We start from the raw sequence: 96,931 nt of genomic DNA on the forward strand, positions 1-96,931 counted from the left end.
TGTGTTGACCGTCGCCGGCGGCAAGCGCGAACACAATGAGGGCATCACTTACCTGCACCAGGGTATTGCCCAGCGGGCATTCCGTTTGTCGTTCCGCCTGGTCGACCACATCGAAGTGCAGGGCGCGCAGCTCGCCAATGGCCTGCTGAGCATCGACCTGCTCAGGGTGGTGCCGGAGGAGGCCAAGCCGAAACGCATCGCGATTGGCGGTGCTGCCAAGGCCGATGTGAAATCCATCGGCGAGCAGTAAGGTGAAATGAATAAAGGCGCTCCTTGGAGCGCCTTTATTCTGCCTGGCGATTGACCGGCCTTAGCGGCGAATCGGCCGACCTCAACGCATGCCGAATTTTTCCAGCGTCGGCGCCAGCCCCAGCAGATCCACGGTGCTTTTGCCGGCTTCCAGCCCCGCACGAATGCCCTCTTCCTTGTCCTCGCGATTGCGGCTCAGGCGAATCACTTCCTCGACCCGAGACTGCTCCACCACCACCAGGCCGTCGCGGTCGCCGACAATAATGTCGCCTGGGTTGATGTGCACGCCGCCGATCACGATAGGTACGTTGACCTTGCCCGGTTGGGACTTGTTGGTGCCCTTGATGCTCAGGCCGCGCGAGAAGGTCGGGAAGCCCATCTCGATGATGGCGTTGGCGTCACGCACGGCGCCGTTCATCACCAGGCCGACGATCCCGAGTTTCTGCGAGGCCAGGGTCAACAGATCGCCCCAGGGGCCGGCTTCCATGAAGCCCTTCGCGTCCACCACCAGCACGTCGCCGGGCTTGGCCTTGGTCAGGGCGTAGTGGATGGCCAGGTTGTCGTCGGGGCGGCAATCCACCGTCAGGGCCGGGCCGGCCAGGCGCAGTCTCGGGTCGACCGGGCGCAGTCCGCTGTCCAGCGCGCCTGTCTGGCCCTGGGCTTCGTGGATGGTGGCGGTGCCCAATTGCTTGAGGGTGTCGAGTTGGTCTTGGGTGATAGGCATGATGCTTTCCGTTTTTATTGAAGGTCGGTTTTTCAGGCGGCAGGGGTGTGGCGGCCCAGCCAGGCGAGTGCCTGGTCGAGGCTGGGCTTTTCGTCGCTGATCGGCTCAACCGCCAGGCCCTGGCTGCTGTGGCTGAAGCGCTGGCGCACGCCACCGAGCACGCTGCTGGCGATGCCCAGCGAGGCGAGTTGGCGCTCGGCGTCTTCGACTTCGTGCAGGCGCCGCGTGGCATGCACCACATGGGTCGACACGAGCATTTCGAGGAAGGCGGGCAGGGGCGCCTGGTCTATATCAGCCAGCACTTCGTACAGCGCCCCCCGCAATTGCTGGCGCTCGGCGGCCAGCAGCACTTCCACGGCCAGCGCCTCCATGCCTTTGGTGAACACGCTGCGCAGGATCTTCAGGGTGATCGCATCCCCCGGCTGGCTGGCCGGCAGGGCGCGTGCGCGGGCACCGGCCGCGTTCAACAATTCGACCAGCGCATCGGCCTTGGCGCCGGCACACAGCAGCGGGGTCTGTTCGCGCAGGTAGGCAATGGCGCCCATGATCGCCACGTCGACGTAATCGATCTGTTGCTGTGCGGCTTGCTCTGCAGCGATCCGTTTGCGTTCGGGCGCGGCGGTGGTGAGGTCGGCGAACAGGGCGCCGGGCTTGAGGTGCGCCAGGCATTCGCGGGTGACCTCCAGCGACTGGGTGCCCACCACGCAGGACAGGACGCAGTCCGAGTCAGCCAGCCACGCGCCGATGGATGAGTGGATCGGCACGCCGATGTTATCCGCCAGTGTCTGCGCTGCCGGGGCAATGCGTTGCTCACACAGCAGCAATTGCGCCGTGGTGGTATTGGCCAGGGCCTGGGCATAGCAACGGCCCACTTCGCCGAGCCCTACGATTGTTATTTTCATGTCGCCTCCGGATTCAGGTGGCAATACAATTAAAATACAATTTGGCCGATTGCAAACGATTTTTGTACAAAGTGCCGGAAGGGTGCCCAGGCGCAGGTGACGAAATCGACTGCTTGCATGGCAGGGGCGTCCACGGTAGAACCGCTGAAATTCAAATGATCAGAAGGGAAAAATGGCCAACGATCTCATCTACGAGACCTTGCGCAACCGCATCATTGCCGGCCAGTACGAGCCCGGCACGCAGCTCAAGGAAGAACCGCTGGGCAAGGAGTTCGGCCTCAGCCGCACGCCGGTGCGCGCGTCGCTGAAGAAGCTGGTGGACGACGGGCTGGCCGTGATCGAGGCCAATCGTGGTGTGTTCGTGGCCGGCTGGACCCAATGGGATCTGGAAGAGATGTTCAGCTTTCGCGAGCTGCTCGAGCCCCATGCGGCAATGCTCGCGGCCCAGCGTGCGACGCCACAGGACGTGGCCGAGTTGCAGCGTATCAACGAGCAGATGGCAGCTGCCATCGCCGGCAAAGGTGCGGATGTGACCCTGCGTGTGCAGGAAGCCAATCGGGCGTTTCATGGCCAGGTGCTGGAGATCGCGCGCTCGCAACGGCTCAAGTCGATGCTCGCCACCCTGATCGACATGCCGGTGATCACTCGCTCGTTTTTCCTCTACCGTCCGGCGGACCTGGAGCGCAGCCTGCAGCAGCACCTGGACATCACCTACGCCATCGAGCAGAACGACGGCGAGCTGGCCCGGCACGCCATGCAGACCCATATTCGCATGGCCTACCTGCGCTTTATGGCACGCCGCAGCGAGTCGCCCGTTCGTCGATAAAAAAATACAAAAATAAAACAATATGCGTTAGAGTCGGCGCCACGAGACCGGGCAATGACTCCTGCCTGAGATTCACAAGGACCCGAAGAAACACCTGACGTGAGGCTTTCAACACGCCTCAGCGGGAGCCTGCACCCCGGATTCGGCACACACGGCACATTCCAATAATAAAATCAGGTATTCCGTATGAGTATTCAGGACTCCACCACTGAAAAACCGTCGCGTTTTCGCTGGATCGTCGCTGGGCTGTTTTTCCTCGTGTACACCGTGGCGTCGGCCGACCGTGCCAACCTCGGCGTGGCCTTGCCGTTTATCCGCGAGGAATACCCCATGACCAACGCCGAGGCCGGGGCGCTGCTGAGTGTGTTTCTGCTGGCCTACGCCCTGGCGCAGATTCCCTCGGGCTTTGCCTCCAGCCGCTTCGGGGTGCGCAGGATTTTCTCGTTTTCGATGATTGCCACGTCGGTGTTCACTGCGCTGATGGGCACGGTCAATTCGGCGCTGGCGCTGAAGATCTATCGCTTTGCCCTCGGCGTTGCCGAAGGCCCGCTGCCGATTGGCATCGCCTCGACGATCAACCAGTGGTTCCCGGCGAAAGAGAAGGGCACGGCCACCGGTATCTTCCTTGCGGCGGTCAAGTTCGGCCCGGTGATCGTACCGCCGTTGTGCGTGGCGATCGTGGCGATGTGGGGCTGGCGCGAAATTTTCTACATCTTCGCCGTACCGGGGATTTTGCTGTCCATCGCCTGGTATTTCCTGGTGGCCAACCAGCCCGCGCAAAGCCGTTTCGTGAACGCCGGCGAGCTGGCGTATATCACCGATGAAAGCAACAACGTCATCACCCAGAAAACCGCAGGCGCCCAGCGCCACTTCAAGCGCCTGGATACGTTTATCCGGGTCCGGCCGGTGGCGCCGATCGCCACCAGTCGTGGCCTGTTTCGCTCCTGGAACGTGGTCGGTTGCGCGCTGAGCTACAGCTTCCAGGTGGGCATCACCATGGTGCTGTTGTCGTGGATTCCCACCTACCTGATGACGGTCAAGCAGTTCTCGATCATGCACATGGGCTTCGTTTCGGCCGCGCCGTGGGTGGGCGCCATTTGCGGCAACCTGCTCGGCGGGATCCTGTCCGACCGCGTGCTGGGCAAGCGGCGCAAGCCGGGGATGATGCTCTCGGCGCTGGCCACGGTCGGCACCATGTACGCCCTGATCAATTCACCGAATGACCCCACGCTGTATGCCGCGCTGTTGTTCCTCACCGGCACGCTGATCAGCATCGGCTACTCCTCCTACATGGTTTACCCGATGGGCCTGGCGACCAAGAAGACTTTCCCGATTGCCAGTTCCATCGTCAACATGGGCGGGCAGTTGGGCGGCGCGGCAGCACCGTTCCTGGTGGGTTTGCTGCTCGACAGTTATGGCTGGTCCCAGGTGTTCCTGTTCATGGCCATCGGCTCGTTCGCCAGCTTCCTGGTGCTGCTGACCATCGCCGAGCCGGTGCCGGTGAGCGAGTGACTGTCATATTTTTAAAGTATCCAAACCCCGTTATTTAGATATTTTTCATAGGTGGACGGCACTGATAGGCTCGTAAAAAAACAAGAGAAGTGCCCGGTCATGTTCATACGCCTGTCCACCTCCATGAAACCCTTCACCACCCTGCTGGGCACCCTGGCCCTGATGGGCACGCTGACCAGCTGCGCCAAGGTCGATGTGCACACCGAAAGCGTCGACAAGCCTGAGGCCGATGCGCGCCAGATGCTGCGCCTGGGCCATGACGGCAACGCCTACCCGTTCCTGGTCTACGCCAACGCCGACCTGTACAACCCGCCCAGTTCCATCGAACGCGCCGTGGTGATCCTGCATGGCGTGCAGCGTGACGGCGACGAGTACTTCAAGACCGGCCGCAAACTGCTCGGCAATGCGCACCTGCAGAACACCAGCACGCTGCTGCTGGCGCCGAATTTCCTCACACCGACCGACTCGGGCATCAGCGATGACATGCCGCTGTGGCCACGCGACAAGTGGATGCACGGCATCGAATCGCAGTACGGCCACAAGGGCATCCCGGCGTTCCAGGTGCTGGACGATCTGGTCGCCTATTTGTCCGACCGCCAGCGTTATCCTGCGCTCAAGGAAATCGTGATGGTCAGCCACTCGGCGGGCGCGCAGTTGATGCAGCGCTACGCGGTGATGAATGACCTCGACGGCGGCCTCAAGGCCCATGGCCTGAGCATTCGCTACGTGGTCGCCAGCCCGTCGAGCTACGTGTATTTCGAAGACAGCCGCCTGCAGGACGGCGCGTTCAAGCCGGTCGTGACCATCATGTGCCCCAGCTACAGCCGCTACCGCTATGGCCTCGACGGCGCGCCGGCGTACCTGCTCAAGCAGCACCTGACCAGCCGCCAGGTGTTTGCCCGCTATGCCGCGCGCGACATCACCTATCTGGTCGGCGCCCAGGACAACAACCCCACCAGCCGTGTGCTGGACAGCTCCTGCGGGGCCAGCTACCAGGGCGCGACACGGCTGGATCGCCAGTTGAACTACGTGAGCTACGAGCAGTTCCTGGCCAGCCAATGGCAGATTCCCCTGCGCCATCCCCAGCACACGATCCCGGGGATCGGCCACAACGCGGCACGCCTGCTGGGTGACAAAGCCGTCGCGCGGATGCTGTTTCCCTGAGTTCAACGCTGCTGCCTGACGCCGCGTCTCGATAAAAACAATAAGAGCATTGTATGAGCCAACCTCTCCCGTATACCCGGGCGCCGCGCGCCTGGGGGCCTGGCGCGTTGTCGCTGCTGGCCGCTGCCCTGATCGCCGCCCATGCCCAGGCCGATACCCTGCCATCGTCCGGCACCCTGTTCGATAACAGCCGCTCGGTGCTGCGTCCCACGGACAACGCGCAGCCGGCAGCGCCCGGCAGTGTGCACATCGAAAGCCAGCGTAATGAGCCGGCGCCCACAGCCAGCGCCTCGACCTTGCAGCTGCAGGTCAAGCGCTTCGTGGTGAACGGCAATCGCGAACTCAGCGATGCCCAGTTGCAGGCCGTGCTGCAACCCTATGTGGGCAAGACCCTCGGCCTCGACGGCCTGCGCGAAGCCGCGGCGCAAGTCACCGCGCTGTACCGGGCGCGGGGTTACCTGGTGGCGCGGGCGTATCTGCCGGCCCAGGACATCCAGGATGGCCAGGTCATCGTGGGCGTTTCCGAAGGAGTGATCGGCCAGGTCAGCGCCTTGCCGGACGCGAATGTGCGCCTGCGCCCCGGTGTGCAGCAGCAGTTCGTCAACGCATTGCCGACCGGCACGATCATCCGCGAGCAGGACCTGGAGCGCGTGCTGTTGCGCCTGTCCGACATCACCGGGGTGTCGGTGCACGCCATCCTGCGCCCCTCGCAACAGCCGGGCGCGGCCGACATCGTGCTCAAGCTCAGCGAAATGACCGCCTGGACCGCCCGCGCCGCCATCGACAACTACGGCAACTACTACACCGGCACCAACCGCCTCACGTCGAGCGTCAGCCTCAACGATGCACTGGGGATTGGCGACAGTTTTACCGTCACCTCGCAGAACTCCTTCGAAGGCCTGGATATCAAGGGCGTCGGCTACCAGCAGCCGCTCGGTGCCACTGGGATTTCGGTGGGCGCCAACTACGCCGAGCTGGAATACAGCATCGGCAAGAACCTCAAGGGCCTGGATGCGGACGGCACCGCCGAGGTGTCCTCGGTGTTTATCAACAGCGCGCTGCTGCGCTCGCGCGACAGCAACATCAGCTTCAACCTGGCCGAGGATCACCGGCGTTTCGAAGACTCGGCCGGCGGTTTTACCGTGAACAAATCCGCGGTGTTTCGCAGCGCCACGCTGTACGGCAACTGGCGCGATGACTGGCAGGGCAACAATGCCTGGAGCCTGGCGTATGGCATTGGCGACCTGGATAAAAACACCCCTGCCGACGCCGCGCTGGATGCGCTCACCGCCAATGCCGCCGGGCGCTACAAGAAGGCCAATGCGAATTTCAGCCGCCTGCAGTACCTGGGTAACGGCTACTCGCTGTTCGGTTCGTTGACCGGCCAGTGGGCCGACAAGAACCTCGATTCTTCGGAAAAACTCAGCCTCGGTGGCCCCAACGGCGTGCGCGCGTATCCGGTCGGAGAAGTGGCGGGCGACGAAGGGCTGCTGGGCCGCCTGGAGCTGCGCAAGTACTTGGGGCGTGTGTCCGGGGCGATTGCCGAGGGCACGCTGTTTGCCGATGCGGGCAAGGTCACGGTCAACAAGAACCCGTGGGACAACAGCGAAAATACCCTCACGCGCTACGGCTATGGCGTGGGCCTGAACCTCTATCACCGCGACCTGGTGATGAACGCCAGCCTGGCGTTTTCGCCGGGTGAAGACCCCACCAGCGACGACCGCGCGGCCAAGCGCCTGTGGTTCTCGATCTCCGGTTCGCCGCAGGCGTTTGCCGGCTTGGCCAGCGACATCGGCTCCAAGGGCGAAGACTTCGAGGTGGCCGAGACCGACACGGTGTTCTACGGCAGCATCGGCATCGTCCCCGAATACGTCGACCGGCGTGGCGCGACTTCGGCCGGGCCGAACGACCAAAGCCGCCTGGCCACGCCCAACGGGCGCAACATGGCCAGCTTCTGGCGCGCCCGCGACAACGTGTCGGCCATCGGTGTGCACGGCGGCTACGGCCTGAGCGAAGACTGGAAGCTGCTGTGGCAACTCGAATACGGCATCTCGATGAACTACACCGAGAGCAACGATGATTCGGTGGTGAAATCCGCGTCGCCCAGCACCAAGTTGCGCAACACCGGCGCGGCCTTCAACAACGGCGACTACGGCACCTTGCTCTACGGCGTGTGGGACATGCCGATGAAAGAAGCCACCACCAGCCTCGACCCGTTCAATGGCAAGACCAGCGCCGCGTACTTCAACATCATTGGCTCGCCGGGCTTCAGCGCCGGCTTGTCCACCAACGTCAACGGCCCGCAAAGCTACAACGACACCTCGGTGAATGGCGACGCTGCGTTCAACCGGCGCCAGGCCGGCGTGGTGCAGTACTGGACACCGGAGTGGAACGGCCTGCAGCTCAAGCTGGCCTACTCGAACAACGGCATGAGCGCCGCCAGCGACGTCGACAAGGGCTACATCTATGGCAGCAGCCTGGTCTGGAACTACCGAGGCTTCACCGCCGTGGTGGCGGCCGAACGGCACATCAACTACTTCGGCATCACCAACCTGAGCCGCAACGCGCGGGGCGTGGGCAGCAGCACGCATGTCACCGACGGTACCTCCTCGGATGACTTCAGCTTCCGCTACGGCCTGGCCTATACCTTCGGCAACACCACGGTGTCGGCGATTGCCGATGACCTGTCGTACTCCGAAGACGGCGTGATCAATAACAGCACCACCTCCAGCGACCTCTCCGAGTACCGGCGCCGTGCCTACCTGCTCGGCGTGTCGCACAAGATCGGCGCCTGGCGCCTGAAGGCCAGCTACGGCAAGGCGCTGGCCGGCAAGTGCGAAATGATCCGCGCCACCGCCGTCGACTGCGACACCCATGGCATGGGCGCCACCCAGTACGCCATCGGCGCCAACTACAAGCTGACCAAGAACATCGATGTGTTCAGCCAGTACGTGCTGCTCAAAAACAACTCCCTGGCCAACTACAACTTCGCCTTGACCGGGGTCTACGCGGCCAGCGGTTACTCGCCGGGCGCGGGCACCACCATCAGCGCCATCGGCACTGGCATCAACTATTCGTTCTGAGGAGCAGGCCATGAGCAAACAACACCGTCACACCGCACTGCCTGTACTCAAGCCCCTGAGTTTTGCCGTGCTCTGCGCCTTGTACGGCCTGGTGCCGATGCCTGCGCTGGCCCTGGACAACAATGCCTTGCCCACCAACGGCCAGGTGGTCGCAGGCAGCGGCACCATCACCAGCAACGGCAATGTCCTCACGGTGAACCAGGGCAGCGACCGCCTGATCGCCACGTGGGACACGTTCAATATCGGCAAGAACGCCCAGGTCAATTTCCTCCAGCCTGGCGCGTCGTCAGTGGCGCTCAACCGGGTGACCGGCAGCGACGGCTCGCAGATCCTCGGCCACCTGAATGCCAACGGCCAGGTGTTCTTGATCAACCCCCAGGGCGTGCTGTTTGGTGCCGGCTCCATGGTGGATGTCGGTGGGCTGGTCGCCAGTTCGCTGAATATTTCCAACAGCGATTTCATGGCCGGCAAGCACGTGTTTGCCGGCCAGGGCGGCGGCGCAGTGGTCAACCAGGGCACTATCCGCGCGCGGGACGGCGGCAGTGTGGCGCTGCTCGGCAGCCAGGTGCGCAACGAAGGCACGGTGGTTGCGCGGCTGGGCTCGGTGGTACTCGGTGGCGGTGAAAAAATCACCCTGGATTTCACCGGCGACGGCTTGATCAATGTCGAGGTCAACGACCCGGCAATCGGCGCCAGCGTGATCAATCGCGGGCTGCTCAGCGCCAACGGCGGTGCGGTGACCATGACCGCCCGCGACTCCCAGGCCATGCTCAGCAATGTGGTGAACAACCAGGGCGTGATCGAGGCGCGCAGCCTGCAACAGCGCAACGGCAGGATCATCCTCGATGGCGGCGACAGCGGCGTGGTGGTCAACGGCGGCGTGCTCGATGTCTCGGGCAAGCAGGTGGGTGAGCGCGGCGGCAGCGTGACCATGACCGGGCAGTATGTCGGCCTGTTCGACAGCGGCCGCATCGATGCCGACGGCGACCTCGGCGGCGGCACGGTGTTGATGGGCGGCGATTACCAGGGCAGCGGCAACCTGCACCAGGCCGACAGCACCTTCATGGGCAGTGACGCGCGCATCAGTGCGAATGCCTTGAGCAGCGGCGACGGTGGCAAAGTCATCTTGTGGTCCAAGGACAACACTCAATTTTACGGCGACATCAGCGTGCGCGGCGCCGGCCGCCAGGGCCGTGGCGGGCTGGTGGAAACTTCCGGGCACGCGCTGGACATCGCCGGCATCGTCGACCTGAGTGCGGTGTCGGGGCAGGGCGGTACGTGGCTGATCGACCCGTTCAACATCAACATCACCAGCGGCGCCAGCAGCGGCACGTCGACCAGCTCTCCGTTCACGCCGAATGCCGGCGCCAGTTCCAACCTGAGTTCGGCGACGCTCAATGCGTCGTTGTCCGAGGGCGCGAATATCCTGGTGACCACCTCATCGGGCGCCGGCACCTCGGGGGACATCAACGTGCTGTCCAACGTCAAAGGCGTGGGCAACGCGACGCTGACCCTGCAGGCCCACCGCAATATCGTGATGACCAACACCAGCATCAGCAATGGCACCGGCAAGACCCTGAATGTGTCGCTGGTGTCCAACTTCAACAACAGCGGCAACGGCTCGGTGGCCCTGAGCAACGCGAGCATCAGCACCAACGGCGGCAACCTCACCATCAGTGGGGCGGTCGACCCGGCGACGTCCTGGGCCAGCACCAACGTCAGCAATGGCGTGGGTATTTCCTTGACCAACGGTACGCGCATCAGCACCAGCGGCGGCGACATCACCTTGCGCGGCGCCACCTCGTCGAGCCTGGCCGCAGGCTCCACGGCGACCGCGATCAATATCAGCCGCAGCACCCTGGATGCCGGTGGCGGCAATATCAGCATCACCGCCGTCCAGGCCAGCACCACCGGCACCGGCGATGCCTTCGTGCTCACCGGCGGCAGCACACTCCAGACCTCGGGTGTCGGCAACATCAACATCGACAGCAGCAACCTCGGCAGCGGCAATGGCACGCGCATCTTCAGCACCAGCAACACCATCGCCACCACCGGCAGCGGCAACCTCACCCTGCGCGGCAGCGCCGTATCGGGTAGTGGCGTGCTGGTGTGCTCGACGGCGACAACGTCGACGCAAACCCTCAGCGTCGGCAGCGGCACCCTGACGGTGCAGGGCGCGGCGGGTTCGGGCCGAGGTGTGTTCCTCGCGGCTTCGACCACCGGCGTAGTGACGCTGAACGCGGGCGCGGGCGGCGATATCTTCATTGAGGGCCGCAGTGCCGGTGACTCCGGCACGGTGGTCAACTCCACCGGCACCGGCTCGGTGATCAACCTGACCACCCAGGACGGCGACCTGACCTTGAGCGGCACCTCGGGACCGGCCTCCAGCGCACCGGGCCTGAGCATTCGCAGCGGCGCCTCGGGTGCGGGCAATGGGGTCAATGTGCTTTCCAGCAGCGGCGATATTCGCCTGCAAGGCACCGCACAAGGGGCGGGGCCGGGGCTATCGTTCAACGCCACCAACGCGCGCGGCTTCAACAACGTGATGACCGGCGGCAGCGGCAACCTTACCGTCACCGCGCGCAGTGCCAGTGGCGCCGCCTTGAGCTTCGACAACGGCACCAACACCCTGCAAGTGGTGGACGGCACCCTGCGCCTGGACCTCGATACGCCGTCAGGCAACTACCTCAACCAAGGCAACGGCACCGCGTCGATCACCGCCACCGGCAACGGCGCGGTGCTGATCAGTCGCGGCGGCTTGATCCACAACAACCTGCTGGAGACCCGTACCGAACCGACGCGCCAATACCATCAGAGCCAGATGGTCGGCGGCGCCTGGAGCCAGCCGCTCACCGCTCGCAGCCGGGACGCCGATGAGGTGCAGATCGACGTGGAGCGACCGCTATGACCGAGCCGCTGTTCTCCCTGGAGGGCTTCGAATACCTGTGCTACACCCGCGACCATGAAGGCGGCGCGCGTGAACTGGTGCGTTTGCTGCAACTGATCGACCGCAACTACGGCAAATTGTCCGAGCAGTTTTCCCTCAGCGTGTCGCCGGCAATCAGTCCAGGCGAGCTGGAAAGTCACGTGCTGACGCGCATTACCTGTGCGATCACCGCACTGTTTTCCGACCCCGGATTCAGCCTCAGCCCGGGGGGCTTTGGCCAGTTGATCAACCTGCAGCGCTGGCTGTCCTCGCTGTTTGCCGCGAGTGCCTTTGTCAACGCGGATCACATCCTGCGCGCGCTGAACCTGCTGGGGCCCGAGGGTGGTGACTACCGCCTGGCCGAGCCGGATCTGGTGAAGTTCTGCCTGTTGTATTCGCCGGAATCCCAGTTGCCGCTGGACGTGGACCTGCTGTGGGCGCAGAACCCGACGCTGGCGGCGGCGCTGTGCATGGCACTGCTGTCGCCGCGCTTTCTCGGCACCCCGGCCGCGCACTCCAAGCGCGAGGCCTTGCTGGCCTGGCTGCCGGGGCGCCTGGAGCAACTGGACAGCCTGGACACGCTGCCGCTCAACGTACTGCACGACGTGTACATGCACTGCAGCTACGCCGACTTGCCCGAGCGCCATCGCATCAAGGCCTCGATCAATACGCTGATCGAACGCAAGCTCGCCAGCGTGGGCATCACCAGCGTGCCGCCGGCTGCCGCGCCGGTGCGTGACAAACCGCTGATGCTGGTGCTGCTCGAATGGTTCTCCGGCGGGCATTCGATCTACCGCACGCACTCGCTGACGTTGCAGGCGGCGCGGCGGGATTTCCACGTGGTGGCGCTGGGGTATGCGGCGAACGTGGATAAGCTCGGACGGGCAGTGTTCGATGAGTTTATCGAGCTGTCGGAGCCGGATGACCTGTTTGCCTGCCTGCGGCAGATTTCGGCCATCGCCCGTGCACGCCGGCCCGAGGTGTTCTACATGCCCAGTGTCGGCATGTTCCAGATCACCCTGTTCGCCAGCAACCTGCGCTTCGCGCCGCTGCAGGTGGCCGCCCTCGGGCACCCGGCGACCACGGCGTCGCGGCATATCGACCTGATCAGCGTCGAAGCGGATTTTGTCGGCGACCCCGCGTGCTTTACCGAACGCCTGCTGCAACTGCCGGCGAACGGGCAGCCGTATCGGCCCTCGGCAATTCCGGTGCAGTTGCCACGGCTGGCGCGCGAGGATGCGCCGTGGGTCAACGTCGCCATCGCCGCCACCACCATGAAACTCAACCCGACCTTCCTGCGCGCGTGCGAGGCGATTGCCGTGCGCACGTTGCACACCTGCGGCAAGCGCGTGCGTTTTCACTTCCTGGTGGGGCAGGCGCAAGGGCTGCTGTTCCCGCAACTGGTGCGGCTGATCGAGCGATATGTCGGCGATGCCACGGTGTACCCGCATCAGCCCTATGCCGATTACATGGCCACGTTGAACCGCTGCGACCTGTTCCTCAGCCCGTTTCCGTTCGGCAACACCAACGGCATCATCGACGCGCTGACCGTCGGCCTGCCGGGCGTCTGCAAGACCGGCCCGCAAGTGTTCGAGCATATCGACGAGGGGTTGTTTCGCCGAGTCGGCCTTGCGCCGTGGTGCATTGCACAGACCCATGAAGAGTACATAGCGGCCGCCGTGCGCCTGGCAGGCGACTTTGCCGAGCGCAGCGCGCTGTATCGGCACCTGGACACCAGCGCGCCGCTGGAGATTCTGTTCAAGGGCGAGCCTCATGCGTTGAGTGAGGCGTTGTTGGCAGAACTGGGCCGAATCGCGGGATGAGGCCGAGCCTATTGTGGCAAGCGGGCTTTTTTGTGGTGAGCGGGCTTGCCCCGCGTTGGGGGGCGAAGCCCCCCTAAAACCTGAGTACCGGATCTACCTGAAAGACCGCAGCGGTCTTATTGGGGCTGCTGCGCAGCCCAACGCGGGGCAAGCCCGCTCACCACAAAAAACAGGCCTGCTCACTCGAGAGTCTGCTCACCACAAAAATTGCTGCTGCCATAAACAAGCACACAGGCCGTGGGAAATTTTGTTTGAGGGCGAGCCTCATGGGTTGAGTGAGGCGTGGTTGGCAGAACTGGGCTGAAACGCGGGATGAGGCCGAGCTTATTGTGGCAAGCGGGCTTTTTTGTGGTGAGCGGGCTTGCCCCGCGTTGGGGGGCGAAGCCCCCCTAAAGCCTGAGTACCGGATTTACCTGAACAACCGCAGCGGTCTTATTGGGGCTGCTGCGCAGCCCAACGCGGGGCAAGCCCGCTCGCCACAAAAAAACAGGCCTGCTCACTACAAAAAAAGGCCTGCTCACTCGTGGGTCTGCTCACCACAACAATTGCTGCTGCCATAAACAAGCACACAGGCCGTGGGAGATTTTGTTCGAGGGCTAGCCTTATGCGTTGAGTGAGGGTTTGTTGGCAGAGTAGTTTGAATCGCAGAGGGAAGGGTGAGCCTATTGTGATGAGCACACTTCCTTTGTGGTGAGCGGGCTTGCCCCGCGTTGGGGGGCGAAGCCCCCCTAAAACCTGAGAACCGGATTTACCTGAAAGACCGCAGCGGTCTTATTGGGGCCGCTGCGCAGCCCAACGCGGGGCAAGCCCGCTCGCCACAAAAAACAGGCCTGCTCACCAAAAAAAAGCAAACCTGCTCACCACAAAAAACGGGCCTGTCCATCACAAAACAGGCCTGTTCACCACTGACACAGATCTGTCCACCACAGAAAACAGGCCTGTCCTCCACGAAATAGGCCCGCTCACCACAAAAACGGGCCTGTCCACCACAAAGCAGGCCTGCTCATCACAACCAGTCCGCTTCCCCATTTTGCTCGGCGGCGCGCCGTTACCAGCGATACGTCAGCGAGCTGACCAGCTGGCGCTCGTCGCCGTACCGGCAAATTGCGAACTCGCAGTAGGTGTAGCGTTTGTTGGTGACGTTGTTGGCGTTGAGCGCGACTTCCCAGTGCGGGTCGATTTCGTAGCTGGCGCGGGCGTCGTACAGGGTGTAGGCGGGCATGGAGGAAGGCACGCCGGAGGCCTGGGTGGTGCCTTTGTAGCGGGCGCCGCCGCCGATGCGCAGTTGCGGGATTCCCAGCGCCGCCAGGCGATAGTCGGCCCACAGGGCGGCCTGGTGGTAGGGCGTGTCTTCGCTGCGTTGGCCGATTTCGCGGGCGATATCGCTTTTGGTAATGCGCGCGTCGATGTAGGCGTAGGAGGCAATCAGGCTGAGGTCGGTGGTGATTTCGGTCTTGGCTTCCAGTTCGAAACCACGCGAGCGCACTTCGCCGACCTGTACCGAAAAGTTGATATCGGTGCGGTCCTGGCTCAGGACGTTTTTCTGCTCCAGCTGGTACACCGCCGCACTCAGCAGGGTCGCGCTGCCTTCGGGTTGGTAGCGGATACCGATTTCATACTGCTTGCCTTCGGTGGGCACAAAGCTTTCGCCGGCCTTGTTGGTGCCGGCCACCGGGAAGAAGGATTCGCTGTAGCTGATGTAGGGTGCCAGGCCATTGTCGGCCTTGTACACCAGCCCCGCGCGCCAGGTGGTGGCTTCATCGCTCTGGCTGCTCTTGGCCGAATTGCGGAACAGTTCGGTGTCCTGGTCCGCCCAGTCATGACGGCCGCCGAGCAGCAGGATCCAGCGCTCATCGAACTTGATCTGGTCCTGGAAGTAGATGCCCTTTTGCAACGTGTCGATCTGCGAACCACGGTCGGTGGCCGGGTTGCGATTCACCACCACCTGCTGCCCATACTGGTAGGTGGCCAGGTTCAACGGCTGGGCGGCGCCGCGGAAATTGTGCGAGTCGTAGCTGGTGTCGTAGCCATCAAAGCCCAGCAGGAAGGTGTGCTGCCAGTCTCCGAACTGCCACTTGCTCTCGATATTGGTGTCGCTGGCCAGGCCCCGCGAGCGTTCACGGCGGTCGCTGTATTGGCGCTGCAGGATGCCGGTGTTTTGCGCGTTGGTGATGTTCTGGCCGCCGATGTTGACCTGCAGGTAGCGCCACGTCACATCCGACTGGTAGTAGCGCAGCTTGTTGCTGATGCGTGTGTGCTCATCGAAGCGGTGTTCGAACTCATAGCCCAGCGCCGACATCTCGCCGTTCATTTCGTCGTAGTCGGGCTCGCCGATAAAGTCGTGGCGTTCGATCTGCAGCCACAACGGGCTGAACGCGCGGATGCGCACCGGCAGGCCATCGGCAATCAATTGCAGCGCACGGCGCGGGTTATCCAGCGGCAATACGGCAGACACGCGCAGGTCGGCCAACTGCTGGCGATCAAACTGCACATGGCCGCCGTATTGGCGCGCCAGTTCGTCGAGCACCTCCGGCAGGGGCCGGTCCTGCACCACCAATTGATGGTGTTTCCAGGCATCGTCGGTGGCGCGCGGGTCGATTTTGCCCAGCACCTTCACGGCATCCGGGGTAATGCGCGCCTGTTGGCCGGCGCTGACGTGCACAGCCTTGTGCTGGGCGGCGTCGGTGGCCGCGACGGTCGATTCAAGCATGCTCAGCAAGGTGCCCGGCGCCTCGCGCTTGACCGTAAAACGTGTGCCGAGGGCGCGCATCTGGCCGTCGTCGGTCACCACCGTAAAGGGGCGCGTCGCATCGTGGGCGACTTGCACCAGGATTTCGCCGCGCAGCAAACGCACCTGGCGCTGCTGGCCGTTGAAGGTCAGGTCCACGGCGCTGTTGCCGCTCAAGGTCAGTTGCGAGCCATCTTCCAGGGCGACCTGCTGCCATTGCGCCGGCGCCGTGCGCTGGTCGGCCAGCCAGTAGCTCGGCGGGTACGCGCGCAACGCCAGGGCCACCGGCAATGCCACCAGCAACCCCAGCAGCACGCGCCCGGCCGGGTTGCGCCGGCGCACGCGGGCGGCTTCCAGCGCGGCTTGCACCGGGGCCTGTTGCGGGCGCAACGCCTGCACGCGCCCGACAAACCCTTGCAGGCGCTCGAAAGCCGCCGCGTGGCGTGGATCGGCCGCTTGCCAGCGCTCGAACTGCTGCTGCTCGCGCTCGCTGAGATTGCCCTCATTGAGGCGGATCACCCAGTTCGCGGCCTGCTGGTCGAGGTCGGTGCTCATATGTCCAGCGCGTGGTTGCAGTGCATCAGCGCATTCATCAGGTGCTTGCGCACCATGCGCTCGGAAATCCCCAGGCGGCTGGCGATCTCGCTTTGGCGCAGGCCTTCGAGGAAGTACAGCAGGAACGCCTGCCGCGCATTCAGCGCCAGGCCGTCGAGCACAAAGGCGATCTGTTCCAGCGCTTCCAGGGTGACGAGGATCTCTTCCGGCGACTGCTGGCACTGCTCCATCATCTCGATGGTCAGGGCCAGCTCGCGCAGGTAGGCGTCTTCCAGCTGGCGCCGGCGCGCGCGGTCAATGATCAGGTGGCGCGCGGTGGTGGTCAGAAACGCGCGCGGTTCGCGCATTGCGCCGAGGGCATCGCGGGACGCGAGGATGCGCAGAAACGTATCGTGGGAAAGATCCGCAGCGTTTTGCGGGCAACCGAGCTTTTTGCGCAGCCAGCCGAACAGCCAACCATGGTGCTCGGCGTAGAGCGCATGGACCGCCTGATTCAAGGGAAGGTTGCTGGCCGACATGGAAGATACGTCTGCGGATAAGAATTATTCGCAAGATTAGCGGTGTGCCATCAGCGAAAGCAAGCGTGGCCGGTGCCGAACGCTGTATTTATCTTGGCACTGCTGATAAACAGGGCGTGTCATCCATCAAACCGCTACTCGCTGCCGTTGAGTCAGAAGCCTCCCTCATGAAGCGTCATTTCGAAGATTTGCAGCTGGGCAGTATCGAGCTGTTTTGCCTGGCAGCCGAAGCCAGCAGTTTCACCGCCGCCGCGCAGGTCGCCGGCGTCACCCCGGCCGCCGTGAGCCGCAGCGTCTCGCGCCTGGAAGAACGCCTGGGCTCGCGGCTGTTTGTGCGCACCACCCGCAGCATTCGCCTGACGGACAGCGGCCGGACGTTTTTCGAGCAATGCCGCCAAGCCCTGACCCAACTGGTGGAAGCCCAACAGGAAGTGATGGGCGCGCAGTCCGTGCCCTCCGGCCTGCTGCGCATCAGCATTCCGACCACCTACGGCCATCATCGCCTGCTGCCGCTGCTGCCGAAGTTTCGCGCGCTGTACCCGCAGGTCACGGTGGATATCCACATCAGCAACCGCAATATCGACTTCGTCGCCGAGGGCTATGACCTGGCCGTGCGCGTACGCGCGCAACCCGACTCATCGTTGATCGCACGCCTGCTGGAAGATGCCGAACTGGTGGTGGTCGCCGCGCCGTCCTACCTGCAACGCGCCGGTACCCCACAAACGCTGGAGGATTTGCCTACCCACGAATGCATCCAGTACGAACTGCCGAGCAATGGGCGCCGCATCCCGTGGTTGTTCCAGGTGGACGGCAAGGCGCACGAGTTCGCGGGGGAGGCGGGGTACAGCTGTTCCGACGATGTCCTCGGCGGCGTGACCCTGGCCAAGCATGGTGCGGGGTTGTTCCAGACCTACAAGTTCATCGTCGAGCAGGAATTGGCGGACGGCAGCCTGGTGCAAGTGCTGCAGGCGTATGGCGGCCGTTCGCGGCCGTTTACCCTGCTGTATCCCCATGGGCGCTATGTGCCGCACCGGGTGCGCGCGTTTGTGGATTTTCTGATGCAGCACCGGGATGCAAAGGCGGAGCGATAGAGGCGGCGACATCCCAGCCCAGCATGAGCTGGCTGATCGCCGCATCGAGGGTCGCATGAGGCACGTTGTCCCGCGCCAAGATCGACACCCCCTGCAGAAAACTGTCAAACACGCTCGCCATCACCGCCGGCTGAGTGTGCTGCGGCAACTGGCCGAGCCGCATCGCCCGCTCCACACACGCGACGATCCCCGCCCGCGTGCGCAGCCGTGACTGGGTCAACGCATCGGCCACGCGTGCATTCTCCGGGCTCGGCGCGCTCATCACGCCCAACGCGACCATGCAGCCCTTGGGGTGCCCGTCTTCACACTGCATGCGCACCGACTGGCGCAGCGCAGTCTCCACCGCCTTGCGCGGCAACAGGGTTTCGTCCCACAGGCATTCGGTGACCTGGGCGTAGGTCGCCAGGTAGCGCTGCACGCACTCATCGAACAGTGCTTCCTTGGAGCCAAACGCCGCATAGAAACTTGGCGCGGAGATACCGCCACCCAAGCCCGCCTTGAGCTGGGCCAAAGACGTGGCGTCGTAGCCGTGCTGCCAGAACAGGTGCAAGGCCTGTTCCACAGCCTGTTCACGGTCGAAAGTGCGGGGGCGGCCCATTTGTGCCATGTCGGGTCTCCGGTGGGGGAATGAGATAAATACTAGTCGATACATAAGTCGTTGACAACGCGTCGCGACTGCCCGCAACATTTATATCGATCAGTATCTAAGTCTTGCCCCAGGAGTATCCCGTGACGCCCTCACTGACCCTATCGGCCTCGTCCGAACGTTTGCCCATCGGCGCCTTGCTCGCGCTGGCCATGACCGGCTTCATCTGCATCGTCACCGAAACCCTGCCTGCCGGCCTGTTGCCGCTGATCAGCGACGGCCTGGCGATTTCGCCGTCGATGGCCGGGCAAATGGTCACCGCCTACGCGCTGGGCTCGGTGCTGGCGGTGATCCCCATGACCATCGCCACCCTTGGCTGGCGCCGGCGCAATGTGTTGCTGCTGACCATCGTCGGCTTCCTGCTGTTCAACTCCATCACCGCGTGGTCGTCGCACTATGGCGTGACGCTGGTGGCGCGCTTCTTCGCCGGTGTCGCGGCGGGGCTGGCCTGGAGCCTGCTGGCCGGTTACGCCCGGCGCATGGTCGCGCCGCACCAACAGGGCAAGGCACTCGCACTGGCGATGGTCGGCACGCCGATTGCGCTGTCGCTGGGTGTGCCGCTCGGCACTTGGCTCGGCGGCCTGGTGGGCTGGCGCACCACGTTCGGCCTGATGTCCGGCGTGAGCCTGGTGCTGATTGCCTGGGTGCTGGTGAAAGTCCCGGACTTCGCGCCCCAGCCCGCGCATCAACGCGTGTCGCTGGGCAAAGTGCTGACCACGCCGGGCGTGCGGCCGGTGCTGGCGGTGGTGATCAGTTGGATGCTCGCCCACAACATCCTCTACACCTACATCGCCCCGTTCGTGGCGCCGGCCGGCCTGGCCGAGCGCGTGGACCTGGTGTTGCTGGTGTTCGGCATCGCTGCGTTGGCCGGCATCTGGATCACCGCCCGGCTGGTCGAGCCGCTGCTGCGCAACACGGTGCTGGCGAGCCTGCTGCTGTTTGCCGGCGTGAGTGTGGTGTTCGGCCTGCTGGGCAATCTGCCGTCAGTGATCTACCTCGCCGTGGCAGTCTGGGGCCTGAGCTTCGGCGGCGCCGCGACCTTGCTGCAGACCGCCCTGGCCGATGCGGCGGGAGATGGCGCGGACGTGGCGCTATCACTCAACGTGGTGGCCTGGAACAGCGCGATTGCCGGCAGCGGCGTGGTCGGGGGGGTGTTGCTGGAGAGCTGGGGCGTGGCGGCGTTTCCGTGGGCGATGCTGGGGTTGATCGGGGTGGCGCTGGTGCTGACTTGGGCGGCCCGTGCCCATGCCTTCAAACCGGGTGCGCGGGGAGCGGGTAAACCTGCGGCTGTCGGGCACTAATCTGATTTTAGTTAGTCCATAATCCTCGAAATATCATCCACTTGGCTCCGCGCGCCGGAGCCTGCCGCTTCATTCCCTTTCGAAGATTTACCCATGCACCTACGCAATATTGCAGTCGGGCTGTCTGCCCTGTTTTTGTTCTCCAGCACCGTTGATGCCCGCCCCCCCGCAAACCCCTACACGCCTTCGGAACAACGCGCCTCGTTTGATGGTTGCGCAGAACTTTTCCCGGCGAAAAATCCGATCAACACGGCGACTGTCCCGGCGGCGATGAAACCGCTGGCGCTGTGTTCGGACACCTTTGCGGTGCTGTACTCGCAAACCAGCAAGACCCCTCTGGTGGTGGTCGAGCGCCTCAACGCCGCGCAATTGCAGGAGGCCAAGGGCGAGGAACGCACCAACCAGTTCTACCCCGATCCGCGAATTCCCAAGGGGGGCCGTGCGGAGTTGAGCGACTACCGCAGCCAGCACCCGGCCGTTGACCGTGGCCATCAGGCGCCAGCCGCCGACGCGCCGAACGCGCACGCCATGGCGCAATCCTTCGCGCTGTCGAACATGGTCCCGCAGGACCCGACCAACAACCGCAAGATCTGGAGCAAGGTCGAAGCCGACGTGCGCAAATTCGCCAAGCGCGCGGGCGGCGATGTGTATGTGTTCACCGGGCCGCTGTTCGATCCAGGCTACGGCACCATCGGCGACAACCGGGTGTGGGTGCCGACGCGCCTGTTCAAGCTGGTGTATGACGCTTCCAGCCAGCGTGCCTGGGCCTACGTGTTGCCCAACGCCGAAACCCGCATCCAGAAGCCGATGGACTACGACACGTTCGTGAAGAGCACCGGGCTCAAGTTGTTGGGGAATCTCCCGGTGTCGGGCTCGGTGGGGCGGACGTAATCGAGGCGGGCCGATCCAGCTGGCGCTTGATCGTGTAGACCGCCACCCCCACCGCCAGGATGCCTGACACCGCGCCGACCACCAGCGCCCAGCGCGGCCCCAGGTGGTCGGCGACCCAGCCGACGATGGGCGCGCCGATGGGCGTGCCGCCCAGGGCCACGCCGACGCGCAGGGCGATCACGCGGCCGCGCATCGCCGGTTCGGTGGTGAGTTGCATCAGGCTGTTGGTGGTGTTGCTGAAGGTCATCGCCCCCACGCCGATGATCACCAGCGCGACCGCGAACAACCAGTAGTTCGGCGCCAGGGCCGCCAGGGTGCAGCCCACGCCGAAGATCGCGGCGCCATTGAGCAGGGACTTGAACTGCGGCCTTTCGCGACCGGCGGCCAGCAGTGCGCCGGCGATGGTGCCGATGGCCAGGGTCGAGGTCAGCAGGCCGTAGCCGCGTGCATCGGTATGAAACGCGGTCACGGCCATGGTCGAGATGAAAATCGGGAAATTCATGCCGAAGGTGCCGATCAGAAACAGCATCAGCAGGATCGCCTTCAAGTCCGGCCGCGCCCACACATAGCGCAGGCCTTCGGTGAGGCTGCCTTTGGTGCGCAAGGCTCGCACCTTGGCGTGCTGCCCCGACACCCGCAGGAAGAACAGCGAGGCCAGCACCGCAAAAAAACTGCTGCCATTGAGCAGGAACGCCCAGCCGGTGCCCACCGACGCGATGGTCAGGCCGGCCACCGCCGGACCGATCATGCGTGCCATATTGAACGAGGTGGAATTAAGCGCGATGGCGTTGGACAAATCCTTCTCGCCCACCAGCTCCGCGACGAAAATCTGCCGCACGGGCGCATCGAACGCCGAGGCGCAGCCGGACAGGAACGCAAACACGTACACGTGCCACAGCTCGACAAACCCGGTGATGGTGAACACCCCCAGCGTCAGCGCCAGCAGGCCCATCACCGCCTGGGTGACGATCAGCAGCTTGCGCTGGTCGTAGTGGTCGGCGGCAAACCCGGTCCATGGCAGCAACAACAACTGCGGGCCGAACTGCAGCGACATGACGATACCGACAGCGGCGGCGTTGTGCGGGGTGAGCTGGGTGAGCACCAGCCAGTCCTGGGCGGTGCGCTGCATCCAGGTGCCGATGTTGGAGACCAGCGCACCGGCGGCCCAGATGCGGTAGTTGGGGCTGCGCAGGGAGCGGAAGGTGCCGAGGAAACTCATGGCGTTATTCGTTCCCCCGGGTGTCGAGCAGATCAATGATGGCCTGCGTGGTGCCCGACTCGCCCAGGCGCGGGAACACGTGCTGGAAGCTGTAGGCGTGGGCCTCGGGGTTGGCATCGGTCATCGCATCGATGGCGAGCGTCACGTTGAAACCCAACTCATAGGCCTGGCGCGCGGTGGCTTCGACCCCGGTGCCGGTGGCCACGCCGGTGACCACCACCTGCGTAGCGCCGAGGGCCTTGAGCCGGGCCTCGAGGTCGGTGTTGGCGAACGCGCCCCAGCTGCGTTTGGTCACTCGCAGGTCAGTGGGTTGTGGGTTGAGTTCGGGGATCAGCTCGGCCCAGTCGGGCGGCAAGGCATCGCTGCGCCGTGGTCGCTCGGTGCGTCCCGGCGCAATGCCTGTGACGTTGACCAGCACCACCGGCAAATCGCGCGCGCGGAAGGCATCGAGCAGTGCGCGCGAGCGCTGCACCACCTCGCCGATCGGGTGCATGAAGGGATAGCCGATGATGCCGTGTTGCAGGTCCACGATGATCAGTGCGGTTGTTGCATCCAGCGAGGTGACAGCCATGCTATTTCCTCAAGCGGGTAGGGGAGAGTCAAAAGTCGGCGAGGCGCTCCAGCAGTTTCACCGCGGCGGCGAGTTCGTCTTGTTCCTGGGGCGACAGTTGTTCCTGCAGCGCGCGCAGTAGCCAATCGTCTTTGGCCGCGCGGTTTTCGCTCAGGTGTTTGCGAAAGCTCGGCGTGAGGCTGATCAGCGTCTGCCGGCCGTCACTTGGGTCCGGCTTGCCGCTCACGGCCTGCATCACTTCCAGCCCGGCCACGGTGATGCGCATCGACTGCGGCTTGACGCTTTCGGCGCGGGCGAGGGCAGAAACAGTGCTCGGTCCATCGCGATCCAGGCGCAGCAGTACGGACTTTTGCGCGGTGGTGAAGTCATCCGGATGGGTTTGCTCGCGCAGGCGGCGGATCAGCTTGCCCAGGGAAATACGCAGCTCGGCGGCCAGGGGGGCGGCGGAATGCGATGAGGGGGTGGAGGGTGGTTTAGTCATGCTGAAACCGTAGCATGGGTACAGGAAAACTGTACAGTTTAGCTGTATTAAATTTTTTTCATGTGGGCGGGGAGGGCGAGCAGTTTCTCTGTGGGGAATGGATTTGTGGTGGCGAGCAAGCTTCCTGTGGTGAGCGGGCTTGCCCCGCGTTGGGCTGCGTAGCGGCCCCAAAGCCATCCACTGAGTAGTTCCTGACACACCGCATTCTGCTGGATTGGGGCTGCTGCGCAGCCCAACGCGGGGCAAGCCCGCTCACCACGAAGGATGACCGCTTGCCACAGGGGGTCGGCTGGGGACTCTTGGTTCCAGGGCATGATCAGTTACCTCCTGATCATGCGTATTAGCCTGTAAACCATGTCCCCGGTTAGAAATGTAAACGATGTCCCCGGTTTGTACCGGGGCAAGCCCGCTCGCCACAAAGGATGATCACTCACCACAAGGAATGACCACTCACCACAAAAGATGAGCACTCATCACAACAAGCCTGCTCACCACAGAAGATGATCACTCCCCACAACAAGCCCGCTCACCACAGAAGACGATCGCTCCTCACAAAAAAGTCTGTCAGGCACAACGCGCCCCCCGCGTGCCCTGGGTTTATACTCGTCCCCCTCGCATTCAACCCCTTCACACCGAGATACCCCATGAGCAGTTCTCTCCCTCTCGCCCCCGCGCGCACGCCTGTTGCGCCGTTGGTGGCTTTTATCATCCTGGTGCTTGGCGCCCTGTTCCTGCAAAACAGCGTGGGCTCGCGCCAGGTGCTGTTGCTGGTGGTCGGCGCGGCGCTGGGCCTGACCCTCTACCACGCCGCCTTTGGTTTCACCTCGGCCTGGCGGGTGTTCATCAATGATCGGCGCGGCGCCGGCCTGCGTGCGCAAATGGTGATGCTTGCGGTGGCGGTGCTGCTGTTCTTCCCGGCGCTGGGGGCGGGCACGTTGTTCGGGCAACCGGTGGTCGGGCTGGTAGCGCCGGCGGGCGTTTCCGTGGTGTTTGGTGCGTTTATTTTCGGCATCGGCATGCAGTTGGGCGGCGGGTGTGCGTCCGGCACGCTGTTCACCGTGGGCGGCGGGAATGCGCGCATGCTGGTGACGCTGTTCTTCTTCATTTGTGGCTCGTTGATCGCCACGCACCATGTCGACTGGTGGTTTGCACTGCCGGCGTTCCCGGCCGTGTCCATCGTCAAGAGCTTCGGCGTGGTGCCGGCCTTGATCCTCAGCCTGGCCGTGTTCGGCCTGATTGCAGCTGTCACCGTGCGCTTGGAAAAACGCCGTCATGGCCAACTCGAAGCCGGCGCAACCAGCGAGCACCAGGGCCTGCGCCGTTTCCTGCGCGGGCCGTGGCCATTGGTGTGGGGCGCGATTGGCCTGGCGCTGCTCAACTACGCGACCCTGGCACTGGCCGGGCGGCCGTGGGGGATTACCTCGGCGTTCGCATTGTGGGGCGCCAAGGTGGCAAGCGGATTGGGCGTGGATGTGGCCAGCTGGGCGTTCTGGCAGATGCCGGGCAACGCCAAGGCGCTGGCCGCGCCGGTGTGGGAAGACATCACCAGCGTCATGGACATCGGCATCGTCCTCGGTGCGCTGCTGGCTGCCGGCCTGGCCGGGCGTTTTGCCCCCAGCCTGAAAATCCCGGCGCGCTCGCTGGTCGCGGCAGTGATCGGCGGCCTGCTGCTCGGCTACGGCTCGCGCCTGGCCTACGGCTGCAACATCGGCGCGTACTTCAGCGGCATCGCCTCAGGCAGCCTGCATGGCTGGGTGTGGCTGGTGGCGGCGTTTATCGGCAATAGCGTGGGCGTGCGCCTGCGGCCGTTTTTCTTTGCCGGCGAGCGGCCGCAGGTGGCGTTGAGCGGTTGCTGAGTCACGCCTCGGGGGAAAGGCTGGGCTCCTGGGCCGCTTCGGCCGCCAGCTTTTCCCGATCCGCCTTGCTGATATAGCGGTCCTTGCTTTTCGGCGCCAATTTGGCGCTGGCCTTCTTGGCCTTGGCCTTGAACAGCTGCTGGAGTTTTTTCTGGCGATTCATCGGTTTTTACCTGGTGGATACAGGCCGCGATGATACCAGTTTAAAAATCGCCAGCCGCTGCCTGGGTCGCTTTTTAGCGCCGATCCGTGCATTGAATCACCGTGTCTTTCGCCAATAATCGGGCCATGAAACCCCGACTATTGAACGCCGCAGGGAAGACACGATGAGCCTTGACACCCCGCACCAAACGCTTGGCCTGCGTCATCGCCGACCGCCATTTGGCAGCTATCAGCAAATGCTCGGATCAAACATGCAGCGCATTTGATGCAATTATTTCTTCAGAGGCTTTTTTGCGGCGCTGTACGTCCCAAAAACTCACTGATCAACGCCACCACCTGCTGCTGAATCTGCGCCCGAGGCCGTGCGCCCTCGCCGTCGCGGCAGATCATGCCATCCCCCGGGGAATCCTCTTCAATCAACGCCATGCCGCCCGGCTTGCAGATCGTCATGAAGCTGAAGTGCGTGGCGTCGCCGATTTCCACGTACTGCGTCGATGCCTTTGGCAGGCGCTTGACCATGGCGGCGGACTCCAGGTTGGGGTCCATATCCTCTGACGGCACGCCCCCCGCGATCACCAGCGCCGGCACCGGCAGCGCGGCCAGGCTGGCGTCGGTCAGGCCGCGTGACAGGCCCAGGTCCAAGGACACAATGGCGCTGACGCGTGTGTCGCTCAAGTCCGCCGCCAGTTGGGCTTTGCCGGCAGGCGTACCGGCGGGGTTCATCTGCTGGTAGCCAATGCAACCGCCGAGCTTGGGGTGTGCGCTGCAGTCGCGGCTGAACAGGTCGGGGTCGAAGCGTGCGCCGGCGATTTCCAGCACGGTCCAGCCGCCGAGGGAATGGCCCACAGCGGCAATCCGCGTCTTTGCCACCGCGCCAAACTGCGTCGGTTGAGCCAGCACCGCGTCGATAGCGCGGCTCAGGTCGGCTGGGCGTTGCCACAACTGCGCGGCGGCCTGCGGGCTGCGGTCCTTGCTGGTGGTGCCAGGGTGGTTGACCGCCGCCACGATGAAGCCCCGATGCGCCAACGCACTCGCCAGCCATACCTGATTGAGCCAGTTGCCACCGTACCCGTGGGACAGCACCACCAGCGGATGCTCACCGGCAGCGGGCGGCGCGTCGGGGACGGCGAGCGCGCCGACGAACACCGCGTTGTCGGCGATCAGCTCAGGTGTGGCCGAGGTGCTGGTGGGGTACCAGACGACCAGCTCGAGTGGGCGAGTGTTTTTCGCATCCGCCAGGGTGGCAGTCCGCAAGCCCACAGGGCTTTCGGCGGCCACGGCGGGAGTGGCCAGGCACAGCAGGAACAGGGCGCGCAGGGCAGTTTTCATTGTTGTTATCGTCCTTGATTCGGGTGACGCATCATTACCTGAAACCTGCCGCAATGCATCCCCGGCTGGCCACAAAAAAGCGGCCAACACCGCCGAAGTTGACCATTGACGATGCCGTGCGGCAGCATGCGCCGACTCGTTGCACCTTGCCTGGAACCCTATGCCTAGCCCTGTGGACCTTCATGAGTTGTTGGCGCACGTCAGCGATGAACCGTCGTTCATCCGCTTTATCGAGGCGCTCGGTACCGATTTCGCCCACGAGCGCGAGATCGAAAAGGCCTCGCCTTCATCGCCCTATGGGCCCGGCGCACTAGGTTGGGAAAACCGCTCTGTCGATGCGTTTTTCGAGGCGGCAACCGCGTGGGCAGAGGCCAGCGCCGGGCTTGCCCAAACGCAAGCAACGGTACCCAATGTGTGGCAACGCTGCGCGGCGATATTATTCGCTGGCAAATTTTATGAGTGAGCCCCGCACACCCCCCGGCGCCGCGGTGAATCTGCTCACACGCGGTGTGTTACCGGAGACCGAACTCAACAGGCTCTTGGTACAAGCCGAAGCCAGCGGCTTGACGCTGGATGACCTGGCCGAGCCATGCGAAAAATTCGGCGTGACACCGCAAGCGCTGCTGAACACCCTGTCCATCAGCCTTGCCGAGCGCTATCTCCAGGGCACTTTGACCTATGCGTTCTGCGACGGCGTGCTCAACGGGCTCATCGACGCCATCGTTGACGTGGGCATGTCCCGTGACCTGCCGCAGCCTGCGTTTTCGCTGTATCAGGCGTTCGATCAGGGCGAGTGGCGGCGCAGCGACGACCCGCCCGAAACGGACCCCGGTGAGAAATATGTGAAACCGTTGGTCTTGCAGATAATGCGCAAGCTTCGGGATTAGTGGTTGTCTGTCAGTGCCAGGCGCGCGGGCTGATTCGGGCAATCCACCGTTCAACTTGCTATTGGCCAACCCAGCCCCATAACTATCCCTGTATCCATTGAGCGGAAGGACAGACCATGACCAACCCAACCGAAACCGCCATCCTTGCCGGCGGATGCTTCTGGGGCATGCAAGACCTGTTGCGACGCTACCCTGGCGTGCTGCAGACACGCGTCGGCTACACCGGCGGCGACGTGCCGAACGCCACCTACCGCAACCACGGCAACCATGCTGAAGCGATTGAAATCGTGTTTGACCCGGCGGTAATCAGTTACCGGCAGATCCTGGAATTCTTTTTCCAGATCCACGACCCGAGCACGCCTAACCGGCAGGGCAATGACCTCGGCCCGAGCTATCGGTCGGCGATTTATTACCTGAGCGAACAGCAGCGCGATATTGCGGAAGATACGGCGGCGGATGTAGACGCGTCGAAGCTATGGCCGGGAAGGGTGGTGACAGAGATCGAGCCAGCAGGCCCGTTTTGGGAGGCGGAGCCGGAGCATCAGGATTACCTGGAGCGGATTCCCAACGGCTACACCTGCCACTTCATTCGACCGAATTGGAAGCTGCCGAAGCGGGGCTGACAGGGCGTCGCGCCAGAGAAGCCCGAGCGGAGCCTGATTCAGGGGCCGCTAGGTGGCTTCTTTCTGGACCGCGAACACCCAGCGCCCCAGTGGCCGAAAATACACCCAATCAAAAACATCAAACAACACCCAACTGCGGGTCTTTACCGAAAAAGCCTGAACCTGAGGGCTCGGGGAAATACTGATGCCCTGACTGACAGAGAAAACGCCCTCAGGCACATCCCCACTGCGAGACGGTTTCCTGTCGTCAAGGAGACCGACTTGCAACGTGCCGACCACATCCGCCAGTGTCAGCGCTAAGACTTCACCGGTTGCAACACGGCCGACAACCGCGCCGTTAAAGAGCACCAGCAGTGGGACACGTCGCCCATGGGCGCTATCAAAAAAACCACGCTTGCGACAAATCGTAATGTCCATAGGCCGTTCTCGATTGAGTCATCACACCAAGCCTCTTCCGTTTTCACTGCCAACTATCCCGCTCACCGGGGAAGTGAATGTGGAAAAGCGTAGCGGAGAACGGGCCAGGCGCAGGTATGAAAAATCGGCGAAGGGATTCGGGGTCAAACCCTGAAGCCCAAAGCCCTTAGTTTATGGCCACTTAGGTGCAGCACTCGTGGGTGATGACTCTTCTGCGTGTACCGCGATCGTTTCAGCGGTGGAGGGCGTTTGCGCCCAACCCAGCACAAAGATGCCAACGGCAAACAGCAACGGGGCGCCATAGACTTTGTAGTACACCCAAACCTCAAACGGAGCGAAGAGTGCGAACAGGGCATTCAAGAGTGCCAGGGCAATCAGTAGCAATGACAACTGAAGCACATAGGTCCGCCAGTGAGCCTGTGTACGCTTCAACCGCGCACCGAACACGGCCTGCAGCACATTGACGCGACCTCCGAGTTCCAGGACGGCGATCAACAGCGCAAACAAACCAAGCGTGAACGGCGGCCCGAACCGCAGAAAATCCTTGCTGGCAAGCAATTCAGCACCGATCGTGAACCCCAGCGCCAGGCTGAATACTACCGAGTAGATGAAATACGCCAGGTAGGTGCGCCATAGGAGGCTGAGGGCTAGGGAGAAGCGTTGTTTTATCATTGCTGCCTACGTCCTTGTGGTTGGGGAGGGCGGCATTCTAATGTTTTGGGTGCTGATCTGGTGTGGTCGATTGGATTTAGGCTTAGATGAATCGTGCTTTAGGGGCTTTTTGGTAACGCGGCGGGTAGGGACGGTGTCGCTTGCTTGTGAATGGTTGCTTTCGGCCAGAAGCTGCCTTTCGTGACGACTAAAGATCGACCCATTCCGGCCTCTCGGTGCCGGCAAGTCGGTCAGACGGCCCACTGGACCACATCCTACGGTGTACTCGATGGACAATGCCTAACTACGCTGATAGCGTAACGCCACCCTACAAGCTATCAAGGAAGTTACATGTCTATAACTGATTTGAAAAGTACAGGTGTGGTGCCCACGGGGGAGTTGGATTTTTATTTGTGGCAGGTTGAAATCAATATTGGTTTGATATTAAAGATTGATATAAAAAAACCAGCAGCAATATAAGTAAATTTTGGCTGCTGAGCCTCGCATAGCGCGGATAGAGGATTCTCAATGGAGTGGAGTATGGATGCTACATTATTAGCGATTGAAAAATGGGACTGGATGTCGGTTTTATACGGTGTTATTGCCTCTGTTATTTTTACGGGTTTTTTGATGTGGGGTGGTGTATTAAATGCCCTTAATAGAAAGTTTAAGCTATATCGAGGCATAAAAAAATATAGAAAGAAGCTCCGGGATGAGTGTAGCTCTTTGATTGTAATCGGTAGAAGAAGTGGTTTCGCCATTGCAGATGTGTATGTCGATTTAGATATTTATAGATCTGATCTTAATCAGACAGATAGCAGCGCAAGGAGTAGGCCAAATAGATCATATGTTTTGGTAGGTGGGCCTGGAGCAGGAAAATCGACCACTGTAAAAAACATAGTGCTCCGCAAATTAAATGATAGTAGTGCTCTGCCATTTCTTGTAAGGCTTAGAGAGTACCATGGATATCAAAGCATTGAGGGGTGTTTAATTGAGAAGTTCAAGGATGCAGGTATACCGGATCCTGAGGTTTTTTTGAGATCAGAACTTCAAAAAGGTGTTACTTGCGTCCTGGATGGGCTGGACGAAGTTAGGCCGCACCTGCGAGATGAGATATGTGGTCATATAAATCAGTTTTACAATAAGTATTTCGTAAGTGAAAGCTCATTTTCTAACTTGATCGTTAGTTGTCGTAAAGAAGCGTACAGAAATATTCCTCTGGATCTGCCGGAAATATGGGAGGTGCGCCCTTTAACTGACGAGCAAATAAAACGCTTTGCTGAAAAGTGGCCCTTGGATTACCCAAAAGAAAAATCTAGAGATACTTTTTGGAGAGATCTAGGTGCAGCCAATAAAATCCTTGAATTGGCGAGATCTCCGCTGCTGCTAATTGGCGGGTTAATGCAGTACACAGAATCAAATCAAGGAATACCAGAAGAAAGATTTGAGTATTTAAGGCGAGTTGCGAATTGGCTTGTCGCAGATTGGGCGGCAGCGCAGGGACATCCTCCAGATCCCAACCGACCAGTGTATGATCGTATTCTTCCTAAGATTGCGTTTCATATGCAAAAAAATGAAATATCAGAATTTCGTATCTCTGATTGTGTAACATTACTTGAGAATTGGCTTCCAACCTTTGGGTACAGCGCAGATGACGGGTTGGCATTAATTGATAGCATTGCCACCAAGACTGGTATTCTTGTTCGTGAGGGCGGTAATAACGTTGTATTCGCTCAATTTAGCCTTCAGGAGTATTTTGCGTCATTAGATGTTATTAGTAGCGTCGGTGCGCTAGGTGTTTCAACGCTTAGTCCAGTATCTTGGTGGCGGGAAACAATACTATTGACAGTTGCTCAGCAAAGAGACCCAAATGAACTTCTTGAGGCCCTATTTTTAAGCTCACCATTGCTGGCTGTTTCGGCAGTTTCTGAATGCCCTACACCTTCTATCGCGATGCAGGATAGGGCAATTGAAGTTTGCTTATCCTCTATTGATGCAGTGGAAAAGGCCGCTGGAAGCGCTGCTGTAACACTTTTGCGCAAGGTTAAAGCGGGACAGGAAGAGTTATTACTTACGGAGCTCGAAAAGCGTTTAGGGTATAAATGCGTTAATGACGAAATCTTGTCCTTGGTAGGGTTGTCCCTAGCAACAGCCGGTACTCCGCAGGCGACAGCCGTACTGGCAAAGCATCCCGAGGCTTGGGACGCTTGTTTGAAAGAAGTGGGCTATCTCAGTACGAGCTTTGAAAATTTACTTGTGGAATGGATAGAGAGGGGGAATTTCGAACAAAGTACGAGGGCGATCGATATGATTGCCTCAAGGCTTTCAGTAGATCGAACAAATCAGCTGTTGAGGCTACTTCCTTCCTTACATAAAGATCAATCTGAACACTTAGCTTCCTCGATATTAAATAAGGTTCTTGAGGATGAAGGACTGTTGTTCGGTCGCGGAGGAGTTGGGGGAATTTACTCGATAATAAGTGGGTGTGTACCTTATATACGGGATGATACATTTCTAGATAAGGATGAGTCTGCCTCGGCTGAGCATATGCGCTTCTCCTATATATATGGATTTAGAGTTCTCGCCAAAAGAGTTTTGATGGTTTCAAAAAAAGAGGGAGGGAAAAATTCTTCGCAACTTATCGAGTTAATGTGTAATGCAGAGAAATGGTCTTCTCACTGGGCTCGAATTTTCGTTTTTGTAACAGCCTGTTTATCCGTTCTGCTATATTTCTCTCGAGATTTAGGTTTTCCATATGTAGACTTTCTTCAAGGGATGGTGATGTTTACCTTCCTCGTTGTGTTATCAGTTCCGGCTAACGCTCCGCCGTGGTTAAGTCAGCTTAACTTAAGGGCGGTCGCTACTCCATCGTTATTTTCTAATGTTTTTGTCTTTTTGTTAGGCGGGCTTTCTTTATATGCTATTGGATATCGGCAAGCTCAGGGTGAATTTCAAGTTTCTTCAGTTTTGTACTTTATTCCTGCGCTAATGATTATGTCGAGCTACATGATCAGTGATAGAAACCGCATGCGTATAGTTTGGCATGCTGAAAGCAGGAGAAATAAACTTCTATCCTGGTCTGGCTCTATATATGTACTATGTATTCTGCTTTTTACCATTGCGAATAATTTTCTCCCGGAAAATTATTTGTTGAAATTAATTTTGGTTTTAATTAGCGGGTGTTATTTGGTCTTTTTGATTCTCTCGTCTTTAAGGTTGTTTATTGATTGGCGCACTTTAAAAGCAGACTCTAATCAATAACATTTCAGATGAAAGCAAGGAGAGTTACCCTATTATTTCGGTTGGGGTTTCTCTCCGGTATCATATTTTGAAAGCTATGAGGTCATGCCATTAGGAATCAAGGAGTTAGGCTGGCGGCACTTTGTCATACGACATCAGTTTGCAATCCGTGAAGCACTCCAAACACTGGCTACGTACTGTTCGGTGTCCAACAAGAGCGCGCAATACCACAAGCACTGCACGCGGTAAGTGCAGTTGCCTCTGGGGTTTAGGACCATTTCGGGATGGGGTGAGAGTGCATGATAAAAATTGGGTACCTACGGTTTGAAACTGAAAGAAATCGAGACATAGTGAAATTTTAGGTTCTCAACTAAGCAAGTGTCGGTCGCTGTGTCAGAGGGGACAATCGGACTCTCGTGGTGGGCGACTGAAATTGCCCGGTTTCTGCTTATTGTGATAAGCCGCAATGGTCGATTGCTGCCGTTCGCGACCGACGGCTTTTGGCCGTTTTATGCCTGTCGTGACCGGCAAAATTGCCCCATAGCTGCCGGTCGGGCGCATTCGATTCTAGGCCGATAGCTACATCTAATTCTGAAGCGCTGTTTGTGACAGGATGTCGGATATTCATTAGCTCATAGCAGGCAACAAGTCGCCCGCATTTAGGTATGATTCGTGAAACCTTACCTTCTTGACGAGGAGTCAGGTGATGCAGCAGCTGCGTAAAGACAACCACTACGTCCCCAAGCTTTACCTGAAACAGTGGGCGTATGAAGGTCAAATTTCTACTTACCGATTATTGGTTCCTAGCGAAAACATTCCGCTTTGGAAGAAGCAATCCCTGAAAGGAATTGCTTATCATCAACATCTTTACACTTATCTGGTGGGTCAAGAAGAGACGGATGAGTTTGAGCGCTGGCTCGACAGTGAGTTTGAGAGCCCTGCAGAAGAATCAATACGTCGAGTTGTTCAAGAAGGTCGCATGTTTCCAGAACACTGGAGAAGGCTGGTGCGTTTCGCGGTTGCTCTAGATGTCCGCACTCCGGCCCGCCTTAGGGAGTTCTTGCGTCGGCAGAAAGCGACATTGCAGACATTGATGAATGAGACCATGCAGCGCTCCGTTCAAGAAATGGAAGAAGCCACTAGGCGAAATGAGCCACTACCATATTCTTCGGAGGAAAACGACGCTCTCTCTCTCTTTAAGATATCTGTTGAGGCTCTTCCGAGTGGCGGCGGCCGAGTCAAAGCGGAAACTATTGTTGGAAGGCGATTATGGATCTGGCAGATGAAGCACGTACTTACAAAAACGCTTGGCCGCTTACCTGCTCACAGGTGGACTATCCTGCATGCTCCCGCTGGCTTGTCTTGGCCGACATCTGATAATCCGCTGATACGTCTTAACTTTCAAGATGCAAAAAACTATGACTTTGGTGGCGGCTGGGGAATCAAGAACGGCGACATACTCCTACCTTTGAGCCCAAAACACCTGCTGTACACCTGCGTTGGTAACAAGGTCTGGCCGCGAGGTACCGTACTGGATGTTAAAACTGCCAGGCTGATACGAAAGATCATCATCGAGCATGCAGATCGCTACGTGTTCGCTCAAGAACCAAGTGATATACACTTAATCCGGCCAAGACTAGTTTGCCCAACGACCTTTAAAAATGATCTGTCCGCCTGGAATAACTGGCATGCTGAGCAGTGCCAAGCTGAAAGAGAACTTCAGAGCTGACCAGAATCGGGCTGTGTTCAAAAGATCTGTTCGCCCCCACATGAACTCGTGGCGGCGACCAAACCAAACATCATGATTATTTATGCCTTATATGGTGACCCCGCATGCTGGAATTTTCCCTAATTACCGAAAAATACCAGCCGTCCTACATTGAGCATCATTTTAGTTCTTTGGAAGGGCTGCATGCTTTTTCGACAACGTTTTTCAAAGATGTCGCAGAAATTTATGACGCGCTCACGAGGGTAACTAACATCCAGCGCAACCCAACAGGGTATTCGATCAACGATGCTCCTATCCTTGGGCTTTTGGTCCGAATATCCAAGTTATTCAAGGAATGTGTTAAGTACCACGAACAGGATAATGCCGAGATAATCGCAATTTTTGAGCGTCCCCTCATTGAAGCGACAACTCTCGCCAGCTATCTAATGCTGAATGGTGATGCAGTGATTGCTGACTACCGAAAATGCTCCTACAAAGATCGACTTAAACTTCTCAAAAACTTGGAGGAAGGCTCTCCGTTCTTCCACACAAAAGCCGGCAAGCGTTTGCTAGCCGCAATCGTAGAAAAAATGGATTTTGAAGGGTTAACACGAGATGATTTTGAGGAGCAGAAAAAAAATAGATGGCGTTTACAAGGTAAAAGCTTTCGCGACATTTTCGCTGATATCGAACACGATGATCTCTATCCCGCCACCTACGGCATGATGTCCGAATCGATACACGGCTCTTGGAATGAGTCTATGGATTGGGGCTTGGTGCGAAATGACGACGGCACGTTTTCGGCCTTCGCTGGTTACCACCCAGCTGATATAAGATTCGTTGCTCCGATCGTAAAATTCACCATTAAGCCTTTCAGGCTTTGGCTTCAACGGATCGATGCTTCAACTAGTGATCTTCAGGCCACGGTGGATTGGATTGAGCGGGTTAATAACCGTCTTTTTCTCACGTTTGATGGCCTCTATAACGGCGAATACGACGCGAAGACGAGCAAGCAAATTTAGTGAAATGGCCCCCTTCTCCAACTTCGTTTTAGGGGGGATGGAGCGTCCGTTTTTGGCCGATTGCTGCCTGTCGTGTACAGCAGCAATTGGCCGAGCCCCGACGTCAACACAGTTAAAATCGCTGACCCTTCCTTATCCTCCGGCCCGCAGCACTCAATGAGCAGACTCCCAACACTATTCACGCAAGCCCGATCAGCCCTTTCCATCCAACAGCAAATCCCACATGAAAAATGGGCAGCGATCGCGTCGCAATGCGGGCCGGCGGAAATTGCGGAGATCGAGAGGCGCATCGAATCCCTCAGGGCCGAGTTGGAAACGGTCGAGGCGTGGGATGGTGATACGAGGGACGACATCCACCTCGCGATCTACCAGTTTTCTCAGTTGCTGAGAATGGCGGGTGGTGTGCCCTGAGCATTCACGGGCGGGGGGAGGGATCGGAAGTCGTCGGGCATGACTGACTGCTCGGCCAATACATACCTTGTCTGTTCATGCCTTCCACAAAGCCGCTCAGTCGCACAATCGCCGATTCGTCATGTAGAAATCACGACGACTCGGCGATTTTTTTGGGTACTAAAACTGAACGCTTAACCGCCTGCTACAGCCGACTCCCGCTCCATCAGCCTGTCCATCAACAACACCCCCAACTCACTCAACTGGTGAATCGCCAGGACCACATCTCGCTGTTTACCGGTCAAGTCCTCTGACAGGTCGAGCAGCAACGCGGTTACTGAGGAGAAGGTTTCGTAGCTGTTGGTGATCAGGGTTTCGTTGCTGGCGTTGGCGGCGACGGTGAATAGGCTGAGGGGCGCCACAGGTGGGGCAGTTTTTGGATTGAGGTAGTGATCGATTGCACGATGCGCAGCCTGGTTAAATTTCAGGTCCGGCTCGTTCGGAGGGTTGGGCGTGACTTTGAACATATTGGAATTCCCACTTTAGGGCCGTCACCTCTTAGCTACTAAACAGAGGGGTGGCAGCTGTGCGCAGGTTAGTAGACCGGGGAATTCCAAGAAAGCCGGCGCGCCCGAGGACGCCCTGCACACAGCCACCATCAAGCACGGACGAGGCCGTCCGATTGATGAGCTTATGCACTGACTGGAATAACCCCGGGCTACTAAACCCGATCACTGATTTTTCAGCGACCGAACCACCTTAGAGACGCCCACTCAAGCGCACAAGCCGGCGGATTCTGACGTAACTGTAGGCAATGGGGCAAGCTGCTGAAGCCTGCTGTAGGACATGTCCTCACTGCGCGTCGGGTGTATCAGTGAGGGGCAAAGCCGACAGTGCTTTGAGTTTGTTGGCGGGGCCGGTGAAGTGCGTTTTACCGTTCAGGGTCGTCACTGTGATTCTTTCCGAATCGCAGCGATGCAACAGCGTGAACATGGGTTTTTTGGGGCCGTACACGCCTGGCTGTCGCTCGGAATACTTCAAGCTGAGCATGGCGTTTTGCAGCGCAATGGGGCTGACCGGGGCGGCGAAGGTCCACTCCGACAGGGCGGCCTCGCGGTACATATTGAACGCCATGCCGATAGATGCGCCGAAGGTGCCGCTGTAGAGAAGGGCGCTTTTGAAGGTGTCGGTGATGCCGACGCGGTGTGCGACGAACAGCACCAGGGCCATCACGACGAAAAACAGCAGGAGTGTTTCCAGCAGCGCCAAGGCCTTGTAGGGGTCAACCGTCAGTTGGTCTTTGAGCGTGAGTCGGGTGATGGGTGTGTCGGTGTTGAGCAGTTTCAAGCGTTACCCCTCCTGGGTGGTGTTGTCCTGATCGAGTAGGGGGCGCAGTTTACGCAAAGTGGGGGGCTGGGGGCGTGAGATTTTTATTGTCGGTGCGCGCGTTTTAGCAGCCTCGCTGGGGCTCGACAGCTCCTACAGGCGGAGCGGTGGTGGTTGTGGGCGGTGTGGTTTTTCGGCGCGTCCCAGGGACGCGCCGAGGTGTGTGAAAGTAGTCGGCCGCCTCACTCAGGTTTCTTGTAGGACTTGTAGTCGTTTTGCAGCACGATGTGGTCGGCGACGTATTTCGCGTCGTGCCACACCCCGTAGATGAACGATGACGCGCGGTTGACCAGGTTGGGCAGGCCCAGGAAGTAGATGCCGCTTTCCGCCGAGATCCCACGTTTGTGGAAGGGCTCGCCTTTTTCGTCGAACGCATCGACCTTCAGCCAGCTGAAATCGAACCTGAAACCGGTGGCCCAGAGGATGGTCGTGATACCGGCCTTCGCCAGATCCAGGCTGAGGATGGGGTTCACCAAGCACTCAGGGTCGGGCAGCAGTTCCCAGGCTTCAGGCTCCAGGGGGAACGGCAACCCGTTCGCCTCGATGTAGGCATCCGCGTCGCGCAGTACATCGAAGTAGGCGCGGTCGCCTTCGGCCACGTTTTCGGCGAGCCCAGGTTGGAAGGTCATGACGCCGTCCTGCCAATCCTGGGTGACGCCGACCAACTGAATGCCTTGGTGCGCGAGGCGGCGGAAGTCGACGGTCTTGCCGCCTTCATAGCCACTGACGGCAAAGGCCACGTGCTTTTTCTTCGGTTGGATTTTGACTTCGTCCCACAAGCCCAGTGCACCCAGCCACCAGCAATAGTCACGGCTGCGGTAGGCGCGCGGCGGGCGGTAATGTTCGCCGACCGAGAGGTATACGGTTTTGCCGGCCTTTTGCAGTTCTTCGGCGATTTGCGAACCGGAGGCGCCGGCGCCGACCACCAGTACGCCACCTTCGGGCAGTTGGTCGGGGTTCTTGTAGGTGGAGGAGTGCAGTTGGTGAAGCGGTGCGCTGGCAGGCACGATGTTGGGGATAGAGGGGCGCTGGAACGGGCCGGTGGCGGCGACCACGTTGGCGGCTTCAAACACGCCGGCCGAGGTGGTGACTTTGAAGCCCGGGCGGCCGATGTGGCGTTCCACTTGCTGGACTTCTACACCGGTGCGCACGGGCGCCTGCAGCTTATCCACGTAGGCTTCGAAGTAGTCGGCCATGCGCTCCTTGGGCGGGAAGGCTTCGGGGGAGAGGTCTTCGAAGGTGAGGCCGGGGAAGCGGTCGTGCCAGGCGGGGCCGTTGGCGACGAGAGAATCCCAGCGCTCGGAGCGCCAGCGTTCGGCGATGCGGTGGCGTTCGAGGACGATGTGGGGGACGCCCATGAGGGACAGGTGTTCGCTCATGGCGACGCCGGCCTGGCCTGCGCCGACGACCAGGGTGTTGATGGTTTCTACTGACATGGGCGGTTCCTGGGAGGTAAGAGTTTTGTAGGCATCACCGAGTCTCAGCTGTGGGCGCTGGTGGTGGTTTCTTGTAGCAATGCCGCCACGGCGGTGAGTGCCAGTTCGTAACCGAGTGCGCCCAGCCCTGCGATCACACCGGTGGCGGCTTTGGAGACGTAGGAGTGGTGCCGGAAGCTCTCGCGCTTCCAGAGGTTGCTCATGTGCGCTTCGATGATCGGGCCGTCGAAGGCCAGCAGCGCGTCGAGGATCGGCACCGAGCTGTAGCTGAGCCCGGCGGCGTTGATTACCACGGCGTCGGCGTCAAGGCGTGCCGCTTGAATCCAGTCCACCAGCACGCCTTCGTGGTTGCTCTGGCGAAAGTCCAGGCTCAGGCCCAGCCCGGCGGCGTGGCGTTCACAGCGCGCCTGGATGCTGGCGAAGCTCTCGCGGCCGTAGGTGCCGTTTTTATCCAGCCCGTAGAGGTTGGCGTTGGGCCCATTGAGGAAAAACACGCGGTGGGTCATGAAGGGCTCCAGGTTATTCAGCGACGGTCAGCACGACTTTGCCAACATTGGCGTTGGCTTCCAGCAGGCGGTGCGCCTCGGCGGCTTGAGCCAGCGGCACACGCGCGTGGATCTGCGGGCGCACCACGCCGGCCGCCAGCCACGGCAACAAGCGTGAGCGGATGCACACCGCCAGGCGGGCTTTTTCGGCGTGGCTTTTCGGGCGCAGGGTGGAGGACGTCAGGCTGAGGTTCTTGCGCATCAGCACCTGCAAATCCAAGTCGATATGGGCGCCTTGCAGGAACGACAAACTCACGTGTCGTCCGCCCATGGCCATGGCCGCCAGGTTGCGTGCCACATAGGGCCCGCCGACGTTATCCAGCACCACGTCGACCCCACGGCCGTCGGTGCAGTCGTGCACGGCCTCGACGAAGTCTTCAAGGTGGCGGTCAACCGCGCGCCACACGCCGAGCGTTTGCAGCATCGCGACCTTGAGTGGGCCGCCGGCCGTGGCGATCACCCGCGCACCGGCGGCATGCGCGCATTGCACGGCGAAGCTGCCGACACCGCTGGCGGCGCCGTGGATCAGCACGCTGTCGCCGCTGCGCAAGCGCCCCAGTTCAAACAGGTTGTGCCACACGGCAAAGGCCGCTTCCGGCACCCCGGCGGCATCGAGCAGCGACAACCCCGCAGGCACCGGCAAGCAGTGCGCCGCGTGGGCCACGCAGTACTCGGCGTAGCCGCCGCCGTTGAGCAAGGCCATCACGCGATCGCCGATCGCGAACTCATCCACGCCACTGCCTACCGCGACCACGATGCCTGCCGCCTCGAGGCCCAGCACATCGGTGACGCCTGCCGGAATCGGCGCGCCGCTGCGTTGCATCAGGTCGGGACGATTGACCCCGGCAGCCGTGACGCGAATCAGCACTTCACCGGCTTGTACATCCGGCAGCGGGCGCTCGACGGACTGCAGCACCTGCGGTCCGCCGGGCTCGCGGGTGATCACCGCTTTCATACGGTCCAGTCATCCGGCACGACGGCGATCACGTCGATTTCCATCAACCATTCCGGCTGGCCCAACCCGGAGATCACCAGCCCGGTGGAAATCGGGAACACGCCTTTGAGCCACTTGCCGACCTCCTGGTACACCGGCTCGCGATAGCGCGGGTCGATCAAATAGGTGGTGGTCTTGACGATGTGCGAGAGGTCGGAGCCTGCCTCTTCCAGCAGTTGCTTGACGTTTTTCATCGCCTGCTCGGCCTGGGCGCGCGGGTCGCCGAGGCCGACCAGGTTGCCGTCGAAATCGGTGCCGATCTGGCCGCGCACATAAATGGTGTTGCCGGCGCGGACCGCCTGGCACAGGTCGTTGTCCAGGGCCTGGTTGGGGTAGGTCTGCCGGGTGTTGAACATGCGGATGCGGGTGTGGGTAGGCATAACGGCAACTCGTGGGAAGCGGGATGAATCCAGCTTCACACCGCCCCGGTTCCGGCGAAACCAGCTTTTGCGCGGGGTAGTGCTTAGGAAAAACCGAAGCCTGTGCCCCTCATCGGTTCGCGGCGGACCCGGCACGAACCCTGCAACGCTGCCCGTACAGTCATTGTTGAGGGGCAGGCGTAATGCTCAGTCGTATTACTCAGCGTCAACTGGAGTATTTCGTCGCGTCGGGAGAGGCGGGCAGCATCAGTGCTGCAGCTGAACGCATTCACGTGTCGTCGCCGTCGATCTCGGCGGCGATCACCCATATGGAGGCCGAGCTGGGCATCCAACTGTTTGTCCGGCATCACGCCCAGGGCATTTCGCTGACGGCAGTGGGGCGCCTGGTGATGCAGGAGGCCAAGCTGATCCTGGAGCAGATGACCAACCTCTACACCATCGCCTCGGAGTCATTGAACACGGTGCGCGGGCCGTTGCGGGTGGGCTGCCTGGAGTCGCTGGCGCCGATGATCACGCCGGAACTGGTGTTCGGTTTTGGCCGCGCGTTTCCCGGCGTGCGCCTGACCCAGGCCGAAGGCAACCATGAGGAATTGCTGGAAAAACTGCGCAGCGGCGAGCTGGACATCGCCCTGACCTATGACCTGGTGACCAGCCCGGATATCGATTTCCAACCCCTGGCGCAGCTGCCGCCGTATGTGATGGTCGGCGAGTATCATCCGCTGGCGAGCTTGCCGGCCGTGAGCATGCAGGACCTTGAGGCGTACCCGGTGGTGCTGCTGGATACGCCGTGGAGCCGCGACTATTTCCTCAGCCTGTTTATCCAGGCGGGCACCACGCCGAACATCATCATGCGCTCCACCAACCTCGAAACGGTGCGCGCCATGGTCGGCAACGGGATCGGCTATTCCTTCGCGAATGCGCGGCCCAAATCCAATATGTCCCAGGACGGCAAGCGCGTGATCCGCCTGCGCCTGGCCGGTGCACATCGGCCGATGCGGCTGGGCTATGCCACGGCCAGCAACACCCAGCTGTCGCGCGTGGTGTCGGCGTTTGCCGAGCGCTGCCGCATGTTTGTCTCCGACCAATACATCCCCGGCATGGCCCCGCCGAGCTTTTTTGACCCACACGCGGTGCGGGTGCTGAGTGGTGTGAGCTGAGCTTGCACCAAAAGGTCGCGTGTGCCGCGCCCTGCATTCAGGCGTGCACCGTTTTGGCCAGTGCCTGGGCAGCGCGCACCTGCAGACGCTGGCTTGCCCGGGAGGGCGCTGCGCAGCTGTCCAGTCATTGACTGACAGATCGCTACCGCCGGCAAGCCAGCGCCTACAGCTGATCTGGCTGGCTTGCGGGGCTGCATAGGCTCTGCCTACCCAGTGCCCCGGCTTTTACGAATTGACCCTGACCACCTCCCGCCACGACTCTCATCCCATCGATGCAGATCAACTTCTTTTTTTTTGCAGGGCACAGCGACGATGACATTCGACTGGAATTACATGTTTGGTTTGCTGGGCGATGCCGAGTTCTGGCGCGCGACGTGGACGGTGATCAAGCTGAGTACCCTGACGTGGGTCTTGAGTATCGCACTGGGCTTTCTGCTGGCGCTGGCCAAGCAATCCCGGCACCCGTTGCTGAGTGTTCCCGCGCGTGGCTATATCTGGCTGTTCCGCAGCTTGCCGCTGCTGGTGCTGCTGATCTTCATCTACAACCTGCCCCAGGCGCTGCCGGGCACCTCGGCGATTCTGGCCGACCCGTTCTGGTCCGGCCTGCTGGCGCTGGTAATCTGCGAAACGGCGTATGTGGCCGAGATCCATCGCGGCGGTTTGCTCTCGATTCCCAAGGGCCAGGGCGAAGCGGCGCGGGCGCTGGGCTTGAGGTTTTTCGGCACCCAGTGGCGCGTGGTCATCCCGCAGGCGCTGCGGGTGGCGTTGCCGTCGCTGGCCAACGAATACATCTCCATCGTCAAGCTCACCTCACTGGTGTCGGTGATCTCGTTGACCGAAATCCTGATGGTCGGCCAGCGCCTGTATTCGCAGAACTTCCTGGTGATCGAGACCATGGCGGCGGTGGCGTTCTTCTATGTGTTTATCGTCACGGTGTTCGACTTCCTGCTCAAACGCCTGGAGCGTTTTCTCGACGTCAACCAACGCAATGTCTCCCGCGTGCCGGATGCGGCGGTGCTGGCCCTGGCCACGCAGCAACGCGTCGCCTTGCAGCGCCCGGCCAGCACCGGCGCCGCCGCGCTGCAAGCCACGCGGTTGCACAAGGCCTACAACGACATCGAGGTGCTGGGCTCGGTCAACCTGCAGATCCAGCCGGGTGAAGTGGTGTCGGTGATCGGGCCGTCCGGCTCCGGCAAGACCACGCTGATCCGCCTGCTCAACGGCCTCGAGCAACTCGACAACGGCGAGATCCAGATCAACGGCCAGCCGTTCATTCACTTGAACAAAGTCGGCGCGCAGAAACCCCAGTACATCGAGCACGCCGAGCATCGCCTGAACATCGGCATGGTGTTCCAGAGCTTCAACCTGTTCCCGCATTTGAGCGTGCTCGACAACCTGCTGATGGCGCCCAAATACCACCGCCTGGGCGCGACCTCCGAACTCAAGCAGCAGGCCTACGCGCTGCTGCACAAGGTCGGCATGCTCGATCACGCCTGGAAGTACCCGCACCAGTTGTCCGGTGGCCAGCAGCAACGCGTGGCCATCGCCCGCGCCTTGATGATGCGCCCGCAGATCATGCTGTTCGACGAGCCCACCTCGGCGCTCGACCCGGAAAAAGTCAACGAAGTGCTGCAGGTCATCGAGGCCCTGGCCGAGGAGGGCATCACCATGGTGATCGTCACCCACGAGATGAATTTCGCCTTCAAGGTCTCCGACCGCATCGTGTTCATGGAGAAGGGGCGCGTGGTCTGCGACGACACGCCCGATGCCTTGCGCAGCGGCCATAACCCACGCGTGGAGGCGTTCCTCAAGGACGTCTCGCTGGCGTGATCTCTTTAACGTTCAGGAAACACTAAAATGATCGAGCAAGCACACATCGAACAATTCCAGCGCGACGGCTTCCTGGTGGTAGAAGGCGTGTTGTCGGCGGATGAAGTGGCCGCGCTGCAGCATGACTTCGACCAGTGGGTAGAAGAGAGCCGCAGCCATGACCAGGGCTGGGGCGCCACCGTGGATGGCCGCGCGCGGTTCGACCTGGAGGGCGACCACCGCGCGGATCATCCCTCGCTGCGCCGGGTGAGTTCGCCTACCGAGATTTCCAAGGTGTACGAGCGCGTGGCGTTGCACTCGCGGATGGCGGCGATTTCCGCGCAGCTGGTCGGCGCCAGTGGTGCACGGTTTCACCACAGCAAGATCAACTCGAAACTGCCGCACACCGCGACCCAGGTGAAGTGGCACCAGGACTTTCTGTTCACGCCGCACAGCAATGACGACATCGTCACGGCCTTGCTGATGGTCAGCGAAGTGACCCCGCAGAACGGCCCGCTGAATGTGATCCCCGGCAGCCACAAAGGCCCGCTGTGGTCGCACTGGCAGAACCAGCGTTTCACCGGTTCGGTGGACGACGCGGTGGTTGAAGAGCACTGCCAGCAACCGGTCGCCTGCTACGGCCCGGCCGGTTCCGTGTGCTTTATGCACACGCGGCTGTTGCATGCATCCAGCCCTAACGAGACCGAATTGCCGCGCACGCTGTTCATCAGTGTCTACGCCGCTGAAGACGCGCTGCCATTCGGCGAAAACCCATTGCCCAGCGTTCATGCCGGCCTGCTCGTGGCCGGTGCCGAAAGTGGCCTGGTGCGCTCCACCAGCAACCACATGCGCTTGCCGCAGAAGCCTCGCGGCGCGTCGTTCTTCGTGCAACAGGCCGGACAAGATACCGCCACTGCCTAACCACCCCCCAAGACCTTGCAGGTAATGACCATGACAGCGTTTCGTAAAAGTGTTCGCCCCCTTGCCGTGTGCCTGTTGGGTGCTGCGGTTGCGATGACTTCGTTGGCGGCTTCGGCCTTCCAGAAAGACGGCACGATTGTCGCCGGCTCCGACGTCACGTTCTTTCCCTATGAATACATGGACAACAACAAGCCGGCGGGCTTCGATATCGAGTTCATGGACGGCCTGGGCAAGGTCATGGGCCGCAAGGTCGAGACCCTCGACACACGCTTTCCCAACTTGATCACCGGCCTGCAGGCCGGGCGTTTCGATGTGACCAACTCGTCGATGTACATCACGGCGGAGCGGGTCAAGGTCATCGACATGATCCCTTACCTGAAGAGCGGCGAGTCGATCCTGACCCTCAAGGACAGTGCCTTCCAGCCCAAGACCCCGGAAGAGTTCTGCGGCCACAAGATCGGCTCCATGGGCGCCACCTCGTGGCTGGCGCAGATGAACAAACTGTCGACGGAGTACTGCGTGGCCAAGGGCTTGAAGCCGATCCAGATCAGCGAATACAGCACCGACCCGCAGACCACCCAGGCCCTGCTGGCGCACGCGGTTGAAGCGCAGATCACCGACGCCGCCGTGGCCCGTGGGGTGATCGACAAGTTGGGCAACCGCGTGGTGATTTCGTCCGACACCTTGATCTACCCGGTGCTCAACGGCTTTGGCGTGAAGAAGGGCAATGACACGGTCAAGCAGGCCTTGCTCGACGGCCTGGCAAAATACCGCGCCACGCCTGAGTACGCGGCCTTGCTGAAGAAGTACAACTTCGAAGCACCGACCGATGCCGACCTCGCGGCGCTGATGCCCAAGTAACCCAATCACGCGGCCGCCGCTGTGCGGCCGCGTCCTGCGGAGACCGATTCATGGCGTTATCCCACGAAGAACAGACGCGCATCGACCTGGCGGCGACCTTTCGCATCATCGCCCACCTGGGCATGCACGAGGCGGTGGCCAACCACTTCAGCGCTGCCGTGTCGGCCGATGGCAAACAGTTTTTGCTCAACCCGAAGTGGAAGCACTTCTCGCGTATCCGTGCCAGTGACCTGTTGCTGCTGAACGCCGATGACAGCGCCTGCGCCGATCACCCGAACGTGGACGCCACCGCCTGGTCGATCCACGGGCAAATCCACCGGCTGTTGCCACAAACCCGCGCGGTGCTGCATTTGCACCCGGTGTACACCACGGCCGTGGCGTGCCTGGCCACGCCGCACATCCCGCCGATCGACCAGAACACCGCGCGTTATTTCAACCGCGTGGCGGTGGATGAACTCTACGGCGGCATGGCCGACACCGAGGCCGAAGGCGCACGCCTGGCCGGGCTGCTCGACGGCAAGCGCCGCCTGCTGATGGGCAACCACGGCGTGATGGTGACGGCGACGTCCATCGGCGAGGCCTTCGATGATATCTGGACCCTGGAGCGTGCCTGCCAGGTCCTCGTGACGGCCTGGTCCACCGGGCAGCCGCTGCGGGTGCTTTCCGATGACGTGGCGGAGAAAACCGCGCGCGGTTGGGAAGGGATTGTGGATTTCTCGGTCCGGCATTTTGAAGAAATGAAGCAGTTGATGATCGACGCCGACCCTTCGGTACTCGATTGAGGAGCACGCCATGACTTTTTCCGTTGTCGCCCGGTGTGCCGAGACCGGCCAGTTGGGTATTGCGATCAGCTCTTCGAGCATTGCCGTGGGCGCCCGTTGTCCTTGGCTGCGCCCAGGCGTTGGCGCGGTGGCGTCGCAGAACATCACGCTGCCGAGCCTGGGGCCGCAGCTGCTGGATTTGCTCGAGCAGGGCCTGGCACCGAGCGAGGCGCTGGCGACCTTGGTGGAACAGGATCACAGCCAATATCGTCAGGTCACCGTGATTGATAGCCAGGGGCGCACCGCGCATTTCAGCGGGGCGCAGACCCTCGGGATTCATCACGCGCTGAGCGGCGAGCAGTGCGTAGCGGCGGGCAATATGTTGGCCGACGCCGGGGTGATTGCGGCGATGGTGCGCGCGTTCGAGATGGCCACGGGGCCGCTCGCCGAGCGTTTGCTGGCGGCGATGCAGGCCGGCCAGGCCGAAGGCGGTGAAGCAGGGCCGGTGCATTCGGCGGCATTGGTGGTGGTCGACGACTTGCTGTGGCCGATCGTCAACCTGCGCGTCGACTGGGCCGATGAGGACCCGATCGGCGCGCTCGACCAACTCTGGCAAGCCTATCGCCCGCAACTGCAGGCCTACATCGACCGCGCCCTCAACCCACAGGTCGCACCGGGCTATGCCGTGCCGGGAGATGAGCGTTGAACACAAGCCGCGACCTGCTGGCGCAACTGGTGCGCTTTGATACCACCAGCCGCGAATCCAACCTGGCGTTGATCGACTTTGTGCGCACCTATCTGCAGGACCACGGCGTGGCTTGCGAGCTGGTCTACAACGCGCACAAGAGCAAGGCCAACCTGCTGGCGACCATCGGCCCGGCCGAGGTGCCTGGCGTGGTGTTGTCCGGGCATACCGACGTGGTGCCGGTGGACGGGCAGCGCTGGACGGTGGCGCCGTTTGAACTGACGGAAAAACACGGCCGGTTGTACGGGCGCGGCACCGCCGATATGAAGGGCTATATCGCCTGCGTACTGGCCTGTGTGCCGGCGCTGGTGAAGGCGCCGTTGCGCATGCCGGTGCATATCGCACTGTCGTACGACGAAGAGGTGGGCTGCCTGGGTGTGCGCGCATTGATCGAGCGGTTCCATGGGCAGGCGGTCAAGCCGTTGCTGTGCGTGATCGGCGAACCTACCGAGCTCAAGCCGGTGCTCGGCCACAAAGGCAAGCTGGCAGTGCGCTGCGAAGTGCACGGCGCGGCCTGCCATTCGGCGTATGCGCCGTCGGGTGTGAATGCCATTGAATATGCCGCGCAACTGATCAGCGAGTTGGTGCGACTCGGTGAGACACTCAAGGCGCCGACGTTGCTCGACGAGCGTTTTGATCCGCCGTTTTCCACGGTGCAGACCGGCGTGATCGGCGGCGGCAAGGCGCTGAATATCGTCCCGCAAAACTGCACGTTCGACTTTGAAGTGCGCTCGCTGCCGGCCCAGGATCCCCGGCAGGTGGCGCAGCAACTGCGCGATTACGCCGAGCACACCTTGCTGCCGGCGATGCAGGCAGTGAGCGCGCACTGCGCGATTGAGTTCAGTGAATTGTCCAGCTACCCAGGGTTGGCCACCTCGCCGCAAAGCCAGGCAGCGGAGTGGGTCGCGCAGTTTTGCGGCTCCCGGGAGTACGGCACCGTGGCCTTCGGGACTGAAGGCGGGCTGTTTGACCAGGCCGGCATCCCGACAGTGGTATGCGGCCCCGGCAGCATGGAGCAGGGGCATAAGCCGGATGAATTCATCAGCCTGGAACAGCTGAATGCCTGCGACCGAATGCTGGAACGGGTGCTCGCGTTCGTGAGCCGATAAACCCCTCTCAAGCCATGTGCTCATCAAACTGTGGGAGCTGGCAAGCCCACTCCCACAGAGGCCCCAAGGCATGGCTCAGGCCCCCGGGCATATGGAGATCAAATGTGGGAGCTGGCTTGCCCACTCCCACAGAGGCCTCAATGCATGGCTCAGTCCCCCAAGCATATGGAGATCAATGTGGGAGCTGGCTTGCCTGCGAAGGCGGTGGGTCAGTCGACGAATTAGTTAACTGACCCACCGCCTTCGCGAGCAAGCCCGCTCCCACAGGGGGATCCTGGTATGACTCGGGATCCCGGGTGTATGGAGATCAAATGTGGGAGCTGGCTTGCCTGCGAAGGCGGTGTGTCAGTCGACGAATTAGTTAACTGACCCACCGCCTTCGCGAGCAAGCCCGCTCCCACAGGGGGCTCAAGGTATGGCTCAGGCCCCCAAGCATATGGAGCTCCCACAGAGGCCTCAAGGTATAGCTCAGGCCCCCGGGCATATGGAGATCAAATGTGGGAGCTGGCTGGTGATTTCATCCAGCCTTGGCCACGCCCACTCGCCACTGCGCCGGGGGCAGGGTTCCGTTTACCAGGTAATTTCCCACGATCCGCGATTTGTAGACGCGCGGGTTGTGGTTGGCCAATGTGCGCGCGTTGCGCCATAGCCGGTCCAGTGCCTTGTTGCTGGCGGTGGCGCTGGCGCCCAGGGCGTCGAATAGCGCGGTGGTCGCTGCGAGTGTGGCATCCACCACCGGGTTGACGGCCAGGCACACTTCCAGCTCGGCGAGTGCCACCTGTGGGTCGTCGTCATGCACGGGCTGGTCGTGGGCAATCACATACTGCGCGGTGTGTTCCAGGCGCTGCGCCGCCTGTTGGGCGATGGCCTGGGCGGCGTAGGCCTGGCTGGCGACTTCGCCGATCACTTGCAGCAATTGCACATCCTGGCCGGCGACATCGGCATTGCCCGTGGTGAAAGTGCGGGCGCGTTGGCTGAGTTCTTCGGCGCCACTCAAGGCCGCGCGGCGGGCGATGCCGGCGAGGGTGCTGAGGTGATAAAGCTGGAAAAACGATTGCCCATGGCCAAAGCGCTGTTGGGTGGGACGCGCCTCATTGTCCAGCACCGGCGCGCTGTCGAAGATGCAGGTGCCGCTGGCGGTGAGGCGTTGGCCGAAGCCGTTCCAGTCATCGACGACCTGCACGCCGGCAGCCTTGAGGTCGACAACCACGCTGTAAGTCGTGCCGTCTTCGCCGGTTGCAATCGTGTTGATCAAGTCACTGTAGAGCGCGCCCGTGGTGTAGAACTTGCGGCCGCTGATGCGCAAGGTACCGCTTGCGTCGCGGTGCAGACGGGTTTCGAAATCACCACGGGTCTGGTTGCCGACTTCAGTGCTGCCGGGAGAGAGCAGCGCGCCCTCGCCGAGACGGTCGAGCCACTTGGCGCGCCAGGCGGGGTCTTTGGCGCTGAGTACATCTTCGCAAAAACCAAAATGCCCCCGCAGGGCCTGGGTGATGTTGGAGTCGGCGGCAGACAGTTCGGTGAGCACGGCGAGCAGCTCAACCAGGGTCGCGCCGTGACCGCCATGGCTTGGCGGCAGGCGCCAGCGCGGCAGGCCCAGGGCGGTGAGTTGCTGGATCACACCGGCCAGGCTGGCACGCGTCTGATCGTGCTCGGCCGCCTGCGCGAGGATTTGGGCGAAGAGTGGGCGCAACGGTGCGGCCAATTGTTCGTAGCGGGCAGACGGCGGTGCGCCCCAGATAGGCAAGGCAGAATTGGACATGGGTTGACCTGGCGGTGCCTGCGCGTGGACGCGTCGGGCTGGAAAAAAAGAGTCAGAAGCACGGGGCCAGTGGTCTGGTGACGCCACCCTAACCCAGCGGTGACGAGGTTTTTAATACGAAAAATTGCTATCGAACTGCGGGCTGGTTCTATCGGCGCGACGGGAAACAAGCACTCACAGAATCGCCCGGCCCCATGTACCGGGCGTGAACTAGGATTTTTTCTTCGGGGAGCTCTGCGCAGCTTGAAAAATCACTAGCATCGGCAGGTAGTAGCCAGTAGGCTACATGTGAATCTGTGACCAACATAATCGGCAGGACGCCAGAGTTTGATACATGGCTGGATGGAGTGAGGGACGTTTGTAGAAAAGTGGCGGTTCTGACTCGGTTGGATCGCGCCGAAGAAAACAATTTTGGCGATTGCGAGCCTGCCGGTAACGGCCTCAGTGAAATGCGTATTTTTGTCGGGCCCGGCTACCGGATTTACTTTGTCCGCACGGGCATCACCGCCTACTTGATGCTGTGGGGCAGTGACAAACCCGACCAGCAAAGAGGCATCAAGCGCGCCAAAGAGATTCTGGATGCCCTGAGAGGTTAACCAAATGAGCAATTCGACATTCAAGCCAGAGGACATGCCGATCCTCGATCTGGATACCTCCGGTACCCAGGTCTATGAAGCTTCGCGCTTCCTCGACAGCCCGGAAACCATCAGTGCTTACCTTGCGCAAAGCATGAAGTCGCAAGACCCGCAGATCCTCATGAAGGCGCTTGCCGAGGTCGCCAAGGCACAAGGTGTGAACAAGGTGGCCGCGGCGGCGGGGGTGAATCGCGAGAGTCTGTACAAGACGCTCAAGGGCGGGTCTAAAACGCGCTATGAGACCGTGCAGAAACTGATGCTGGCGTTAGGCGTGGAGCTGACGGTGCAGCCGATCAAGCGAACCCACTCGGCGAAGTGACCACGATCACCGGTGGGAGCTGGCTTGCCTGCGATGGCGATGGGTCAGGCCACCTCAGAGTTGCTATCGCAGGCAAGCCCGCTCCTGCATTGAGCGGGCGTGTGAGTGCCTAGCGCACCAGGCACGGTTGCTTGTTGTTGAAGCTCCAGCCCGGGATCAGGAACTGCATCGCCACGCTGTCATCGCGCGCGCCGAGGCCCATGCCTTTGTACACTTCATGGGCCTTGGCCACGGCGTCCATGTCGATGTCCACGCCCAGGCCGGGCTTGGCGGGCACCTTCACGTAGCCCCCTTCGATTTTCAATGGCTCGTGGGTCAGGCGCTGGCCGTCCTGCCAGATCCAGTGGGTGTCGATGGCGGTGATGTCGCCCGGTGCGGCGGCGGCCACCTGGGTGAACATCGCCAGGGAAATATCGAAGTGGTTGTTGGAATGCGAGCCCCAGGTCAGGCCCCACTCGTTGCACATCTGCGCGACACGCACCGAGCCTTGCATGGTCCAGAAGTGCGGGTCGGCCAGCGGGATGTCCACCGATTGCAGCTGGATCGCGTGGCCCATTTCGCGCCAGTCGGTGGCGATCATGTTGGTGGCGGTCTTGAGGCCGGTGGCGCGGCGGAATTCGGCCATGACTTCGCGGCCCGAGTAACCGTTTTCGGCACCGCATGGGTCTTCGGCGTAGGCGAGCACGTGGTGCTGGTCGCGGCACAGGCGGATGGCTTCTTTCAATGACCACGCGCCATTCGGGTCAAGGGTGATGCGTGCGTCGGGGAAGCGCTCGGCCAGTGCGGTGACGGCTTCGATTTCTGCGTCACCGCTCAGCACGCCGCCCTTGAGCTTGAAATCATTGAAGCCGTACTTGGCTTTGGCGGCTTCGGCCAGGCGGACTACGGCCTCCGCTGTCAGGGCTGTATCGTGACGCAGGCGGAACCAGTCATCATCGGCCTCGGCCTCGTTGCGATATGCCAGGTTCGTTGCGTTGCGGTCGCCGATATAAAACAGGTAGCCGAGCATTTTCACCGCATCACGTTGCTGCCCTTCGCCGAGCAAGGCGGCCACCGGCACTTCCAGGAATTGACCCAGTAGGTCGAGCAGCGCCGCTTCCATCGCCGTGACCGCGTGGATGGTGATGCGCAGGTCGAACGTCTGCAGGCCGCGACCGCCCGCATCACGTGAGGCAAAGGTGCTGCGCATCTGGTTGAGGATGCGCTGGTACTGCCCGATCGGTTGGCCGATCACCAGGCTGCGCGCGTCCTCCAGGGTTTCGCGGATACGTTCGCCGCCGGGCACTTCACCCACACCGGTGCGGCCGCTGCTGTCCTTGAGGATGACGATATTGCGCGTGAAGTAAGGCCCGTGGGCGCCGCTCAGGTTGAGCAGCATGCTGTCGTGGCCGGCCACGGGGATGACTTGGAAGTGGGTGACTACTGGGGTATTCATGGCACGTTCCTGGATAAGGTCAGAGAGGTTTGCTGATGGCTGCGCCCACGGGCACAGCGCCGGGCGAGGCCAGTACGGCGGACGGTGAGGTCTTGGCAAAGAACACCAGGATTGCGGCGAGCACTGATGTGCCTGCCAGGCCATAGAGGCCGCCCTGGATCGAGCCGGTGGTCTGTTCGAGGAAGCCGAAGGTGGTCGGTGCGACGAAGCCCCCCAGGTTGCCGATGGAGTTGATCAGCGCGATCACGGCTGCAGCGATGCGCACATCCAGATAACCCTGGGGGATCGGCCAGAACAGCGAAGACGCCGACTTGAAGCCGATGGCTGCAAAGCAGATCGCCACGAAGGCGAAGATCGGCCCGCCGGTGGTGGACATGAACATGCCGGCAGCGGCAATCAACAGCGCGGCCGCGACCCAGGCCTGCTGGAACTTGAACTTGCTCGACAACGACGCGAACGCGTACATGGCGATGATCGAGATCAGCCACGGGATCGAGTTGAAGAAACCGACCTGCACATCGCTCAGGTCGCCCATCTTTTTGATGATGCTCGGCAGCCAGAACGTCGCGGCGTAGATGGTCAGCTGGATGCAGAAGTACAACGCGCAGAACAGCAGGATCTGGCGATCCTTGAGCAGCTTGCCGAGCGTCGGCTTGACCGTGGTCAGGGCTTCACGCTCGCGCTGTTCCTGGTCGATGGCGCCGACCAGTGCGTCCTGTTCTTCGCGGGTCATCCATTTGGCGTCGTGGGGGTTGGAGTCGAGCCAGAACCACACGAAGAACCCCAGCGCCACGGAGGCCAGGCCTTCGATGGCGAACATCCATTGCCAGCCGTGAAAGCCGAACCCTTCGATCTGCAGCAGCGCGCCGGAGAGCGGGCCGGAGATCAACGAGGCCACCGCCGAGCCGCTGAGGAAAATCGCGATGGCTTTACCGCGCTCCACACCTGGCAGCCAGCGCGTGAAGTAGTAGATCACCCCAGGAAAGAACCCGGCCTCGGCCACGCCCAGCAAAAAGCGCAGGATGTAGAACTGGGTTTCGTTCTGGATGAACGCCATCAGCGTGGCGACGATGCCCCAGGTGAACATGATGCGGGTCAGCCAGATGCGCGCGCCGACCTTCTGCAGCAGCATGTTGGAGGGCACTTCGAAGAGCGCGTAGCCGATGAAGAACAACCCGGCACCCAGGCCGTAGGCCGCAGCGCCGATGCCGAGGTCGTGCTCCATGTGCATGCGCACGAAGCCGATGTTGACCCGGTCGATGTAGTTGAGGATGAACATGATCACGAACAGTGGGAGCACGTGGCCCTTCACTTTGCTCACGGCGCGCGCGAGGACTGAATCACTTTCTGGAGCGGCAGATGCATGGCTTGAATTGTTCACAATTCAAAACTCCCCCTGATTTATTTTTATGCGGGTTTGCGTGTCTTGTTGATAGACATCATACAAGTGATTTTCCGAAGGCTGCAATGCGGTCGTGAGTGAATTTGTTCTTATAAGGCCGATGATCGACAAGTTATTTTGGTTATGTTCCAGTGTTTGCTTGCCTTTTAGAGGGCGTCGGTACCTAGGAATGATGCGAGCGCCTGACGCTGGTGGTGATGCGTAAATAAAGGGCTAAGATTAGTTGTCATACAAGTTGAGCTGGGGCAAATCAACCCAGCCGTGTCGCCGGGCGGGATGTTAAGCTCGCACCAGCCCAACCCCGTGGACCCGCAATGATGCCGATTGATAGTGGAATGCCCGTCCGTAGACGCTCCAACAACCTCGCCCAAGGCGTGGTCGACGCGCTGACCCAGCGCATCCTGCTCGGGCAGTTGAAGCCCGGTGAAAAGCTGCCGTCGGAATCCACCATCGTCCTTGAGCATGGCGTGAGCCGCACCGTGGTGCGCGAGGCCATTTCCAAACTGCAGGCGTCGGGTCTCGTCGAGACCCGTCATGGCATCGGCACCTTTGTGCTGGCGCAACACGCCCGCCAAGGCCTGCGTTTGCACGTGGACACGGTTGCCAGTGTGCGCAACATGCTCGAGTTGCGCCTGGGCCTGGAGGTGCAGGCGGTTGCGCTGGCCGCGTTACGCAGGAGCGACGAACACCTGGCGCACATGCGCACTGCGCTCGACGATTACCAGGCGTCGCTGGCCAACAACGACAGCTGCGTCGAAGAGGACAAGCGTTTTCACCAGTTGATCGCCGAGGCCACCGGCAATACCTTCTTCACCGAAATCATGCTGCACCTGGGCAATGCGATGATTCCGCGCACTCAGCTCAAGGGGGATGAGCGTGGCGGTGCGGACTTTGCCCAGCTGGGGCAGTTGGCGAACCTGGAGCATGAGGCGATCTTCAACGCGATCAAGCGCCAAGACCCGGACGCTGCCCGCGCCGCCATGGTGCTGCACCTGACCAACAGTCGGGATCGGTTTTCGGGTGAGTAATTTTGTGTTGATAAGGAACGGCTGTTGAACCCACATACATTGTCCATGCGCCTGGAGCGCGTGGCGGCGAACGTGCCCGCTGGCGCGCGCCTGGCCGATATCGGCTCGGACCACGCTTACCTGCCAGTCGCGTTGATGCGCCGCGAGTTGATCACCGCGGCGGTAGCGGGGGAGGTGGCGACCACGCCGTTCCATGCGGCTGTGCGCACTGTGCGTGAGAATGGCCTGGAGCAGCACATTACCGTGCGCCTGGCCGATGGACTGGCGGCGATAACGCCGGCGGACCAGATCACCGCGATCAGCCTCTGCGGCATGGGCGGCGAGACGATTCGCGACATCCTGGAAAGTGGCAAGGCACACCTGAGCGGCCGTGAGCGCCTGGTCCTGCAGCCCAATGGCGGCGAGCAGCCGTTGCGTCAGTGGTTGATGGACAACGGTTACGCGATCCTCACTGAAGAGCTGCTGCGCGAAAACCGCTTCTACTACGAAATCATTGTGGCCGAGCGTGCCCCGCCGGTGAGTTATACCGCTGAGCAGCTGTATTTCGGCCCACTGCAGATGCAGGCGCGCAGCCCGGAGTTCCTGGCCAAGTGGCAGCGCATGCTGCGCCAGAAGCAGAAGACCCTGGCCAGTTTCGAGCAGGCGCGGCAGGCAGTGCCGCAGGAGAAGGTGCAGGAGGTTGCGCGGCAGGTGCGGTGGATCAGTTCGCTGCTGGCCTGATGCGTTTTGGTCGGCGCCGGGCCTGCTGTCGGTGGTGTTCTTGAGCAGGCTGGCGCCAGGCCGGGCTCCTACGTTGGCGGGGGGTATGGTTCAATGGCGGCCATCATTCACTTATCCTGGACATCCGCCATGGCAGACGCCACTGACCAAGCCTTCTATGACCGTGCAGACGCGCATATCGAATTGTCGAACGAGCAACTCAAGACCTGTGAAAACCTCGGCGAGGTCAGCGCCTCGATGATGTTCGGCACCACCCGTTTCAATGCCTGGGCGAGTGCGCGCAACTTCAAGTCCGGTGCTGAAATGGCCGAGGCGCGCGAGGCGATGTTGAAGTATTTCTGCGATCAGTACCGGATGATGCTTGAAGATAACCTCGACGATCACATCAATAATTTCAGCCAGTACATGATGGTGAAATAGCTCACTGTTACAGGTGTGCCCAGACCTTGAGTGCTTTTGCCCCATTTTCGCGCACACCTCACCTGCCTTTGTGCGTCACACCGTCTATTTCGGGGCACGCTCCCTGCGGCCCGTATCTTGCTAGTGCCTTCCCAATCAATGACATGGCATTTTGCCGTTAGTCATTTCAAGGCTTCGCCCACCGCTGTACGCGTGGGTTGTTTTTGGGGAGTAGTCGGACATGCACAGCCTCTTGTCACCCGGTATCCGCCTGCTCGGGCGTTTCGGCTTTGCGCGCAAATTCCAGATCCTGTTTTTCCTGTTCATGCTGCCCCTGGCGGGCAGCCTGTGGATGATTGGGGCGGACTATCGCGACAAGTTAACCGTGATTTCCAGCGAGCAATCCGGCGTTCGGCAACTACTGGCCCTCGATGCGCTGGATGCCCAACTGACCGCCCAGCGCAACCTGGCGGCGCGCTGGAAGGCCGCGGACATCCTGCACGCCCCCACCCCCGCGGCGAAGGCGGCGATGGACAAGGTCGATGGGAATTTCCCGCTGATCCTGCAAAGCCTGCAGGCCCTGGGCGAGTCGCTGAAAAGCCAGAACGCCAGCGCCGACACCCTGGCGCGCTTCGAGGCGCTGCAAGCCACCGTCAAGGGCATGGACTCGCAATCGCTGCGCACCGTGGGCTGGTGGCCGGACGGATATGACCGCTTTACGTCGGCCCTGACCGCGATGCAAACCCTGCGCGAGCAGATCACCCTGGACGCCGGCCTGATCCTCGACCCGTGGCTGGAAACCTATTTGCTCATGCAGATTTCCACCCAGCACAGCCCCGACCTGATCGAGCGTATCGGCCGCATGGCCAGTGTCGGCCAGTCGTCCATCGCCTCGGGGCAGTTCACCCTGCAAAGCCGTTTGCAGATGCGCGATCTGCGCGGTCGCATCGGCGATGCGCGCGACCAGCTGGTCAAGGCCGCGGCGTCGCTCAAGGCCAAGCAATACGCCGGGCTGGAGCCCTGGACAGCGCAATACGACAACAGCCTGCAACAGCTGGATAACCAGCTCAAAGTCCTCGACGACGGCGTGTTCGGCGGCACCATCAAGCTCGACACCGCAGCCTTTGAGGGCAGTGTCGACGCGATGCTCGACGGCCTGGGCGCGCTGCGCAACCAGTCGCTGACGTCGCTGGACGCGCGCCTCGGTTACTACCGCGACCGCTCGCTGCAAAAATTTGTCCCGGTGGCCGCGACCTTCAGCTTGCTGGCGTTGGCGGCGCTGTACCTGTTCATTTGCCTGCAGGCTTCAATTCGCCGCAGTGCCAGCGGCATCACCACGCTGGCCGAATCCCTGCGCGACGGCAACCTGTGCGTGGAAGTGGCGGTGGAAGGGCGTGACGAACTCGCTGCCATCAGTACCGCGCTCAACGTCGCGGTGGTGCAGTTGCGCACCAGCCTGCTGGGGGTCAACCATGAAACCCAGCAGCTCGGTTCGGCGGTGCTCACCCTCAATACGCAGTCGGGCAGCACCCTCACCGAGGTCGAGGACCAGCAACAGCAGATCAGCCAGATCGCCGCAGCGGCCACCCAGTTGGCCGCGACCTCAATGGGCGTCGCCAAGAGTTGCGAACAGGCCTCGGGCAGTGCCCAGCAGACGCGGCGCATCGCCGAGGACAGCAGCCGCGACAGCCAGCGCACCACGGCCAGTATCCAGCAGCTCAACCAGCGCCTCACCGACACCGCCGATGCGCTGGAGCAAGTCAGCCAGCAGGGCCAGCAGATTCAATCGGTGGTCGATACCATTCGGGGCATCGCCGAGCAGACCAACCTGCTGGCGCTCAACGCAGCGATCGAGGCCGCGCGCGCCGGCGAGCAGGGGCGCGGCTTCGCCGTGGTGGCCGATGAAGTGCGCAGCCTGTCGCAGCGCACCCAGGCCTCGACCGCGCAGATCGCCGGCACGGTGGACAGTCTGCGCGCCACGGTCAGCCAGGCGGTGAACCTGATGGGCGCCGCGTGCGAACAGGCGCTGACCGATGCCGAGTCGGTCACCGGGCTGGGCACGCGCCTGGGCGAAATTGCCGGCGCAGTGCAGAACGTCACCGACACCCTGGCGCAGATCGCCACGGCGGTGGAGGAGCAAGCGGCGACGGCGGATGAAGTCAGCGGCAATATCCAGCAGGTCGACCAGGCGGCAGGGCGCTTGCTGGACGGTGCGCGTGCGGTCAATCGCGCGGCGGACACCCTGAGCAAAGGCAGCCAGGCCTTGAGCGACAACACCGCGCGGTTTCGCCTGGCCTGATCCGGTGTGGGGGCGGGCTTGCCCGCGAATGCGCCGGGTCAGCCACCGCCTCCCTCACTGACCCGCCGCGTTCGCGAGTAACCCCGCCCCCACGGCACAGCAGCGGTATTTTCAGCCCCCGGTTATGTTCGCCACCTGAACCTTCGGTGGATACAGGGCTCACTTGTTAGGTCGCCCTGTTCCCTTGCCGAAAGGAATCCGCATGCCTGCAACCTCGCCAACGCTGCCTCCGTGCGGCCCTGTCGAACGCGAACTCAGCCTGCGCGCTGTGATCACCGGGAGCGTGCTCGGTATCCTGCTGACGCCCTCCAATGTGTACGCCGGGTTGAAGATCGGTTGGTCGTTCAACATGTCGATCATTGCCCTGCTGGTCGGTTATGCCATCTGGCAAGGCCTGGCCCGGCGCACTGCCGAGCCACTGCCGTGGACGCTGCACGAGAGCAATATCAACCAGACCGTCGCCTCGGCGGCGGCGTCGATCATCTCCGGCGGGCTGGTCGCGCCGATCCCGGCCTACACGCTGCTGACCGGTAACCAACTGGACGCACTGCCGATGATCGCCTGGGTGTTCTCGGTGAGCTTCCTGGGGATCTGGATCGCCTGGTACCTGCGGCCCTCGTTGCTGAATGACAAGGCACTGAAATTCCCCGAAGGCATGGCCACCCTCGAAACCCTCTTGCACATCTACAACCACGGGCGCGAGGCCGCGACACGCTTGAAAGTGCTGCTCGGCGCCGCGCTGCTGTCGGGGCTGGTGAAGTGGGTGGACACGTTTTGGTGGGCCATCCCGCGCTGGGCGCCGAGCGCATCGCTGGAGCGCCTGACCTTCACCGCCGACCCGTCGTTACTGCTGGTGGGTTTTGGCGGCATCATCGGTATTCGCGTGGGCCTGACCCTGTTGCTGGGGGCCTTGCTCGCGTGGGGCGGCCTCGGCCCTTGGCTTTTGGCGCAGCACCTGGTGACGTTGCCGGCCGACAGCAGTGGCCCGCAGTTCGCAGCGTTGGTGGAGTGGTTGCTGTGGCCGGGCGTGAGCCTGATGGTGTGTTCCACCTTGGCGTCATTGGCGATTCGCTTGTGGGCGTTGCGCGCCGCCACCCAGGCGGCGGGCGGGCGCACCTGGAGCGTGCCCCGGCCAGGGCCGGCTGCGGGGTTCGTGTTGTCGATCGTATTGGTCGTGTGCCTGCAGGCGGTGTTGTTCGGCATCAACCTGTGGATGGCATTGTTGACGATTCCCTTGGCGATCTGCCTGGCCGCCGTGGCCGCGCGGGTGGTGGGCGCCACCGGTATTCCACCGATCGGCGCCATCGGGCAGCTGTCTCAATTGAGCTTTGGCATCGTCGCGCCCGGCCAGGTGCCGATCAACCTGATGAGCGCCAACACCGCCGGCGGCTCGGCCGGGCAATGCACGGATCTGATGAACGACTTCAAGGTGGGCAAGGCGATTGGCGCCACGCCGCACAAGCAGGTGATCGCGCAGATCCTGGGGATTTTCATCGGCAGCATCGTCGGGGTGTTCGCCTACCTGGCGTTGATTCCGGACCCGCACGCCATGCTGCTGACCGAAGAATGGCCGGCGCCGGCGGTCGCCACCTGGAAAGCCGTGGCGCAAACCCTGACCCATGGCCTGGAGTCGCTGTCCACCAGCATCCGCTGGGCGATTGCCATCGCGGGCCTGGTTGGCGTACTGCTGGGCATTCTCGACAGCACACTGTCTACCCAGCGGGCGCGCTACCTGCCCAGCGCTGCTGCCCTGGGCCTGGCCTTTGTGTTGCCGGCGTCGGTGTCACTGATGATGGCGCTCGGCGCCATCCTCACCTGGCTGGTGAGCTGCCGCTGGGCGAGCCTCACCGAACGCTTCGCCATTACCGCCGCCGCCGGGTTGATTGCGGGGGAGAGCATCACCGGTGTCGGCGCGTCGTTGTGGGCCATGGTGAATGGCTGATCACGCCTGTCTAGCGCTGTTGCAGGGCGATTTTCAGCCCCAGGCCCATGAACAGCGTGCCGATGATCTTGCCTTCCCAGCGCCGCAGCCGGGCCAGGCCTTTGATCATGCGGCTCAAGGGGCGAATCGAGAGTGAAATCAGGCTGGTGTAGACCGCGCTGAGTCCCGAGAAAATCAGGCCGAGCACCACGAACTGGAGCAGGGACGAGCCGGATTGCGGGTGGACGAACTGCGGCAGGAAGGCCAGGAAGAAAATCGCGGTTTTCGGGTTCAGCACCTCGGCGCCCACCGCCTGGAAAAACGCCTGCGTCGGCGTCACCTGCGGCAGGTCTGCGCGTGCGTAGGTGCTGGTCTTGGCCATGAACGCGCGAACCCCCAGGTAGACCAGATAACAGGCACCCGCCCACTTCACCAGATTGAACGCGGTGGCAGAGGTCATCAGGATCGCCGACAAACCCAGCGCCGCGCCGAGCGTATGGATCAAGTCGCCCGTGGCCACCCCCAGCCCGGTCGCGATACCGGCCTTGCGTCCGCCCTGGACGGTACGGGTGATTACCAGCAACACGGCAGGGCCGGGGATCAGGAACAGGCCGATGACCACGGCTATATAGGTGATGAGCGCGGTGAGTTCAAACATGGCGAGCTGTCCAGTTGAAGGCAAGGCCCTCAGTTATCCTCAGGTTTGGCATGAATGCAATACTGTTTGATTCAGGGCACTCCACGGCGACGGCGTAGTCTTGTTCTAGACACCCCTCACTCTCGTCCTGCGGAGCTTGCCATGATCACGGTCCACCACCTCAACAACTCGCGCTCACAGCGCATCCTGTGGCTGCTCGAAGAACTGGGCCTGCCTTACGAGATCAAGCGCTACCAGCGTGACCCGAAAACCAACCTGGCGCCGCCGGAACTCAAGGCCATCAACCCGCTGGGCAAATCCCCGGTGATCGAGGACGGCGCGCTGGTCCTGATCGAGTCCGCCGCGATCATCGACTACCTGATCCGCCGCCACGGCGCAGGCCGCCTGCAGCCCGATCCTGCCACGGCCACCTACGACAAGTACGTGCAATGGCTGCACTTCGCCGAAGGCTCGGCGATGCTGCCGTTGATGCTCAATCTCTACGTCGGCCGCCTGGGTGAGGCGGGCGCGCCGTTGCATCCACGGATCGAGTCGGAGCTGGCCAACTACCTGGGATATTTGAACGATGTGCTGGCGGATTCGCCTTACCTGGTAGGGGATGAGTTGAGCGGCGCGGATATCCAGATGAGCTTCATCGGTGAAATCGCCAAGGCCCAGGGCAAGCTCCAGGCCTACCCGAACCTGGCGGCGTGGGTGCAGCGCTTCCAGGCCCGACCTGCGTACCGCAAGGCGGTGGAGCAGGGCGGCGAGTACGCGTTTGCCAAATAAACTCAGCGCAGGCGAGGCCTATCCGCCTCGCCCCCAGCGTTTTACTGCGGCGCTAATGCCTGGCCTGCAAACCGCTTCAGCGAAAACGCCGACAGGTCCAGGTCGCTCGAACCGCGGATACACCACTGCGCAAATGCCTCGCCCAGTGCAGCCGAGTGCTTGAAGCCGTGCCCCGAGCACGGCGACACCACCAGGGTGTGTTGCAGTGTGGGGTGCTGGTCGATGATGAAATGGTGATCCGGCGTCACCGTGTAGGCACACACCGCCGACTTGACGACTTTGGACGTGACCCCGGCAATACGGCCTCGTACCTGCTGCGCATACATTGCCTGCTCCTCAGCGGCCGAGACCGTGCGGTCGAGTGTTTCGGGGGTGGACGCGGTGTGGTACTGCGCCGTGGCAATCTTCAACGTGCCCTCGCCGGGCAATGCCGGGAAACCGTAGTTGGTATTGCCCTCGCCCTGGCCGTGCGTAAGGATGTAGGTCGGTGATTTCCCCACGAGGTCGGCCCCCGGCTCAAGCTCGAACCAGAACAGCTGCTGCCGATACACCTTGAGCAGTTGATCAAACGGCGCGCCAAGCAGGCCGCCGGCCCAGTTGCCCGCACTCACCACCAGCTTGTCGGCCTGCAGCGTGCGCCGGTCGGTGGTCACGGTGACGCCGTGATCGTCCGCGCGGATAGCGGTCACGGTCTCGCCCTTGTACAACGTGGCGCCGTGCTGTTCAGCCAACCGGAGCTGCACCTCGATGCAACGCTCTGGCCGCACAAAGCCGCCGCCCGGTTCGTAATAGCCGATGGCGCTGTCCGCCACGTGGGCGAATTGCGCAAAGCGCTGGCGAATCTGCGCCGCGTCCAATACTTCATGTTCGATGCCGTAGGTGTTGGCCAGGCCAATGGTGCGCAAGGTGAAGTCCGATTCATCGCTGGGGTCGAAATCATCGCGAGAGGTCAGTACCAGCAACCCGGATTGTTCGAACAATGCCTCCCCCGACGCGGCCTCAAGCTCACGCCAGATACGGTGCGAGTTGCGCACGATGGGCACGTACTGCGCGCCTTCACCCACCGACAGCCGCGTGATGCGGGTGTCGCCATGGCTGGAGCCGAAGGTATGGGGCGGATGATGACGGTCGATGCCGGCGACCTTTACCCCGGCTTTGGCCAATTGGTACACGGTGGCGGCACCCATGGCGCCCAGGCCGATGACCAGCGATTCATAACGTTCCACTGTCGATACTCGCTAGAGAGGGAGGGCGCTTAGTTGAGGGCAACGGCGGCTAAAATACAATGGGGGGCGGGGGGGGTCAGGCCGGTCAATGTGCGCTTGGGCGAAACCGGGAGCGTTTTTTGCGAGATGCGAGCTTTGCGTTGCCGGTGAAGGGTTCACCGGCAACCGATAAAGCTGCCGGTCAGCGCACCACGTCCAACGCGGTAATTTCATTCACATAGTGAAATTCACTCGACGTCGATTCCAGCGTCAACGCGACGCCCAGGTCCTCGATGAAGGCGCGCGAGGTTTTGTAGTCGCCCTGGTCGCACGCGAGCCGGATGGCGTCCCCGGTCAGCGTGGCAAACACCTGGCGCGCCGGGAAACGCTCGCCGACCTTGCAGGTCAACGTCGTGTCGTGCGGTTTGTCGGTGGGCTTGGCCGGCACATTGACCATGCTCAGGTGAGCGGTCAGCGTCTGGCCCGGCGTCCAGCTGGTCGGCAGCTTCAGCTCGGCTGTGCGGGTTTGCAGCACCCGCCCGTCACCCACGCCGTTCATCTTCGATTTCAGCTGGATCAGGTCGGCCTGCATCAGGCGGTCGACGTTGAAGACCGGCCCGTAGACCTCGTTCTTCACCAGCAGGCCGCCCTCGGCCTTGAGCGTCACCGACGTCGGCGAATCCTCGCTGCCGTCGCCCTTCTTGGACAGGTAGGTGTAGCTCAGCGTCTTGAACTTGGGTTGCAGCAACGGCGAGTCGAGGCGTTGCAGCACGGCCGCCGGCACCTCGACATCGCCGAGGCTGGTTTCAACCTGGGTACGCGGGTAGTCGACCGGCGCGATGTCCGGTCGCAACATCGCCAGCAGCGCCGCGTTGACCCCACCCTGCACCGAACAACTGATCCGCGACTGCGTGCCTTGCTTGCCTTCCGGTTCGATGATCAGCACGCGCTCGACATTGCGCGTGCCCGGCGCCTTGCCTGGCTGGGGCTTGATCGAGCGCCAGCTGTTGCCGACCTTGAGCTCGCTGCGGGTGTATTCGTGTTCGCCTTTGAACAGGAAATTCGGTTGGTCCAGCAACGGCGCCAGGCGCTGAGCCACCTCATCGATATTGCCCTGCGCAATGAAGCCCCAGTAATAGTAGAGCCCCAGCGGGCCGAGGTCGGCGACCTCGTCGTTATAGGCCAGCAGTTTCAACCCGGCGATCGGCGGCGCGCTGACCGGCACGGCGTTGGCGTTGCGGTTGGTGCGATCTTTCACCGCGATCCAGGTGTAGTTCTTTTCCTGCTTTAGCGGCGCATAGGCCTGCCAGGCATCGCGATGGGTGTTCAAGCTGCTGAAGAAACTCGCGTCGCAACGGGCGAAGGCCTTGAGCGTGTCGGTCAGGGCGGCGTCATCGGCGTGGGCAAAGGACGGTGCCAGCAGGGCGCAGGCGAGGACGAGGGCGGACGCAGGCAACTTCATCGGGCGGGATTTCCGTATCGAGGCGGGGAGGTGGGCATTATCCAGAAATTGAGCGCCAGCGCAGTCAAAATGTAGGCATTGTCGAGCGTGTCGCCTTTCAGCCCAGGCGTACACGCCAATCACCGCCGTGCTGCAGGCGGCATTCTTCTTCGCTGTCAACGCGTACGCAGCGGTCCAGACGCACCGCGCCAGCTTCGGCTGCGGCCAGCGCAATGCCGGTCAGCTCACGCAGGCGCTGGTCAGTGCCGGCGGCGAGGGCCTGGTCTTTGCTGGCGCGGGTGTCGAACACCCAGATCACCCGCAGGCTTTGGGGGAAGGCGGCGTAGTCGACGGTGTGGGTCAGCCACTCGAAGCCGGGGATTTCGGCTTTGGCGGTTTCGCAGGCGTCGGTGAGGGTGGCGACGAGGCGGCGTTCCAGGCGCGTGGCTTCGCGTGGGGTCAAGGGCATGCGGGGCTCCGGGATGTCATGTGTTTTTCACGAGGAGGTCCCAGACTAATGGGCTGGTTGCATTGTGCAAATCCATTTCAAGGAAAGTGCCCCTCATGGACGACGCTGTTACCTATCGACTTGCCACGCTCGATGACGCACTGAGCCTGTGTGAACTGGGGCAAGTGCTCTGCGACGTGCACCATGCTGCGCGGCCCGATATCTATGCGGCGCCCACCGAGGATTTTTCGCGCGATCTTGCCCATTGGTCTGGCCGGTTCGAAAAGGCGGGCCAGATTGTCTTCATCGCGCATGCGGGCCTTGAGGCCGTGGCCTTTATTACCGCCAGCCTCTCAGCCAGCAGTGGGCCGCTGATGCAGCCGCAGACTGTCGCGCGTGTAGGCTCGGTGTGCGTAGCCGAAGCGTATTGGGGCCAAGGTATTGGCCGCCACCTTATGGGCCTGGTTAAAAACTGGGCGCTGGACAATGACGCGCAGGATTTGCGCCTATCGGTGTGGTCGTTCAATGAGCGTGCCGTGCGCATGTACACCGAGTTGGGGTTTGAGAGGCGTGCGCTGGAGATGGGAATGCGTCTGTAGCGCGGGCCGTCGACTACACCGGCGCCCTTAATGCGCTGATGATGAACGCGTGCAGGCTATTCACCGCCTTGGACCCGCGCGAGGCGCGGCTGCGCAGGATCGAAACTTCCATCGGCGCGATAGTGCCCAGGCCATGCTCGGCGCTTAACACCTGCAGCGATGGCTGCACGGTGCACTGGGTGATCGCGGCAATCGCGAGGCCGCCCTCGACGGCGGCCACCTGGCCGGCGAGGCTGGAACTGTTGTAGACCACCTTGTATTGGCGCCCCTGCTGGGCCAGTGAATTCACCGCGTAACGCCGCGCCAGGCTTTCACTTTCGTAGACCGCGATAGGCAGCGGGTCTCGGCGCCACAGTTCGAACTGTGGCGAGCCCACCCACACCATCGGCTCCTTGAACAGAAAGGTGCCGCTGTGGGACGAGTCGCGGGACACCAGCGCAAGGTCAAGATCGCCGCTGCGTAGACGCGGGATCAGCGTGGTCGACTGCTCACAGGTGAGTTCGATTTCGACCCCTGCGTAGCGCGGCGAAAAACGCTTGAGCACCGGTGTCAGGTAACTGGCGGCGTAGTCCTCTGCAACGCCAAGGCGGATGCGTCCGGTCAATGCCTCACCGTTGAAGGCCGCCTGGGTCTCGGCGTGCAGGGCAAGCATTCGGCGCGCGTAGCCCAGCAGCGTCTGGCCGTCATCGGTGAGTTGCAGGTGCCGCGGGCCACGGTTCAACATCGGGCGCCCCAGTGCGGCTTCGAGTTTCTTCATCTGCATGCTGACGGCGGACTGCGACCGGTTAACCTCCTGGGCGGCGCCAGAGAGCGACCCCGCGTCCACCACGGCGACGAAACATTTGAGCCAATCAATTTGCAGATCGTTGGATGGCATTGCGCTTACCTGTATTCGTTAATCGAATGGCTGCGACGTGAATAATGCGCTTTTCAGGGTGATTGTTCACTCGCAAGATAGGCGCTTGCCCCCTATTTGCAGGATCTGATCATGCCATTCGACACATGGCTGCTGTACCTGGTGACCTGCTGCGGCATTGCCGTGGTGCCAGGACCCAATGCGTTACTGGTGCTGACCCATGGCGCCCTTCACGGCAGTCGCAGGACGTTATTCACCATCAGCGGCGGCGTGCTCGGCTTTGCCCTGGTGCTGACGCTGTGCGCGCTCGGCCTGGGCGCACTGATCAAGGCCTCGGCCACCTGGTTCACGGCCTTGAAGGTGGTCGGCGGGCTGTATCTGATCTGGCTGGGGTTTGGCCTGTGGCGGTCGCCGCCGGTGAGCCTCGAGACCACTGCGACGCCAAGCCTGCGCCGCTGGCCGTTGTTTCGCCAGGGGCTGGTTTCGGCCCTCTCGAACCCCAAGGCATTGCTGCTGTTCACCGCATTTATCCCGCCATTCCTCGACCCGCACCGCAGCATCATCGCGCAGACAGCCGCCATCGCGCTGACCTACGCCGTCGTGGAGTTCGCGGTGGAATACCTGGTCGCCAGCGCCGCGCACCGAGTGCGCCCATGGCTGGCCCGAACCGGGCGCCGCTTCAATAAAGTCTGCGGCGGTTTTTTTGTGCTGTTCGGGCTGGCCTTGCCGGCGCATAGCTGAAGGTCGTTGGCCTTAGAAGTTGTCGCCCCATTTGCACAACTTGCTGTCGCCCAACGGTTCGAAGCTGAACGAGCGTGTGCCCACCTGCATTCTCTTGAGGATCACCGCGCAGCTACCAAGCCCGGCCGCCTGCAGTTCGTAGTCCGCGCCAGCAACAGGCACAAAAGTGAACATGTTGTAGCAACGATTGCCGATGTAATGAAACGCGATGGGCTGCCCGGCGGGCACCAGCAACTCGCTCTCCACGGTGGAGGGTAACTGCACGGCGGTGGGTTGCATGCCGAGCTTTTCACCGTTGCGATCAGCATAGCCGTCGCGCTGCGCCACCATCACCCCCGCGCCAGGCAGGCGAAAGTTGATGCAGTCCGACTTGGGCACGGCGCGGACCATGCCGTCGCTGATCACTCGCACGCGGGCAGTGTCGCCGCTGGTGGGCGATGAGTAGGGAGTGGAGAAGGAGCGGACATCCGTCAGCGCTCCACACCCGCTGAGCAATGCCAGCAGGCTGATTCCGACAAGCGAGTTAAGCGCGCGCGGCGATGTGTACATGAGGTGCTCCCTGCGGATTGACGGTCAAGAACGCCCTTTTTTCAGCGCAAAAGGGCCAGCGCGAAAGTGGCTGCACACACAGGAGCCATTGTGTACCAGGCCCGGTCGGCTTATTGCCCGGCCTGGCTGACAGGGGTCACGTTGCGGGTGTGATAATCGCCCGACGCGTCCTGGATGCAGTAATTGGGGGAAATCGGCTTTTCCTCGCCGGCTTTCAACTCAACCACCTCATTGCGGCACGTTGTCTTGAATGTTTGCGACTGGAATGCCTGCCGGATTTCATAGTCGGCGCCTGCGCGTGGCACAAAACTCACGGGCGCTGAAGAGCAACTGGACCCGGACGTGACGAACGCCACAAACGCGATCAGCGGCTGCCCGGCCGGGACCACATGTTCATCGAAGTACCTGCGCGTCTCATCGATCTTCGCGCTGACCGGGGAGGGAGGCATGCCGATGACATTGTTCTGGTAGTCGGAAGGCCACATGCCGAAGATATCGCTGCTCTGACCGCTGGGCACGATACGCGAAGAATTCCATCCTTGCGGCCGTTCGCGGGCCGCCAGCGCTTTTACATAAGTGTCGTTGAAATACTGCTCGCAGCTTTGGCCGGAGACAAAACCTGCGTAGGCCCCTTGCCCGCTGATCAGGCGGATGCGCGCCGTACTGGCGGGGTCGTACTTGGCCATCTCGGCCGGGTCCTGGACATCGGTTTTCTTGAAGGTGCAGCCCCCGACAGCCAACGGCACGATGAGCAACAGCCCCAGGCGTGCGATGACAGTGCCCAAGCCGGTATGAATTGATGAGCGCTTGCTGGCGTCCTGCTTCATTGTTTTCTCCCTGTTAGTGGCGCAACCTTTGATGACGGGGTTTGGGCAGGCGTTTGCCCTCAAAGTTCGCGGGCTCGCATTGGATTGGGCAAAGAAAGCCGGGCGGCTGCCTTTCCTCTGTGCCGATGTGTCGCGCGTACAGTCCGCCCTGTTATTCTGATTCAGCAATCCGGCGTGTAGATAAGATGCCATACGGCATTAAGCGACAGGAATGTCGGCTAATTGATAGTTAGGGAAAACTGAGTATGCGTCGCTTAATAGCCCATGGGTTTGTGTTTGTCAGCATTGCGATACTCTGTTCCGGCTGCACATCTTATTCGTCCCAGCCGACAATCAACGCACACGCTGAGCCCGAAACAAAAGAAATCATCTCCAGCTTCAGTTACGCAATAAACTCCCCCTGGAAAGCCAGTCGCTTCGGCAAGGACGCCTACGCAGCGACACTCAAGGTTATTCCCGATGCACAGGATACGGGCTTCAGCCTTGCCGCTCCGACCCTGCCGGCATTAGAAATAAAGATCTCGGAGTTTTCATCTGGCGGCGCGTGCGGACAAGAGTACTTGACGGGCCTGAGCCTGGGCTTGATCCCCAGTTGGTGTACGCGGACAAACCTTTTCAAGTTTGATTTTATATTGAATAAGGATCAGCGCTTTTGCAGGCAGAAAACCTACTCGATCAACTCCACGTCGTTTTCACATCTCACCATGATTCCGTTTGCACTCTTCAATACGGACAATCAGCCATTGACGCTCTATCAGGCGGCGCTTAAAGATTTCCTTCGGACAGGTCAATGTGCGACGCCTTGAGCGGCTGCGGCTACGAGAGGGGCTCATACCAAGCGTTGGGGCGTTCGAAATTTATCTCTGTTGATCGGTAGCTTCTGGCCGATACGCTCGGCTAGCCACCAGGGGCATTGATGAAGTCAGGTCAGGCATATCCCGGCGGAAGGCGGGTTGCCACTTGCTCCCAGCATCTTCTGATTTCTTTGATAATGCTGCTGTCACCGTGTTTTTTCGTAGAGACCTCACACACCGACAAATGCTCTAACAGCCACTCATCCGTCCATCCCGCCCATTCACCTGCAATGGATTTGAGGTTTGCTTCAAGTGCCGGGAAAACTTCACTCCATAGGATGCTGTGAATTTCCTGGGGCGAATAGCCTGTTTCCACGACTACGCGAGCGACATAGTCAAACGTCGAGTCGGTGATCTCTGTATCGAGGAAAAACTCTGAAAGTGCCTGCCAGATCTTCAGGCGGTTTGTGTCGACAGTTTCCATGCAGTACCCCGAAGTTGGATGGCGTCCAGAGGCCAGAGGGTAGAGTAGCCGAAAAAGCGTTTAGACAGATATTCGCCGTCGGGACGGGCTGCTTTAGACACAAAGCGGCTTGTCGTGAAGGGTAGCAATCGGCCAGAAGCGGACGGTCGCAAGCAGCCATTTTCGATCCAAAGCAGCTGATCGCGAGTGAGCGCAATCGACCTCAGCAGTCATCAGCTATTGGTCAAAATCACCGCTTTTGCGAACGGCCACTTTGTAGCCATGCCGCTTGAGTGATAATTAGCATGGTCATCCCCGTGATGATCTCCAAGAAATTCTTTAAAACGCCGATCTTGAATTGATGATGTCGTTTTGATATCTTCGCCTTTGTTTAGAAAACTGCCCCCTCCAAGCCGCTAGATGAAAACCAAACTAACATTGCCTTTCCAATCACTCATCGGAATCTAAAATGACAAAAGAACAACTAGCTGCGCGAATTGCTAGAGAGTATAATTATGTAGATCCGATAATCACTAAGGACGTAGACAAAATCTTATCCAAGATAAAATCTATACAGGATAAGAATAGCGGTCGGATTTCAGAAGAAGATGCTGAAAGAGTAATTCACGAAGTATTAGACGGGCGTACCGTATTTTCCCTTAGTAGTGTTGATACCACGGACACCACAAACCTACTACAGCAAATAATTGCAGCTGCAAAGAACAATGCCAAACCAAAGTCTTGATGCACAATATGCTGAGACCCTGGAGCTAAAAGGGAGATTTAACTCATGCCTGGCAGACCTGCTTGATGAGATACTAAATAAATCACCCACTAATAAAACATATAATGATGCACTTTCGGCGCTGTCTGGCTTAGCAACTAAATTTGAGCAGTATCTGACAAGCGCATCATCGGATTTGATCGATATATCCAAGACGCAAATCGAAGATATGCTTGTTAGCATCGAAAATATGCTGATTTTATGTGCGGATTCATGGTCGGCTTTTCGAGTTGCATCAGAGCTTATAGGTGCACCTTTTACCTTGCCCGCGGGAAACTACTTATTTACTTCGCAGGTGTTACTTAAAACCTACCGGAAACATAAGGCCGAAGAAATAAAGTCTAGATACGCAGCGCTGAATCTACCAGTCAGTGGCTTCAACCACAATAAATCATTGAGGTTCAATCAAGTGAGAATACATATCCCTCAAGCTGTTGCTGGTTCGGTATTAATGACTGCTGGCACAGTTCTGTCTTTCTTTGTTGGCTTGGAAACTGGCACTCAGTACTGGATCTCAAGAATATTAATATCTCTTGGTGCTGGCTTTTTGATTGCTGGACTTGCTAAGGGTTACATAAAGACTAAGTTTAAATTCGGTGGGGTCGCGATAACTGCGTCTGGCGCTGCTGCCACCTTTTTCGTTCTTTACTTCTACAACCCCGCTCCTGCCCCTGATTACATCTCAGACTCTCAAGCAAGACAAAATACTAAATCAGTATCTAATGCTGAAACAGGCAACTGATGTTTGTAAGTGCATCCCCACTAGATTCTTCCCGATTTGGTATTCCGTTCCACAGTGAAAACTGCCGTCGCTACCAAAAACATTCGACTGAAAACGGTTACACACGAGTAGCAAAAGTGAGCGTGGGTTTATTATCCGAAAAATAAATCTACCCTGCTTTTTTTAAATCTAATTTATAGTGGAAATAGTAGAGAGAGCCTTGTTATGAGGGACAGCTTTTGGCCGGTGGCTGCCAGTTACGAAGGGCAGTAGTCGGCCAAAAGCGGTCATTCACCGTCGACAAAATACGGGTCAATTCAGAGAATCGCTTTCAATTAACAGTTTAGCCTGCATGTATATTTCTGAGTCTGTAAGAAAGAAGCCGCAGAAGGCGGAATATTTTTCAGCAGACTTTGAAAGCTCTTCAATTCTTGATAAAGCTTCTCCGATGGCCCGCTTGCGATTAGCTTTTTTCCGGCTCGTGTCCGCCAGGCGAAAATTCTCCAATGCCGCCGCTAATGATTGTTCAAAGTCATGCAAGCTGACTAAAATCTGAGATCTCGGCTTCCAAAGGCGGATTGTGTTTAATCCGCATACTTCAATGGTCCTGCTCGCAACCTCATAATTCTCCCCGATAAGTGGCTTTATATTTAGTGATTCGTAAAAGAAAAAATCAGCCGGATTTTGGGAATATGGATCAACAATTGGTTCCGCCTCAGTGTCATGATCATCTTTGCTGCCGTTACAGCGTCGACATGCAGGCAAAAGATTTTTCCACTCAAAAGTAAATTTCGGATATTTTGATTTTGGCTTGAAGTGTTCAATCTCGACGTTCCCACCTTCGGACGGGATGCATTCGCAGAATGCACACTTTCCACTGGAACTTTCAACGAGCGCTTCTTTTATTTCTGCGTGCCTATAATGGCAAACCAACTTTTCTTTCACCTCTGACGGTATTAACTTGTACGAACCATAAAAAATTATTGCCTCTTCGAGGCTGCCCCACAAATTTTTTTTGTTGTGAGTCAAAAAAACAGGCTCTAAACCCCTTGTCAATTTTATCATTTTTCTGTTGCAACCAAAGAGGCATATTTTGCTTTTAAGACAGTTACAATCGTATCACTTGGGTGGCATATCTGTTCAAGTGCATTTATTGCGGCAAGTAATCCATCCAAAGACCGAACTTCCGATTGCACTAGAGCTTCCGAGATTAGCCGCTCATAATCCTTATTCTCAATGCTCTTTACGTCCATAATGTCGGTAAGTATTTGATCGGTGGACCACCCAGAAAACCTTTTAGGTGAAGGCGTGATATGGCCTCCCGTACCTTCGGACGGCATCACTATGACTTCGCCATCTTTCGCTGACGCTAGTAAATGGGGCGAGTGCGTAGTTACAATAAACTGAAGATGGGGGAATAGGGTTGTTAGGCCGTCCCTCAATGTGAATTGCCATTCCGGGTGTAGGTGCAGGTCAAGCTCATCAATTACTACGGTACCTGTTGCAAGTGATATAAGTCTATTATCAGTACCTGTCGATTCGACCCATTCAAAGATCGCTACAATTATAAAAAATACAGCTTGGAATCCAGAGGACAGCTCTTCAAGATAGCATTTGCTTCCATATATTGAAAACACAGGCTCTAAGTCACGTCCAATTTCAACAAAGGAGAACTCACTCTCCTTTGGCCCTATTTGCCCCAAAGATGATATTAGCCTATTAAAGTTTTCTCGCTCGTGTTCTGCCCAATCTTTCTCAATCACAAAATACCGATTTACTAGCCACTGCTTGATATCCGCAGTTGCCCCCCCGTACAAGGATGAAACAGCTTGGCTGCTGTAGTTCTCTATCGCCTTTTCGGAAGAGGTTTCTCTTGTCATACCTCCCACTACTTTGTATTTAATACTTCTGCTAGCACCAATGAATAATGGGCAATACTTTTTGGACTCAGTATCCCATGACCGTAGGTTGGTGCGCCCTTCCTCTTCAGGAAGTCCTACACCCCCGCCTACAAATTTTCCTGTTCTATAGCCGGACCCACTGTAAACTCCTCGACCAGCGCCGATTCTTAATCGAAAATCATCTGCGGTTAAGTCGGTCCAGAATGACGACTCTGTACCAATACTAGACTGATCAGCACTGTGAACATTAAAGCAGTGCGCAATACATGCAAGAACGGACGTTTTTCCGCAGCCATTAGGCCCGGCTATAAAATTAAAAGCCTTGTTGAAAAATATATCAAGCTTTTCAAATTTCCTTACCTTAATCACATGTAGTGACTCGATATATTTCATTTCTGCGAATCCTTTTTAGTAGACGTAGCCTTCGATTTTTACATGAGCGTACCATTGCGCTGAGTATAGTGGGCAATTTTTTCGATTTCGCCTCAGAATACCTTAATGGCGCTGGCCTCCCACAGATCGTTGGATTTGATATGTTGGATTATCTTATTATTATCTGTTGGTAGGTTTAGCTAAAGATTTATTCAGCTGCTGCTTCAGCAGCCTAGTAAAAGCAGGGAGTGGTATTGCCTGACCAGCACTTGAATAACCGGATCGAGCTTGACTTCACAGTTCGAATCTAACTCGAGGTAGGATTGCTTTCGCTTGGCGCGATAGGTAGCGCAGAATCGTCCCGCTTTCTAAAATAATGTGGAACAGTCCGCTTCTGGCCGACAGCGGTCTGTCATGAATGGTTACTCCCGGCCAACACCTGCCTTTCAGGAAGGCCAGCTAACGAGCTGTTACTCGGAAAATAACCCCGTCTCCTTTCCTACAGCGATGGCTCCATCATTACCCGTCACATTGGATCTTTCTTTATCAAAGTGCCGCTCTAGACTGGCTCCTACCCCTTGGCCAATCGGAAACAAACCTATGTCCGCCCCCGACTTCGACTGCCAACCCGATCTGTGCGGAAGTACCCTGAGGCTTAGACCTCTGGCGGGCAGTGATTTTGAAGGTATGTTTCAGGCCGCGGCTGATCCAGACATCTGGGGCGGTCATCCCGCCAGGGATCGCTATAAACGCGAGGTGTTCGAGGCGTACTTTGCCTCTCTCCTCGCCACGAAGAAGGCGCTTGCTGTCATTGATATTGCCTCGGGGGATATCGTTGGCACATCAAGCTACTACACGCCGCCGGATCTACCGAACAGCATTGCCATCGGTTTTACATTTCTGGTGCGTGCGAAGTGGGGTGGCAATTCCAACCGCGAGCTTAAGCAGTTGATGCTGGAGCATGCATTCATGGCTTACGACATCGTCTATTTCCACATAGCGACTACGAACATTCGTTCGCAAACGGCCACGATGAAGTTGGGTGCGGTGCACTTGTATGATGCCGAACTGAAAATATCCGCCGCGCCTGCCTTGGCGAAGTGTTACGGACTAACGCGCGCTCAATGGAAGACATCGCGGGGGTGAAAGGGGCGGTCGCTCATCTATGGATGTACCAACCCGAAACCTGCGACTCGATGCCTCCGGCGACTGTCCTTGCCCCTAGCCCCCCACGGCCGATGCCGACGTGTGGGAGAAACCCGGCGCCAGTCACCAGGATGTGGTTGCTTCCATGTTGGCGTGTGGTGAAAAAAATGGCTCCGGCGTTGATCCCAAGGCCAGCTTCCAAGAAATGGCCCAGCGATTAGTATGTATGAAGCGCGCGGGCTATACCCGCCGTGACGGTTTCGACATCTGTGCATTGCACCCCAAGAAGCCGTTGAAGGCCTGTGAGTCGGCGCAATGAAGCCTACTGAAAACCCCGTAGGCTGAGTTGCCCCCCGGTATCTATAGGTACATCCAGCTGACTGATTTCGAGCCGCCCGATGGCGTCGTCTACATGGATTTAACCGATACCACATCCACGTACTTGTACTTCTTCCTTGCGGCCTTCACCGCCTCCTGCTCAGCAAGCAACGAGCTCAACGTATCGGCCTCGTGAATCAACTCGATCATTTTTCCCTCAAACTCGTTTCCAACACGCAACGTGACCCTCAGCCTGGGCGTAAATGCTTTCGCCACCTTCTTTTTGGTAGCTGGAGCGACCACGGGTTTCGCGGGCACAACGTCTTCCACAGGCGCCTTTACTAGAGGGGCAGACACCTGCTCTTCGGGCTGAGGCGTACCAAATAGAGCACGACGCATTTCTTCTTCAGTTAATTCAGTGTTCATAGAACATCTCAAAGGGGGCGGTAATCAGCTCGATGTATTCTAAAGGATGGCTGCTCCAGCGTGTGCTCTGGAAGCCTGCGTGACCATTGTGAATTCGGACTACGAGCTCGCAATATTTCAGCGTGCTAATGGGCGTGCAGCCTATATTGCACCCGCACGGACGGGTAGCTTTTAAGCTTGTCACAGCGATGAAGGGGGAGTTGTGCGCATCTTTTCCCGTCGGGGGTTCCCTGACAAGCTGCTCCTCCACCTATAGTCAGGTACGATCCTGACGACTCATCAACAACTGAGATCGTGTCATGCAAGATGGCTGCTGGCCCTTTCATCTCTTCGGTGCCAATTTCGCCACTGAAGCCGAGGCGCAGAAATTTGTGTTTGAACATTGGGAGCCAGAGCCACCTGAAGGCACGAGCGAAGCCGAGTACGATGCGTGGGAAGAACGCAATCCAACCTGGCGACTAGCGGAAGATCTTGGGTTCTACATGGATTCAGACTTTGTTGAGCTTGCCGGCACTCCGGAAGACGTCATAGCGCAAATCCGCAGTCAGTCCGAAAGAGCGCTGATCGCCTCCAAGGCAGGAGAATTCACGCATTTTATCATTGTGGGTTCGAATGCCATCTGGGGCGACCGTCGTTCGACCTCTTCCCAAGTAGAACCGCTGGTGCGCTTGCCGGAGAGTACGGTAACCATTTCATATCTCGGTATGTTCAACTCAATTTGACTGCCAGAAAGGTCGCGTCCGTGGTCGGACAGTTACTGCGGTATACGACTGAGTGTTTTCGGCCCGAAGCCGGTTCACAAAGGGCAGAAATTGGCCGAAATCAGCCCCTTTCTCTCCCATCCGGTCTACCATGCCACCCCGGCAGTGGTTTCACGCGCTACCGTTCTCTTTCCTTAAAGGTACCGCTCATGACCATCGACCAGATCTCCCTGCCTAAAGGCGTAGGTCCCCACGCCACCAAGCTCCTCGACGCCATCACTGGCGCATCCACCCATGAAGAACTCAATCGCGCCGGCGGCAAGGCCGAGGGTTTTGTGTTGGGGTTGGAGTCCGCCAAGGCCATCAAGAGCCAGATCGCCGAGTCGTTGTATGTGGCTTACGATGACGCTGCCAGTCACCGGGCCAGCGAGTTGAAGGGCTGATTCTCAGGGACACTGCGCGCGCACGTCCGCTAGACTGGGCGCCTTATATTTCAGGATGAAATGCTCATGCTTAAAGTTGTCGTCGCGTCACTGCTGTTTAGCGCTTCCGTCTGTGCTTCGGCGGGGACGAGCGTTGATGTCTCGAAGATTTACGGCAATATCCAGTTTGTCGATAGTTATCCCGACTATAAGGTCAAGGTGGTGAACAGCTACCCCGACCTCAAGGTGCAGCAGGTCGATCACTATCCTGACTCCGCCGGCAAATGGAAAACGGTCGATCACTACCCTGACTACAAGATCCAGATCGTCGATCACTACCCCGATTTCACTATTCAGTACGTGGATCACTACCCTGGCGTTAACTGAAGGCGACGCTGCCGGCCGCTCAGTCACGAAAAGCCAACGGTGAAGGGTTGTTGATCACCCAGGAGTCTCCATGACATTGACCGTCGAAACCCTGCTCGAACTGGCCATGGCCAACCCCATCAATGCCGAAATCATCGCGCGTCTGCCGGCCCTGGGCCTGGATCAGTGTTTTCTGACGGCGGGCTGTCTGTTTCAGGCGGTGTGGAATCATCAGTCGAACCTGCCTGCAGATCAGGGCGTTAAGGACTACGACGTTTTCTATTTCGACACCGACCTGTCCTACGAGGCTGAGGACAAGGTCATTCGTGCGGCCGAGCAGTTGTTCCGGGACCTTGGCGTTCATGTCGAGTTGAAGAACCAGGCGCGGGTGCACCTGTGGTATGTGCAGCGCTTTGGCCGGCCCTATCCGCAATTGCACACGGCCAAGCAGGGGATTGATCGCTACCTCGTGGCGGGCACCTGCATCGGCGTGGAGATTGCGACGGGTGAGGTGTATGCGCCTTACGGGCTGGAGGATGTGGCGCAGGGCGTGCTGCGGATCAATCCGCTGCATGCGGAGCCTGAGTTGTTTGCGCAGAAGGCCAGGAGTTATCAGGCACGCTGGCCATGGCTGAAGATTGTGGCGCCTGGCTAGCGTGAGTGTGGCGGTGATGCTTGTACGGTGTGGGTCGGTAGGGCGTGGCGATCCCTTCGCAGCCTCGCTGGGGCTCGACAGCTCTCACAGTTGATCGTGGCCACGGCTGAAATCCCATCTTTAGACATACTGGAATGCAGCAGCACAGCAGCCCCCCTGTGGGAGCCGAGCCCCAGCGAGGCTGCGAAAGCGGTATGTCAGGCGATAAAGGTACCCCGCATTGCCAGTGCCCACCCGTATATCGGCAGTGAACTTTTACCCGTGTGCGACACGTCCAAGCTTGAAATGCTCAGCCAAGGACCGACCATGACTTTCTTCATCTTCCTGCTCGCCTGCGCCGCCGCCGCCAGTACCGGCATTATTTTCAAGCCCGGGGCCTGGTACGACTCCCTGGTCAAACCCGGTTTCACCCCACCCAATTGGTTGTTTCCGGTGGCTTGGACGATCATCTACCTGCTGCTGGCCTGGGCCGGCTACCGCCTGAGCCTGATCCCCGGCAGCCAGGAAGTGCTGGCGTTGTGGGCGGCGCAGATCGCCTTGAATACGCTGTGGACGCCGGTGTTTTTCGGCGCACATCGCATCCTCGCCGGGATGGTGGTGATCGTGTTGCTGTGGATCACCGTGGCGACGATGGTGGTGCTGGCAGTGCGCCTGGACTTGATCACCGGGTTGATCCTGTTCCCTTACCTGGCGTGGCTGTGTGTGGCGGCGGCGCTGAACTTCTCGATCCTGCGGAATAACCGTTGATGGCCTGCAAACCTTGGCCTGCCAGTGAGGCTGAACTGGCCCAGATGCGCCGCTTCAATCAGAAGCTCGCCTGGTTGCCGCGTTTCAAGATCCGTAATCGCGTCACGCCGCGCTTGATCCAGGCACTGCTGCGCGTCAGCCAGACGCTAAAGAAGGCGCCAGATGCAGAGCGCAAGCTTGTAGGATCGGTGCCCGTGCGCATCCTGCGACCGAGCGGCAAGCCCAAGGGCGTGGTGCTGGATATCCACGGCGGCGGTTGGGTCATCGGCAATGCGCAGATGGACGACGACCTCAATCTGGGCATGGTCAACGCGTGCGACGTGGCGGTGGTGTCGGTGGATTATCGGCTGGCGGTCGACACGCCGGTCGAAGGGCTGATGGACGACTGCCTGACGGCCGCTCGTTGGTTGCTCACCGACGATGAATTTGCCGACCTGCCGGTGATCGTCGTCGGTGAATCGGCCGGGGGGCACTTGGCTGCGGCGACATTGCTGGCGTTGAAAGAATCGCCGCAATTGCTCCAGCGGGTGAGTGGGGCGGTCTTGTATTACGGTGTCTACGATCTGACCGGCACCCCGAGCGTACGCTCGGCGGGGCCGGACACGTTGCTGCTGGACGGGCGGGGCATGGTCGAGGCATTGCGCATGCTGACGCCGGGCTTGAGCGATGACGAGCGTCGGCGGCCACCGCTGTCACCGTTGTATGGCGACTTCGAGGGCTTGCCGCCGGCGTTGATGTTTGTCGGGGAGCTGGACCCGTTGAAGGATGACACGCTGATGCTCGCTGAGCGGTGGCCGGGCGCTGAGGCGCATCTGTTGGCGGAGTCGGCGCATGGGTTTATTCATTTTCCGGTGGCAATGGGCGCGGGCGTGCTTGCCTACAGCCGAGGGTGGATTACCCGGACCATCGAGGTTTCGTCTTAGGCAGGCGGAAAGTCTTCGTAGGATTTTGGAAGGTAGCCCCAAATCCTTAGCACATCGGCTTGCACTTCAAACTCGAAGCCAATTCGCGCGACGACTGTCGATATTTCTTCGGTATGGTCGATGTATGTTTGTGGCAGCAGCACGCCCAAAGAGGGCGCCAGTTCCCACAAGCCGATGTCGAACCATTCGACATACGCAAATGGAAATGGAAGGTGGTAAAACCATTCCACATCCCAATCCGAGCGTGGGCCTTTGATGGATTTGGAGCGATAGGACGGGCGCCAACCAGGGCGTTGGCGGAAGTGGCTGATCAGTTCGTTCCACTTGGTATTGTTTGCTGCGCCTGCCAGGTTTCTCGCCGCGACCGTGGCGTGGATAATCTTGCGGTTTTTATCGTTCTGGCGCGCGTCGGCCATTGGCAGTTCAGTCATCTTCAGTCCTTTTTGTTCGTACCCACGACTGTGACCTTACTGGCACCCAATTCGGTCAGCCTTCCGTCGAGTGCCTTGAGCAGTCTGATCGAGCCGGCATCGTATTCCTTGAGCTGACGGCTCGCGGTATCCCTGTCGCTATTTACCGCAAAAATCATCTCCATCAACCCATCAGGTTTTCCGGCTTTGATGTCTTCGTCGATCATGTCCTGGGTCACTGTCATGCTTCGTACGGTGTACTCGGTATCGGCCGCGAGTTTCTGGAGGTTATAGCGCCTGACTGCCGGGTCTTCCTTATCATTGCCTGTGTGGGTCGGGCCCATGGGGACGTCGTCCAAGTCAATCAGCGTATCGGCCATGTCTTTGCCGAAGTACCGCTCCAGCTTGAAGTGCTGAACAATCATTCTCTGATGCCAGCGGCGCTCGAATGCCATGTATTCGCGCCAAGGGCCTTGGGAGAACTCTTTCCACCCGGTTTCATGCGTTGCGTTGATCAACTTGTCCAACGCGTTGTAACCATCATCCAGAATAGCCACGGTTTCTTGCACCGTGTTTTGTGCCGCGTCCAGAAATTGGCTCGCCTGCGCCCGAGCCTCTTGGCGGGATTGCAGGGCGTAGGTACCGGCCAGCGTGAGTAGGGAAGTCAGGACAGCGGTAACAACCGCGGTCACAAGAGAGTTTTCAGCCATCAGGATGCTCCATTTCAGCCAGGTGTTCAGGCGCTAATCGTCTGCTCGTACGAGGCGCTCATCAGTGTGCCGCGCTCACCCCACGCCTCTTGCGCAAGATCCTGGATAATCTCCTCCAGTGTCTCAATGTTTGTCGCAGGGGCGCTGATGCATGCCAGGCGTCCGGGCGACCAATCGATGACGTCACATTGAGGGTACTTGGCCAACAGCGTCGGCAGGGCTGCCTTCGGCGACTGCGTACCTGTGTACATAAAGTCAAAATACGCCTCGGTGGTGTCTTGCAGCGGGTACACCAACACCCAGGCATCCGGAGGGTTTTGGAGCCACAGGGTGACGTAACGGTGGGCCCATTCCGGCCCGTCTTCGGTCATGTGGCGCAGCACGTCGATGATCGACCGGCAGCCGAGGAGGGGGACGGGGGAGGACATGGGCCGTTCCTGTTGTAGAGGTGGCGCGCAGATATAACACGCCACGCCGTCCGGCTAAAACGATCCCCTTTTTCCGACAAGCCGGGTAACCTCTCGCCTCCCACAATCAAGCCAAGGAAAGCACGTGAAGGTTCTTCAAGGATTCATCGGTTTGTCGGCGCTGTACCTGCTGGCCGGTTGCGAGCAAGTCACTGAGAAAGCCGTGCGCTTCGACGTGCCCTACGGCTACTACGAGACCGCCTGGCGCCAGGACGTGACCGAGAAGGGCCAGTTGACCTGCAAGGTGACCACCGACACCCAGGACCGTGGCGAGAAGTGGGTGCCATCGGTGATCCTCGCGGCCGCTGAGGATGCTGCCGAAGACGATACGTTGTTTCTTTCCAGCTACACGCCCGCCGACACTGACCTGCGCTTGTTCCAGGTGCGCACCTTCAACAAGGCGGAGCCGGTGATCGACACGTTTTTCCATCGGGCTCCCGATCAAAACGGTGTGTATACGCTGCGCCTGACCTGGCAAGCCGATGGCGCCATCGGCTACCAGGTCGAAAACGGCAGCACCTGGGAAGAGAAGAAGTTCGTCCAGAAGCCGGGTTTTCGCGTGCGCCATGTGAGCGTGCATGCGTCGGGAATGAAGGGCAATGCAGTGTGTGAGTTGCGCCAGTAAGTGCTGCCGGAGCTGTTGCCAATGCTGATCCATTGAACTTAAAACTTGATCGATGAGTCAGGTTAATCAGCAGCTCTTCTTCCATGACAAGGACTCCTCCCATGCGCGAATACACCCTCAACTACTTGTTCAACGACGAACCCCGCACCCATGTGTTCGAGCTCAAACAGCCCGACCTGCCGGTGCATGAGGCGGCGTTGCACTTGCTGCAGTTGCATTTCGGTGATGCGGAAAACGGCTTGATCCTGCCGCCCGCAGATGCAGCGCCGGAGGAGATTCTCGAGCAGGCGCAGGTGGTGGGGATTACGCAGATCGAGGTTGCATGAGCCCAAGGCCGATCATTCGGGCGGTCACGACGGCGGATATCCCTGAGGTACTGGCGTTCGTGCTGGAGGCCCGTGCCGAGCTTTTCCCCAAGCTCGACGCGACAGGGATGCCAGCGGACCTGGCGCATTTCGAGTCGATCTATGTGCAGGGTGATGGGCAATTTCTGGTTGCCTGCGATCAAGGCCAGATCGTCGCCGCCATTGGTTATCTGCCTTACGACGGTCGTTTCCCGCAGTTGAATTACCAAGGCGAAAAGACCGTGGAGGTGGTGCGCCTGTTTGTGCTGCCGGCGTTTCGCCGCTTTGGTCTGGCGCGCGCGTTGTACCTTGCGTTGGAGGCGCAGGCTAAGGCGGATCGGGTCGCGGTGATGTACCTGCACACCCATCCGTTTTTGCCTGGGGCGATTGATTTTTGGCTTCGGCAGGGGTTCGAAGTGGTGGATGTGGACGCGGACCCGGTGTGGCGCACGACGCATATGCAGCGCACCCTATGACACCACCAGTGTAGGCGCCGGCAAGCCGGCTCCGACCGTTGAGTGCTCTGATCAGTTTGGGCGTAGCCGCAGTATCTGCGCGCCATCGAACGGGTCTGTCAGGTAATGCGCCTGCACCCCGAACGTCGCCTGCAGCCGCTGCGGCGTCAGCACGTCCAGCGGCTTGCCCAGCGCCACCAACCGCCCATGATCCAGCACCGCCAAGCGGTCGCAGGTCAGCGCCTGGTTGAGGTCATGCAGGGCAATCAAGGTGGTGACCGGCAAGCCTTGCACCCCCTTCAGAATCCCCAGTTGATGCTGGATATCCAGGTGATTGGTCGGCTCATCCAACAACAGGATCTGCGGCCGTTGCGCCAACGCACGGGCGATGTGCACCCGCTGGCGTTCACCGCCCGAGAGGCTGCGCCACGCACGTTGGCCCAGGTGGGTGGCGTCTACATCCTGCAGCGCCTGGTGCACGATAGCGTCGTCCTCGCGGGACCAGGGGCTGAGTGCCGACAGCCAGGGCGTGCGGCCCAGGGCCACGGCGTCGAACACGCGGATGGCGTCGTCGGTGTCGGCCTGTTGTTCGACCACCGCGAGTTGCTGCGCAATGGCACGACGGGACAGGTCGCCCAGGCGCACTTCACCCAGTCGCACCTCCCCCGTGGCCGGGGTGCGCAGGCCGGCCAGCAGTTTCAGCAGGGTGGATTTGCCGGAGCCGTTCGGGCCGACGATGCCCAGGGTTTCACCCCGCTGAACCTGCAGGTGAATGTCGCGCAGCAACGTGGCTTCACGCACTTTGAAGCCCAGGCCGATGCAGCTCAGTACGGTCATCGCGCATTCCTCCGGCCGATCAGGATCAGCGCAAACACCGGCGCACCCACCAACGCCGTGACCACGCCGACCGGAATGACCTGGCCCTTGATCAAGGTGCGCGACAACACATCGGCTGCAATCAAGAACAATGCGCCGCCCAAGGCGCTGGCGGGCAGCAGGCGCGAGTGCCCGGTGCCGAGCAGCAGGCGCACGGCGTGGGGAATCACCAGGCCGACAAATCCGATGGAGCCGACAATCGACACCATTACCGCCGTGACCAGTGCGGCGCAGGCCACCAGCACAAATTGCACGCGGCGCACCGGGATGCCCAGGGAGGCCGCCGAGTCGCTGCCGAAGGTAAACGCATCCAGCGCGCGCCGGTGCCACAGGCACACAGCAAGCCCTGCAACTGCCACCGGCACCGCCAGCCATACCGACGGCCAGCGCACCCCGCTGAGATTGCCGAGCAGCCAGAACATGATGCCGCGCGCCTGTTCGGAGCTGGCCGACTTGGTGATCAGGAACGCCGTCAGCGCATTGAACAGCTGCGAACCGGCGATGCCCGCGAGGATGATCTGCCCGGTGCCGCTGGCCGAACCACTGGCTCGCGCGAGCAGGATCACCAGCGCAAATGCGGCCATCGCACCGACAAAGGCTCCGGCCGACAGCGAGATCAAACCGCCGCCCACCCCGATCAACGCCACCAGCACCGCGCCCGTCGAGGCGCCGGCGCTGATGCCCAGCAGGTACGGATCGGCCAGCGGGTTGCGCAACAGCGATTGCAGAATTACCCCACAGGTGGCCAGCCCGGCGCCGCATGCGGCAGCGACCAGCGCGCGCGTGAGGCGGTAGTTCCACACCACGCCCTCATCGATCGGGTCCAGCACGTAGCCGGCGGCCCAGAGCTTGTTGGCCAGCACCTGCAGCACCACCTTAGGTGCGATGGCGGTTTCGCCGATGGCCACGCCGGCGAGCACGGCGATCATCAGCAGCGACAGGGCGAGTAGGGTGCGTATCATTTGGGCAAGTCGTAGCCATCGATGGCTGTCGCCAGTTGTTCCAGGCCATCGAACATACGGATGCTGGCCTGCAGCGCCAGGGCGTCGAGGATGATGATGCGGTTGTTTTTCACCGCGTCCATGTTGCGGGTGACCGGGTCACTGCGCAGGAAGGCAAGTTTCTTTTCATGGTCATCGGCGGGGTAGCGGCGGCGGTCCATGCGCGCGATCACCAAAAAGGTCGGGTTGGCCTTGGCAATGGTTTCCCAGCCAACGGCCGGCCATTCTTCATCGGACTGCACCACGTTGTGCAGCCCCAGGGTTTGCAGCATGAACTCGGGAATGCCCTTGTGGCCGGCCACGTAGGGGTCGCTGGCCATCTCCGAGCTGGAGAACCACACCAGCGCGCTGGCCTGCTTGAGGCCTTTGCCCTGCACGGTCGCGACGGATTTGGCCAAGCGCGCCTTGAGCTCGTCGTTCAGCTGTTGGCCGCGATCCTGTACGTCGAAAATCTGCGCCAGTTGGCTGATGCTTTTATAGATTGTCTCGATGCGAAACGGCTCCAGCCGCGTGCCGTCGGCGCCGACCAGGTTGTCCTTGCCTTCGCAGTCGGAGGGCAGCAGGTAGGTGGGGATCTTCAATTCGTGGAATTGCTCGCGGGTCCCGACCACGCCCTGCGGGCCGACCACCCATTCCAGCTCGGCAGCCACCAGCTGCGGGCGCTTGGCGATCACCGCCTCGAAACTGGGCTCGTTGTCAGCCAGGCGTTCGATTGTGTCGTTCTGTGCCTTGTACTGCGCCAGGACGCTGTTGAACCACAGCGAGGTGCCGACCACTTTATCGCCCACGCCGAGGGCGTAGAGCATTTCGGTGGCGGCCTGGCCGATGGTCACGCTGCGCGCGGGTGCCTGCTGGAAGGTGAGCGTGCTGCCGCAGTTCTGCACAGTCAGCGGGTACTCGGTGGGCGCGGCGTGGGCCAGGGCACAGAAGCCCAGGCCAGTGATCAGGGCGGTAACGCGTGGCAGCATGGGGCGATCTCCTTGAAACCGTACGTGGAACTGGGGAGGTACGGTCTGGAATTACGCCCTCGAACGCTGCGGGCCAGGCAGGCAAGGATGTCCTTCCCGGACACCCCGCCGGTTAGTGTTGGTGCTTGGGCCGGCAGGTCTCCTGACTGATGCGTCGTCGCCACGCTCCGGCCTTCCCGGACGAGGTCCAGTGGCATCAAGGAGCAGGCTCGGCACCTACAGTTGCGGGGGCAGTTCCGATTGGCGCGGCATACCGCGCTTCGGATTCCCTATTAGTCCCATTTGGGAACCGGCGCGGTATGGTAGTCGATCACGCGGTTGAGCGGGAGTTCTGACGGCGCGCGGTGAGAAGACTGCGGTAGCTCTTGTGGGATGGGTCTCCTATGATGCGCGGCCATGGACAGCCTTCACACAAGGAATACACAGTGAAATCATTCGTCGCCCTCGCCCTCATCGCCATGCTCGCCGGTTGCGCCACCCCGGGTAAAAGCGAAAAGCAGATTTTTGACGAAGCCGCCACCGCGCATGTCATGTCGCTGCCTTCCGGGGAAAACAGGGTGCGCTTGCACAGTGTGAAAATCCCCAGCCATGGTTTGATCGCCGACAACCTGGCCCTTGCCATGGCCGGTGGCGCCAATGCGATGTATCTGAAAGAAGAATTGTTGAAGGCCAAAAGCCTGGGCGACACCGGCTTTCTGATAATCGGCGCCAGCACTGTCGTTGACGTGGCCGTGATCGGCAACGCCTGTGAAGGGCTGGATCTGAAAGGTATGCAGATTTACTACTCGGGCACCGATGCGCAGAAGGATAAAGTGCGAACCGCGGTTGAAAAGACCCAGGCGCAGTTTTATTACATTAATGCGCAGTGAGGGTCTGGCAGTAGAGGCAGCCTTTTGGCAGTGAGTGGGCCAGTGCTCGCAAACGGTCTTGTACGGGTATGCGGACGTATCTTGCTCAGCAGGCTAAGCAGGCCAGACAGTCTAAGCAGGCCAAACAGTCTAAGCAGCCAAGCAGGCCAAGCAGGTTGAGCAGGTTGAGCAGGTTGAGCAGGTTATTGTGGTGAGCAGGCTTGCCCTGCGTTGGGCTGCGAAGCAGCCCTAAAACCTCACACCGCGGTTTGCCTGAAACGATGCGGTGGGATTCATGGGGGCGCTTCGCACCCCAACGCAGGGCAAGCCTGCTCACCACAACAACCCGTTGACATGGCCGTGATCGGCAACGCCTGTGATGGGTTGGATTTGAAAGGTATGCAGATTCACTACTCAGGCACCAATGCGTAGGCCCAGCAGGCTAATTGTGGTGAGCAGGCTTGCCCTGCGTTGGGCTGCGAAGCAGCCCTAAAACCTCACACCACGGATTTCCTGAAACGATGCGGTGGGATTCATGGGGGCGCTTCGCACCCCAACGCAGGGCAAGCCTGCTCACCACGACAAGCCTGCTCACCACGACCAGGCGGCTCGCCACGAAAGCTGGCAGTCGTGCTGATCCGGCTTACTTGCGATCCAGCCAAACTGTCTGCGCGTTGCAGAACTCCCGCACGCCGAAGTGCGACAACTCGCGCCCGAAGCCGCTCTTTTTCACCCCACCAAATGCCACCCGAGGGTCGGACACGCTGAACGCGTTGACGAAGATCCCGCCGGTTTCCAGCTGGTTGGCGATCTCCCGCGCCTTGGCTGCGTCAGTGGTAAAGATGCTCGCGGTCAGGCCGAACTCGCTGTCGTTGGCCAGGGCCACGGCGTGGTCGGCGTCGCGGGCGGTGATGATCGAGGCTACCGGGCCGAACAGTTCCTGCTTGAACGAAGTCATCTGGTCGGTGACACCCGCCAGCACGGTCGGCGCGTAGTAGTTGCCGGCACCCGGTACTTTGTCACCGCCCAGCAGCAAGGTTGCGCCTTCTTCCAGGGTCGCCTGGACCTGGCCGTGCAACTCGTCACGCAGGTCGAAGCGCGCCATCGGGCCGACATAGGTGTGGGGCGAGGTCGGATCGCCCATCACCAACGCACGGCTGGCTTCGAGGAATTTCGCGGTGAACGCTTCCACCACGCCTGCTTCGATGATCAGGCGCTTGGCGGCGGCGCAGACTTGGCCGCTGTTCTGGAAGCGACCGATCACGGCAGCCTGCACGGCGGCGTCGAGGTCGGCGTCGTTGAGCACGATGAACGGGTCGGAGCCGCCCAGTTCCAACACGCATTTTTTCAATGCAGCACCCGCCTGGGAACCGATGGCGATGCCGGCACGCACGCTGCCGGTGAGGGTCACGGCGGCGATGCGGGGGTCGGCGATGGCTTTGGATACGCCATCCTGGGTCACGTTGAGCACTTCGAACAGGCCTTCAGCGAAGCCGGCTTTGTCGAACGCGGCTTTCATCAGGTAGGCGCTGCCCATTACGTTCGGCGCGTGTTTGAGTACATAGGTGTTGCCGGCGAGCATGGTCGGTACGGCACCGCGCAGCACTTGCCAGACCGGGAAGTTCCACGGCATCACGGCGAGGATCGGGCCCAGCGGGCGGTATTCGATCTGGGCGCTGCCGTTGTCGACCAGGGTCGGCTCCGGGGCCAGCATGGCCGGGCCGTGGGCGGCGTACCATTCGGCGAGTTGCGCACATTTTTCGATTTCGGCCCGCGCCTGGGCGATGGGCTTGCCCATTTCCAGGGTGATCATCTGCGCCATGTCTTCGGCTTGCTCGCGCAGGGCGCCAGCCAGGGCCAGCAGCAGCTCGGCACGCTGGCTCACCGGCTGGCGGCGCCAGGTGCGGAAGGCACCGGTGGCCCGGTCGAGGGCGGCGTCCAGTTGTGCTGCAGTTTCGTAAGGGTAGCTGCCGACCGTCTCGCCATTGGCGGGGTTGATCGACAGGGCGTGGGTCTGGTGAGAAATAGCGTTCATGGCACCGTCCGGCTGAATGAGTGGAATGAGTCCAGCCTACGGGGCTGCATCTTTTCTGGAAACTGAATAATATTAAGCAATACGTTCACGATTGGAGAATGATTTGGACCTGGTGCAGCTGGAAATCTTCAAGGCCGTTGCCGAGCAGGGCAGCATCAGTGCCGCCGCGCAGGTGATTCATCGGGTGCCGTCGAACCTGACCACGCGCATCAAGCAACTGGAGCAGGACCTGGGAGTGGAGTTGTTTATCCGCGAGAAGAGCCGCCTGCGCCTGTCACCGGCCGGCTGGAATTTCCTCGGCTACGCGCGGCGCATTCTCGATCTGGTCCAAGAGGCGCGTGCCACCGTGGCGGGGGAGGAGCCTCAGGGCGCATTTGCCCTCGGCTCGCTGGAAAGTACTGCGGCAGTGCGCATTCCGGCATTGCTGGCGGCGTATAACCAGAAGCACGCCAAGGTCGAGCTGGACCTGAGCACCGGGCCGTCGGGCACGATGATCGAGGGCGTACTCTCGGGGCGCCTGGCGGCGGCGTTTGTCGATGGGCCGGTGCTGCACGCGACCCTGGAAGGCGTGGCGGTGTTCGAGGAGGAGATGGTGGTGATCGCGCCATTGCACCACGCGCCGATCACGCGCGGCCAGGATGTGAACGGGGAGAGCATCTACACCTTTCGCTCGAATTGTTCCTACCGGCACCACTTCGAGCGCTGGTTTTCACAGGATGGCGCGGTGCCGGGGCGGATCTTCGAGATGGAGTCGTACCACGGCATGCTTGCCTGCGTCAGCGCCGGTGCCGGGCTGGCGCTCATGCCGCGCAGCATGCTGGAGAGCATGCCGGGGTTTGCGGCGGTGAGTGTGTGGCCGCTTGCGGACTCGTTCCGCATCCTGAATACCTGGCTGATCTGGCGCCGAGGCACGGTGTCGCAGAGCCTGAACAGCTTCGTGAAGCTGCTGGAAGAACGCGTAGTTCCCTTGTAGGAGCTGGCTTACCAGCCCCAACAGGGCGTGTCAGCCGCCAAATTGCAGGGTGCCCATGGCCAGCTTGGCCATGATAGCTGTCGCGCCGAGCTGCACCAGCCACAGTGCCAACCCGCCGAGGAACACCCCCAGGGCCACTTGCAGCACCAGGCTTTTCTGGCGCTTGGCTTGCGGCGCGCGCGGGGTGTAGTCATGCAGTTCGTCGCGGTCGGCGCGCAGGTCCAGGTCGTCGTTTCTCATAAGGCTCTCACAGCAAAGGGGCAGTCAGGGTTCAGTCTAGGGGCTGAGTGTTGCGGCCAGTGAATTTTTTGCAAGCCCGCTCGCCACAGCCAATAAAAAAGGGGAAGCCCGTGAATGGCTTCCCCCTCGTCACAGCCGTTTGAGGTTTACAGCACCTGAACAATCGCCTTCGTCACGGCACCAATGTTCGACTGGTTCAACGCTGCCACGCAGATACGCCCGGTATCCAGCGCGTAGATGCCAAACTCGGTGCGCAAGCGGGTGACTTGCTCAACGGTCAGGCCGGAGTAGGAGAACATCCCGCGCTGGCGACCGACGAAGCTGAAGTCGTGGCCCGGAGCAGCCTTGGCCAGTTCGGCGACCATCTGCTCGCGCATGCCACGGATGCGCAGGCGCATTTCAGCCAGTTCGGCTTCCCACTGGGCGCGCAGCTCAGGGTTGTTCAGCACCGCAGCCACAATTGCCGCGCCGTGGGTCGGCGGGTTGGAGTAGTTGGTGCGGATCACACGCTTGACCTGGGACAGGATGCGCGCGCTTTCTTCCTTGGATTCGCTGACGATCGACAGCGCGCCCACACGTTCGCCGTACAGCGAGAACGACTTGGAGAACGAGCTGGACACAAAGAAGGTCAGGCCCGATTCAGCGAACAGGCGCACCGCCGCGGCGTCTTCGTGGATGCCGTCGCCAAAGCCTTGGTAGGCCATGTCGAGGAATGGCACGAGGTTCTTGGCCTTGACCACGTCCAGCACGTTTTGCCAGTCGGCCGGGCTCAGGTCGACGCCGGTCGGGTTGTGGCAGCACGCGTGCAGCACCACGATGGACTGTGGTGGCAGGGCGTTGAGGTCTTCGAGCAGGCCGGCACGGTTCACGTCGTGGGTGGCGGCGTCGTAGTAGCGGTAGGTCTGTACCGGGAAGCCGGCTTTTTCGAACAGCGCCTGGTGGTTTTCCCAGCTTGGGTCGCTGATGGCGACGACAGCGTTGGGCAGCAGTTGCTTGAGGAAGTCCGCGCCGATCTTCAGGGCGCCGGTGCCGCCAACCGCTTGGGCGGTGATGACGCGGCCGGCGCTCAGCAGCGGCGACTCAGCGCCGAACAGCAGTTTCTGCACGGCCTGGTCGTAAGCCACGATGCCGTCGATCGGCAAGTAGCCACGGGCGGCATGTTGCGCCACGCGAATGGCTTCCGCTTCGGCAACGGCACGCAAGAGTGGAATTTTCCCCTCCTCGTTGCAGTAAACGCCCACGCCAAGGTTGACCTTGGTGGTTCGTGTATCGGCGTTGAATGCTTCGTTGAGGCCCAGGATTGGATCGCGTGGTGCCATTTCGACAGCGGAGAACAGGCTCATTTTTGCGGCAGCTCTTTGGGGGAAAGGAGGGACGTGTCGCGCTCCAGCCGAATGCACTAGAGCGGTGCACAAACGGGGAGCTAGTATAGAGGCCATCACCGCCAAGGGCGACAGCCGAAACGGCTTTTCGGCCAAGTTTTTCGGTTTATTTGCCCACCGTTAGTCGTATTGCAACATTGCTCTCGGACGGCAGGTCAGATGATTGCCTTGAAACCCGCCACATTCGCCACCACTTCTACGGCTATCATGGTTTTTTCCTACGGCCCGCTCTGAATCTTCGCGGGTTGTGGTCTTATTCGTCCCCGACGGGTTTACAGTCTGGGGTGACTCCAAGAGGTACGTTATGTCGGATTTCCAACTAGTCACCCGCTTTGAACCTGCTGGCGACCAGCCCGAGGCCATTCGCCAGATGGTCGAAGGCATCGAGGCCGGCCTGGCGCACCAGACCTTGCTCGGGGTGACCGGTTCAGGCAAGACCTTCAGCATCGCCAACGTGATCGCGCAGATCAACCGTCCCACCTTGGTGCTGGCGCCGAACAAGACCCTGGCCGCGCAGTTGTATGGCGAGTTCAAGGCGTTCTTCCCGAACAACGCGGTGGAGTACTTCGTTTCCTACTACGACTACTACCAGCCCGAAGCCTATGTGCCGTCCTCCGATACCTTTATCGAGAAGGACGCCTCGATCAACGACCACATCGAGCAGATGCGACTGTCGGCAACCAAGGCGCTGCTGGAGCGCAAGGACGCGATCATCGTCACCACGGTGTCGTGCATCTACGGCCTGGGCAGCCCGGAAACCTATCTGAAGATGGTGCTGCACGTCGATCGCGGCGACAAACTCGACCAGCGCGCCTTGCTGCGCCGCCTGGCGGACCTGCAATACACCCGCAACGACATGGACTTTGCCCGCGCCACCTTCCGCGTGCGCGGCGATGTGATCGACATCTACCCGGCCGAATCCGACCTGGAAGCGATCCGCATCGAGCTGTTCGATGATGAAGTCGAGAGCCTGTCGGCCTTTGACCCGTTGACCGGCGAAGTCATCCGCAAGCTGCCGCGTTTTACCTTCTATCCGAAAAGCCACTACGTGACGCCACGCGAAACCCTGCTGGGCGCCATCGAAGGCATCAAGACCGAGCTGGCCGAGCGCCTCGAATACCTGCGCTCCAACAACAAGCTGGTGGAAGCCCAGCGCCTGGAGCAGCGCACCCGTTTCGACCTGGAGATGATCCTGGAGCTGGGCTACTGCAACGGCATCGAAAACTACTCGCGCTACCTCTCGGGCCGCGAATCCGGTGCGCCTCCGCCGACGCTGTACGACTACCTGCCGGCCGACGCGCTGCTGGTGATCGACGAATCCCACGTCAGCGTGCCGCAGGTCGGCGCCATGTATAAGGGTGACCGTTCGCGTAAAGAGACCCTGGTGGAATACGGTTTCCGCCTGCCGTCGGCGCTGGACAACCGGCCCATGCGTTTTGACGAATGGGAAAGCATCAGCCCGCAGACCATCTTCGTGTCGGCAACGCCGGGCAACTACGAGGCCGAGCATGCGGGCCGTGTGATCGAGCAACTGGTGCGCCCGACCGGCCTGGTCGACCCGGAAATTGAAATCCGCCCGGCGCTGACCCAGGTCGACGACCTGCTTTCGGAAATCACCAAGCGCGTGGCCCTCGAAGAGCGCGTATTGGTCACTACGCTGACCAAGCGCATGTCCGAAGACTTGACCGACTACCTGGCCGACCACGGCGTGCGCGTGCGTTACCTGCACTCGGACATCGATACCGTGGAGCGCGTGGAAATCATCCGCGACCTGCGCCTCGGCACCTTTGATGTGCTGGTGGGCATCAACCTGCTGCGTGAAGGCCTGGACATGCCGGAAGTGTCGCTGGTGGCGATCCTCGATGCCGACAAGGAGGGCTTCCTGCGTTCCGAGCGTTCGCTGATCCAGACCATCGGCCGCGCGGCGCGTAACCTCAACGGCCGGGCGATTCTCTACGCGGACCGCATCACCGGGTCCATGGAGCGCGCGATTGGCGAGACCCAGCGGCGTCGCGACAAGCAGATTGCGTTCAACCTGGAAAATGGCATCACCCCCAAGGGCGTGTTCAAGGATGTCGCCGACATCATGGAAGGCGCCACGGTGCCCGGCTCGCGCAGCAAGAAGCGCAAGGGCATGGCCAAGGCTGCCGAGGAAAGCGCCAAGTACGAAAACGAACTGCGCTCGCCGAGTGAGATCACCAAGCGCATCCGGCAGCTGGAAGAGAAGATGTACCAGCTCGCGCGGGACCTGGAGTTCGAGGCTGCGGCGCAGACGCGTGATGAGATCGGCAAGTTGCGTGAGCGTCTGCTGGCTGTTTGAGGTGCAGCGGCTGGAAGGGCCTCATCGCAGGCAAGCCAGCTCCCACAGTTGACTGCGTTCGCCTGGGCGACGCACTTAACTGTGGGAGCTGTACCCGCTCGTGCGGGACCTGGAGTTTGAGGCAGCAGCGCAGACGCGTGATGAGATCGGCAAGTTGCGTGAGCGCTTGTTGGCTGTTTGAGGTGTAGCGTCTGGAAGGGCCTCATCGCAGGCAAGCCAGCTCCCACAGTTGACCGCGTTCGCCTGGACGACGCTTTCACTGTGGGAGCTAGCTTGCCTGCGAAGGCGGCGACTCGGTCTAATGCGCTTCCCCCGCCTTGAGCCCCGCCGGCAACGCCTTGGTCAACAATATCGCCAGCATGCTGATCCCCAGCGCCAGACCGACAAAATGAAACGCATCGTTATAGGCCATGATCTGCGCCTGCTGGTGCGCAATCTCACTCAATTTGCCCAATGCCGCCGTCTCGTTGCCGAACTTCTCGGTCAGTGTCGCCATCCGCTCCGCCACCTGCGGATTGGTCGGCACGATCGCCTCGCGTAGATAATCGAAGTAGGTCTTGGTGCGCGCATCCAGCAAGGTTGCCAGCAGCGCAATGCCGATGGCGCCGCCGAGGTTGCGCAGGATGTTGAACAGGCTCGACGCCGAGCCCGCGTCCTGGGGCAGGATGTAGGCGGTGGCGATCAGCGAGATGGTCACCATGATCAGCGGCTGGCCGAGGGCGCGGATGATCTGGATCTGGTTGAACTGGCTGCCGGCGAAGTCCGGGTTGAGCACCCCCGAGGAAAAACTCGCCAGGCCGAACAGGCCAAAGCCTAGCGTGCACAGCCACTTGGGCGAGACGTACTTCATCAGCTTAGGCACCAGCGGAATCAGGAACAACTGGGGCACGCCCATCCACATGATCACTTCGCCGATCTGCAGCGCGTTGTAGTTCTGGATCTGCGCCAGGTACAGCGGCAGCAGGTAGATCGAGCCATACAGCCCCACACCCATGCCCAGGCTGGAAATGCTCGAGAGGCCGAAATTACGGTTGGCCAGGATGCCCAGGTTGATCAGTGGGTTGGGCTTGGACAGTTGCACGATGACAAAGGTGATCAGGCTGAGCAGCGCGACGCTGCCAAGGCTGACGATCAGGCTCGATTCAAGCCAGTCCTTGCGATGACCCTCTTCCAGAAATACCTGCAAACAGCCCAGGCCAATGGCCAGGGTGACGATGCCGAGGTAGTCGGTGCTTTTCAGCAAATCCCAATTCGACGGCTTTTTCTCCAGGCCATAGAGCAGCCCGGCGATCATCACCAGGCCCGGTGGCACGTTGATGTAGAAAATATACTCCCAGCCCCAGTTTTCGGTGAGCCAACCGCCGATGGTCGGGCCGATGGACGGGGCGAAAGTGGCCGTCATCGCGAACATCGCCATGCCTTTGGCGCGGTGATGCTCGGGCAGCTTGATCAAGGTGAGGGTGAACGCCAGCGGGATCAGCGCACCGCCCGTGAAGCCCTGCAAGGCGCGGAACACGATCATGCTTTCCAGGCTCCAGGCCATGGAGCACATCAATGAGGCGATCAGGAAGCCCACCGACACCCACACGGCCAGGCGCCGTGCCGAGAGCAACTGCACCAGCCAGGCGGTGAGGGGGATCATGATGATTTCGGCGACGAGGTAGGAGGTGGAAATCCACGAGCCTTCTTCCAGCGTGGCTGACAGCGCACCCTGGATATCCTTGAGCGACGAGTTGGTGATCTGGATGTCGAGCACGGCCATGAAGGCGCCGAGCATCACGCTCATCACCGCGATCCAGTCGCGCCGGGTCGGTTCGCCGACCGGGCGCAGCAGTTGATCACCGGCCATCGGGCTGGTCTTTGATGTTCACTTTGACGGTGACAGACATGCCAGGGCGAATCTTGCCCTGCAGCGGGTTATCCGGCGCAAACGTCAGCTTTACCGGAATGCGTTGGACGACTTTGGTGAAGTTGCCGGTGGCATTGTCCGGCGGCAACAGGCTGAACTGGGCCCCGGAGGCGGCGAACAGGCTGTCGACCCGCGCCGCGATGGGCGTGTCGCCATAGGCATCGAAGGTCAGCTCGGCGTGTTGCCCCGGTTGCATATGGCCGATCTGGGTTTCCTTGAAGTTGGCCTGGATCCAGATGTCCTGGTCGGGGACGATTGATAGCAGATAGGCGCCGGCCTGCACGTATTGGCCATTGCGCGCGGCGCGCTGGCCGACCAGGCCGCTGATCGGCGCGTGGATTTCGCTGCGGGTCAGGTTGAGTTCGGCCTGGGCAAGGTCGGTCTTCGCGTTGACGATCATGGCGTCGAGGCGCTTGATCTCGGCGTTCAGGGCATTCACCTGCTGGCGCTGGCCCTGCAGATCGGCCTCGGCCATGCTCACCTGGGAGCGGGCGATGTGGTTGTCGGCGGAGAGGGTGGTCACGCGTTCTTCCGAGACGTAGCCGGGCCCGCGCAGGGTTTGCGCGCGCGACAAGTCAATCTGCGAGCGCCCCAGGCTGGCCTGGCTGGACGCGACCTTGGCCGCGCCGGCGGCAATCAGGCTGGCTTGCTGGGTGAGCTTGCTCTGCGCCTGGACGCGCTCGGCTTCACGCATGGCCAGGGCGGCGTTGGCGCGGTCAACGGCCAGGTGGAAGTCATCGCCTTCGAGCTTCACCAGCAACTGGCCTTTTTGCACGTGCTCGTTGTCGCCGACCAGCACCTCGACAATCCGCGCGCCCAGTTGGCTCGACACACGGGTGATTTCGCCCTGCACGTAGGCGTTGTCGGTGCTTTCATAGAAGCGGCCCCTGAAGAACCACTGGGCGAAGAAACCCAGGGCAATCAGGGTCACGATAAACACAAAGATAAACAGGCGGCGTTTGAGTGGGGCAGGCATGGGCAGGATGTCTGTAACAAGAGGTAATGGAATATAGCCAGCCGCGCATCTGGCAAATAGCCATGGCACGCCTCCAGACCGAAGCTTGGCCACTATGCCCTTGTGCTGGAGCCGGGGTGCCTGGGGCTGTTACCATTCGCCCCTTGTTTCAATTTCAGTTATATCGCCCATTCGAGACCTGCCATGACCACCGTCCGCACGCGCATCGCGCCATCGCCTACTGGGGATCCCCACGTCGGCACTGCCTACATCGCCTTGTTCAACTACTGCTTTGCCAAGCAGCACGGCGGTGAATTCATCCTGCGGATCGAAGACACCGACCAACTGCGTTCGACCCGCGAGTCGGAACAGCAGATTTTCGATGCCTTGCGCTGGTTGGGCATTACCTGGGCAGAAGGCCCGGACGTTGGCGGCCCGCACGGCCCGTATCGCCAGAGCGAGCGCAGCGACATCTACAAGCAATACACCCAGCAACTGGTCGACATGGGCCACGCGTTCCCGTGCTTCTGCACCGCCGAAGAACTCGACCAGATGCGTGCCGAGCAACAGGCCCGTGGCGAAACCCCGCGCTACGACGGCCGTGCACTGCTGCTGTCGAAGGAAGAAGTGGCCCGCCGCCTGGCCGCTGGCGAGCCGCATGTTATCCGCATGAAAGTGCCGAGCGAAGGCGTGTGCGTGGTGCCGGACATGCTGCGCGGTGACGTCGAGATCCCGTGGGACCGCATGGACATGCAGGTGCTGATGAAGACCGACGGCCTGCCGACGTACTTCCTCGCCAACGTGGTCGACGACCACCTGATGGGCATCACCCACGTGCTGCGTGGCGAAGAGTGGTTGCCGTCGGCGCCCAAATTGATCCTGCTCTACGAGTACTTCGGCTGGGAGCAGCCGCAGCTGTGCTACATGCCGCTGCTGCGTAACCCGGACAAGAGCAAGCTGTCCAAGCGCAAGAACCCGACCTCGGTGACCTTCTACGAGCGCATGGGCTTCATGCCGGAAGCGATGCTCAACTACCTGGGCCGCATGGGCTGGTCGATGCCGGACGAGCGCGAGAAGTTCTCGCTGCAGGAAATGGTCGACAACTTTGACCTGTCCCGCGTGTCGCTGGGCGGGCCGATCTTCGATATCGAGAAGCTGTCCTGGCTCAATGGCCAATGGCTGCGTGACTTGCCGGTGGAAGAGTTCGCCAGCCGTGTGCAGCAGTGGGCGTTGAACCCTGAGTACATGATGAAGATCGCGCCGCTGGTGCAGGGCAGGGTGGAGACGTTCAGCCAGGTCGCGCCCCTGGCCAGTTTCTTCTTTGCCGGCGGCGTGAACCCGGATCCCAAGCTGTTTGAATCCAAGAAGCTTTCGGGCGACCAGGTTCGCCAGCTGATGCAGTTGATCCTGTGGAAGCTGGAAAGCCTGCGCCAGTGGGAGAAGGATGCAATTACCGCGACAATCCAGGCGGTGGTCGAGTCTCTCGAGCTGAAATTGCGCGATGCGATGCCGCTGATGTTTGCCGCGATCACCGGGCAGGCCAGCTCGGTGTCGGTGCTCGATGCAATGGAAATTCTCGGCCCGGACCTGACGCGTTTCCGTCTGCGCCAAGCCCTTGATTTGCTTGGTGGTGTTTCGAAGAAAGAAAACAAGGAATGGGAAAAGCTGCTGGGCGCTATCGCTTAAGCAACGAGCGGTAACGTTAAAACCCCGGTTTTCCGGGGTTTTAACGGTAAGTGATTGTTATCCCGGCAAAAAATTTTGAAAATTGTTGAAAATAAATTTGACAGCCTTTCAAACCGCCATTAAGATTCGCCCCGTCCTCACCGATGAGGGGCTATAGCTCAGCTGGGAGAGCGCTTGCATGGCATGCAAGAGGTCAACGGTTCGATCCCGTTTAGCTCCACCAATTTACAGGTTCAAGGTCTGGCCACACCGTCCTTGAATCGATCAGGTCTCAGCCCTGATCTGTTGTACAGAAGGTTTTGTCCCCTTCGTCTAGTGGCCTAGGACACCGCCCTTTCACGGCGGTAACAGGGGTTCGAGTCCCCTAGGGGACGCCA

97 protein-coding genes, 2 tRNA genes and 1 riboswitch (1 of these 100 only partly in view) are annotated in these 96,931 nt (G+C 60.5%); of the genes, 56 read left to right on the forward strand and 43 right to left on the reverse strand.

The window, feature by feature from the left end; all coding sequences use genetic code 11:
• Positions 1-250 carry the 3' portion of an Hsp20 family protein gene (locus AC07OJ_RS17580; RefSeq protein WP_065904350.1) on the forward strand. Its footprint begins 209 nt before the window's first position, so only the last 250 of its 459 coding nucleotides appear in the window; its start codon lies beyond the left edge, outside the window; the stop codon is at positions 248-250.
• Between the two features lie 81 nt (positions 251-331).
• Here AC07OJ_RS17580 and AC07OJ_RS17585 read toward each other — a convergent pair whose 3' ends face one another.
• Together AC07OJ_RS17585 and AC07OJ_RS17590 are read right to left on the reverse strand one after the other, a co-directional pair.
• Positions 332-1,036 carry a 4-carboxy-4-hydroxy-2-oxoadipate aldolase/oxaloacetate decarboxylase gene (locus AC07OJ_RS17585; RefSeq protein WP_495094934.1) on the reverse strand — a complete coding sequence of 235 codons (705 nt, stop codon included), beginning with the start codon at positions 1,034-1,036 and terminating at the stop codon, positions 332-334.
• A complete protein-coding gene (locus tag AC07OJ_RS17590) occupies positions 1,006-1,875 on the reverse strand; it encodes an NAD(P)-dependent oxidoreductase (RefSeq protein ID WP_495094876.1) in 870 nt (289 codons plus the stop codon). The genes AC07OJ_RS17585 and AC07OJ_RS17590 overlap by 31 nt, the downstream gene beginning before the upstream one ends.
• A gap of 172 nt (positions 1,876-2,047) precedes the next feature.
• On the opposite strand from AC07OJ_RS17590, the gene AC07OJ_RS17595 reads away from it, so the two are divergent.
• The 6 genes from AC07OJ_RS17595 to AC07OJ_RS17620 all read left to right on the forward strand — a co-directional run bounded on the left by AC07OJ_RS17595 (position 2,048) and on the right by AC07OJ_RS17620 (position 13,209).
• Positions 2,048-2,701, forward strand: coding sequence for a GntR family transcriptional regulator (locus tag AC07OJ_RS17595; RefSeq protein WP_106803106.1), 654 nt, complete (start codon positions 2,048-2,050; stop codon positions 2,699-2,701).
• 186 nt (positions 2,702-2,887) lie between these two features.
• On the forward strand, positions 2,888-4,213 hold the full coding sequence (locus AC07OJ_RS17600) for an MFS transporter (RefSeq protein ID WP_495094877.1): 1,326 nt from the start codon (positions 2,888-2,890) through the stop codon (positions 4,211-4,213).
• A 99-nt stretch (positions 4,214-4,312) separates the two neighbouring features.
• Positions 4,313-5,377, forward strand: a complete 1,065-nt coding sequence (locus AC07OJ_RS17605; protein WP_495094878.1) for a hypothetical protein — start codon at positions 4,313-4,315, stop codon at positions 5,375-5,377.
• Positions 5,378-5,430: 53 nt separating this feature from the next.
• A complete protein-coding gene (locus AC07OJ_RS17610) occupies positions 5,431-8,460 on the forward strand; it encodes a porin (RefSeq protein WP_495094879.1) in 3,030 nt (1,009 codons plus the stop codon).
• Positions 8,461-8,470: 10 nt separating this feature from the next.
• Positions 8,471-11,368 carry a two-partner secretion domain-containing protein gene (locus tag AC07OJ_RS17615; RefSeq protein ID WP_495094880.1) on the forward strand — a complete coding sequence of 966 codons (2,898 nt, stop codon included), beginning with the start codon at positions 8,471-8,473 and terminating at the stop codon, positions 11,366-11,368.
• Entirely contained in the window at positions 11,365-13,209 is a 1,845-nt protein-coding gene (locus tag AC07OJ_RS17620; RefSeq protein WP_495094881.1) for a peptide transporter, read from the forward strand. Before AC07OJ_RS17615 ends, AC07OJ_RS17620 begins: the two co-directional genes overlap by 4 nt.
• Positions 13,210-14,257: 1,048 nt before the next feature.
• Here AC07OJ_RS17620 and AC07OJ_RS17625 read toward each other — a convergent pair.
• Together AC07OJ_RS17625 and AC07OJ_RS17630 are read right to left on the reverse strand one after the other, a co-directional pair.
• The gene (locus AC07OJ_RS17625; protein ID WP_495094882.1) at positions 14,258-16,492 is read right to left on the reverse strand and encodes a TonB-dependent siderophore receptor; all 2,235 of its coding nucleotides are present in this window, start codon (positions 16,490-16,492) and stop codon (positions 14,258-14,260) included.
• Positions 16,489-17,010 carry a sigma-70 family RNA polymerase sigma factor gene (locus AC07OJ_RS17630; RefSeq protein ID WP_120449255.1) on the reverse strand — a complete coding sequence of 174 codons (522 nt, stop codon included), beginning with the start codon at positions 17,008-17,010 and terminating at the stop codon, positions 16,489-16,491. Before AC07OJ_RS17630 ends, AC07OJ_RS17625 begins: the two co-directional genes overlap by 4 nt.
• A 167-nt stretch (positions 17,011-17,177) precedes the next feature.
• Between AC07OJ_RS17630 and AC07OJ_RS17635 the strand changes: the two genes are divergently transcribed.
• Positions 17,178-18,101 carry a LysR family transcriptional regulator gene (locus AC07OJ_RS17635; protein WP_495094883.1) on the forward strand — a complete coding sequence of 308 codons (924 nt, stop codon included), beginning with the start codon at positions 17,178-17,180 and terminating at the stop codon, positions 18,099-18,101.
• Here the strand turns inward: AC07OJ_RS17635 and AC07OJ_RS17640 are convergent.
• The gene (locus tag AC07OJ_RS17640; RefSeq protein ID WP_201145568.1) at positions 18,004-18,708 is read right to left on the reverse strand and encodes a TetR/AcrR family transcriptional regulator; all 705 of its coding nucleotides are present in this window, start codon (positions 18,706-18,708) and stop codon (positions 18,004-18,006) included. The two genes, AC07OJ_RS17635 and AC07OJ_RS17640, sit on opposite strands and share 98 nt — an antisense overlap.
• Before the next feature lie 122 nt (positions 18,709-18,830).
• Between AC07OJ_RS17640 and AC07OJ_RS17645 the strand changes: the two genes are divergently transcribed.
• Both AC07OJ_RS17645 and AC07OJ_RS17650 read left to right on the forward strand, forming a co-directional pair.
• Positions 18,831-20,048: an MFS transporter gene (locus tag AC07OJ_RS17645; RefSeq protein WP_495094884.1), complete on the forward strand. Its 1,218-nt coding sequence runs from the start codon at positions 18,831-18,833 to the stop codon at positions 20,046-20,048.
• Between the two features lie 93 nt (positions 20,049-20,141).
• Complete coding sequence (locus tag AC07OJ_RS17650) at positions 20,142-20,939, forward strand: DNA/RNA non-specific endonuclease (protein ID WP_495094885.1); 798 nt, start codon at positions 20,142-20,144, stop codon at positions 20,937-20,939.
• On the opposite strand, the gene AC07OJ_RS17655 is transcribed toward AC07OJ_RS17650, so the two are convergent.
• From AC07OJ_RS17655 to AC07OJ_RS17665, 3 genes are read right to left on the reverse strand one after another with little or no spacing between them, the layout of a single operon-like run.
• Complete coding sequence (locus AC07OJ_RS17655; RefSeq protein WP_106803119.1) at positions 20,890-22,158, reverse strand: MFS transporter; 1,269 nt, start codon at positions 22,156-22,158, stop codon at positions 20,890-20,892. The two genes, AC07OJ_RS17650 and AC07OJ_RS17655, sit on opposite strands and share 50 nt — an antisense overlap.
• A gap of 4 nt (positions 22,159-22,162) precedes the next feature.
• Positions 22,163-22,729 (reverse strand): isochorismatase family protein, encoded by a 567-nt coding sequence (locus tag AC07OJ_RS17660; RefSeq protein ID WP_495094886.1) that lies wholly within the window; start codon positions 22,727-22,729, stop codon positions 22,163-22,165.
• 28 nt (positions 22,730-22,757) lie between these two features.
• Positions 22,758-23,210 carry a MarR family winged helix-turn-helix transcriptional regulator gene (locus AC07OJ_RS17665; RefSeq protein WP_495094887.1) on the reverse strand — a complete coding sequence of 151 codons (453 nt, stop codon included), beginning with the start codon at positions 23,208-23,210 and terminating at the stop codon, positions 22,758-22,760.
• 644 nt (positions 23,211-23,854) lie between these two features.
• Between AC07OJ_RS17665 and AC07OJ_RS17670 the strand changes: the two genes are divergently transcribed.
• Positions 23,855-25,066 carry a YeeE/YedE family protein gene (locus AC07OJ_RS17670; RefSeq protein ID WP_495094888.1) on the forward strand — a complete coding sequence of 404 codons (1,212 nt, stop codon included), beginning with the start codon at positions 23,855-23,857 and terminating at the stop codon, positions 25,064-25,066.
• 1 nt (position 25,067) lies between these two features.
• On the opposite strand, the gene AC07OJ_RS17675 is transcribed toward AC07OJ_RS17670, so the two are convergent.
• Both AC07OJ_RS17675 and AC07OJ_RS17680 read right to left on the reverse strand, forming a co-directional pair.
• Positions 25,068-25,229: a DUF2986 domain-containing protein gene (locus AC07OJ_RS17675; RefSeq protein WP_065904377.1), complete on the reverse strand. Its 162-nt coding sequence runs from the start codon at positions 25,227-25,229 to the stop codon at positions 25,068-25,070.
• Between the two features lie 278 nt (positions 25,230-25,507).
• The gene (locus AC07OJ_RS17680; RefSeq protein ID WP_495094889.1) at positions 25,508-26,557 is read right to left on the reverse strand and encodes an alpha/beta hydrolase family protein; all 1,050 of its coding nucleotides are present in this window, start codon (positions 26,555-26,557) and stop codon (positions 25,508-25,510) included.
• A gap of 160 nt (positions 26,558-26,717) precedes the next feature.
• On the opposite strand from AC07OJ_RS17680, the gene AC07OJ_RS17685 reads away from it, so the two are divergent.
• The 3 genes from AC07OJ_RS17685 (at position 26,718) to msrA (ending at position 28,067) form a co-directional block, all read left to right on the forward strand.
• Positions 26,718-27,020, forward strand: coding sequence for a DUF7660 family protein (locus AC07OJ_RS17685; RefSeq protein WP_495094890.1), 303 nt, complete (start codon positions 26,718-26,720; stop codon positions 27,018-27,020).
• Complete coding sequence (locus AC07OJ_RS17690) at positions 27,013-27,444, forward strand: hypothetical protein (RefSeq protein WP_495094891.1); 432 nt, start codon at positions 27,013-27,015, stop codon at positions 27,442-27,444. The genes AC07OJ_RS17685 and AC07OJ_RS17690 overlap by 8 nt, the downstream gene beginning before the upstream one ends.
• Positions 27,445-27,560: 116 nt before the next feature.
• The gene (msrA, locus tag AC07OJ_RS17695) at positions 27,561-28,067 is read left to right on the forward strand and encodes a peptide-methionine (S)-S-oxide reductase MsrA (RefSeq protein WP_065904383.1); all 507 of its coding nucleotides are present in this window, start codon (positions 27,561-27,563) and stop codon (positions 28,065-28,067) included.
• A gap of 48 nt (positions 28,068-28,115) precedes the next feature.
• On the opposite strand, the gene AC07OJ_RS17700 is transcribed toward msrA, so the two are convergent.
• Positions 28,116-28,484: a hypothetical protein gene (locus tag AC07OJ_RS17700; protein WP_495094892.1), complete on the reverse strand. Its 369-nt coding sequence runs from the start codon at positions 28,482-28,484 to the stop codon at positions 28,116-28,118.
• Between the two features lie 171 nt (positions 28,485-28,655).
• Entirely contained in the window at positions 28,656-29,156 is a 501-nt protein-coding gene (locus AC07OJ_RS17705) for a septation protein IspZ (RefSeq protein WP_495094893.1), read from the reverse strand.
• A 330-nt stretch (positions 29,157-29,486) separates the two neighbouring features.
• Between AC07OJ_RS17705 and AC07OJ_RS17710 the strand changes: the two genes are divergently transcribed.
• The 5 genes from AC07OJ_RS17710 (at position 29,487) to AC07OJ_RS17730 (ending at position 35,516) form a co-directional block, all read left to right on the forward strand.
• Positions 29,487-29,615 (forward strand): hypothetical protein, encoded by a 129-nt coding sequence (locus tag AC07OJ_RS17710; protein ID WP_495094894.1) that lies wholly within the window; start codon positions 29,487-29,489, stop codon positions 29,613-29,615.
• A 60-nt stretch (positions 29,616-29,675) separates the two neighbouring features.
• A complete protein-coding gene (locus AC07OJ_RS17715) occupies positions 29,676-32,396 on the forward strand; it encodes an NACHT domain-containing protein (RefSeq protein WP_495094895.1) in 2,721 nt (906 codons plus the stop codon).
• Between the two features lie 685 nt (positions 32,397-33,081).
• Positions 33,082-34,104 carry a DUF4238 domain-containing protein gene (locus tag AC07OJ_RS17720; protein ID WP_495094896.1) on the forward strand — a complete coding sequence of 341 codons (1,023 nt, stop codon included), beginning with the start codon at positions 33,082-33,084 and terminating at the stop codon, positions 34,102-34,104.
• A 104-nt stretch (positions 34,105-34,208) separates the two neighbouring features.
• Positions 34,209-35,105, forward strand: a complete 897-nt coding sequence (locus AC07OJ_RS17725) for a DUF5677 domain-containing protein (RefSeq protein ID WP_495094897.1) — start codon at positions 34,209-34,211, stop codon at positions 35,103-35,105.
• 156 nt (positions 35,106-35,261) lie between these two features.
• Complete coding sequence (locus AC07OJ_RS17730) at positions 35,262-35,516, forward strand: hypothetical protein (protein WP_495094898.1); 255 nt, start codon at positions 35,262-35,264, stop codon at positions 35,514-35,516.
• Between the two features lie 173 nt (positions 35,517-35,689).
• Here AC07OJ_RS17730 and AC07OJ_RS17735 read toward each other — a convergent pair whose 3' ends face one another.
• The 6 genes from AC07OJ_RS17735 to AC07OJ_RS17760 form a co-directional block, all read right to left on the reverse strand.
• A complete protein-coding gene (locus AC07OJ_RS17735; protein ID WP_065904389.1) occupies positions 35,690-36,022 on the reverse strand; it encodes a DUF6124 family protein in 333 nt (110 codons plus the stop codon).
• Between the two features lie 325 nt (positions 36,023-36,347).
• Entirely contained in the window at positions 36,348-36,842 is a 495-nt protein-coding gene (locus tag AC07OJ_RS17740) for a hypothetical protein (RefSeq protein WP_495094899.1), read from the reverse strand.
• Positions 36,843-37,063: 221 nt separating this feature from the next.
• Entirely contained in the window at positions 37,064-38,317 is a 1,254-nt protein-coding gene (locus tag AC07OJ_RS17745; RefSeq protein ID WP_495094900.1) for a flavin-containing monooxygenase, read from the reverse strand.
• A 44-nt stretch (positions 38,318-38,361) separates the two neighbouring features.
• Positions 38,362-38,823: a type II 3-dehydroquinate dehydratase gene (locus AC07OJ_RS17750; RefSeq protein WP_120449236.1), complete on the reverse strand. Its 462-nt coding sequence runs from the start codon at positions 38,821-38,823 to the stop codon at positions 38,362-38,364.
• Between the two features lie 13 nt (positions 38,824-38,836).
• Positions 38,837-39,817, reverse strand: coding sequence for an NAD(P)H-quinone oxidoreductase (locus tag AC07OJ_RS17755; protein WP_495094901.1), 981 nt, complete (start codon positions 39,815-39,817; stop codon positions 38,837-38,839).
• Positions 39,814-40,236 (reverse strand): RidA family protein, encoded by a 423-nt coding sequence (locus tag AC07OJ_RS17760; protein ID WP_065904398.1) that lies wholly within the window; start codon positions 40,234-40,236, stop codon positions 39,814-39,816. Before AC07OJ_RS17760 ends, AC07OJ_RS17755 begins: the two co-directional genes overlap by 4 nt.
• Positions 40,237-40,418: 182 nt before the next feature.
• Here AC07OJ_RS17760 and AC07OJ_RS17765 point away from each other — a divergent pair, with 182 nt between their 5' ends.
• The 7 genes from AC07OJ_RS17765 (at position 40,419) to argE (ending at position 47,599) form a co-directional block, all read left to right on the forward strand.
• The gene (locus AC07OJ_RS17765; RefSeq protein ID WP_065904400.1) at positions 40,419-41,393 is read left to right on the forward strand and encodes a LysR family transcriptional regulator; all 975 of its coding nucleotides are present in this window, start codon (positions 40,419-40,421) and stop codon (positions 41,391-41,393) included.
• Positions 41,394-41,705: 312 nt separating this feature from the next.
• On the forward strand, positions 41,706-43,223 hold the full coding sequence (locus AC07OJ_RS17770) for an amino acid ABC transporter permease/ATP-binding protein (protein ID WP_106803132.1): 1,518 nt from the start codon (positions 41,706-41,708) through the stop codon (positions 43,221-43,223).
• Between the two features lie 27 nt (positions 43,224-43,250).
• Positions 43,251-44,123, forward strand: a complete 873-nt coding sequence (locus AC07OJ_RS17775; RefSeq protein WP_315418776.1) for a phytanoyl-CoA dioxygenase family protein — start codon at positions 43,251-43,253, stop codon at positions 44,121-44,123.
• A gap of 30 nt (positions 44,124-44,153) precedes the next feature.
• Entirely contained in the window at positions 44,154-44,984 is an 831-nt protein-coding gene (locus AC07OJ_RS17780) for an ABC transporter substrate-binding protein (RefSeq protein WP_065904498.1), read from the forward strand.
• Between the two features lie 50 nt (positions 44,985-45,034).
• On the forward strand, positions 45,035-45,766 hold the full coding sequence (locus AC07OJ_RS17785; RefSeq protein WP_495094902.1) for a class II aldolase and adducin N-terminal domain-containing protein: 732 nt from the start codon (positions 45,035-45,037) through the stop codon (positions 45,764-45,766).
• A 10-nt stretch (positions 45,767-45,776) separates the two neighbouring features.
• Entirely contained in the window at positions 45,777-46,451 is a 675-nt protein-coding gene (locus AC07OJ_RS17790) for a DUF1028 domain-containing protein (protein ID WP_495094903.1), read from the forward strand.
• The gene (argE, locus tag AC07OJ_RS17795; protein WP_495094904.1) at positions 46,448-47,599 is read left to right on the forward strand and encodes an acetylornithine deacetylase; all 1,152 of its coding nucleotides are present in this window, start codon (positions 46,448-46,450) and stop codon (positions 47,597-47,599) included. Before AC07OJ_RS17790 ends, argE begins: the two co-directional genes overlap by 4 nt.
• A gap of 517 nt (positions 47,600-48,116) precedes the next feature.
• Here the strand turns inward: argE and AC07OJ_RS17800 are convergent.
• Positions 48,117-49,361, reverse strand: a complete 1,245-nt coding sequence (locus AC07OJ_RS17800) for an acyl-CoA dehydrogenase family protein (RefSeq protein WP_106803136.1) — start codon at positions 49,359-49,361, stop codon at positions 48,117-48,119.
• Between the two features lie 296 nt (positions 49,362-49,657).
• Here AC07OJ_RS17800 and AC07OJ_RS17805 point away from each other — a divergent pair, with 296 nt between their 5' ends.
• Together AC07OJ_RS17805 and AC07OJ_RS17810 are read left to right on the forward strand one after the other, a co-directional pair.
• On the forward strand, positions 49,658-49,957 hold the full coding sequence (locus tag AC07OJ_RS17805; RefSeq protein WP_495094905.1) for a type II toxin-antitoxin system RelE/ParE family toxin: 300 nt from the start codon (positions 49,658-49,660) through the stop codon (positions 49,955-49,957).
• 4 nt (positions 49,958-49,961) lie between these two features.
• Positions 49,962-50,315, forward strand: coding sequence for an addiction module antidote protein (locus AC07OJ_RS17810; RefSeq protein WP_106803138.1), 354 nt, complete (start codon positions 49,962-49,964; stop codon positions 50,313-50,315).
• A 109-nt stretch (positions 50,316-50,424) separates the two neighbouring features.
• On the opposite strand, the gene gudD is transcribed toward AC07OJ_RS17810, so the two are convergent.
• Both gudD and AC07OJ_RS17820 read right to left on the reverse strand, forming a co-directional pair.
• Entirely contained in the window at positions 50,425-51,750 is a 1,326-nt protein-coding gene (gene gudD, locus AC07OJ_RS17815) for a glucarate dehydratase (protein WP_495094906.1), read from the reverse strand.
• Positions 51,751-51,769: 19 nt separating this feature from the next.
• Positions 51,770-53,131 (reverse strand): MFS transporter, encoded by a 1,362-nt coding sequence (locus tag AC07OJ_RS17820; RefSeq protein WP_495094907.1) that lies wholly within the window; start codon positions 53,129-53,131, stop codon positions 51,770-51,772.
• A gap of 338 nt (positions 53,132-53,469) precedes the next feature.
• Between AC07OJ_RS17820 and AC07OJ_RS17825 the strand changes: the two genes are divergently transcribed.
• The 5 genes from AC07OJ_RS17825 (at position 53,470) to AC07OJ_RS17845 (ending at position 59,540) form a co-directional block, all read left to right on the forward strand.
• Positions 53,470-54,180 carry a FadR/GntR family transcriptional regulator gene (locus AC07OJ_RS17825; RefSeq protein ID WP_106803141.1) on the forward strand — a complete coding sequence of 237 codons (711 nt, stop codon included), beginning with the start codon at positions 53,470-53,472 and terminating at the stop codon, positions 54,178-54,180.
• Positions 54,181-54,204: 24 nt separating this feature from the next.
• A complete protein-coding gene (locus AC07OJ_RS17830) occupies positions 54,205-54,900 on the forward strand; it encodes a tRNA (adenine(22)-N(1))-methyltransferase TrmK (RefSeq protein WP_213552810.1) in 696 nt (231 codons plus the stop codon).
• Positions 54,901-55,029: 129 nt separating this feature from the next.
• A complete protein-coding gene (locus AC07OJ_RS17835; protein ID WP_495094908.1) occupies positions 55,030-55,320 on the forward strand; it encodes a DUF3144 domain-containing protein in 291 nt (96 codons plus the stop codon).
• A gap of 220 nt (positions 55,321-55,540) precedes the next feature.
• Complete coding sequence (locus tag AC07OJ_RS17840) at positions 55,541-57,598, forward strand: methyl-accepting chemotaxis protein (protein ID WP_495094909.1); 2,058 nt, start codon at positions 55,541-55,543, stop codon at positions 57,596-57,598.
• A gap of 202 nt (positions 57,599-57,800) precedes the next feature.
• On the forward strand, positions 57,801-59,540 hold the full coding sequence (locus tag AC07OJ_RS17845) for an OPT family oligopeptide transporter (RefSeq protein WP_495094910.1): 1,740 nt from the start codon (positions 57,801-57,803) through the stop codon (positions 59,538-59,540).
• A 10-nt stretch (positions 59,541-59,550) separates the two neighbouring features.
• Here AC07OJ_RS17845 and AC07OJ_RS17850 read toward each other — a convergent pair whose 3' ends face one another.
• Positions 59,551-60,177, reverse strand: coding sequence for a LysE family translocator (locus tag AC07OJ_RS17850; RefSeq protein ID WP_495094911.1), 627 nt, complete (start codon positions 60,175-60,177; stop codon positions 59,551-59,553).
• A 141-nt stretch (positions 60,178-60,318) separates the two neighbouring features.
• On the opposite strand from AC07OJ_RS17850, the gene AC07OJ_RS17855 reads away from it, so the two are divergent.
• On the forward strand, positions 60,319-60,945 hold the full coding sequence (locus tag AC07OJ_RS17855; RefSeq protein WP_065904430.1) for a glutathione S-transferase family protein: 627 nt from the start codon (positions 60,319-60,321) through the stop codon (positions 60,943-60,945).
• Positions 60,946-60,986: 41 nt separating this feature from the next.
• On the opposite strand, the gene solA is transcribed toward AC07OJ_RS17855, so the two are convergent.
• From solA to AC07OJ_RS17870, 3 genes are all read right to left on the reverse strand, one after another.
• Positions 60,987-62,171 (reverse strand): N-methyl-L-tryptophan oxidase, encoded by a 1,185-nt coding sequence (gene solA, locus AC07OJ_RS17860; protein WP_495094912.1) that lies wholly within the window; start codon positions 62,169-62,171, stop codon positions 60,987-60,989.
• Between the two features lie 181 nt (positions 62,172-62,352).
• Positions 62,353-63,612, reverse strand: a complete 1,260-nt coding sequence (locus tag AC07OJ_RS17865; protein ID WP_495094913.1) for a hypothetical protein — start codon at positions 63,610-63,612, stop codon at positions 62,353-62,355.
• 97 nt (positions 63,613-63,709) lie between these two features.
• Positions 63,710-64,060 (reverse strand): hypothetical protein, encoded by a 351-nt coding sequence (locus AC07OJ_RS17870; RefSeq protein WP_065904434.1) that lies wholly within the window; start codon positions 64,058-64,060, stop codon positions 63,710-63,712.
• A gap of 95 nt (positions 64,061-64,155) precedes the next feature.
• Here AC07OJ_RS17870 and AC07OJ_RS17875 point away from each other — a divergent pair, with 95 nt between their 5' ends.
• On the forward strand, positions 64,156-64,638 hold the full coding sequence (locus tag AC07OJ_RS17875; RefSeq protein WP_495094914.1) for a GNAT family N-acetyltransferase: 483 nt from the start codon (positions 64,156-64,158) through the stop codon (positions 64,636-64,638).
• A gap of 13 nt (positions 64,639-64,651) precedes the next feature.
• On the opposite strand, the gene AC07OJ_RS17880 is transcribed toward AC07OJ_RS17875, so the two are convergent.
• Positions 64,652-65,515 carry a LysR family transcriptional regulator gene (locus tag AC07OJ_RS17880; protein ID WP_495094915.1) on the reverse strand — a complete coding sequence of 288 codons (864 nt, stop codon included), beginning with the start codon at positions 65,513-65,515 and terminating at the stop codon, positions 64,652-64,654.
• A gap of 111 nt (positions 65,516-65,626) precedes the next feature.
• On the opposite strand from AC07OJ_RS17880, the gene AC07OJ_RS17885 reads away from it, so the two are divergent.
• Complete coding sequence (locus AC07OJ_RS17885) at positions 65,627-66,235, forward strand: LysE family translocator (RefSeq protein ID WP_065904440.1); 609 nt, start codon at positions 65,627-65,629, stop codon at positions 66,233-66,235.
• A 12-nt stretch (positions 66,236-66,247) separates the two neighbouring features.
• On the opposite strand, the gene AC07OJ_RS17890 is transcribed toward AC07OJ_RS17885, so the two are convergent.
• The gene (locus AC07OJ_RS17890; protein WP_106803150.1) at positions 66,248-66,784 is read right to left on the reverse strand and encodes a hypothetical protein; all 537 of its coding nucleotides are present in this window, start codon (positions 66,782-66,784) and stop codon (positions 66,248-66,250) included.
• Positions 66,785-66,894: 110 nt separating this feature from the next.
• On the reverse strand, positions 66,895-67,611 hold the full coding sequence (locus tag AC07OJ_RS17895) for a hypothetical protein (protein WP_495094916.1): 717 nt from the start codon (positions 67,609-67,611) through the stop codon (positions 66,895-66,897).
• Positions 67,612-67,856: 245 nt separating this feature from the next.
• On the opposite strand from AC07OJ_RS17895, the gene AC07OJ_RS17900 reads away from it, so the two are divergent.
• On the forward strand, positions 67,857-68,417 hold the full coding sequence (locus tag AC07OJ_RS17900; protein ID WP_495094917.1) for a hypothetical protein: 561 nt from the start codon (positions 67,857-67,859) through the stop codon (positions 68,415-68,417).
• 121 nt (positions 68,418-68,538) lie between these two features.
• Here the strand turns inward: AC07OJ_RS17900 and AC07OJ_RS17905 are convergent, their stop codons facing one another.
• Positions 68,539-68,889, reverse strand: coding sequence for a DUF7079 family protein (locus tag AC07OJ_RS17905; RefSeq protein ID WP_495094918.1), 351 nt, complete (start codon positions 68,887-68,889; stop codon positions 68,539-68,541).
• Positions 68,890-69,337: 448 nt separating this feature from the next.
• Between AC07OJ_RS17905 and AC07OJ_RS17910 the strand changes: the two genes are divergently transcribed.
• Together AC07OJ_RS17910 and AC07OJ_RS17915 are read left to right on the forward strand one after the other, a co-directional pair.
• Entirely contained in the window at positions 69,338-69,613 is a 276-nt protein-coding gene (locus tag AC07OJ_RS17910; protein ID WP_495094919.1) for a hypothetical protein, read from the forward strand.
• Complete coding sequence (locus AC07OJ_RS17915) at positions 69,594-70,394, forward strand: hypothetical protein (protein WP_495094920.1); 801 nt, start codon at positions 69,594-69,596, stop codon at positions 70,392-70,394. The genes AC07OJ_RS17910 and AC07OJ_RS17915 overlap by 20 nt, the downstream gene beginning before the upstream one ends.
• Before the next feature lie 291 nt (positions 70,395-70,685).
• Here AC07OJ_RS17915 and AC07OJ_RS17920 read toward each other — a convergent pair whose 3' ends face one another.
• Together AC07OJ_RS17920 and AC07OJ_RS17925 are read right to left on the reverse strand one after the other, a co-directional pair.
• Positions 70,686-71,402, reverse strand: coding sequence for a retron system putative HNH endonuclease (locus AC07OJ_RS17920; protein ID WP_495094921.1), 717 nt, complete (start codon positions 71,400-71,402; stop codon positions 70,686-70,688).
• 32 nt (positions 71,403-71,434) lie between these two features.
• A complete protein-coding gene (locus AC07OJ_RS17925) occupies positions 71,435-72,667 on the reverse strand; it encodes an AAA family ATPase (RefSeq protein WP_495094922.1) in 1,233 nt (410 codons plus the stop codon).
• Between the two features lie 579 nt (positions 72,668-73,246).
• Between AC07OJ_RS17925 and AC07OJ_RS17930 the strand changes: the two genes are divergently transcribed.
• Positions 73,247-73,792 carry a GNAT family N-acetyltransferase gene (locus tag AC07OJ_RS17930; RefSeq protein WP_213552787.1) on the forward strand — a complete coding sequence of 182 codons (546 nt, stop codon included), beginning with the start codon at positions 73,247-73,249 and terminating at the stop codon, positions 73,790-73,792.
• A gap of 408 nt (positions 73,793-74,200) precedes the next feature.
• Here AC07OJ_RS17930 and AC07OJ_RS17935 read toward each other — a convergent pair whose 3' ends face one another.
• Positions 74,201-74,536, reverse strand: coding sequence for a hypothetical protein (locus AC07OJ_RS17935; RefSeq protein WP_120449207.1), 336 nt, complete (start codon positions 74,534-74,536; stop codon positions 74,201-74,203).
• 299 nt (positions 74,537-74,835) lie between these two features.
• On the opposite strand from AC07OJ_RS17935, the gene AC07OJ_RS17940 reads away from it, so the two are divergent.
• The 6 genes from AC07OJ_RS17940 to AC07OJ_RS17965 all read left to right on the forward strand — a co-directional run bounded on the left by AC07OJ_RS17940 (position 74,836) and on the right by AC07OJ_RS17965 (position 78,350).
• On the forward strand, positions 74,836-75,258 hold the full coding sequence (locus tag AC07OJ_RS17940) for a hypothetical protein (protein WP_495094923.1): 423 nt from the start codon (positions 74,836-74,838) through the stop codon (positions 75,256-75,258).
• Between the two features lie 188 nt (positions 75,259-75,446).
• Positions 75,447-75,680 carry a hypothetical protein gene (locus AC07OJ_RS17945; protein WP_106803157.1) on the forward strand — a complete coding sequence of 78 codons (234 nt, stop codon included), beginning with the start codon at positions 75,447-75,449 and terminating at the stop codon, positions 75,678-75,680.
• Positions 75,681-75,746: 66 nt separating this feature from the next.
• On the forward strand, positions 75,747-76,046 hold the full coding sequence (locus tag AC07OJ_RS17950) for a 7(1) septoil knot domain-containing protein (RefSeq protein WP_495094924.1): 300 nt from the start codon (positions 75,747-75,749) through the stop codon (positions 76,044-76,046).
• 70 nt (positions 76,047-76,116) lie between these two features.
• On the forward strand, positions 76,117-76,680 hold the full coding sequence (locus AC07OJ_RS17955) for a nucleotidyltransferase family protein (protein WP_495094925.1): 564 nt from the start codon (positions 76,117-76,119) through the stop codon (positions 76,678-76,680).
• 306 nt (positions 76,681-76,986) lie between these two features.
• A complete protein-coding gene (gene tspO, locus AC07OJ_RS17960) occupies positions 76,987-77,427 on the forward strand; it encodes a tryptophan-rich sensory protein TspO (protein ID WP_065904475.1) in 441 nt (146 codons plus the stop codon).
• Positions 77,427-78,350 carry an alpha/beta hydrolase fold domain-containing protein gene (locus AC07OJ_RS17965; RefSeq protein ID WP_495094926.1) on the forward strand — a complete coding sequence of 308 codons (924 nt, stop codon included), beginning with the start codon at positions 77,427-77,429 and terminating at the stop codon, positions 78,348-78,350. The genes tspO and AC07OJ_RS17965 overlap by 1 nt, the downstream gene beginning before the upstream one ends.
• On the opposite strand, the gene AC07OJ_RS17970 is transcribed toward AC07OJ_RS17965, so the two are convergent.
• The 3 genes from AC07OJ_RS17970 to AC07OJ_RS17980 are packed head-to-tail and all read right to left on the reverse strand — an operon-like array spanning position 78,347 to position 79,898.
• Positions 78,347-78,781, reverse strand: coding sequence for a DUF6678 family protein (locus AC07OJ_RS17970; RefSeq protein ID WP_201145487.1), 435 nt, complete (start codon positions 78,779-78,781; stop codon positions 78,347-78,349). The genes AC07OJ_RS17965 and AC07OJ_RS17970 overlap by 4 nt on opposite strands.
• Positions 78,782-78,783: 2 nt before the next feature.
• Positions 78,784-79,470: a hypothetical protein gene (locus tag AC07OJ_RS17975; RefSeq protein WP_495094927.1), complete on the reverse strand. Its 687-nt coding sequence runs from the start codon at positions 79,468-79,470 to the stop codon at positions 78,784-78,786.
• A 26-nt stretch (positions 79,471-79,496) separates the two neighbouring features.
• Entirely contained in the window at positions 79,497-79,898 is a 402-nt protein-coding gene (locus AC07OJ_RS17980) for a hypothetical protein (RefSeq protein ID WP_495094928.1), read from the reverse strand.
• A gap of 124 nt (positions 79,899-80,022) precedes the next feature.
• Here AC07OJ_RS17980 and AC07OJ_RS17985 point away from each other — a divergent pair, with 124 nt between their 5' ends.
• From AC07OJ_RS17985 to AC07OJ_RS17995, 3 genes are all read left to right on the forward strand, one after another.
• On the forward strand, positions 80,023-80,562 hold the full coding sequence (locus tag AC07OJ_RS17985; RefSeq protein WP_226939940.1) for a hypothetical protein: 540 nt from the start codon (positions 80,023-80,025) through the stop codon (positions 80,560-80,562).
• A 101-nt stretch (positions 80,563-80,663) separates the two neighbouring features.
• A complete protein-coding gene (locus tag AC07OJ_RS17990) occupies positions 80,664-80,888 on the forward strand; it encodes a hypothetical protein (RefSeq protein ID WP_213552772.1) in 225 nt (74 codons plus the stop codon).
• Positions 80,885-81,382 (forward strand): GNAT family N-acetyltransferase, encoded by a 498-nt coding sequence (locus tag AC07OJ_RS17995; RefSeq protein WP_495094929.1) that lies wholly within the window; start codon positions 80,885-80,887, stop codon positions 81,380-81,382. The genes AC07OJ_RS17990 and AC07OJ_RS17995 overlap by 4 nt, the downstream gene beginning before the upstream one ends.
• Positions 81,383-81,433: 51 nt before the next feature.
• Here AC07OJ_RS17995 and AC07OJ_RS18000 read toward each other — a convergent pair whose 3' ends face one another.
• The 3 genes from AC07OJ_RS18000 to AC07OJ_RS18010 are packed head-to-tail and all read right to left on the reverse strand — an operon-like array spanning position 81,434 to position 84,206.
• Positions 81,434-82,198 carry an ABC transporter ATP-binding protein gene (locus AC07OJ_RS18000; protein WP_495094930.1) on the reverse strand — a complete coding sequence of 255 codons (765 nt, stop codon included), beginning with the start codon at positions 82,196-82,198 and terminating at the stop codon, positions 81,434-81,436.
• Positions 82,195-83,199: a FecCD family ABC transporter permease gene (locus tag AC07OJ_RS18005; protein ID WP_495094931.1), complete on the reverse strand. Its 1,005-nt coding sequence runs from the start codon at positions 83,197-83,199 to the stop codon at positions 82,195-82,197. Before AC07OJ_RS18005 ends, AC07OJ_RS18000 begins: the two co-directional genes overlap by 4 nt.
• Positions 83,196-84,206, reverse strand: coding sequence for an ABC transporter substrate-binding protein (locus tag AC07OJ_RS18010; RefSeq protein ID WP_495094932.1), 1,011 nt, complete (start codon positions 84,204-84,206; stop codon positions 83,196-83,198). The genes AC07OJ_RS18005 and AC07OJ_RS18010 overlap by 4 nt, the downstream gene beginning before the upstream one ends.
• 115 nt (positions 84,207-84,321) lie before the next feature.
• Positions 84,322-84,515: riboswitch (cobalamin riboswitch) on the reverse strand.
• A 116-nt stretch (positions 84,516-84,631) separates the two neighbouring features.
• Here AC07OJ_RS18010 and AC07OJ_RS18015 point away from each other — a divergent pair.
• Positions 84,632-85,075 (forward strand): hypothetical protein, encoded by a 444-nt coding sequence (locus tag AC07OJ_RS18015; protein ID WP_120449199.1) that lies wholly within the window; start codon positions 84,632-84,634, stop codon positions 85,073-85,075.
• Between the two features lie 622 nt (positions 85,076-85,697).
• Here the strand turns inward: AC07OJ_RS18015 and AC07OJ_RS18020 are convergent.
• The gene (locus AC07OJ_RS18020; RefSeq protein WP_120449197.1) at positions 85,698-87,089 is read right to left on the reverse strand and encodes an aldehyde dehydrogenase family protein; all 1,392 of its coding nucleotides are present in this window, start codon (positions 87,087-87,089) and stop codon (positions 85,698-85,700) included.
• Between the two features lie 103 nt (positions 87,090-87,192).
• On the opposite strand from AC07OJ_RS18020, the gene ptrR reads away from it, so the two are divergent.
• Positions 87,193-88,062: a putrescine utilization regulator PtrR gene (ptrR, locus tag AC07OJ_RS18025; RefSeq protein ID WP_213552758.1), complete on the forward strand. Its 870-nt coding sequence runs from the start codon at positions 87,193-87,195 to the stop codon at positions 88,060-88,062.
• Positions 88,063-88,092: 30 nt separating this feature from the next.
• On the opposite strand, the gene AC07OJ_RS18030 is transcribed toward ptrR, so the two are convergent.
• Together AC07OJ_RS18030 and AC07OJ_RS18035 are read right to left on the reverse strand one after the other, a co-directional pair.
• Positions 88,093-88,302 carry a hypothetical protein gene (locus AC07OJ_RS18030; protein WP_017138724.1) on the reverse strand — a complete coding sequence of 70 codons (210 nt, stop codon included), beginning with the start codon at positions 88,300-88,302 and terminating at the stop codon, positions 88,093-88,095.
• A 146-nt stretch (positions 88,303-88,448) separates the two neighbouring features.
• Positions 88,449-89,645, reverse strand: a complete 1,197-nt coding sequence (locus AC07OJ_RS18035; RefSeq protein ID WP_034116881.1) for an amino acid aminotransferase — start codon at positions 89,643-89,645, stop codon at positions 88,449-88,451.
• 343 nt (positions 89,646-89,988) lie between these two features.
• On the opposite strand from AC07OJ_RS18035, the gene uvrB reads away from it, so the two are divergent.
• Together uvrB and AC07OJ_RS18045 are read left to right on the forward strand one after the other, a co-directional pair.
• On the forward strand, positions 89,989-92,004 hold the full coding sequence (uvrB, locus tag AC07OJ_RS18040) for an excinuclease ABC subunit UvrB (protein WP_065904495.1): 2,016 nt from the start codon (positions 89,989-89,991) through the stop codon (positions 92,002-92,004).
• A gap of 100 nt (positions 92,005-92,104) precedes the next feature.
• A complete protein-coding gene (locus AC07OJ_RS18045; RefSeq protein WP_495094935.1) occupies positions 92,105-92,185 on the forward strand; it encodes a hypothetical protein in 81 nt (26 codons plus the stop codon).
• A gap of 117 nt (positions 92,186-92,302) precedes the next feature.
• Here the strand turns inward: AC07OJ_RS18045 and AC07OJ_RS18050 are convergent, their stop codons facing one another.
• Together AC07OJ_RS18050 and AC07OJ_RS18055 are read right to left on the reverse strand one after the other, a co-directional pair.
• A complete protein-coding gene (locus AC07OJ_RS18050; protein WP_120449195.1) occupies positions 92,303-93,853 on the reverse strand; it encodes an MDR family MFS transporter in 1,551 nt (516 codons plus the stop codon).
• A complete protein-coding gene (locus AC07OJ_RS18055) occupies positions 93,843-94,889 on the reverse strand; it encodes an HlyD family secretion protein (RefSeq protein WP_065904509.1) in 1,047 nt (348 codons plus the stop codon). The genes AC07OJ_RS18050 and AC07OJ_RS18055 overlap by 11 nt, the downstream gene beginning before the upstream one ends.
• Positions 94,890-95,072: 183 nt before the next feature.
• On the opposite strand from AC07OJ_RS18055, the gene gltX reads away from it, so the two are divergent.
• The 3 genes from gltX (at position 95,073) to AC07OJ_RS18070 (ending at position 96,931) form a co-directional block, all read left to right on the forward strand.
• Positions 95,073-96,554, forward strand: coding sequence for a glutamate--tRNA ligase (gene gltX, locus AC07OJ_RS18060; RefSeq protein ID WP_025856465.1), 1,482 nt, complete (start codon positions 95,073-95,075; stop codon positions 96,552-96,554).
• A 147-nt stretch (positions 96,555-96,701) separates the two neighbouring features.
• A tRNA-Ala gene (locus tag AC07OJ_RS18065) sits at positions 96,702-96,777 on the forward strand.
• A gap of 78 nt (positions 96,778-96,855) precedes the next feature.
• Positions 96,856-96,931 (forward strand) — tRNA-Glu (locus AC07OJ_RS18070).

The organism is Pseudomonas sp. GW821-FHT09C08 (genome assembly GCF_059418125.1).

Bases quoted from the DNA above. Each gene is read 5' to 3' on its own strand.
- AC07OJ_RS17760 (WP_065904398.1), bottom strand. From the start codon at position 40,236: ATGCCTACCCACACCCGCATCCGCATGTTCAACACCCGGCAGACCTAC.
- AC07OJ_RS17685 (WP_495094890.1), top strand. From the start codon at position 26,718: ATGCCTAGCCCTGTGGACCTTCATGAGTTGTTGGCGCACGTCAGCGAT.
- AC07OJ_RS17725 (WP_495094897.1), top strand. From the start codon at position 34,209: ATGCTGGAATTTTCCCTAATTACCGAAAAATACCAGCCGTCCTACATT.
- AC07OJ_RS17630 (WP_120449255.1), bottom strand. From the start codon at position 17,010: ATGTCGGCCAGCAACCTTCCCTTGAATCAGGCGGTCCATGCGCTCTAC.
- AC07OJ_RS17780 (WP_065904498.1), top strand. From the start codon at position 44,154: ATGACAGCGTTTCGTAAAAGTGTTCGCCCCCTTGCCGTGTGCCTGTTG.
- AC07OJ_RS17715 (WP_495094895.1), top strand. From the start codon at position 29,676: ATGGATGCTACATTATTAGCGATTGAAAAATGGGACTGGATGTCGGTT.
- AC07OJ_RS17975 (WP_495094927.1), bottom strand. From the start codon at position 79,470: ATGGCTGAAAACTCTCTTGTGACCGCGGTTGTTACCGCTGTCCTGACT.
- AC07OJ_RS17605 (WP_495094878.1), top strand. From the start codon at position 4,313: ATGTTCATACGCCTGTCCACCTCCATGAAACCCTTCACCACCCTGCTG.
- AC07OJ_RS17700 (WP_495094892.1), bottom strand. From the start codon at position 28,484: ATGGACATTACGATTTGTCGCAAGCGTGGTTTTTTTGATAGCGCCCAT.
- AC07OJ_RS17915 (WP_495094920.1), top strand. From the start codon at position 69,594: ATGCCAAACCAAAGTCTTGATGCACAATATGCTGAGACCCTGGAGCTA.
- AC07OJ_RS17615 (WP_495094880.1), top strand. From the start codon at position 8,471: ATGAGCAAACAACACCGTCACACCGCACTGCCTGTACTCAAGCCCCTG.
- AC07OJ_RS17935 (WP_120449207.1), bottom strand. From the start codon at position 74,536: ATGAACACTGAATTAACTGAAGAAGAAATGCGTCGTGCTCTATTTGGT.
- AC07OJ_RS17610 (WP_495094879.1), top strand. From the start codon at position 5,431: ATGAGCCAACCTCTCCCGTATACCCGGGCGCCGCGCGCCTGGGGGCCT.
- AC07OJ_RS17905 (WP_495094918.1), bottom strand. From the start codon at position 68,889: ATGGAAACTGTCGACACAAACCGCCTGAAGATCTGGCAGGCACTTTCA.
- AC07OJ_RS17880 (WP_495094915.1), bottom strand. From the start codon at position 65,515: ATGCCATCCAACGATCTGCAAATTGATTGGCTCAAATGTTTCGTCGCC.
- AC07OJ_RS17790 (WP_495094903.1), top strand. From the start codon at position 45,777: ATGACTTTTTCCGTTGTCGCCCGGTGTGCCGAGACCGGCCAGTTGGGT.
- AC07OJ_RS17670 (WP_495094888.1), top strand. From the start codon at position 23,855: ATGAGCAGTTCTCTCCCTCTCGCCCCCGCGCGCACGCCTGTTGCGCCG.
- AC07OJ_RS17600 (WP_495094877.1), top strand. From the start codon at position 2,888: ATGAGTATTCAGGACTCCACCACTGAAAAACCGTCGCGTTTTCGCTGG.
- AC07OJ_RS17775 (WP_315418776.1), top strand. From the start codon at position 43,251: ATGATCGAGCAAGCACACATCGAACAATTCCAGCGCGACGGCTTCCTG.
- AC07OJ_RS17640 (WP_201145568.1), bottom strand. From the start codon at position 18,708: ATGGCACAAATGGGCCGCCCCCGCACTTTCGACCGTGAACAGGCTGTG.
- AC07OJ_RS17855 (WP_065904430.1), top strand. From the start codon at position 60,319: ATGATCACGGTCCACCACCTCAACAACTCGCGCTCACAGCGCATCCTG.
- AC07OJ_RS17720 (WP_495094896.1), top strand. From the start codon at position 33,082: ATGCAGCAGCTGCGTAAAGACAACCACTACGTCCCCAAGCTTTACCTG.
- AC07OJ_RS17875 (WP_495094914.1), top strand. From the start codon at position 64,156: ATGGACGACGCTGTTACCTATCGACTTGCCACGCTCGATGACGCACTG.
- AC07OJ_RS17890 (WP_106803150.1), bottom strand. From the start codon at position 66,784: ATGTACACATCGCCGCGCGCGCTTAACTCGCTTGTCGGAATCAGCCTG.
- msrA (WP_065904383.1), top strand. From the start codon at position 27,561: ATGACCAACCCAACCGAAACCGCCATCCTTGCCGGCGGATGCTTCTGG.
- AC07OJ_RS17940 (WP_495094923.1), top strand. From the start codon at position 74,836: ATGCAAGATGGCTGCTGGCCCTTTCATCTCTTCGGTGCCAATTTCGCC.
- AC07OJ_RS17980 (WP_495094928.1), bottom strand. From the start codon at position 79,898: ATGTCCTCCCCCGTCCCCCTCCTCGGCTGCCGGTCGATCATCGACGTG.
- AC07OJ_RS17785 (WP_495094902.1), top strand. From the start codon at position 45,035: ATGGCGTTATCCCACGAAGAACAGACGCGCATCGACCTGGCGGCGACC.
- AC07OJ_RS17845 (WP_495094910.1), top strand. From the start codon at position 57,801: ATGCCTGCAACCTCGCCAACGCTGCCTCCGTGCGGCCCTGTCGAACGC.
- AC07OJ_RS17835 (WP_495094908.1), top strand. From the start codon at position 55,030: ATGGCAGACGCCACTGACCAAGCCTTCTATGACCGTGCAGACGCGCAT.
- AC07OJ_RS17995 (WP_495094929.1), top strand. From the start codon at position 80,885: ATGAGCCCAAGGCCGATCATTCGGGCGGTCACGACGGCGGATATCCCT.
- AC07OJ_RS18010 (WP_495094932.1), bottom strand. From the start codon at position 84,206: ATGCTGCCACGCGTTACCGCCCTGATCACTGGCCTGGGCTTCTGTGCC.
- tspO (WP_065904475.1), top strand. From the start codon at position 76,987: ATGACTTTCTTCATCTTCCTGCTCGCCTGCGCCGCCGCCGCCAGTACC.
- AC07OJ_RS17590 (WP_495094876.1), bottom strand. From the start codon at position 1,875: ATGAAAATAACAATCGTAGGGCTCGGCGAAGTGGGCCGTTGCTATGCC.
- AC07OJ_RS17625 (WP_495094882.1), bottom strand. From the start codon at position 16,492: ATGAGCACCGACCTCGACCAGCAGGCCGCGAACTGGGTGATCCGCCTC.
- AC07OJ_RS17755 (WP_495094901.1), bottom strand. From the start codon at position 39,817: ATGAAAGCGGTGATCACCCGCGAGCCCGGCGGACCGCAGGTGCTGCAG.
- AC07OJ_RS17850 (WP_495094911.1), bottom strand. From the start codon at position 60,177: ATGTTTGAACTCACCGCGCTCATCACCTATATAGCCGTGGTCATCGGC.
- AC07OJ_RS17950 (WP_495094924.1), top strand. From the start codon at position 75,747: ATGCTTAAAGTTGTCGTCGCGTCACTGCTGTTTAGCGCTTCCGTCTGT.
- AC07OJ_RS17650 (WP_495094885.1), top strand. From the start codon at position 20,142: ATGCACCTACGCAATATTGCAGTCGGGCTGTCTGCCCTGTTTTTGTTC.
- AC07OJ_RS18050 (WP_120449195.1), bottom strand. From the start codon at position 93,853: ATGGCCGGTGATCAACTGCTGCGCCCGGTCGGCGAACCGACCCGGCGC.
- gudD (WP_495094906.1), bottom strand. From the start codon at position 51,750: ATGAATACCCCAGTAGTCACCCACTTCCAAGTCATCCCCGTGGCCGGC.
- AC07OJ_RS17910 (WP_495094919.1), top strand. From the start codon at position 69,338: ATGACAAAAGAACAACTAGCTGCGCGAATTGCTAGAGAGTATAATTAT.
- AC07OJ_RS17765 (WP_065904400.1), top strand. From the start codon at position 40,419: ATGCTCAGTCGTATTACTCAGCGTCAACTGGAGTATTTCGTCGCGTCG.
- AC07OJ_RS17745 (WP_495094900.1), bottom strand. From the start codon at position 38,317: ATGTCAGTAGAAACCATCAACACCCTGGTCGTCGGCGCAGGCCAGGCC.
- AC07OJ_RS17825 (WP_106803141.1), top strand. From the start codon at position 53,470: ATGCCGATTGATAGTGGAATGCCCGTCCGTAGACGCTCCAACAACCTC.
- AC07OJ_RS17900 (WP_495094917.1), top strand. From the start codon at position 67,857: ATGCGTCGCTTAATAGCCCATGGGTTTGTGTTTGTCAGCATTGCGATA.
- AC07OJ_RS17770 (WP_106803132.1), top strand. From the start codon at position 41,706: ATGACATTCGACTGGAATTACATGTTTGGTTTGCTGGGCGATGCCGAG.
- AC07OJ_RS17705 (WP_495094893.1), bottom strand. From the start codon at position 29,156: ATGATAAAACAACGCTTCTCCCTAGCCCTCAGCCTCCTATGGCGCACC.
- AC07OJ_RS17925 (WP_495094922.1), bottom strand. From the start codon at position 72,667: ATGAAATATATCGAGTCACTACATGTGATTAAGGTAAGGAAATTTGAA.
- AC07OJ_RS17690 (WP_495094891.1), top strand. From the start codon at position 27,013: ATGAGTGAGCCCCGCACACCCCCCGGCGCCGCGGTGAATCTGCTCACA.
- AC07OJ_RS18020 (WP_120449197.1), bottom strand. From the start codon at position 87,089: ATGAACGCTATTTCTCACCAGACCCACGCCCTGTCGATCAACCCCGCC.
- AC07OJ_RS17810 (WP_106803138.1), top strand. From the start codon at position 49,962: ATGAGCAATTCGACATTCAAGCCAGAGGACATGCCGATCCTCGATCTG.
- AC07OJ_RS17870 (WP_065904434.1), bottom strand. From the start codon at position 64,060: ATGCCCTTGACCCCACGCGAAGCCACGCGCCTGGAACGCCGCCTCGTC.
- AC07OJ_RS17930 (WP_213552787.1), top strand. From the start codon at position 73,247: ATGTCCGCCCCCGACTTCGACTGCCAACCCGATCTGTGCGGAAGTACC.
- AC07OJ_RS18005 (WP_495094931.1), bottom strand. From the start codon at position 83,199: ATGATACGCACCCTACTCGCCCTGTCGCTGCTGATGATCGCCGTGCTC.
- AC07OJ_RS17620 (WP_495094881.1), top strand. From the start codon at position 11,365: ATGACCGAGCCGCTGTTCTCCCTGGAGGGCTTCGAATACCTGTGCTAC.
- AC07OJ_RS17680 (WP_495094889.1), bottom strand. From the start codon at position 26,557: ATGAAAACTGCCCTGCGCGCCCTGTTCCTGCTGTGCCTGGCCACTCCC.
- AC07OJ_RS17990 (WP_213552772.1), top strand. From the start codon at position 80,664: ATGCGCGAATACACCCTCAACTACTTGTTCAACGACGAACCCCGCACC.
- AC07OJ_RS17970 (WP_201145487.1), bottom strand. From the start codon at position 78,781: ATGACTGAACTGCCAATGGCCGACGCGCGCCAGAACGATAAAAACCGC.
- AC07OJ_RS17840 (WP_495094909.1), top strand. From the start codon at position 55,541: ATGCACAGCCTCTTGTCACCCGGTATCCGCCTGCTCGGGCGTTTCGGC.
- AC07OJ_RS17800 (WP_106803136.1), bottom strand. From the start codon at position 49,361: ATGTCCAATTCTGCCTTGCCTATCTGGGGCGCACCGCCGTCTGCCCGC.
- AC07OJ_RS17655 (WP_106803119.1), bottom strand. From the start codon at position 22,158: ATGAGTTTCCTCGGCACCTTCCGCTCCCTGCGCAGCCCCAACTACCGC.
- AC07OJ_RS17665 (WP_495094887.1), bottom strand. From the start codon at position 23,210: ATGACTAAACCACCCTCCACCCCCTCATCGCATTCCGCCGCCCCCCTG.
- AC07OJ_RS17955 (WP_495094925.1), top strand. From the start codon at position 76,117: ATGACATTGACCGTCGAAACCCTGCTCGAACTGGCCATGGCCAACCCC.
- AC07OJ_RS17885 (WP_065904440.1), top strand. From the start codon at position 65,627: ATGCCATTCGACACATGGCTGCTGTACCTGGTGACCTGCTGCGGCATT.
- AC07OJ_RS17965 (WP_495094926.1), top strand. From the start codon at position 77,427: ATGGCCTGCAAACCTTGGCCTGCCAGTGAGGCTGAACTGGCCCAGATG.
- uvrB (WP_065904495.1), top strand. From the start codon at position 89,989: ATGTCGGATTTCCAACTAGTCACCCGCTTTGAACCTGCTGGCGACCAG.
- AC07OJ_RS17865 (WP_495094913.1), bottom strand. From the start codon at position 63,612: ATGAAGTTGCCTGCGTCCGCCCTCGTCCTCGCCTGCGCCCTGCTGGCA.
- AC07OJ_RS17710 (WP_495094894.1), top strand. From the start codon at position 29,487: ATGTCTATAACTGATTTGAAAAGTACAGGTGTGGTGCCCACGGGGGAG.
- AC07OJ_RS17895 (WP_495094916.1), bottom strand. From the start codon at position 67,611: ATGAAGCAGGACGCCAGCAAGCGCTCATCAATTCATACCGGCTTGGGC.
- AC07OJ_RS17595 (WP_106803106.1), top strand. From the start codon at position 2,048: ATGGCCAACGATCTCATCTACGAGACCTTGCGCAACCGCATCATTGCC.
- AC07OJ_RS18035 (WP_034116881.1), bottom strand. From the start codon at position 89,645: ATGAGCCTGTTCTCCGCTGTCGAAATGGCACCACGCGATCCAATCCTG.
- AC07OJ_RS17945 (WP_106803157.1), top strand. From the start codon at position 75,447: ATGACCATCGACCAGATCTCCCTGCCTAAAGGCGTAGGTCCCCACGCC.
- AC07OJ_RS17660 (WP_495094886.1), bottom strand. From the start codon at position 22,729: ATGGCTGTCACCTCGCTGGATGCAACAACCGCACTGATCATCGTGGAC.
- AC07OJ_RS17675 (WP_065904377.1), bottom strand. From the start codon at position 25,229: ATGAATCGCCAGAAAAAACTCCAGCAGCTGTTCAAGGCCAAGGCCAAG.
- AC07OJ_RS18030 (WP_017138724.1), bottom strand. From the start codon at position 88,302: ATGAGAAACGACGACCTGGACCTGCGCGCCGACCGCGACGAACTGCAT.
- AC07OJ_RS18055 (WP_065904509.1), bottom strand. From the start codon at position 94,889: ATGCCTGCCCCACTCAAACGCCGCCTGTTTATCTTTGTGTTTATCGTG.
- AC07OJ_RS17730 (WP_495094898.1), top strand. From the start codon at position 35,262: ATGAGCAGACTCCCAACACTATTCACGCAAGCCCGATCAGCCCTTTCC.
- gltX (WP_025856465.1), top strand. From the start codon at position 95,073: ATGACCACCGTCCGCACGCGCATCGCGCCATCGCCTACTGGGGATCCC.
- AC07OJ_RS17635 (WP_495094883.1), top strand. From the start codon at position 17,178: ATGAAGCGTCATTTCGAAGATTTGCAGCTGGGCAGTATCGAGCTGTTT.
- AC07OJ_RS17750 (WP_120449236.1), bottom strand. From the start codon at position 38,823: ATGACCCACCGCGTGTTTTTCCTCAATGGGCCCAACGCCAACCTCTAC.
- AC07OJ_RS17735 (WP_065904389.1), bottom strand. From the start codon at position 36,022: ATGTTCAAAGTCACGCCCAACCCTCCGAACGAGCCGGACCTGAAATTT.
- AC07OJ_RS18000 (WP_495094930.1), bottom strand. From the start codon at position 82,198: ATGACCGTACTGAGCTGCATCGGCCTGGGCTTCAAAGTGCGTGAAGCC.